This is a genomic window from Streptomyces paradoxus (assembly GCF_014202475.1).
In the GTDB taxonomy this organism is placed as follows: domain Bacteria; phylum Actinomycetota; class Actinomycetes; order Streptomycetales; family Streptomycetaceae; genus Streptomyces; species Streptomyces paradoxus.
The window spans coordinates 230,687-344,045 of the sequence record NZ_JACHGV010000007.1 but is presented as its reverse complement, the minus strand read 5'-3'; the positions used below and the strand labels follow the sequence as shown (position 1 = coordinate 344,045).

The following is a 113,359-nucleotide window of genomic DNA, read 5'->3' as shown; positions in this document are numbered from 1 at the left end:
GTTCTGAGGGTGGTCTGATGTCACGAGCAGCGCTTCTCGTCCTGGCCGACGGCCGGTTTCCCGCCGGAGGACACGCACACTCCGGCGGTGCCGAGGCGGCGGTCAAGGCCGGGCGGATCAGTGGGGCGGCGAGCCTGGAGGAGTTCTGCCGGGGGCGGTTGCACACGGCGGGGCTGGTGGCCGCGGGGCTGTCCGCGGCCGCGGCACTCGGGATCGATCCCGTCGCGCTGGACCGCGCCGCGGACGCGCGGACATCCTCGCCCGCCCTGCGGGCCGCCGCCCGCAAGCTGGGGCGGCAGCTGCTGCGGGCCGCGCGGGCGACCTGGCCGAGTGCCGAACTGGACGCGCTCGGCCGGGAGTTCCCCAAGGGGGCGCACCAGCCGGTGGTGCTGGGGCTGGCGGCCCGGGCGGCGGGACTGGGCCCGGTCGACGCGGCGTACTGCGCGGCCTACGAGAACGTGAGCGGGCCCGCCTCGGCGACGGTGCGGTTGCTGAGCCTCGATCCGTTCGACGCGACGGGGGCGCTGGCAAGGCTGGCGTGGGAGGTGGACCGGGTCGTGGACCGGGCGGTGGAGGCGGCGCGGAGAGTCGTCGACGAGGGGGTCGACGCGCTGCCGGCGGGGTCGGCACCTCTACTGGAAATCGGGGCGGAGGTGCATGCGGGGTGGCCGGTACGGCTGTTCGCCTCGTAGCTGCCTTCTGAACGCCGCGCATACCACCCCCTCAAGGGGCGCGGGGCCGTGTTCGAGATGCGGCTCCGCCGCGTGAGCGCGGCCGGCCCCCACCCACCCGCACCCCGACACCAGCGCCCGCCACATCGCCCGCAAACCCGGGCCTGCCCCACCAGGAGCCGCACATGCACCTCGACCACCCCAACCCCGACGGCCCCACCGCCCTCGGCGCCGACGCCCACCGCCCCGACGGAACCCGCAGAGCGCTCCGCATCGGGCTCGGCGGCCCCGTCGGCTCCGGGAAGACCGCCACCGTCGCCGCGCTCTGCCGGGCGCTGCGCGACGAACTGTCGCTCGCCGTCGTCACCAACGACATCTACACCCGGGAGGACGCCGAGTTCCTGCTCCGCGAGGCCGTGCTGCCGCCCGAGCGGATCACCGCCGTGGAGACGGGCGCCTGCCCGCACACCGCGATCCGGGACGACATCTCCGCGAACCTGGAAGCGGTGGAGGACCTGGAGGACGCCGTCGGGCCGCTGGACCTGGTGCTCGTGGAGTCCGGCGGGGACAACCTCACCGCCACCTTCTCCAAGGGGCTCGTCGACGCGCAGATCTTCGTGATCGACGTGGCCGGGGGCGACGACATCCCGCGCAAGGGCGGCCCCGGCGTGACCACCGCCGACCTGCTCGTCGTCAACAAGACCGACCTCGCCCCGTACGTCGGCTCCGACCTCGCCCGGATGGCCGCCGACGCCAAGGCGCAGCGGGCCGAACTGCCCGTCGTCTTCCAGTCGTTGCGGGGTGGGACCGGGGTGGCGGACGTCGCCGCGTGGGTGCGCGCGCAGCTCGCCGCGTGGACCGCGTGAGCGTGCGTGCCGCCGCCGGAGTGCGGTCCGTCGCGCGGATCGTCGCCCGTGCCGACGGACGCGGCGGGACCTCGCTGCCCGTGCTGGAGAGCGACGGGCCCCTGGCACTGCGGCGCACCCGGGCCGCCGGAGCCGGGGCGCGGGTCATGCTGGTCGGTGCGATGAGCGGACCGCTCGGCGGTGACCACTTCACCGTGGAGGGCCGGGTGGAGGAGGGCGCGCGACTGTCCGTCGGGTCGGCCGCCGCCACCATCGCGCTGCCCGGGCAAGCGAAGGGCGACGCCCGCTACGACGTCCTGCTCGACGTCGCCGACGGCGGGGAACTGCACTGGCTGCCCGAACAGTTGATCTCGGCGCACGGCAGCGACCTGCGTGTCTCCACCCGCGTCGAGCTCGCCGCCACCGCCCGGCTCGTGCTGCGCGAGGAGCAGGTGCTCGGACGCGCCGGTGAGGAACCCGGGCGGCTCACGAGCCGTCTGACCGTACGGGTGGCCGGGCAGGCCGTGCTCGACCAGGAACTGGCCTGCGGGCCCGGCGCGCCGGGCGGCTGGGACGGGCCCGCCGTGCTGGCGGGGCATCGGGCGGTCGGACAACTCGTCGTGGTGCGACCGGAGTTCGGCGCCGCGCCGGTGACCGCCGGGGCGCTGGGGGAGGGGGCCTCGGTGGTGCCGCTCGCCGGGCCCGCCGCGCTGGTGACGGCGGTGGCACCGGACGCCCTCAGGCTGCGGCGGCTGCTCGACGAGGCCCTCGCCTCGCTCCCGCCGGCCTAGGGCCTGACGTTCGGATCACGTCGCAGACCTGGGGCCTGGCACGCGCACCGGCGCTGACGAGAAACCGTCGGTTCCCTGCGACCTGATCCCGAACGACAGGCCCTGGACGTCCGCAGAGCAGCACGAGTTCTCCGTTTATCGGATTGGCAAAGAAGGGCGTCCGGCCCTGTTGTCAGGGACCTCACAACCGGGAGGATCCCCCGTACTGATCTCAACGAGGTACGGGGAGGTCCCCCTTGAGGGGTTCGAGACCGAAGAGGCGGGTGGCGGCGCTCGGTTCGGCCGGCGCGCTCGTCACGGCCACACTGATAGCGGGTGCCGTCGCGGCGCCCACGGCGAACGCGAACGCGGGCAGCGGCCACGGCCAGGACCGTGAGGCGAGGGGCACCGCCATCGCCGCGGCCCGGGCCGCGAAGGCCGGCATCGACTGGCAGGACTGTCCCGCCGACTGGAACCTGGCCAAGCCGATCCAGTGCGGATACGTCACCGTGCCGCTCGACTACGCCAAGCCGCACGGCAAGCAGATCAAGCTCGCCGTCGACCGCATCGGCAACACGGGCACGAAGGCCGAGCGGCAGGGCGCGCTCATCTACAACCCCGGCGGCCCCGGCGGCTCCGGGCTGCGCTTCCCGGCCCGGGTCACCAACAAGAACGCCGTCTGGGCCAACGCGGCCAAGGCCTATGACTTCGTGGGCTTCGACCCGCGCGGCGTCGGCAAGTCCACGCCCATCTCCTGCGCGGACCCGCAGGAGTTCGTCAAGGCGCCCAAGGCCGACCCCGTGCCCGACTCCGAAGCCGACAAGCTCGCCCAGCGCAAGCTGGCCCGCGAGTACGCCGAGGGCTGCCAGGAGCGCAGCGGCTGGATGCTGCCGCACATGACCACGCCGAACACCGCGCGCGACCTCGACGTCATCCGCGCCGCCCTCGGCGAGAAGAAGCTCAACTTCCTCGGCGTCTCCTACGGCACCTACCTGGGCGCCGTCTACGGCACCCTCTTCCCGGGCCACGTGCGCCGCATGGTCGTCGACAGCGTCGTCAACCCGTCCCGGGACAAGATCTGGTACCAGGCCAACCTGGACCAGGACGTCGCCTTCGAGGGCCGCTGGAAGGACTGGCAGGACTGGGTCGCCGCGAACGACGCGACCTACCACCTCGGCACCACCCGCGCCGCGGTCCAGGCGAAGTGGCTGGAGCTGCGCGCCACCGCGAAGAAGAACCCCATCGGCGGGGTCGTCGGCCCGGCCGAGCTCATCTCCTTCTTCCAGAGCGCCCCGTACTACGACTCCGCCTGGGCGCCGACCGCCTCGGTCTTCAGCAAGTACGTCGCCGGCGACACCCAGGCGCTCGTCGACGCCGCCGCCCCGGACCTGTCCGACACGGCGGGCAACGCGGCCTCGGAGAACGGCAACGCCGTGTACACGGCCGTGGAGTGCGCCGACGCCAAGTGGCCCACCAGCTGGCGCAAGTGGGACCGCGACAACACGCGGCTCCACCAGGACCACCCCTTCATGACCTGGGCCAACGCCTGGATGAACCTGCCCTGCGCCACCTGGCCGGCCAAGCAGCAGACCCCGTTGAACGTCAAGACCGGCAAGGGTCTGCCCGGCGTGCTCATCGTCCAGTCCGAGCGGGACGCGGCCACCCCGTACGAGGGCGCCGTGGAGCTGCACAAGCGGTTCAAGGGCTCCCGCCTGATCACGGAGAAGGACGCGGGCTCCCACGGTGTCACCAGCCTGGTCAACCCGTGCATCAACCCCCGCGTGGACAGCTACCTGCTCACCGGCAAGCTGGACGCCGCCGACGTGACCTGCGCGCCGCACGCCACGCCGAAGCCGTAGTCGTAGCCAACTCCGTTGGGTGGTGAGGGGCGGCCGGGACACCGGCCGCCCTTCACTCATTCCTTTTCCTCATGCCTGCCGGGCCGCGAACCAGGCGTCCTCCGCCGCGTAGTCGAAGAGGTCCGGGTAGGCGCGGGTGAGGGTGGGGAACGCCTCCCGCCAGTCCTGCCCGGACAGCCGGCGGACGAGCCACTCGACCGTCTCCGGCAGGCTCTCCGGATAGGACACGACGGGTCGGTACCCCAGCTCCCGCTCCGCGGCCGACATGTCGCACACCACCGGCAGCTCCACCGACCAGGGGGAACTGCCCACGGACGCCTGCGCCGGCCCGTCCAGCGGGACGGTCCGTGTCTCCACTCCCATGATCGCGTCCACGGTGGCCCCGATCTCCGACACGGTCGGTGGCAGCGGATCGCAGGCGTTGAGCACCCGGGAGCCCGGCCGGGCCGCAGCCAGCCGGATCAGTTCGGCGATGTTGCGTGCCGCCGACGTGTGGAAGAGGCTCTCGCCCCGGAAGGCGAGCACCCGCCTGCGCCGGCCGTCGAGGTTGCGTTTGACGAAGTACAGCTCGCGGGGGAGCGGGCTGCACGGCCCGTGGATCGCGCCCGGGCGCAGCACGGTGGTGGGCAACCGGTCGCCCACCGCGCGGAGTTCACGCTCCAGGGCCACCTTGCGGGTGCTGTACGTGGTGTCCCCCGGCGGGACCGTCGCCTGGTCCTCCGTGATCGGTACGGGGTAGCGCGGGAGCCCGTCCGGCTCGCCCATGGTGTCGAAGCCGCGGCCCTCGCCGTCCTCGTACACCGACACGGACGACACCACTACGGCGGCGCCGATCCGGTCGGCCAGACCCGTCAACTGCTGTGCGTGCCGGGCCCCGTAGGCGACCACGTCGACCACGAGGTCGCAGCCGTCTCCGATCAGCGCGGCGAGCGCCGTGTCGTCCTCGCGGTCCAGCCGCTGCGTCCGCACCTCGGCGGGCCAGTTCTCGTCCCGGCCGCCGCCGCGCGAGGCGGCCGTCACCTGCCAGCCGTCCCGCGCCAGCGCCTGCACCGCCGGCCTCCCGATCTGCCCGCCGGCCCCGATCACCACAGCACGTCCCATGCCGCGACCGTAGATCGCCGCAGGGCGGCCGCGGAACCGGCTTCTGCCGACAGCAGAGCTCAACCGAGGGGCATGCGCCGGAACTTCCGCTCCTTGGCGGCGGCGGCCTCCTCGGCCTTCACCACGGCCGCGTACCGGTCGACGTACTCCTGCTCGGACAGCGAGAGGATCGCGTACATGATCTCGTCGGTGATCGCACGCAGCACGGCCTTCTCGTTCTCCATGCCCTCGTAGCGGGAGAAGTCCAGGGGTTTGCCGAAGCGGATCACGACGGGGTGGATGTTGGGGATGACCTTGCCGGGCGGCTGGGCCTCGAAGGTGCCGATCATCGCGCAGGGGATCACCGGGACGCCGGCCTTGAGGGCCATGACCGCCACACCGACCTTGCCCTTGTAGAGCCGGCCGTCGTGCGAGCGGGTGCCCTCGGGGTAGATGCCGAGCAACTCGTCCTTGCTCAGCACGCCGAGGCCCTCGCGGATCGCGGCCTGGCCCGCGTCCTTGCCGGAGCGGTCGACCGGGATCTGCCCCGCGCTGCGGAAGAAGAAGGCCGTCAGGCGGCCCTTGAGCCCCGGGCCCGTGAAGTACTCGGCCTTCGCGAGGAAGGTGATGCGCCGTTTGAGGATCGCGGGCATCAGGAAGTGGTCCGAGAACGACAGGTGGTTCCCGGCGACGATGGCGGCGCCCTCCGCGGGAACGTGCTCCAGACCCTCTATTCGAGGCCGGAAGACCAGTCGCAGCAGCGGGCCCAGCAACACGTATTTCAGCAGGTAGTAGAACAAAGCGGGCGCTCCTCGACTCTCGCGGTGGACTCAACCGCCGCGTTCCAGCAGGTCAACCGGCATGTCGTGGGGTGCCAGTGTAGGTGCAGGCACGGCCACCGGGCACCTCGTGCGGGCGGACCGCACAGATCCTTCGCCAATTGACTGATGGTCAGTCAGGCAGGGGTGTTCGGTGGTGCTCATGCGGCTGGGGAGGACCGCGGGACCAGCGTGCTGCGCCGCCCGGGTGACGGGCAAGCCGAACGGGTGACCTGGCGCGATAGCGGGGGTGCGTGGCGGGCCGGTGGCTCTTGCCGACGGACGGCTGCTGTGGGCGGTGGCCCCGGCCGCCCCGGCGAGTAACCTGCCAGGCATGCGGATCTCTGTCTCCTCCGACATGGACGAACCGGTCGCCCGCTCCCTCGTCGCCGCCCTGCGCGAGCGGGGGCACGAGGTGCGCACGCACGGCGCGCTGCGCCCGGGTGACGACCCGCAGTGGGCGGTGTGCTCCGAGGCCGCGGCCCGCGAGGTCGCCGACGGTACGGCGGACCAGGCGGTGGTGTGCTGCTGGACCGGCACCGGCGCCTCGATCGCCGCGAACAAGGTGCCCGGCGTCCGGGCCGCCCTGTGCACGGACGCCTACACGGCCGACGGAGCCCGCCGCTGGAACGACGCCAACGTACTCGCGCTCAGCCTGCGGCTGACGTCGCAGCCGCTGCTGACGGAGATCCTCGACGCGTGGTTCGCCGGTGAACCCAGCGCGGACGCCGAGGACCGGCAGAACGTCGACCGCGTCCGGCTGCTCGACCACGGCAAGACCCGCATGTAGGTCACAGCCGTTGCGGGTCACAGCCGCACGATGATCAGCGCCGTGTCGTCGGTGGAGCCACCCGGCGGCAGCAACTCCAGCAGAACGGTGTCGGCGAGCGTTTCCGGGTCCTGGTCCCGGTGCTCGCGCAGGGCCTCGGCGAGCCGGTCCAGGCCCGTGTCGATGTCCTCGCGGCGCCGTTCGATCAGGCCGTCGGTGTAGAGCACGAGCGTGGCGCCCGCCGTGAACGTGATCTCGGCCTGGGGCCGCGGGATCGGGTCCGGGCGGGCGTCCAGTGGCGTGTCCGTCGCCTGGTCGAGGAACTCCGTGCGGCCGTCCGGGCGGACGAGCACGGGCGGGGGGTGGCCGGCACTGCTGTACGTGATGACCTGGCGGTCGCAGTCGACGAAGGTCGTCACGGCGGTCGCCGACTCCGCTCCGTCGATCACGTGGGCGTAGCGCCCCAGCACGTCCAGGGCCTGGGCCGGCCCGTCGGCGACCCGGGAGGCCGCGCTGAGCGCACTGCGCAACTGGCCCATCACCCCGGCGGCCTCCAGCCCGTGCCCGACCACGTCGCCCACGGCCACGCCGATGCGGTCGCCACCCACCAGATCGACCAGGTCGTACCAGTCCCCGCACACGTTGAGCGCGCCCACGGCGGGGCGGTAGCGGACGGCGGCAGGGTGATTGCGGACCTGCCGGGGTGCGGGAAGCATCGCCTTCTGCAACGCCAGCGCCACCTCCCGCTCCCGGGAGTGCGCCTGGCGCAGCCTTTCGTTGAGCTCCTGCAGCTCACGGGCGCGGGTGTACAGCTCGGCCTCCAGGACGCTGGCCCGGCTGCCCCGGTTCCCGGGCGAGCCGCCCCGGGCCCGGATCAGCTCCGTGACCTCCTCCACCCGGTGCAGGATGAGCACGACCTTGCCGTCCGAGCCGAGCAGCGGCGCGTTCACCGGGCTCCAGTAGCGCTTCTGCCACTCGCCGGGCCGCTCCGAGTCCTCGACGTCGTACCGCTGCAGGGCCATGGTGTCGCGCTCCCCGGTGGCCAGGACGCGGTACAGCGAGGCCTCCAGATTGCGCATGCCCGTCGCGGCCGGGTCGTTCGGGTTGTCCGGGAACACGTCGAACAGGTACTTGCCGATCAGCTGCTCCCGCGAGCGGCCGGAGACGCGGACGAACTCCTCGTTGACGTCCGCGTACACGAGCTCGGGTGTCAGGAGCGCCACCATGCCGGGCAGGGCCTTGAAAACCGCACCGTAGTCGATCGCCGTCTCCGCCATGGCTGCCGCCTCACCGCCGCCGGGGTCACACCAGTTTCACATGGTATGGGCGAACCTCGACCGGCTTCATACCGGGAGGTCCGTCAGGGACTGCTCGGCCCAGATGATCTTCCCTTCGGGAACGAACCGCGTGCCCCACCGCTGCGTGAGCTGGGAGACCAGCAGCAGCCCGCGCCCGCCCTCGTCCGTCGTCCGGGGATGGCGCAGATGGGGGGCGGTGGCGCCGCCGTCGAGAACCTCGCACACCAGCGCGCGCTCCCGGATCAGCCGGAGCCGGATGGACCCGGTGGCGTACCGCATGGCGTTGGTGACCAGCTCGCTCACCACCAGCTCCGTGGTGAAGGCCAGCTCGTCCAGGCCCCAGCGCGCCAGCTGCCGGGTGGCCGTGCGCCGGGCGTCGGCCACCACGGCCGGATCCGAGGGCAGCTCCCAGGCCGCGACCTGCTCGCTGCCGAGACGTTTCGTCCGGGCCATCAGCAGGGCCACGTCGTCGTACGGGCGGTCCGGGACCAGCGCGTCGACCACGGCCCTGCAGTGCGACTCGAGCGGGCCCGACCGCTCCAGCGCCCCGCGCAGCCGCTCCCGGCCCGCGTCGACCGCCCAGGTTTCGCCCCGGGCCAGCAGCCCGTCCGTGTGGAGCGCGAGCGTGCTGCCCTCCGAGAGCGGCAGCTCGACCGCCTCGAAGGGCGGCCCGCCCACCCCGAGCGGCGGCCCCTGCGGCAGATCGACGAACACGACCGAGCCGTCGGGCAGCACCACGGCCGGAGCGGGATGCCCCGCCGCGGCCATCGCACATCCGCCCTCGACCGGGTCGTAGACGACGTACAGGCACCCGGAACCCACGACCTGCGCCCCCGCCGTCCCCACCATGCCGGGCTCCGCACCCTCCTCCCGCGCCGACCGCGCCACCAGGTCGTCGAGATGCGCCAGCACCTCCGCGGGCGGCAGATCCAGCGCCGCCAGGGTCCGTACGGCCGTCCGCAGCTGCCCCATGGCCGCCGCGGCGTCGATGCCGTGCCCGGGCACCTCGCCCACGACCAGCGCGACACGCGCCCCGGACAGCGGGATGAGGTCGTACCAGTCGCCGCCGAGACCGGTCAGCTCGTCGGCCGGCCGGTAGCACGCGGCCACGTCGACGGCGTCCTGCTCGGGCAGCCGGTGGGGGAGCAGGCTGCGCTGCAGGACGAGCGCGGCGTCCCGCTCGCGGGTGTAGCGGCGGGCGTTGTCCACGCAGACGCCCGCGCGGGCGACGAGGTCCTCGGCCAGCCGCAGGTCCTCCTCGTCGAAGGACTCCCGGTGGTGGCGCCGGTAGAAGGTCGTGATGCCCAGCGTGGTGCCGCGCGAGCGGATCGGCACGGTCATCACGCTGTGCAGGCCCAGCTCCAGGAAGGTGGCCCGGCGGCCGCTCGGCGTCTCCGTGGTCCAGTCCCGGGTCAGCGGGTCGAGGCGCTCCGCCAGCCAGGACCGTCCCGTGGCCAGACAGCGGAAGGGCGGCGTTCCGGCCCGGAAGGCCACCATCTCGCCGATCTCGATGACGGCTTCGGCGAGGTCGTCCTGCGCGGACCGGTAGCCGGCGCGGCGCAGCTCCACCGGCTCCTCCGAGTCCGCGAGCGGCCCGGGGGCCGGCTCGGCGCCCCGCAGCACCGACTCCAGCAGGTCCACGGTGACGAAGTCGGACAGCCCCGGCACGGCCACGTCCGCCAGCTCCTGCGCCGTGCGCGTGAGGTCGAGGCTGCGGCCGATGCTCTCACCGGCCCGGTCGAGCAGCGCCAGCCGCTGCCGTGCCCGGTGCCGCTCGGTCATGTCCACGACGGTGTAGTACACGCCGATCGGATGGCCCTGGTCGTCCTCCAGCCGGGTGAACGACATCATGTGCGCGGTCTCCCGCAAGGGGGCCGAGCGCACATGGCCCACGTGTTCGTAGCCGACCACCGGTTCGCCGGTCTCCAGCACGTGCCGCATCTGCGCCTCGACCGCCTGGGCGTCCATGCCGGGCTGGACGTCCGCGAAGCGCAGACCGAGCCGTCGGGCGGCCGGACCGCCGCCGAACTGCTCCAGGGCGGCGTTCGACCACACGAAGCGCAGGTCCGTGTCGACGATCGCGATACCGACCGGGGCGCCCGCCGCCATCTGCTCCAGGACCGTGCGGCTCATGTCCCAGCCGGGGGCGTCGGACAGCTCCGACAGGAGCATCAGCCAGCGCGACCCGCCGCGCGCCTCCTCGGCCGAGGCGATCCGGGCCATCACCTTCACCTGCTGCCCGTCCCTGCGGCGGGCCGTCAGCAGCCCCGTCCAGCCGCCGTTCCTGCGGCACCGCTCGACCAGGTCCGGCACCCGCTGCGCGTCCTCGGCGACCAGCAGATCGGCCAGCTTCCTGCCGACCGCCTCCGACGCCGGGTACGCCAGCAGCCGCCGGGCACCGCTCGTCCAGCCCGTCACCACGCCCTGCGGATCGAGCAACAGGGGCGCCGCGTCGGCCACATCGAACCGCTGCCGGGCAACGTCGTACACCTCGTCTGCGCCCACGGCCGACCTCTCTGTCGCTGAGAGTGGTCTACCACCTCTTGCCCCAATCTTCACCCTTTCGGCGAGACCGGGCGGCTTGTGCAGGGCCGGCCGGGGCGGCGCCGCTCCACTGGGCAGGGGGACGTCAAGCGGCGGATCCGGCCCCGCTCGGCTCGATTCGCGCCCGGCGCCCGTCTCCGAGGAGCGTCAGCGGCCGCGGCCCCGCCCCGGGCTTCGTACGGTCCGCCCGACCGCTGTCGCGGACGCCTGAAGGCCCCCTTCCCCACCCGGTGCAGCCCGCGCAGCGCCCCGGTGGGGAGCGCGTCCGTGTCGTGGACGTCGCTCCCCGCCGGGCGACCGCCGGACTCCTCAGCCCAGCGCCTTCTCCAGTGCCGCGAGGGCCCCCGTCAGCTCCTCGGCCGTGATGGTGAGCGGTGGGGCCAGGCGGATCGTGGAGCCGTGGGTGTCCTTCGCCAGGACTCCCTCGCGCATCAGGCGCTCGCTGATCTCGCGGCCGGTACCGAGCGCGGGGTCGATGTCGACGCCCGCCCACAGGCCGCGCGAGCGGAAACCGACGACGCCCTTGCCGACCAGCCCCGTCAGACCGTCGCGCAGGATGACGCCCAGCTCGGCCGCCCGGCGCTGGAACTCGCCCGTCTCCAGAAGCTCCACGACCGCCGTGCCGACCGCCGCCGCCAGTGGATTGCCGCCGAAGGTGGAGCCGTGCTCCCCGGGACGCAGCACACCGAGCACCTCCCGGCGCCCGACCACCGCCGACACCGGCACGATGCCGCCGCCCAGCGCCTTGCCCAGCAGCAGCACGTCCGGCACCACCGGCTCGTGCTCGACCGCCAGCGTGCGGCCCGTGCGGCCGAGCCCGGACTGGATCTCGTCGGCGATGAACAGACAGCCCTTGCGGCGGGTCAGCTCCCGCACACCGGCCAGATAGCCGTCGTCGGGGATGATCACCCCCGCCTCGCCCTGGATCGGCTCGATCAGCACCGCGGCCGTCGTGTCGTCGACCGCCGCCTCCATCGCGGCCAGGTCGTTGTACGGCACCACCCGGAACCCCGGGGTGAAGGGCCCGAAGCCCGCCCGGGCCGTCTCGTCCGTGGAGAAGCTGACGATCGTCGTCGTACGGCCGTGGAAGTTGTCCGCCGCGACCACGATCGTGGCCCGGTCGGCCGGGACGCCCTTCACGTCGTAGGCCCACTTGCGGGCCACCTTCACCCCGCTCTCCACCGCCTCCGCACCGGTGTTCATGGGCAGCACCATGTCCATGCCGGTCAACGCGGCCAGCCGCTCCGCGAACTCGGCGAGCCGGTCGTTGTGGAAGGCGCGCGAGGTGAGCGTCAGCCGGTCCAGCTGACGGTGCGCCGCCTCGATCAGCGCCGGGTGCCGGTGGCCGAAGTTGAGGGCCGAATAGCCGGCGAGCATGTCGAGGTAGCGGCGCCCCTCGACGTCCTCCACCCAGGTGCCCTCGGCACGCGCGACGACCACCGGAAGCGGGTGGTAGTTGTGCGCGAGGACCGGCTCCTCCGCGCGGATCAGCTCCTGCGAGCCACGGGTCTCCCGCGAGCCACGGTCCCTCTGCGAGTCCTCGGTGCGGACGGGTGCGGTCATGAGCGGATCTCCCGGATCTCCTGGGTGCAGCACTTGATGCCGCCACCGGCCTTCTGGAACTCGGACAGGTCGACGGGGACGGGGACATAGCCTCGGTCGGAAAGCTGCTCGGCCAGGGCCGTCGCCCCCGGCGAGATGAACACGTGGCGCCCGTCGGAGACGGAGTTGAGCCCGAACGCCATCGCGTCCTCGCGGGTGGCGAGCACCGCGTCCGGGTACAGCCGGGCCAGCACCTCACGGCTGCCCGGCGAGAACGCCTCGGGGTAATAGGCGATGTTTTCCTCGTCGAGGACGAACAGCGCCGTGTCCAGGTGGTAGAAGTACGGATCCACCAGCGTCAGGCTGATCACCGGCGTCCCGAAGTACTCCTGCACCTCGCTGTGGGCCTCCCGGGTCGTACGGAAGCCCGTCCCCGCCAGGATCCAGCGTCCGGCCGGGACCAGGTCGCCCTCGCCCTCGCACACCGACTCGGGGTGGTAGACGTCGTAGCCCTCCGTCTTGAACCACGCCTCGTACGGCACGGACTCGGGACGGCGCTCGGGCGCGTGGAAGAGCGAGCCGAAGACGCGGCCGTCGACGACGACCGCCGCGTTCGCGGCGAAAACCATGTCGGGCAGGCCGGGAACGGGTTTCACACTGTCCACGGTATGGCCGTGGGCACGGTAGGTGTCGACCAGCGCCTGCCACTGGTCCAGGGCCCTGATCACATCGACGGGTTCGTCGGGGTGCATCCAGGGGTTGATCGCGTACTGCACGGCGAAGTGTCTGGGTTCGCAGACGAGGTAGCGCCGCCGGCGCGGCACACGGGAGTCGGGCACAGAGGGGTCCCTCCGCTTCCTCACGGTGTGTGACGGGTGATTGACACAACGGTAGGAACTGGGGGAGGTGCGCGACAAGAAACAATGATTGCGCGTTCGCGCAGGAACGCTGCGTCTTACGCCCGCTCAGCGCACGTCTGCTGCGCCGCCCGGAGCCCGCTCCGGGGCCGGATGGCTCGCCCCCGCCTCCGGGCTCTCCGGCAGCAGATGGGACAGCACCATCACGCTGATCGTCTTCCGGATGAAGGGCTCCTGCCGGATCCGCTCCAGCACCTCCTCGAAGTGCTCCACGTCCCGCGCCCGGACGTGCAGCAGCGCGTCCGCGCCGCCGGTCACGGTCATCGCCGCGGCGATCTCCGGGTAGTCGCGCACGACCTCGGCCAGCCGCCGCGGCGGGGCGGCGCCCTCGCAGTACACCTCGACGTAGGCCTCCGTGCGCCAGCCCAGCGCCGACGGCTTCACCGTCGCCGAGAATCCGGTGATCACACCCGTCTCGCGCAGCCGGTCGACCCGCCGCTTGACCGCCGTGGCCGACAGCCCGATCGCCGTGCCGATCTCGGCGAACGACGTCCTCGCGTTCGCCATCAACGCGGTGATGATCTTCCGGTCGAGTTCGTCGAACGGCGTGGACCTGCTGTTCATGCGGGCACTGTATCCACCGGCACTCCCGCCCGCGCCCGGCCCCGCGCGGGCACCACATGCAGCGCGGGCGTCCACCCCCGGCACATGTCCAGACGTACGGATCACCCCTACACTCCGGGTTCATGCTGCGCGCCCTGGCTGTCGACGACGAACGCCCCTCCCTGGAGGAGCTGCTCTACCTCCTGCACGCCGACCCCCGCATCGGCAGCGCGGAGGGAGCCGGCGACGCGACCGAGGCGCTGCGCCGCATCAACCGCGCCCTGGAGTCCGGCCCCGGCGGGCCCGAGGCCATCGACGTCGTCTTCCTCGACATCCAGATGCCCGGCCTCGACGGCCTCGACCTCGCCCGGCTGCTCACCGGCTTCGCCCGGCCGCCGCTCGTCGTCTTCGTCACCGCCCACGAGGACTTCGCCGTGCAGGCCTTCGACCTCAAGGCCGTCGACTACGTCCTCAAACCGGTCCGCAAGGAGCGCCTCGCCGAAGCCGTCCGCCGGGCCGCCGAGCTGCGCGGCGCCGCCCCGCGCATCCCCGTGCACGAGCCCGACCCGGACCACATACCCGTCGAACTCGGCGGCGTGACCCGCTTCGTCTCCGTCGAGGACATCACCCACGTCGAGGCACAGGGCGACTACGCACGCCTGCACACCGACAAGGGCAGCCATCTGGTGCGCATCCCGCTGTCCACCCTGGAGGAGCGCTGGCGCACCCGCGGCTTCGTCCGCATCCACCGCCGCCACCTCGTCGCCCTGCGCCACATCGGCGAACTCCGCCTCGACGCGGGCACCGTCAGCGTCCTCATCGGCTCCGAGGAGCTCCAGGTCAGCCGGCGCCACACGCGCGAACTGCGCGACCTGCTCATGAGGAGGCCGTGACGGTGCCCCAGGACCACACCGAACGCCGCGTCGTCGTCACCGGCCCGCCCCGGCAGACCCGTCGGACCTCGTCCTCCTACTACCGCCCCCGCACCGAGATCGACGAGCAGACCACCCTCGGCCACACCTACGTCCGCTCCCTGATGCGCACCCAACTGCGCGCCGCCCTCATCGTGTTCGCCGTCCTCGGACTGCTCGTCGGCCCGCTCCCGCTGCTCTTCGCGGCGATGCCAGACGCCCGCCGCCTGGAGTGGGCCGTCCTCGGCTTCGGCCTCTACATCCCCCTGGTCCTGCTCGCCCGCTGGTACGTCCGCCGCGCCGAGCGCAACGAGCGCGACTTCGTACGCCTCGTCGAAGACCGCTGAAGCCCCACCGATGAACTCCAGCTACGCCGTCCCCGCCGTCGCCCTGGTCGTCGTCGCCACGGTCCTGGTGGGCGCCTTCGGCCTGCGCATCTCCCGCACCACCTCCGACTTCTACGTCGCCTCCCGCACCGTCGGACCCCGCCTCAACGCCGCCGCCATCAGCGGCGAGTACCTCTCCGCCGCCTCCTTCCTGGGCATAGCGGGCCTCGTCCTGGTCCAGGGCCCGGACATGCTCTGGTACCCCGTCGGCTACACCGCCGGCTACCTGGTCCTGCTGCTCTTCGTCGCCGCCCCGCTGCGCCGCTCCGGCGCCTACACGCTCCCCGACTTCGCCGAGGCCCGCCTCGCCTCCCAGGCGGTGCGGCGCCTCGCCGGTGCCTTCGTCGTCGGCGTCGGCTGGCTCTACCTGCTGCCCCAGCTGCAGGGCGCAGGACTGACCCTGACCGTGCTGACCGGTGCGCCCGACTGGCTCGGCGGAGTGATCGTCGCCGTCGTCGTGACCGCCACCGTCGCCGCCGGGGGCATGCGCAGCATCACCTTCGTGCAGGCCTTCCAGTACTGGCTGAAGCTCACCGCCCTGCTCGTCCCCGCCCTCTTCCTGGTCCTCACCTGGCAGAGCGACGGAGCACCCCGGCACGCCTTCGACGAACCGGCCACCTTCCGCGAGCAGCGCGTCGTCCGGATCGACGACACCATCGACCTCACCCTCGACCGGCCCCTGAGCGTCACGGTGACCGGCACCGTCGACGGCCGGACCCACACCGGCACCCGCCTGGAACTCCCCGCCGGTACCCATCGCATCGACAGCGGCACCCGCCTCACCTTCGCCGCGGGCGCCCCCGTCCCCCGGGCCGAGCGCAGCGGCGGTGGCGACCTCTCCCCGTCCCAGGCCGAGAGCCGCGAGGAACGCCCGCTGTACGCCACGTACGGGCTGATCCTCGCCACGTTCCTCGGCACCATGGGCCTGCCGCACGTCGTGGTCCGCTTCTACACCAGCCCGCACGGCGTCGCCGCCCGCCGCACCACCGTCGCGGTCCTCGGCCTGATCGGCGCCTTCTACCTCCTGCCCCCGGTCTACGGCGCCCTGGGCCGCCTCTACGCTCCCGAACTGACCCTCACCGGCGACCCGGACGCCGCCGTCCTCCTGCTGCCCGACCGCATGATCGGGGGAGTGGGCGGCGACCTGCTGGGCGCACTGGTCGCCGGGGGCGCCTTCGCCGCGTTCCTGTCCACGGCCTCGGGCCTGACCATGGCGGTCGCGGGCGTCCTCACCCAGGACGTCCTGCCGTCCCGCGGCGTACGGCACTTCCGGCTCGGGACGGTCCTCGCCATGGCCGTGCCCCTCGCGGCGAGCGTCCTGGTCGGCGGGCTGCCGGTCGCCGACGCCGTCGGCCTCGCCTTCGCCGTCTCGGCGTCCTCGTTCTGCCCGCTGCTCGTCCTCGGCATCTGGTGGCGGCGGCTGACCCCGCCCGGCGCCGCCGCCGGGATGCTCGTCGGCGGCGGTTCCGCGCTGCTCGCCGTCGCCGCGACCATGGCGGGCTACCCGGGCGAGGGCGCCGCCCTGCACGCCCTGCTCGCCTGGCCCGCGCTGTGGTCGGTGCCGCTGGGCTTCCTCACCATGATCCTGGTCTCCCTGGCCACGCCCGGCCGGGTCCCGCCCGGCACCGCGGCCGTCCTGGCCCGGTTCCACCTGCCCGAGGAACTGCGCACGGAGGTGACGGCATGAGCGGATTCCTGGCCGGCCTGTGCGTCGCCGTACTGCCGGTACTCGCCCTGGGGGTGTGGCTCGGCCGGCGCACCGCACGCGCCAAGAGCCTGGCCGGCCTCGGCACCCCCGTCGAGCACGCCACCTTCGAGACCCTGCACACCGCCTCCCTCGCCGCGCCCCCGCTGCGGGCCGGCCTGACCGAGGAGACCGCCCGCAAGTCCGCCCGTAAACTGCGCTCCCTGCTCGGCACGGACGCCCTCTGCCTCACCGACCAGCGGCAGGTCCTGGTCTGGGACGGCGACGGCGCCCACCACCGCAGCGAGATCATGGAACGCCTCGCGGGCCCCCTGGAGACCGGCCGCGGCGAAGCCTTCCGGCTCACCTGCGACAGCCTCGACTGCTCGGTGCGCTGGGCGGTCGTCGCCCCGCTCACCGTCGACGACCGGGTGCACGGCGCCCTCGTCGCCTGTGCGCCGCGCGAGTCGGCGGTGCTGGTCCGGGCCGCCGGCGAGGTCGCCCGCTGGGTCTCGGTCCAGCTGGAACTGGCCGATCTCGACCAGTCCCGCACCCGCCTCATCGAGGCCGAGATCAAGGCGCTGCGGGCCCAGATCTCCCCGCACTTCATCTTCAACTCGCTCGCGGTGATCGCCTCGTTCGTCCGCACCGACCCCGAGCGCGCCCGCGAGCTGCTCCTGGAGTTCGCCGACTTCACCCGGTACTCGTTCCGGCGGCACGGCGACTTCACCACGCTCGCCGAGGAACTCCACGCCATCGACCACTACCTGGCGCTCGTGCGGGCACGCTTCGGCGACCGCCTCTCCGTCACTCTCCAGATAGCCCCGGAGGTACTGCCGGTCACCCTGCCCTTCCTGTGCCTGCAGCCGCTCGTCGAGAACGCCGTCAAGCACGGCCTGGAGGGCAAGGCCGTCTCCCCGGGCAAGTGCCACATCCAGATCACCGCACAGGACGCGGGCGCCGAGGCCCTCGTCGTCATCGAGGACGACGGCGCCGGCATGGACCCCGGTCTGCTGCGCCGCATCCTCGCCCGCGAGGTCAGCCCCTCGGGCGGCATCGGCCTCTCCAACGTCGACGACCGGCTCCGCCAGGTCTACGGCGACGACCACGGCCTCGTCATCGAGACCGCCGCGGGCGCGGGCATGAAGATCACCGTCCGGCTCCCGAAGTACCAGCCGGGGGTGCACCCGGCGGGCCGGCTGCCCCGGGAGTGAGCCGTCAGGTGCTGCGCGTGGTCACCACCAGCCCCAGCGTGATCAAACCCAGGACGACCCAGCCGAACCACAGCCAGCCGTTGCTCCCGAGCGCCACCGTGTAGGCCGTCACCACGACCAGCCCCCCCACGGTGAGCACTCCCATGGTCTTCGTCGAGTTGGAACCGTTCGTGGAACCGGGCATCGCAACACCCTCCTCATGGTTCGGTCCCTCCATGGTGCCCGGCGGACGCCCGGCGCGCACGGCCCGTACCGAAGAGGTCTTCAGCGCCCCTGCGCGTTCAGCGAGGCCAGATAGGCGTTGTACGCCTCCAGTTCCTTGTCCCCGTCGCGGTCCGCTGCCCGGTCCGTGCGCCTGGCCTGCCGCTGGTCCGAGGCGTACCACTGGAACAGCAGGGCCACCAGCACCAGCACCGAGGGGATCTCGCTGAACGCCCAGGCGATGCCGCCCGCCGCGTTCTGGTCCGAGAGCGCCTCGATGCCGAGCGATGCGGGCGGGTTCACGAACGTCCCGACCATCGGCTCGGACGCCATCATCAGCGCGATCCCGAAGAACGCGTGGAACGGCATGCCCGCGAACAGCTCCAGCATCCGCATCAGGTAGCCCGGGCGGTGCGGGCCCGGGTCCACGCCCATGATCGGCCAGAAGAACACCAGCCCGACGGCGAGGAAGTGCACCATCATGGCGATGTGCCCCGGCTTGGAGCCCATCAGGGTGTCGAAGAGGGGCGTGAAGTACAGCCCGTACAGGCTCGCGATGAACAGCGGGATCGTGAACGCCGGGTGCGTGATGATCCGCATGTACCGGCTGTGCAGGAACATCAGCAGCAGCTCACGCGGGCCCTTGCGGCCCCGCCCGGCGGTCGGCAGCGCCCGCAGCGCCAGCGTGATCGGCGCCCCGAGCAGGATGAGGATGGGCGACACCATGCTGATGACCATGTGCTGCACCATGTGCACGCTGAACATGACCATGCCGTAGTCGTTCAGCCCGGTGCACATCATGAGCATGATGCTCAGCACGCCCAGGGCGAAGGCGACGGTCCGTCCCACGGGCCACTTGTCCCCGCGGCGGAGGAGCCGCACGACACCCCACCCGTACAGGGCAAGCCCGGCCAGGCAGGCGACGAGAAAGAACGGGTCAGCCGACCACTCCAGCCCTCGTCCCAGCGTGAACGGCGGCAGATCCATGGTCATGCCGTGCCCGCTGTGATCCATTCCGCCGGCTCCTGTTTCGTGGGGGTGTGCAGCAAGTTGTCCGCCCCAAGAGTAGAACCGCCCCCGACCACACCAGTGACCGGGGGCAAGGTTTCAGAGGCGCGGGGAACTGCGCGACCAGCCATACACAACCCGCACCCGGCAAACGAGCACAACCTCAGAGAACGGTCTCCGCCTCGGCATACCGTTCGTCCGGCACCGTCTTCAGCGTCTCCACGGCCTCAGCCAACGGCACCATCACTATGTCCGTGCCCCGCAACGCGGTCATCTGCCCGAACTCACCCCGGTGCACCGCCTCCACCGCATGCCACCCGAACCGCGTGGCGAGCACCCGGTCATAGGCGGTCGGCGTCCCACCCCGCTGCACATGCCCGAGAATGACAGGCCGGGCTTCCTTCCCCAGCCGCCCCTCCAGCTCCACGGACAGCTGCCGGGCGATCCCGGCGAACCGCTCGTGCCCGTAGATGTCCTTGCCGCCCTCGTCGAACTCCATGGTCCCGGCCCGGGGCTTGGCCCCCTCCGCCGCGACGACGATCGCGAACCGCTTGCCCGCCTCGAACCGCTCGCCCACCCGCCGGGTCAGTTCCTCTATGTCGAAGGGCCGCTCGGGGACGACGATGGCGTGCGCGCCGGCCGCCATCCCGGAGTGCAGGGCGATCCAGCCGGTGTGCCGGCCCATGACCTCGACCACCAGGACCCGCTGATGCGATTCGGCGGTGGTCTTCAGCCGGTCCAGGGCCTCGGTCGCGACCCCCACGGCCGTGTCGAAGCCGAAGGTGACGTCCGTGACGGCGATGTCGTTGTCGATGGTCTTCGGCACGCCCACGACGGGCAGACCGCTGTCCGACATCAGCCGGGCGGCCTTGAGGGTGCCCTCGCCGCCGATGGGGATGATCGCGTCGAGGCCGAGCTCCTCGACGTGGCCCTTGGCCCGCTCCACACCGTCCCGCAGGTGCGAGGGCTGGACCCGGGAGGACCCGAGAATCGTGCCGCCGCGGGCGAGGATGCCGCCCACCGCGTCGAGGTCGAGCTTGAGGTAGTCGCACTCCAGGAGGCCCTTCCAGCCGTCCCGGAAGCCGATGACCTCGTCGCCGTGGTCGACGACGGCGCGGTGCACGACGGACCGGATGACGGCGTTCAGGCCGGGGCAGTCGCCGCCGGACGTGAGGACACCAATGCGCATAGCCCGAATACCTTCTCAACGTGGGCCGGGGACCGGACCACGTTGTCCGGCTGGAATCCCCGCCACCCTAGCGGCATCGAGGGGCCGGACCGAAGCACGCGTCCGCCTGCTGGACGACCCCGCTCACCTGTGCGGATGTGCCGTCAGACGGGCTGTTGACCAGCAGGTTGACGCGTACCCCGGGCACGCTGCGGCGCTGTGCCTAGGCGGGCTGCTGAGCAGCGGCGATGCGCTCGTTGCGCAGGGCCTCGTACCAGCGGTCGTCGGTCGGCGGCAGCGCGTTGACGTCGAGGGCCAGCTTCAGCAGCAGGTCCGCGATCAGCGGGTTGCGCGCGAGCACCGGCCCGTGCATGTACGTACCGAAGACGGTGTCGTTGTACGCGCCCTCCGTGCCGTCGCCCGTGCCGTTGCCGTTGCCGAACCGCACCCGGGCGAGCGGGCGGGCCGTGGGGCCCAGGTGGGTGACGCCCTGGTGGTTCTCGAAGCCGGTCAGCGGGGGGAGGCCGAGACGCTGGTCGATGTCGCCCAGCACGTCGCCGACGCACCGAGCGCCCTCGCCGCGCACCGACACCACGTCCAGCAGCCCGAGCCCGGGCTCGCGCTGGCCGAGGTCGTTGATGAACTCGTGGCCGAGGATCTGGTAGCCGGCGCACACGGAGAACACGATGGCGCCGTTCTCCACGGCCCGGGTCAGACCGCCGTCCCGGCGCAGCCGCTCGGCGGCGAGCCGCTGCGGCCGGTCCTCGCCGCCGCCGATCAGGTAGATGTCGCCGGAGGTCGGGATCGGCTGGTCGCTGCGCACGTCCAGCCGGGCCACGTCCAGGCCGCGCTGCTGGGCCCGGCGTTCGACGACGAGGACGTTGCCCTGGTCGCCGTAGGTGCTGAGCAGGTCGGGATAGATCCAGACGATGCGCAGTTGGTTGTCGCTCACAAAAGTCCCCTGACGTCTCGTGCTCAGTTGCCGACGCGGCGGCGCAGGTCCTGGAACGCCGTGTAGTTGGCGATGACCTCGATCCGGCCCGGCGGGCACGCCGCCACCGCCTGGTCGAGGTTCTCGTAGACCTGGAAGTGCTGGTCGGCGACCTCCAGCCGCACCGCCAGGTCCAGCCGCCGGTCGCCGACGACGCAGATCGGGTGGCCGGTCAGGCGCGAGTAGTCGACGTCCCACAGCCAGGAGGTGTCGGTGCCGTCGGCGGAGCGCGCGTTCACCGACAGGATGACCGGGGTGGGCGGCGGGTCGATCAGGGAGAAGGTCTCCAGCCAGCCGGCCGGGTTCTTCGCGAGCAGCAGCCGCAGGTCACGGCCCTGGAACTGGACGACGTCGTAGCGCCCGGCCACCGCCTGAACCTGGTACATGCGCTCCAGCGCGACCTGCGGCGGCACCCCGAACACGGCGGCGACGGCGGCCGAGGAGGCGGCGTTGGCCTTGTTGGCGCGGCCGGGCAGCTGGAGGTGGATCGGCCAGGCCGATCCGTGCGGGTCGAGCACGTGGTCGCCGGAGAGCGCCCAGCTCGGCGTCGGACGGCGGAAGCCGCACTCGCCGCAGAACCAGTCGTCGCCCGGGCGCTGCATCACGCCGCCGCACGACGGGCAGGACCAGGCGTCGTCCTTCCACATCTGCCCTGCGGCGACCCAGATCACGTTGGGGGAGGACGACGCCGCCCACACCACCAGCGGGTCGTCGCAGTTGGCCACGACCACGGCCTTGGAACCCGCGAGTCCCTCCCGCCAGTTCTCGGCGAGCATGCGGGTCTCGGCGGCGCGGTCGAGCTGGTCGCGCGAGAGGTTGAGCAGGGCGATGCACTTCGGGGCGGTGTCCCGGGCGACACCGGCGAGGTACTTCTCGTCGACCTCGATGACGCCGTAGCGGGCGTCCGAGCTGCCGGCGAGGGCCGAGGTGATGCCGGCCGGCATGTTGGCGCCGAGCGCGTTGGAGACGACCGGTCCCGCCGCGCGCAGGGCCTCGGCGATGAGCCGGGTGGTGGTGGTCTTGCCGTTCGTCGCGGAGACCAGGATCACATCCAGGTTCTGGGCGAGCCGGGCGAGGAGGTCGGGGTCGAGTTTCAGCGCGACCCGGCCGCCGATCACCGAACCGCTGCCGCGCCCTGCGGCGCGCGATGCCGCCGCGACCGCCTTGCCCGCGGTCACGGCCAGCTTGGCCCGCGGCGAGAGCGGGTCCGAGTTGCCTGCCATCAGTTCTCGATCCTCCTTGCGTACGCGCCGCGCCTTGAAGCCTGACGGCCACGTGGTGTGGACCTCAGCCTATCGAGATCCATTCGCACTCCCGAACCGCGGCACTGTGGCGAACTCGTGTGGGAGGCGCGGACCGACAGGACCTTACTCTTGCCGCCATGCGACAGAGCCCCATCCCCGGCACCCACGGCCGCGTGAGACCCCTCACCCTGCACGGCGACCCCGTCCTGCACTCGCCCTGCGCGGAGGTCACCGACTTCGGCCCCGAACTGGCCGGGCTCGTCGAGGACTTGTTCGCGACCATGTACGCCGCCCAGGGCGTCGGCCTCGCCGCCAACCAGATCGGCGTGCCCCTGCGGGTCTTCGTCTACGACTGCCCCGACGACGAGGACGTCCGCCATGTGGGCCATGTGATCAACCCCCGCCTGACCGAAACGGACGGTGTGGTGATCCGGGGCCCGGAGGGCTGCCTGTCCCTGCCGGGTCTGGAAGCGGGCACGGAGCGCTACGACCACGCGGTGGTCGAGGGCTTCACGATGACCGGCGACCCGGTCACCGTCCACGGCACGGGCTTCTTCGCCCGCTGCCTGCAACACGAGTGCGATCACTTGGAGGGCCGCATCTACGCGGACCACCTGAGCGGCTGGCGCCACCGCAGGCTGATGCGCCAAGTGGCCGGGGCTTCATGGCGCCGGTGAGGGTATGTCCCTCAGGAGCGCGGGGAACTGCGCGAACAACCCCCCCGGGCGGTCTGCCGAACCACAACGGTCAGAACCCCGGACCCCCGACCCGATCCCCGGCAGCCGCAAGCCGCCCCCACAGCAGATCAGCCAGACTCCGCACCAACTCCGCACGAGAACACGGCCGTTCCCCCAGCCACCAGTCCCCGGCGGCGTGCATCATGCCGACGATCCCATGCCCCCACACCCGCGCCAGCTGCTGCCCGCCCGGCCCGAGATCCAGCCGCTCCTCGATGACCTGAGCCAGCTCCTCGCCCATCCGCCGCAGCAACGGCGCACTGTGCTTGCCGACATCGAAGCCCGAATCCCCCGGCCCGCTCCCCTCCGCCGGATGCATCAGGAAGCGGTACACCTGGGGTCGCGCCTCGATCGCCGCGAGGTAGGTGTCCAGCGTCGCCTCGACCCGCTCGCGCCGGTCCGCCGGCGCGTCCAGCGCCGCCCGCAGCGAGTCCAGCAGCGCGTCCGTGTGCCGCATGGCAAGGGCCGCGTAAAGTCCGCCCTTGTCGCCGAAGTGCCGGTAGAGAATCGGCTTGGTGATGCCGGCTTCCGCCGCGATCGCGTTCATCGAGGCCTGCGGGCCGTCGCGCAGCACCACTCGGTCGGCGGCCTCCAGCAGCTCGCGCCGACGGCGATCGGCGGACCGTTGCTGGTCGGTCCGCTGCGTGGTGTCCATGGTCTCTCCCCACCCGTGCTGTTTCGATAACGCCTGCGCAAACTAACACTGAAGCATGCCCTGGACACCGAAAGGGTGCCGACCGGTCGGTAGGAGTTGACTTCGACTACCGACGGGTAACAGACTGCTGTTACCGCAAGTAACATGCACGTGTGCCGCTGGAGGGGACGACATGGCCGAGTTCACCATGGAGCTCAACGACGAACAGAAGGAGGTCCGGGACTGGCTCCACGGCTTCGCGGCCGACGTGATCCGCCCCGCGGCCGCCGAATGGGACGAGCGTGAGGAGACTCCCTGGCCGGTCATCCAGGAGGCCGCCAAGGTCGGCATCTACTCCCTGGACTTCTACGCCCAGCAGTACTTCGACCCGACCGGCCTCGGCATCCCCATGGCTATGGAGGAACTGTTCTGGGGCGACGCGGGCATAGCCCTGTCCATCGTCGGCACCGGCCTCGCCGCCGTCGGCGTCCTCGCCAACGGCACCGAGGAGCAGATCGGCACCTGGATCCCCCAGATGTACGGCGACGCCAACGATGTCAAGGTCGCCGCGTTCTGCTCCTCCGAGCCCGACGCCGGCTCCGACGTGGCCTCCATGCGCACCCGGGCCGTGTACGACGAGGCCAAGGACGAGTGGGTGCTCAACGGCACCAAGACCTGGGCGACCAACGGCGGCATCGCCAACGTCCACGTCGTGGTCGCGGTCGTCGACCCCGAGCTCGGCTCCAAGGGCCACGCCTCCTTCATCATCCCGCCGGGCACCGAGGGGCTGTCCCAGGGCCAGAAGTTCAAGAAGCACGGCATCCGTGCCTCGCACACCGCCGAGGTCGTCCTCGACAACGTGCGGGTGCCCGGCTCCTGCCTGCTCGGCGGCAAGGAAAAGCTCGACGAGCGGCTCGCCCGCGCCCGGGAGAAGGCCAGGCAGGGCGGGGAGCGTGTGAAGAACGCGGCGATGGCCACGTTCGAGGCCTCGCGCCCCGCCGTCGGCGCCATGGCCGTCGGCACGGCCCGGGCCGCCTACGAGGTCGCCCTCGACTACGCCACCACCCGGGAGCAGTTCGGGCGGCCCATCGTCGACAACCAGGGCGTGGCGTTCCAGCTCGCCGACATGCGCACGTCCATCGACGCGGCCCGGCTCCTCGTCTGGCGGGCCTCCTGGATGGCGGTCAACGGCAAGCCGTTCACCGCCGCCGAGGGCTCGATGTCCAAGCTGTTCGCGAGCGAGACGGCCAAGAAGGTCACGGCCCAGGCGATCCAGATCCTCGGCGGCAACGGCTACACCCGGGAGTACCCGGTCGAGCGCATGCACCGGGACGCGGCCATCTACACCATCTTCGAGGGCACGAGCGAGATCCAGCGCCTGGTGATCGCCCGCACCCTCGCCGGCGTGCCGATCCGCTAGCACTGCCCGAAGGTCATCGTCGGCGTGTCCGTAGGGCTGGCGAACCCGTGCGGGCACGCCGGCTTCGCGCCGGACTGCTTGTGGCGGGGGGCGCCGTGCCAGGCTCGTCCCGACACCTCGACGACGGAGGAAGCGATGACGCACCCGGCCCGGGACCTGTTGCGGACGACCACGGTGGCCCTCGCCCCGGATCCGGACGCCAATCCCTTGGTCCCCCGGATCGCCGCCGGTACGGCACCCCGCGCCGCCCTCGCCGCGCTCGCCCTGGAACAGACCTGGGTGATCCCCGCGGACCGTCGCGCGTTCGAGCACCTGGCCGTCCGGTCCGCAGCGGCCGACCCGGAGGCCGCGGCCTTCTTCACGACCCTCGCGCAGGGCGAGGCGCTGGCGGGCGAGCGCCTGGCCGCCTTCGCCCGGGCGTGCCGCGCGCAGGAGGCGTCGTACGAGCCGCTGCCCGGCTGCCAGGCGTACCCCGCGTACGTGGCCTGGCTGGCGCTCAACGCCGCACCGGCGGACGTGGTCCTGGCGCTGACGGCCAACTTCTCGGCGTGGGGCGGCTATTGCGCGACCATCGCCACCGCGCTGCGCGAGCACTACGGCTTCACCGACGAGGCCTGCGCCTTCTTCGACTTCTTCGCGGAGCCGTCACCCGACCTGGACCGGCTGGCGACGGCAGCCGTGGAGGCGGCCCTGGACGCCGGTCGACTCGACCGGCAACGAGCTCACGCCTACGGCCGCCTGCTGCAGACGTACGAGGCGATGTTCTGGGACGCGCTGAGCGCGACTGCCTCCTAGGGCGCGGGGCTCAGGTCGCGGTCCCACTGCTGTGCGCGATACAGGCCACGTCGATACGATCGGCCAGTTTCGCCAGCTCGATGGCCAACTCGGCAACCGTGTCCTCGTCCAGCCCCGACTCCCCGCCCTCCACCAGCCGCACCCACCGACCCCCCACGGTCCGCAACAGCTTGCTGACATCCGCCGCGGCCACCTGCAAGGTCCCGCGGTCGTCGACGATCAGAGGCAGAGTCACTTCGCGGTTCACAGACGGGATCGTAGCCCCGCAACACTCACGCACCATGCCAAACAGTGGTGATGTTGCAGAACTCCCGGATTCCGTGCCCGGACAGCTCACGCCCGTACCCGGACCGCTTCACACCGCCGAACGGGAATGCCGGATGGGACGCCGTCATGCCGTTGAAGAACACCCCGCCGGCCTCCAGATCCCGTACGAACCGGTCGACCTCGCCCTCGTCCCGCGTCCACACGTTCGAACTCAGCCCGAACGGTGAGTCGTTCGCGATCAGCACGGCTTCGTCCAGGTCGGCCGCCCGGTACAGCGTGGCGACCGGCCCGAATGCCTCCTCCCGGTGGATCCGCATCTCGCGGGTGATGCCGGCGAGGATCGTCGGAGCGTAGTACCAGCCCGGTCCGTCCGGCCGTTCGCCACCGCACAGCACCTGCGCCCCGCTGCGCACCGCGTCGTCCACCAGCTCCTCCAGGTCGCGCCGCCCCTGCTCGCTGGAGAGCGGCCCGACCTCGGTGTCGTCGGCCAGGGGGTCGCCGACCTTCAGCGCCTTCATGCCCTCGGCGAACCGCTCGGCGAAGGCGTCGTAGACGTCCGTGTGCACGATGAACCGCTTGGCGGCGATGCAGGACTGCCCGGTGTTCTGCACCCGTGCGGTCACCGCGACCTTCGCGGCCCGGTCGATGTCGGCGGAGGGCATGACGACGAACGGGTCGCTGCCGCCCAGCTCCAGCACCGTCTTCTTGATCATCTCCCCGGCGGTGGAGGCGACAGCGCGGCCCGCGGGCTCGCTGCCGGTGAGGGTGGCGGCCTTGACCCGCTCGTCGCGCAGGATCTCGTCGACCGCGGCGGAGCCGATCAGCAGGGTCTGGAAGGTGCCCTCGGTGAAGCCCGCACGGTGGAAGAGATCCTCCAGGTAGAGGGCGGTCTGCGGGACGTTCGAGGCGTGCTTGAGCAGGCCCACGTTGCCCGCCATCAGCGCGGGAGCGGCGAAACGGACCACCTGCCACAGCGGGAAGTTCCACGGCATCACCGCGAGCACCGGCCCGAGCGGGCGGTAGCGCACCCGGACGCGTGAGGCTCCGGAGTCCTTCACGTCGGAGTCGGCCGGCTCCTCGTCGGCGAGCAGTTCCTGGGCGTGGTCGGCGTACCAGCGCATCGCCTTGGCGCACTTCGCCGCCTCGGCCCGGGCCTGCTGGATCGGCTTGCCCATCTCGGTGGTCATCACGCGGGCGATGTCCTGCTGGTCCTCTTCGAGGAGGTCGGCGGCCCGGTGCAGCAGCCGGGCGCGCTCGTCGAAGGTCGTCGTCCGGTACGTGCGGAACGTGGCCTCCGCGAGCTGGAGCCGGCGCTCGATCTCCTGCTCGCCCATGGCCTCGTACGTCTTGAGCGTCTCGCCGTTCGCCGGGTTCACCGTTGCGATGGGCATGGCTGACCTCCCTCGGAGCGGGCTGTGTCTCGACCTTCCCGCGCGGCGGAGGGGACCGCAACGCGGGAGCGTCTCCTCAGGCCGAGTGCTCCGCCAGCCGGTCGAGAAACGCCGCCTGCGCCTTGATGATCACCGCGCGGGCCCGGTCGAGGCCGAACCACGCCACCCGGTCCAGTTCGGGGAACTCCTGGAGCTGCCCGGAGCGCGGCGGCCACTCCATCCGGAACGTACCGGGCACGATCGACGCCGGGTCGAGATCCGCCCGGACCGCCCAGGCCGTGACGATCTTGCCGTTGGTCTGCCGGACCTCGCCGAGGTCGATGGCCTCGCCGTCGGGCGGGGGCAGCCCCAGTTCCTCCCGGAACTCGCGCCGGGCGGCCTCCCAGGCGGGCTCGTCCGGCTCGTACTCGCCCTTGGGGACGGTCCACGCCCCGGCGTCGCGGCGGGCGAAGAACGGGCCGCCCATGTGCCCGAGCAGCACTTCGAGGCCGTTGTCCGTGGGGTGGAAGAGCAGCAGACCCGCACTGCGCTTCACGGCTTCACCTCCGGATGGGCGGCCAGCAGCGTCTCGACCGTGTCGGCGTCCTCCGGGCGCTTGTCCTCCCGGTAGCGGACCACCCGGGCGAAGCGGAGGGTCACGCCGGCCGGGTAACGGGTGGAGCGCTGCAGTCCGTCGTAGGCGATCTCGACGACGAGTTCCGGGCGGACGGTCACCACATAGTCGTCGGTCTCGACGGCGAGCTGCTGGAGGCGTTCGGTCTGCCAGGTGAGCATCGCGTCGGTCATGCCCTTGAAGGTCTTGCCGAGCATGGCGAGGCCGCCGTCGGCGGTGCGGGCGCCCAGGTGGAGGTTGGAGAGCTTGCCGGTGCGGCGGCCGTGGCCCCACTCGGCGGCCAGCACGACCAGGTCGAGGGTGTGGACGGGCTTGACCTTCAGCCAGGAGGCGCCGCGCCGCCCCGCGCTGTAGGCGGCGTCGAGCGCCTTGGCGACGACGCCCTCGTGGCCGCGTTTCAGGGTCTCGGCGAGGAACTCCTCCGCCGCGGGCGTGTCGTCCGGCCCGGACACCAGTGTGCGCCGCACCCGCATCGGCTCGGGCACCAGACGGGCCAGCTCCGCGTGCCGCTCCGCGAAGGACAGGTCGAGCAGGTCGCGGCCGTCGACCGACAGCGCGTCGAAGAAGACGGGGGAGACCGGCACCGCGCGGGCGGCCGTCGCCACGTCCGTTCGGGAGCCCACACGGCCGGCGGTCTCCTGGAACGAGCGGGGGCGCCCGCCCTCGTCGAAGGAGATCACCTCGCCGTCCAGGATGAACCGCTCGCCCCGCAACTCCAGTGCGGCGGCTGTCACTTCGGGCAGGCGGTCGGTGATGTCGTCGAGGGTGCGGGTGTAGAGCCGCACGGTGTCGCCGTCGCGGTGCACCTGGACGCGGATGCCGTCCAGCTTCTCCTCCACCGCGCAGGCGCCCAGCTTGCCGACCGCCTCGGCCACCGAGGAGGCGCTGTGCGCCAGCATCGGCAAGACCGGGCGGCCGACCGTGAGGCGGAAGCGGTCCAGGGCGCCGGGGCCGTCCGCGAGCAGCGCCTCGGCCACCGTCTGGAGGGAACCCGCGAGCATCACGGCCCGCCGTACGTCGGCGGGCGGTGTCCCGGTCGCCTGGGCCAGTCCCTCGACCGCCACCGCGTCCAGGGCGCCCTGCCGGACCTCGCCGGTGAGCAGGCCGAGCAGGAACCGCTGCTCGGTCTCGGTGGCCGCGCCCATCAACTCCGCGACCTGCCGGGCCCGTTCCGCCTGGGAGCCCGGGCCGGACACCGTGGCGAGTTCCGCGAGGCGGGCGTCCACGTCCCGTACGGTCAGGCCCGGCTCGGCGGCCGGTTCGACCGGCCGGCTCAGTACCTTCCATCCGACGCCGATCCGGCCCTGCGGCAGCCGTCCCGCGAGGTACGGGATGACGATGGGCACGTCCTCCGGCTCGGCGTCCCGGAACAGCTCCGCGAGCAGAGCCGTCTTCCGGGACCGCGCCGAGGTGGCGGCGACCTCCTGGGACACTCGGGCGAGCCGGTGCAGCAGCATGCAGCCATGGTGCACCTCGGGCAGGGCCTCTACACCTGGGCGACGGGGTGCGTCGGGCAGGCCGCCGTCGCGACACGGATGCAGCCTTCGCGCGACACCGGCGGCCACGGCGCCCGGGCGGCGCGGCACAAACCGATTGACGGGCGCGGCGTACCCGGGTTCTTCTGCTGCGATGTCCGAACTCCGCATCCTCCAGCCCGACGACGACGGCGCGCTCAGGGACTGGCAGCACGTCCACAACACGGTCATTCCCACGCACCAGCTCTCGATGGACGACGTGCGCGACCGTGTGGAGCGCCATCACCTGGAAGTCGCGTACCTCGGTGACGTGCTCGTGGGCTGCAGCACCGTACGCCCTCCGGCGGACGGCACCGCGACGGCCACGGTGATCGCCCGCGTGCTCGGCCCCCACCGCGGGCGGGGATACGGCGGGGAGCTCTACGAGCGCGGTCTGGCCCGGGCACGGGAGTCGGGAGCCAGGGTGATCGAGACGGTGGTCCTGGCCTCGAACGAGGACGGGCTGCGGTTCGCCCGCAAGCACGGCTTCGTCGAGATCGAGCGGTACCTGCTGCCGGGCGACACCGTCCCCTACGTCGATCTGCGTCTCTCCTGACCTGGGCCGTGGGCCGGTGAGCGGCACGTGGTCACGCGGGGCTCTGCCGCCGCACTGCCGCGTCGAGATCCGTCATCAGCAGGTCCCCGACGATCGCGGACGCCGCCCGGTACCCGCCGCTCGCCGCGTGCACGACCTGCTCGGCGAAGCCGACGGCGTTGCCCGCGGCCCACACGCCGGGCACGGTCGTCAGGCCGGTCGCGTCGACCACCGGATACGCGCCGAACGGCGTCTCGTGCAGCTCGGCGCCGAGCCGCTCCAGGAGACCGGTCTGCGGTACGGCCCGCGGGGCGGTGAACAGCACCGAGCGGGCGTGCGTCGTACCGTCCGTGAGCCGGACGCCGGTGAGCCGGTCGTCCTCGGTCACCAGCTCCGCCACCTCCCCGGGCACCACGTCCACGCCGGCCGCGGCGAGCCGGCGCAGGTCCTCGTCGGACAGCTCCGCCTCGGCGACGGTGTGCAGGAAGAACCGCACGTCCTTCGACCACTGGGACACCATCAGCGCCTGGTGCACGCTCGCCGGACTCGTGGCCAGCACCCCGAACGGCTGGTCGCGCACCTCCCAGCCGTGGCAGAAGGGGCAGTGCAGCACGTCCCGGCCGAACCGCTCGGCGACCCCGGGGACCGCGGGCAGCTCGTCCTTCAGGCCCGTGGCCACGACCAGCCGCCGGGCCCGCACGGTCCGGCCGCCGGCCGACACCACGGTGAAGTCCTCGCCGCTCTCCACCGCCACCACCCGGTCCCGCACGAGCTCCACGCCGTAGCGCGCGATCTCCTCCCGGCCGACGGCCAGGAAATCGGCGGGCGGCACGCCGTCCCGGGACAGGTAGCCCTGCATGTGCGCGGCCGGCGCGTTGCGCGGCTCACCCGCGTCGATCACCAGCGTGCGGTGCCGGGCGCGCCCCAGCACCAGCGCGGCGGACAGGCCCGCCGCGCCCCCGCCGATGACGACCACTGCGTACTTCTCGGTCATGTGACCACCTCCGCTGCCGAGCGTCGCCCCGGCCCTGCGGGATTGACAAACGTCGTTGCCGAAACTGCAATACGGCCATGACGACGGACGAGGTACTCGCGGGCGTTGGCCCCCGGCTGCGGCAGATGCGCAAGGACCGGGAGGTGACCCTGGCGGCGCTCTCCGAGACCACCGGCATCTCCGTCAGCACCCTCTCGCGGCTGGAGTCCGGACTGCGTAAACCCAGTCTGGAACTGCTGCTGCCGATCGCGCGCGCCCACCAGGTGGCGCTGGACGAGCTGGTCGGCGCCCCGCCGGCCGGCGATCCGCGCGTGCGGTCCAAGCCGATCGTGATGGGCGGCCGTACCCACTGGCCGCTCACCCGCCAGCCCGGCGGCCTGCAGGCCTTCAAGGTCCTCGAACCGAAGCGCAGCCAGGAGCCCGATCCCCGCACGCACGAGGGCTACGAGTGGCTGTACGTGCTGTCCGGGAAGCTGCGCCTGGTGCTGGGCGAGCACGACGTGGTGCTCACGGCGGGGGAGGCCGCCGAGTTCGACACCCGGGTACCGCACTGGTTCGGGTCGACGGGGGAGGGGCCGGTGGAGTTCCTCAGCCTGTTCGGGCCACAGGGCGAGCGGATGCACGTGCGGGCCCGGCCCAAGGGTGCGTGACGCGCCGCTCGAACCTCTGCGTGGGACTTTGCCCGGAGACTGTTCCCTGATGGGCAAGCGACCGCTTAGTATGCGAACCGACCCCGGTCAGACACAGCAGTCCCCCGTGGAGGCCCCGCATGCAGGCATGGCAAGTGCACGAGAACGGCGAGCCGGGCGAGGTGATGCGGCTCCAGGACGTGGAACCGCCCACCCCCGGTGACGGCCAGGTCCTGCTGAAGGTGCGTGCGGCCAACATCAACTTCCCGGACGCCCTGCTCTGCCGCGGTCAATACCAGGTCAGGCCGCCGTTGCCGTTCACGCCGGGGGTGGAGATCTGCGGCGAGACCGAGGACGGCCGCCGGGTGATCGCCAACCCGGCGCTGCCGCACGGCGGCTTCGCCGAGTACGCCGTCGCGGACGCCGCCGCGCTGCTGCCCGCGCCGGACGCCCTGGACGACGCCGAGGCCGCGGCCCTGCACATCGGCTACCAGACCGGCTGGTTCGGTCTGCACCGCCGGGCCGGTCTGGAGGCCGGCGAGACCCTGCTCGTCCACGCTGCCGCTGGAGGGGTCGGCAGCGCGGCCGTGCAGCTCGGGAAGGCCGCCGGCGCCACCGTCATCGGTGTCGTCGGCGGCTCCGGGAAGGCGGCCGTCGCCCGCGAACTGGGCTGTGACGTCGTGATCGACCGCCGCTCCGAGGACGTCGTCGCGGCCGTCAAGGAGGCCACCGGCGGCCGGGGCGCCGACGTGATCTACGACCCGGTCGGCGGCGAGGCCTACACGCAGTCCGCCAAGGTCGTCGCCTTCGAGGGGCGCATCGTGGTCGTCGGCTTCGCCGGCGGCACCATCCCCAGCCCGGCCCTGAACCACGCCCTGGTGAAGAACTACTCGATCCTCGGCCTGCACTGGGGCCTGTACAACACCAAGAACCCCAAGCTGGTCCAGCACTGCCACGAGCAGCTCACCGACCTGGCCGCCCGGGGCGCGATCAAGCCGCTGGTGAGCGAGCGCGTGCCGCTCGGCGGCGCGGCCGGCGCCGTGCAGAAGGTGGCGGACGGCCTGACCACCGGCCGGATCGCGGTCGTCATGGAGGAGGCAGCATGACCGGCGCCGAGGAACTGCGCAGCCGCACCCGGGAGTTGCTGGCCTCCCACCCGCCGGCCTCCACCGACCGCCTGGACTTCCTGCGGGCCCGCTTCGACGCCGGACTCGCTTGGGTGCACTATCCGGAGGGCCTCGGCGGACTCGGCGTTCCCCGCTCCCTCCAGGCCGTCGTGGACGCCGAGCTGGAGGCCGCCGGGGCGCCCGACAACGACCCGCGGCGCATCGGCATCGGCCTCGGCATGGCCGCGCCGACGATCCTCCAGTACGGCACCGAGGAGCAGAAGCGGCGGTTCCTCAGGCCGCTGTGGACGGGAGAGGAGGTCTGGTGCCAGCTGTTCAGCGAGCCGGGCGCCGGATCCGACCTCGCCGCCCTGGGCACCCGGGCCGTGCGCGAAGGTGATGATTGGGTCGTCAACGGGCAGAAGGTGTGGACGTCCAGCGCCCATGTGGCCCGCTGGGCGATCCTGATCGCCCGCACCGACCCGGACGTGCCCAAGCACCGGGGCATCACGTACTTCGTGTGCGACATGACCGACCCGGGCGTCGAGGTGCGGCCGCTGCGGCAGGTCACCGGCGAGGCCGAGTTCAACGAGGTGTTCCTCACGGGCGTCCGCATCCCCGACGCACGCCGTCTCGGCGAGATCGGCGACGGCTGGAAGGTCGCCCAGACCACGCTCAACAACGAGCGCGTGGCCATCGGCGGCATGCGGCTGCCCCGCGAGGGCGGCATGATCGGCCCAGTCTCCAAGACCTGGCGTGAGCGGCCCGAACTGCGCACCCACGACCTGCACCAGCGGCTGCTGAAGCTGTGGGTGGAGTCCGAGGTCTCCCGCCTCACCGCCGAGCGGCTGCGCCAGCAGCTCGTCGCGGGCCAGCCCGGCCCCGAGGGCGCCGGCATGAAGCTGGCCTTCGCCCGCCTCAACCAGGAGATCAGCGGCCTGGAGGTGGAACTCCTCGGCGAGGAGGGCCTGCTGTACGACGACTGGACCATGCGGCGCCCGGAGCTGGTCGACTTCACCGGCCGTGAGGCGGGCTACCGCTACCTGCGCTCCAAGGGCAACAGCATCGAGGGCGGGACCAGCGAGGTCCTGCTGAACATCGTCGCCGAGCGCGTCCTCGGCCTGCCCCCCGAGCCACGCACCGACAAGGACGTCGCCTGGAAGGACCTCGCCCGATGAGCGACCTGTTGTACTCGGAAGAGGAAGAGGCGCTGCGCGCCGCCGTCCGCGACCTGCTCACCGACCACTGCGACGCCCCCGGCGTCATCGCCCGCACCGAATCGGGCACCCCGCACCACCTGGCCCTGTGGAAGGCCCTCACCGACGGCATGGGCCTCGCCGGCCTGCTGGTGCCCGAGGAACTCGACGGCCAGGGCGCCACGCACCGCGAAGCCGCCGTCGTGCTGGAGGAACTGGGTCGCGCGGTCGCACCCGTGCCGTACCTGACTAGCGCGGTCGTGGCCACCGAGGCCCTGCTGGCCTGCGGCACCGACGACCTCCTGCGCGACCTCGCGACCGGCACGACGATCGGCGCCCTCGCGGTCGCCCTCAACGTCGCGCCGGGCGCCGCGTACCGGGTCGTCCGGCACGAGGACGGGCTGCTGCACGGCGAACTGACCGGCATCGCGGACGCGGCCGTGGCCGACGTGCTGCTCGTGCCGGCCGACGACGGCGGTCTGTACGCCGTCGACGCCACCACCGCGACCGTCACGCCCCAGACCTCCCTGGACCTGACCCGGCCGCTCGCGACCGTCACCCTCGACGGAGTGCCGGGCCGGCTGCTGGGCGACGCCGAACCCGCCGTACGCCGAGCCCTGCGCGCCGGCGCCGGGCTGCTCGCCTCCGAGCAGTTCGGGCTGGCCGAGTGGACGCTCACGGAGACCGTCCGCTACCTGAAGGAACGCAAGCAGTTCAACCGGCCCGTCGGCGGCTTCCAGGCGATCAAGCACCGGCTGGCCCAGCTGTGGCTGGAGGTCGTCAACACCCGTGCGGCCGCCCGCAACGCCGCCGACGCCCTGGCGAACGGCGACGACGTGGACATGGCCGTCACCGTCGCCCAGGCCTACGCGGCACCCGTGGCCGTGCACGCCGCCGAGGCAGCCCTGCAACTGCACGGCGGCATCGGCATGACGTGGGAGCACCCCGTGCATCTCTACCTCAAGCGCGCCAAGGCCGACTCGATCGCCTACGGCACGGCGGGCGCCCACCGGGAGGCACTGGCCGCGCTGGCCGACCTCCGGGCGCCCTGACGCCCATCCGGCCGACGCCGCCGAACGGCCGGGGATATCCCGGAAAGGCCCGTCCCACCAGGGGCGGGCCTTTCCGCACGCCCGGTCCACTGAAGTGAACGCGTGGCGGCGGTCCGGCCAACTCCGTTCACAGGCCTGCTCCTTGAGCCGTCGGGACCCCATACTCGCAGGGTTCCCCGTACGGCATCTCCAGGGAGGCAGAGCATGGCCCTCACCACCCGTCGCACGGCCCTCACCACCCTCGGCGCGGCCCTCGCGGGCTCGATCGCCCTCCCCGCCGCCCCCGTACCGGCCGGCGAACGCACGCACGGGCCCCGCCCGTTGTGGCGTGCCCACGCCCACAACGACTACGAGCACCCGCGCCCGCTGCTCGACGCCCTCGACCACCGCTTCGGCAGCGTCGAGGCCGACATCCACCTCGTGGGCGACCAGCTCCTCGTCGCCCACGACCCGCAGGACCTCGACCCCTCCCGCACCCTGGAGTCCCTCTACCTCGACCCGCTCGCCGCCCGCGTCCGCGCCAACCACGGCACGGTGTACCGGGGTTACCGGGGCTCGCTGCAACTGCTCATCGACATCAAGACCGAGGGCTCCTCGACGTACCGCGAACTCGACCGCCACCTCAGGCGCTACCGGCACCTGTTCACGACGTACGTCCACGGCCGCGTCCGCCGCGGCCCGGTCACCGCCGTGATCTCCGGTGACCGCGCGGCCCGCGCGCCGATGGAGGCCCAGACCGTCCGGCGCGCCTTCTACGACGGCCGCCTCGCCGACCTCGGCAGCCCGGCCCCGGCCTCCTTCATCCCGCTGATCAGCGACAACTGGACACTCAACTTCACCTGGCAGGGTGTCGGCGCCTTTCCGGACGCCGAGCGGCACAAGCTGCGGGGCATCACCAGGGCCGCCCACAAGCGCGGGCAGAAAGTGCGGTTCTGGGCGACCCCGGATCTGCCCGGGCCCGCCCGCGACGCGCTCTGGGGCGAACTGCTCGCCGCCGGCGTCGACCACCTCAACACTGACGACCTCGCCGGACTGGAGGCGTTCCTCGACGCTCGGCGGGCGGTCTAGGGCGCCAGGACACCACACGTTCGGCGGACAGCTCAGCCGCCCGGACGAACCCTCCGCTACGCCACACTTGCGGCCGAACGCCGTGAACCGGACATGGCGGCGTGGCGGAGGAGTTGACGATGGCCATTTCCATCTCTGTGGTGCTGCTGCTCGTGATCCTTGCGGTGATCTTCCTGCGCAACGGCGGGCTGAAGGTCTCCCACGCGCTGGTCTGCCTGCTGCTCGGCTTCTATCTGGCCGGCACCAGCATCGCGCCCACCATCCACAGCGGCATCACGGCGACGGCCGAGATCGTCAGCGGACTGCGGCCCTGACGTCACCTCGAGAACACGCCGATACCGTTCGGGACGGGGCGTTCGGCCCCGCCGCTGGGGTGGTTGCGCACGGACACCGCGCTCGCGCCCGGCTGCCGTGCGACCAGGGTCGACGACCCGCCGCCGTCCAGGCTGAAGGCGTCCTCCGCGCCCAGCTTCCGCATGGTTCCGGCGACTTCGGCGATCGTCAGGCCGCTGCGGTAGGCGGCGGCGCCGTCCAGTGCGAGCAGCAGCACCCGCCGCCCGCCGTCGGCGATCCCCACGGCGGTACGGACGGCCGACGTCGTGTCGTCGAGCCCCGGCAGCGGCTGCCCGCCGGAGAGCACCGGGTAGCCGCCGACGGCGAGCCGGCAGGCGACACCGTCCGCCGCGGCCACGAGGCCGTGCTCGACCTCGACCGGTTCACCGGTGGAGAACTTGCGCAGCTGCTGGGCGCCCGCCTCCCGGCCGACCAGCACGGTGGTCCCCGCGGCGATGGGACCGCTGCCCGGGGTGTCGGCGGCCGAGACGACCTTGCCGTCGCGGACCGTCACCTCGTAGGTGTCCGTGCTGCACGGAGCGGCACGGTCGGTGTCCGTGCCACAGGTGGCGCGCACCCGGGAGACGCTGCCCCACTCTGAGGTGAACGCACCGACCGAACCCACCGGCAGCGCGTACTGGTTGAGCCCGCCGAGAGGCAGCTGCGCCTCGGCCGTCCGGACCGAACCCCTGAGCGTCAGCCGGTCCAGCCGCGCCCGCCTGTCCGTACCGACGCCGAACACGTCCTCGGTGGTCGTGCCGGGCGGCAGCGCCGGCCCGAAACGCTGGCCGTTCGGCACGGCCGCCTTGAGCGTCCGCCCGGCCGCGATCGCCGGACCCACACTCGCGCCGGTCGCCTCGACACCCGGATGCTGCGTCTCGGTGATGTTGAAGAAGTCACCGTTGACACCGGCCACCGCGCCCTGGCTGTTCGCCATCGCCGAGACCCGCCCCCGTGCGGCCACCGCCCCCGGGTACAGCAGATCGACCCGTACCTTCGGGTGGCCCAGGTCGACCCTCAGTACATGGGCGTGCGTCACCCCCTTGGCCGCCTTGATGTCGAACTCCTCGTACCTCACGCCCGGGGCGACCCGTACGCCCTTCTGGACGGCGCCGGCCGGAGCCGCCCCCGCCAGGGACGCACCGGTCAGCGCGCCGAACGCCGTGAGAAACGCCAGAACCGCTCTGCCCGCACCCCGTCGCCTGCGACCTGCCACCGTGCCCCCTGATGCCTCGTCAACTGTCGGGACTCTCAGGGGCAGTGCACCAGACCGCGGGGGCCGGCAGGGTGACTGAGCGCCCCCTACGCGGGAACGGCTGAAAAATCGCACCCCTCTGGGTGCTTCAGTTGTCGCCCGATCCGGTGGCGTACGGCGTGAAACGCGCGGGCGTGTGGTCGATCGGGAGACCGGGGCGCCAGGCGGTGAGGGCCTGCGCGCTGCACACGAACAGCTGCTCCGGCAGCCGGTCCAGAGCGAACCAGCGCCAGCGGCCCACGCTCTCCCCGGGCTGGTCCGACGGCTCGCCCCGCCAGCCGGTGACCAGGGCGGGCACGGTCACCCGGACGACACCGCCCGCGTCGTCCAGGAGCGTCCCGAGCAGCCGGACGTCCTCCGGCCGCGCCGCGAGCCCCGTCTCCTCGCCCAGCTCCCGCACGACCGTCTCCCGCAACGACTCGCCGGGCTCCACCGTCCCGCCCGGCAGCTCCCACGTCCCGCGCCGGTGCCGGCCCAGAAGCAGCCCGCGCGGACCGTACAGGACGGCACCCACCCCGATCGCTGCGTGCGCCGGCGGCGCCTTGTCGACACGCGGCCGAGAGGAGACCTTGACGGGCCGGATCACCCGGAAGAGCCGGTAGGAGGCCTTGTTGCCGTCCTCCGGTGTGTCGAGGACGTCGATCCCCTCCACACGGAGCCCGTACTCGGTGAGCAGCGCCGTCCAGAGCTCCGGCGTGAGCACCCACATCTGAACGGTGACCTCACCGCCACCCGCCAGCCGCAGGACCTCGGGCCGGGCAGCGACCCGGTCCGACGGCCCGTCACCCCGGCTGTTGCTGTGCAGCACCGTGAAACAGAGCCGTCCACCCGGCCTCAGCGCCCCGGCGAGGGCGGGCAGCAGCCGGTGCGGGTCGATGTACGGGACGGCGTTGACGGAGTAGACCACGTCGTACGGCTCCGCCTCACGCAGATGCTCCACGGCGTCGCCCAGGACCAGCCGCAGCCCGGGCAGTGAGCCGTGGCGGGCCCGGGCCCGCTCATACTGCCCGGCCGAGGCGTCGACCGCGTCCACCAGCGCGCCGTGGGACCGGACCAGGTGGGCGGCGTGCCGGGCCGTACCGCACCCGAGGTCCAGCACCCGCCGGCCCGTCAGCTCCCCGAGCACCTCGCTCCCCGGCCCGCCGCCCTCGAACGCCCAGTCGAGGTCTGCCGCTTCGGGCACCGCCGTGCCCCGTCGCAGATGGTGCGCCCCGTACGCGTCCCAAGCCTCGGCGTTGACCGCCTCCGGTTCCTCCGCCAAGGTCAACCGCCCGCCACGGCGTCACGCGGCAGCACCGTGACCCGGCGGAAGTTGCACCCGGCGGGCCGCCGCCCGTCGTCATCGGCGGGGGGTGCCTGATGGGCCTTGAGGGCGATGCTCACCAGGCTCAGCAGCAGGTCGACGTCCGCCTCGCAGTCGAGGTGGATCGTCGCCCAGCCCGATCCGGGCAGCAGGTGGATCGCGCTCGAACCGGCGAGGTCGGCATGGATGCGCTGGATGGCCCGGCGAGTGAGGTGGAGGTCCACGTCCCGTGAGGAGTGGAAGTGAACGATCTCGTCACGGACGGAACGGAGCGCCTTTCCGGTACCGCAACTCGCCGGGCCCGCCGTGAGGTCGGGCCAGGCCTGCAGGCGCTCCATGGCGCGCTGGGCCAGAGTCATGGCCCCATCGTCGCCTGCTCACCGGTCCGCAACCAGGGGTTGAGCGATTTGTAACCGGGACGTGAGGTGGACGGCGGGGGCTCCGACCTGGCTCTCAGGCGGATCTGACGAGTCTGAGGTAACGCTTCCAGTCCCAGTGCCGGCCCGGGTCGGTGTGGTCGCTGCCCGGTACCTCGTGATGGCCGATGATGTGCGCCCGGTTCCTCGGGATTCCGTGCCTCTCGCAGATCGCCGCCGTGAGCCGGGCCGACCGCTCGTACATCGCGTCGGTGAAGTACCCGGGCCGGTCCACCCAGCCCTCGTGCTCGATGCCGATGCTGCGGGTGTTGTAGTCCCAGTTCCCCGCATGCCAGGCGATGTCGGAGTCCCGTACGCACTGCGCGACATGCCCGTCGGAGGAGCGCACCACGTAGTGGGCGGACACCTTCGTCCTGGGGTTCCGGAAGACGGACAGGGTGCCGGCGTAGGTCGTCTGCGCCACGTGGATGATCACGTAGTGCAGTGGGTGGGCGCGCGGGCGGTTCGACGGTGTGTAGTTCCTGCGGCTGGCCGGGTGCCAGGCGGCTCCGGGGTGGTCGACGGTCCGGGGCCGGGCATCGGCCCGGGTGCCGGAGAGCAGGACGGCGGGGACGGCGGTGAGGGCGGCGCCCGCGAGGATGCCTCGCCGGCTGGGGCACGGGATGGTCCGTTCCGTCATCCGTTCCGCGTTCCGCTGCATGCTCCGTACCCCGTTCCGTTCCATGTTTCGTTCCATGACTGTGTGCCTTCCGGGCTCGGCGGGAGGGTGTCACTCGCTCAACTGCGCGGAGCGGCGGCCTTTGCGGCCGTGGCCCGCGTGATCAAGTTACGGCGCCTGCCGGCCGGTCAGGAGAATGCGGTGGACGGGGCCGCGACTGTGGACAACTCCCTCACCCGAGCGGGTGACGGGGGCGGAAGGATGAGGACGGAGGAGCGCGGACCGGACCCCACCGGTGACCGTGGGCGGCGGCCCGTTTCAGGCCCGCCCGGCGACGGCCGCCGGATCGTCCAGCACCGCCCGGACCACCGAGTGCGCGGCCCCCAGCAGCGGGCCCTCAGGTCCCAGCCGGGACACGGACACGGGGCAGACCGGACCCGCCGTACGCCGCGCCAGCTCGTCCCGCAGCGAGGGCAGCAACCAGGGCGCCAGACCGGACAGTTCCCCGCCCAGGACCACGCTCTCCGGGTCCAGCAGGTTGACCGCCCCGGTGAGGGCCACACCGAGCGCCGTACCCGCGTCGCGCAGGGCACGGCGCACGTTCTCGTCGCCCTGCGCGGCGCGCCCCGCGAGCAGCCCGACCCGGTCCTCGTCGGGTTCCAGACCGGCCGCACGCAGCACGGCCTCCTCACCCGCGTACTGCTCCAGACAGCCCCGGCCGCCGCAGGCGCACTCCGGCCCGTCCGGCCGGACCGGCACATGCCCCAACTCGCCCGCGAAACCGCGGGTTCCGCGCAGCAGCCCGCCGTCCACCACGACCGCCGCACCGATACCGATCTCCGCCGAGACGTGCAGGAAGTCGCGAGGTGTGTCCTCGCCCAGCCAGAGTTCGGCGAGGGCGCCGAAGTTGGCCTCGTTGTCCACCGTCAGCGGCAGGCCCGCCGGCAGCAGGATGCCGAGGTCCGTGTCGTGCCAGCCGAGGTTCGGGGCGCGCACGACGGTCCGGGCGTCGCGCGCCACCAGCCCCGGCACGGCCACGGCGAGTCCGGCCGGCCACAGGCCCTCGCCCTCCGCCTCGGCGACGACCTGCCGGATCAGCTCGGTGAGTTCCGCGAGCACGGGCTGGGGGGAGCGGTCGCGGTTCGCTCCCTGCCGTATCGTCCGCGCCCGGGTCGTGCCGCGCAGGTCGACTGCGCACACCGCGAGATGGTCGACGCCGACCTCCGCGCCGATGCCTGCCGGCCCGCGTCCGCTGACGGCGAGCGCGGAGCCGGGCCGGCCCACCCGGCCGGGCCGCTCCGGCCCCAGTTCTTCGAGGAGCCCCGAGCGGATGAGCTCGTCGACGAGCGTCGAGACCGCCGCCCGGGTCAGGCCGATCCGTGAGGCGACGGCGGCCCGGGACAACGGCCCCTGCGCGCGGACGGTGTGCAGGACACGGGCGAGGTTGCGGCGGCGCATGCCCTGCTGGGTGTCGGGCAGCGCGCGTCCTGGTCCGGAGGGCCGGGCCTCGTGCAGCGGTGCGGTCATGCCTGACGCCAGTCCTCAGTGGGTGTCCGTGGGCCGCTCCAGCAGCGGAGCCGCGTCGGAGAGTACCCCGGCGATCCTGGCCAGCGTCTCCTCGTCCCGCTCGACGGCGTCGAGCACCGGCCCGGCCGCCGTGCCCCAGCGTCGCGCGACCGCCGCCGGGTCCTCCCCGGTGAGCAGCCCGGCCGCCTGCGCGGCGGCGCCGAGCGCGACCAGCTCCCTGGCCTCGGGCACCTGCACGGCACGCCCCGACAGCCGCCGCACGGTCTGCTGCCAGGCGGTGCCGCGGGCGCCGCCGCCGATCAGCAGCAGGGGCTCCGAGGGGTCGGCGTCCTCGTCGAGGACCAGGTTGAGCGCGCCGAGCAGGGAGTGCACGGCACCGTCGTAGGCGGCCTGGAGCAACTGGCCGGGGGTCGTGTCGTGGCGCAGACCGTGCAGCAGGCCGGAGGCGTGGGGCAGGTTCGGGGTGCGCTCACCGTCCAGGAAGGGCAGCAGCGTCACGGCCGTGCCGGGCTCCACTGCCTCGCGGTCCAGGCCCAGCAGCGCCGCGACACGGTCGACGGCGAGCGTGCAGTTCAGGGTGCAGGCCAGCGGCAGCCAGTCGCCGCGGGCGTCGGCGAATCCCGCCACCGTGCCGCTCGGGTCGGCGGGCCGCCGCCGGGACACCGCGTACACCGTGCCCGAGGTGCCGAGGCTCATCACCGGCACGCCCGGCCGCACCCCGAGGCCCAGCGCGGCGGCGGCGTTGTCGCCCGTGCCGGGCGCGACCAGGGTGCCTCGGGAGAACGGCAGGTCGTGGCCGTCGCGCACCGTACCCGCCACCTCGCCGGGCCGGACCACGCGCGGCAGCATGGCCGGGTCGAGACCCACGTGCGCGAGGATCTCCTCGTCGTACGCCTCCGTCCCGGAGGCCCACCAGCCCGTACCGGAGACGTCGCCGCGGTCGGTCGTGCCCTGCCCGGTGAGCCGCTCGGTGAGGTAGTCGTGGGGGAGGCGCACGGCCTTCGTGGCACGCACCGCCTCCGGCTCGCGCTCGGCGAGCCACGCCCACTTCGTGACCGTGAACGAGGCCGCGGGCACGCTTCCGGTGCGGTCGGCCCAGAACTTCGCGCCGCCCAGCTCCTCGGTCAGCCGGCGGGCCTGCGGCGCCGAACGCACGTCGTTCCACAGCAGGGCGGGCCGCACCGGCTCGCCCCGGCCGTCCAGGGTGACGAGACCGTGCTGCTGTCCGCCGACCGACACGGCGGCGGCCTCGTGCGCCGCGTCACCGCACTGGCGCAGGGCCTCGCACAGCGCGTCCCACCACTGGCGCGGATCGGTCTCGCGCCCCGCCCCCGAGGAGACCGTGTGCGGCGCCTGGCCGCTCGCGACCACCCGGCCGGTGGACGCGTCGACGACCAGCGCCTTGGTGGACTGGGTGGACGAGTCCACACCGACGACGAGCGGACCCTCGGCTGCTGACATCGGGCTTCTCCCTACTGCGCGCGGCACGTGTCTCCGTTCGGAGTCACCTGGTCTCTTCCCAGAGAGGTGCCCGCATACTAATTTGTAAATCGGCATGACGAAATAGCCTCAGCGAGCAAGGAGCCGCGGCATGAGCTTCCAGCCCACCCCCGAGGACAGGTTCACCTTCGGACTGTGGACCGTCGGCTGGCAGGGACGGGATCCCTTCGGCGACGCCACGCGGCGTGCCCTCGACCCGGTCGAGACGGTGCAGCGGCTGGCCGAGCTGGGCGCCCACGGCGTGACCTTCCACGACGACGACCTGATCCCGTTCGGCTCGGGCGACACCGAGCGCGAGGCGCACATCAAGCGCTTCCGGCAGGCGCTGGACGCCACGGGCATGAAGGTCCCGATGGCCACCACCAACCTCTTCACGCACCCGGTCTTCAAGGACGGCGCGTTCACCGCCAACGACCGCGACGTGCGCCGCTACGCCCTGCGCAAGACCATCCGCAACATCGACCTCGCCGCCGAGCTCGGCGCCCGGGTGTACGTGGCCTGGGGCGGCCGGGAGGGTGCCGAGTCCGGTGCCGCCAAGGACGTCCGCGCGGCCCTGGACCGGATGAAGGAGGCCTTCGACCTGCTCGGCGAGTACGTCACCTCCCAGGGCTACGACCTGCGCTTCGCCATCGAGCCCAAGCCCAACGAGCCGCGCGGTGACATCCTGCTGCCCACCGTCGGCCACGCCCTGGCCTTCATCGAGCGCCTGGAGCGGCCGGAGCTGTACGGCGTCAACCCCGAGGTCGGGCACGAGCAGATGGCCGGGCTGAACTTCCCGCACGGCATCGCCCAGGCGCTGTGGGCGGGCAAGCTGTTCCACATCGACCTCAACGGCCAGTCCGGCATCAAGTACGACCAGGACCTGCGCTTCGGCGCCGGTGACCTGCGCGCCGCGTTCTGGCTGGTCGACCTGCTGGAGTCGGCCGGCTACAGCGGTCCGCGCCACTTCGACTTCAAGCCGCCGCGCACCGAGGACCTCGACGGCGTGTGGGCCTCGGCGGCCGGCTGCATGCGCAACTACCTCATCCTCAAGGAGCGCGCCGCCGCCTTCCGAGCCGACCCGGAGGTCCAGGAAGCCCTGCGCGCGGCCCGTCTCGACGAGCTGGCCCAGCCCACCGCCGCGGACGGCCTCCAGGCCCTGCTCGCGGACCGGTCCGCGTTCGAGGCGTTCGACGTGGAGGCGGCTGCCGCGCGCGGCATGGCCTTCGAGCACCTGGACCAGCTGGCGATGGACCACCTGCTGGGGGCACGTGGCTGAGTCCACGCGCGCGTGCGGGCACGTCGGCCGGTGGTGCCGGCCGGCCGACGTGCCCGTGATGCCGCGGAATCATGCGATCCATGCCATGAGTCCGTATCAGCTTCCGTGCGCCCCTCCCGGTCTGAGCGGTGTATGGCGACTCTGTCGGTATGGCCCTGCCGCCCGTACCGCCGCATCCGCCCCGGCCTCCCAGGCGCCGGAGTCCGCTGCTGATCCTGCTCGCCGTGCTCGCGGCCGTCGCAGCCGTGTCCCTCGTGGTGCTGATGGCCTCGGGCAGGGGCGACTCGCCGGACGAGAAGCCGTCCGACGGGAGCACGAGCCGCACTCCCGCGCCGTCCTTCGGCATCCCGACCGAGCTGCCCTCCGGGCTGCCGAGCGGGCTGCCGACCCGGCTGCCGTCGGGCTTCCCGACCCGGCTTCCGAGCGATCTGCCCAGCGATCTGCCGAGCGGCTTCGAATCGCTCCTGCCGTCCTTGGACGCCGGCGAGTTGGTGCCGTGACGCCGGTGAGTTGATGTCGTGACCCCTCGGCGCCGGGGAGTCAGTTCCCCGACGCCTGGGCGCCGCCGAGCCAGTGCACGGAGGCCTGCGCGCCGAAGCCGGGGGCCTCGCCGTCCGGCCGGTCCGGAGCGACGAACACCACCATGTCCGTCTCCTCACCCGGCAGAGGTTCGGGCTCCCGCCACCCCGCCCGGCGGTAGAAGGCCAGTGCGTCCGGGGCACCGTTCCAGGTCATCAACCAGGCCCGGCCGCCGGGTGCGCCGGAGCTGAGAGCGGACAGCAACCGCCGCCCCAGACCCGTACCGCGAGCCCGGGAGCGCACGCCCAGTTCGTCGATCTCGAAGCGGCCGACAAGGAGCTCGTTCACCCGCTCGGCACCGAGCCGCCGGGTGACCTTCCCGTAGGCGCGGTCGGTGCGGAAGGGCGCCTGGGTGGTCCAGCCGGTGGCGAATCCGTCCACCCCGCCGCCCTCCGACAGCGCCAGCACCGCCCGGAAACCCGGACGGCGCACATCCGTCTCCAGCCGCTCGCGGAACTCCACCCGCGTCTCCTCGAAGTCCCGGGGCTCCCAGGGCGGGGCCGTGAAGACCTCGGCGTACGCCTCGGTGAGCTCGTCGGCGACGGCGAGGACGTCCGGGCCGTACCACTGGAGTGTCACAGGGGGTTCCCTTCCGAGGGGGCGGGTTCCGCCGACTCCGGGGCGGTCGCGGAGGCCAGGGCCGTCGCCGGATCCTGGGCCGGGCCCGCCACGGGCAGCCAGCGCCCGCGTTCCTTGCGGTAGGGCCACCAGCGGCCGTCGCGGCCGAAGCGCAGCTGGACCGGCGCGCCGGCGACCGTCCACCGGTTGCCCCGCGGCCGCAGCTCCGGCCGTTCAGCGGTGTCCCAGGCCGACTCCAGGGCGGCACGCGCGCGTGCGAGCGTCTCGCCCTCCACACGCCACTCCTCGTCCAGGACGGAGAGCGCGGCGGCCCCGCCGTGACGCCAGGCGCGCACGGCCGTCGCCAGCCCCTCACGGCCGCGTCCCGACCCTTCTGCGAGCCGGTCGTTCATCTCCCGGCCGGGATCACCCGCGGCCAGCCGGACCGCGTCCTGCGCCGCCGTCAACTCCTCGTGGGCGGTGCCCCGGAGCGCCTCCGCGAGCAGGCGGTGGGCCCCCACGGCGGTCCGCTCGGCCAGGAACGCCAGAGCGGCCGGGTCGATGCCGGGGGCGGGGGGTGTCTCGGTGTCCAGGGACGGCGGAAGGCCGGGTTCACCGGGGAGTTCGGGCAGGCCCGGCAGCGGCGGCAGGATGTCACCGGCGGCGTACGCCTCGGCCGCGTCCACGCCCTCCTGCCCGGAGGAGCTCGCCGCGGAGGCCCCGCTGCGCGCCTGCAGGTCCTCCAGCAGGGTGGTTTCGTCACGTCCGCGCATCAGCAGCAGCACGAACGGGTCCTGGTCCAGCAGCCGTGCCACCTGGTAGCAGAGCGCCGCCGTGTGCCCGCAGTGGTCCCACGCTTCGCAGTCGCACTCCGGCTCCAGGTCGCCCAGACCCGGCAGCAGTTCGACGCCCGCGTCGGCCGCGTCCTCGACCAGGTCCGGCGGCATCTCCCGGTCCAGCAGCGCCGCCACATGACCGGCCCGTTCCGCCGTCATGTCCAGGAAGCGGTCCCACTGCCCGGGCGGGAGCTCCGCCAGCAGCACGTCGGCCCGGTGCGCCGAACCGTCGCGGTCCTGGACGACGGCCGTCAGCCGCCCCGGACGCACCGACACCGCGCCGACGGCGCCCGCGCGGGCGAGCCGGCGGCCCGTCTTGAGCTGCGCCGAGTCCAGCGCCGTGCCCTCCAGGGCCTTCAGCCAGGCCTGGCCCCACCACGTCTGCGCGAAGCCCCGCCCGTGCGCGGGCGGCAGTGCGGCGAAGGTGCGTTCCATGTCGCCGTCGTGCCGAGTCATCGCAGGCCCCCTCGCAGTTCGACCAGATCCGCCAGTTCCGCGTCCGTCAGTTCCGTGAGCGCCGCCTCGCCGGCGCCCAGGACCGCGTCCGCCAGCTCCCGCTTGCGCAGCAGCAGTTCGGCGATGCGGTCCTCGATGGTTCCCTCCGCGACGATCCGGTGCACCTGCACGGGCCGGGTCTGGCCGATGCGGTACGCGCGGTCGGTCGCCTGCGCCTCGACGGCCGGGTTCCACCAGCGGTCGTAGTGCACGACATGCTCGGCCCGGGTGAGGTTCAGCCCCGTGCCCGCCGCCTTCAACGACAGCAGGAACACCGGCACCTCGCCGTCCTGGAAGCGCCGCACCATGGCCTCGCGCTCGGCGACGGGCGTCCCGCCGTGCAGGAACTGCGAGGGTGTGCCGCGGGCGGCGAGGTGCCGTTCGAGGAGGCGGGCCATCTGCACGTACTGCGTGAACACCAGCACGCCCGCCCGCTCGGCGAGGATCGTGCCGAGCAGTTCGTCGAGCAGCTCCAGCTTCCCGGAGCGCCCGGAGATCACGGGCCGCTCCTCCTTGAGGTACTGCGCCGGGTGGTTGCAGATCTGCTTGAGCCCGGTCAGCAGCTTCACGATCAGGCCTCGCCGCGCCATGCTGCCGGCGCCGGAGATCTCCGCGAGCGCCTCGCGCACCACGGCTTCGTACAGCGCCGCCTGCTCCTCGGTGAGCGACACGGTGTGATCGGTCTCCGTCTTCGGCGGCAGCTCGGGCGCGATCCCCGGGTCCGACTTGCGGCGGCGCAGCAGGAACGGCCGTACGAGCCGGGCCAGCCGGTCGGCCGCCGCCGGGTCCTGACCGCCCTCGACGGCTTCCGCGTACCGCCTGCGGAAGGTGCCGAGCCGGCCCAGCAGCCCCGGGGTCGTCCAGTCGAGGATCGCCCACAGCTCCGACAGGTTGTTCTCCACCGGGGTGCCGGTGAGCGCCACACGCGCGCGTGCGCCGATGGAACGCAGCTCCCGCGCGGTCGAGGAGTACGGGTTCTTCACGTGCTGGGCCTCGTCCGCCACGAGCATCCCCCACGGCACCCCGGCGAGCCGGCGCGCGTCCAGGCGCATCGTGCCGTACGTGGTGAGCACGAACTCCCCGTCCGCCAGGCCGTCCAGGGCCCGCCGCGCCCCGTGGAAGCGCCGCACGGGTGTGCCGGGAGCGAACCGTTCGATCTCCCGCTGCCAGTTGCCCATCAGGGACGTCGGGCAGACCACCAGGGTCGGTCCGGCGGACGCGGCGTCCGACTGCCGGTGCAGGTGCAGGGCGATCAGGGTGATCGTCTTGCCGAGGCCCATGTCGTCGGCGAGACAGCAGCCCAGGCCCAGTGATGTCATAACGGCGAGCCAGTTCAGTCCTCGCCGCTGGTAGTCCCGCAGGGTGGCGGCCAGGGCGGGCGGCTGCTCCACGGGCTGCTGGGCCTCGGGGTCCGCGAGCCGCTCCCGAAGGGCCGCCAGCCATCCGGTGGGCCGCACTTCGACCCGGCGGCCGTCCACCTCCGCCCAGCCCGTCAGGGCCGCGCCCAGGGCGTCCACCGGAGTCACCTTGCGGTCCTGCCGGGAGCGAGCCAGGCGCGCCTCCTGAGGGTCGATCAGGACCCACTGGTCGCGCAGCCGTACCACCGGGCGCTTCGCCTCGGCCAGGCGGTCCAGCTCCTCACGGTCCAGCCGTCTGTCACCCAGGGCGAACGACCACGTGAAGGCGAGCAGCGCGTCGGCGGACAGGAACGAGGGCACGGCCGCGAAGGTCTTGCCGGATTCCGGCCCGCCGTCGGAAGGCCCCACGTCCGCGTGCATGCTGAGCTCACGGGACAGCCCCTTCGGCCAGTGCACGTCCACCCCGGCCGCGCTCAGCGCGAGGGCGCCCGCCCCGAGCAGCTCGGTGACCTCCTCGTCGGCCAGTTCGGCCGCGTCCGGCACGGTCGCCGACAGCAGCGGGGTGAGCGGGGCCCAGGCCCGGGCCGCCCGGCGCAGGGCGAGCAGTGCGTCCATCCGCGCGCGCGGGCCGAAGGCCTCGCCCCCGGTGCCGGCCCAGACGTCCGCGGCGTCCGCGACGAGCGCCGGATCGCTGACGCTGTGCACCTGCAGCACGGCCCGGAACGTCACGTCCGTGCCGTCGTCCGCCGTGCCCGTCAGGCCGTCCGCCTCGATCCGCAGCGACAGGCGTACACCCGCGTCGTGCCCCGCGGCGACATCGGCGGCCCAGGCGCGCTGCTCGGGCAGCCGCACCGGCTCCGGCGACGCGTAGGCGGGACCGCCCGTCACCAGCGGCGCGGCGGGGGAGCGGGGCAGGGTGTCGGCGACGGCGTCGAGGAAGGCGCGCAGGAGCTGGTCCGGTTCGGGCAGCCGCAGCGGCCCGGCGCCTGCCAGGGGCGCGGCGTGCGCCTCGGGCGGCATCGCGGCGGCGAGGCGGCGCAGGTCCTCGGCGTCCTCGGCGCTCAGCGGGCCCGCGCGCCAGGCGTCGTGGTCGCCCGGGGACAGCCCGGGCAGCAGCAACCCGCGCGCCACGAGGCGCAGGGCGTGCAGGGCCGCCGCGCCCCAGAAGACGGTGGAGCGGTGCCCCTGCCCGCCGGCACGCGCACGCGCGAGGACCGGAAGGGCCGTGCGCACCGGGACCAGGACGGCGGGCACGCTCGCTTGCTCGACCCCGCCGTCATGCGGCACGACGACGGTCAGGTCGGCGGCGGACGCGGATGCCACCAGCGGAGGGGCGGCGCCGTCGGGCCGCCAGAAGGCGACACTCCCGGTGCGGGCGGGGTCTCCGGGCAGGAACACGGTGCGGCAGAAGGTCAGTTCGGAGGGGTCGGAGGAGGGTGCCGGGTGAGTCGGATGCTCGGATATGGCTGATTCCTCAAATTTGACTAGTGAGAGCCGAGTCGCCGAGAGTACAGCACTTCCGGCACGCATGGGTATGGCTGGGCTGTGAGCTGGGTCACCATAGAGGTCTCAGGGGTGCGTCAGGGGTGCACCTCAGGGATGTCTCAGGGTCGCGGTCCGGAACCGTCGTGAACGCGGGTCCGTTTTCGGGACAGAGAGCGGCACAGGCCGCGAAGGAGGCGACAGACATGTCGAAGAACGCCAAGATCGCCGCGGGCGGTGTGGCGGTCGGGCTCATCCTGCTGATCTGGCTGCCCTGGTGGGCATCGCTCTTGATCATCCTGGGAGTCCCGGCCGTCGCGTACCTCACGCTGGACCCGTCGCAGCGCCGCAGGCTGCGCCGCGCCACCCGCAAGGAGATCGGCCGCTGAGGCGCTGACCCGGCGCCGCCCGGCCCGCACCGCAGCAGCCCATGAGGACCGGCTCGGTACGGCCGAACCGGGCTCAGTTCGGCCGTACGGCCATTTTGTCCAGTGCCTCGAGGAGACCAGGCAGTTCCGGCCCCCGGCCCACCGGCAGGACCTCGCCGGGTTCCTCGTCGAGCAGCACGAAGGCGATGTCGTCGGTCCTGGCGACGAGCGACCAGCCCGGACCGTCGGCCCGCAGGGTCCGGGCGTCACCCGACGCGAAGGACGACCGGACCCGGCCCAGCGGCGGCGGCGAGTCGATATAGGCGCGGGCCTCCGCGAGCACGCGCCGGATGCCGCTGTGGCCGCCCTTCAGCCCGCTCTCCTCGCTTCCGTCCGGACCGCCGTCCGCGCCGCCCCCGTCGCCTGAGGCCGTCCCCGCGGCCGCCCCCGTCGGGAACTCCGCGTCGTCGATCTGCTCCCGCCACGTCGCCCACTGCAGCGCGATCTCGTCGGCGCCCAGGCGCCGCTGGGCCGGGCCCCACACGGAGGTGTCCGGTGGAGCCAGCGGGGGCCGGTCGTCGGCCTCCGGGTCCGGATCGTGCGGCGCGGGCACCCCGGGGGCCGCGACGGCGACCGCGAGAGGCCAGCCGGGCAGGGCCGCGACGACCGTGCGCTCGTCGGGCGACAGCTCGTACTCCATGCCGCAGTCCCAGGACGCGATCGCGACGGCCACCAGCGAGACATCGTCGATGGCCACCGTCCACCGGGCGCCCTCACCGTCCTGGCCGAGCACCAGGCCGTACCCGTCGGCGAGGGGTGCGAGGCCGAGCGCCGCGCATGCCTCGGGATAGTCGTCGCCCAGCACGCTCGGGAACTTCGCCGGCGTCAGCAGCACCGCCGTCAGCACATAGAGCGCATCGTCCTCGGCGGCGACGGCTTCCTCGTCCGTCCCGGCCATCCCAGCCTCCCCATCGGTTCGTCCACCGGCGCGCACCCTAGTGCGCCCGCAAGCCCCTTGTCACGGCCTCGCATGCGCACGCGGACCTGCAGTTTTCCGGCGGACGGGGCGAATCGGCCCTCCGTGCGGTGCGCATCAGGCCGCCGGCAGCCCCAGCAAGTCGCGGGCCACGGTCTCCGGCGACTCGCCGCGTTCCCGGGCGAGCGCGATCACGGCGCGGCAGGCCAGCTCGTTCACGCCGAACGACAGAGCCTCCGGCGACACCCAGCCCGCCGCCTCGTCAGCCCGCTCCTGGTCGTCCCCGGCGCAGGCCGTGACATAGGTCGCCGCGGCCTCGAAAAGATTGTGCGGACGCTTGTCCTCGCCCGCCTTCGGCTCCGTTCGCAAGACATCGGCGACCCTTCCCCCGGCTTTGCGGAACCTGCCCCACATGCTGACCACCTTCCCCCTGCGCACCTGACGTGCCCGATCATTCATCTCCTCGCCACCAACGTAAAGTTGGAGAACCTGCGGCAGAAGGGGGACGGCACGGTGAAGCGCTTCTCGCGGCTCGAACAGATCCGGCGGATGGACCCGTACGAGGAGGCCACCGAGATCTACCGGCTCAGCGTGGCGTACGAGTTCCCCTGGGACTTCACACGCGCTCTGGAGCTGGCCCTGTACCGCACCTACGCCGTGCCGAGCATCGGGCGGCTGCTGGCGCGCACGGCGGAGCTCACGGACCGGACGCAGAAGCGCTACGACGACACCTCGCTGCTCCTGGACGCCATCGTCGAGCACGGCTTCGGCACCGACGAGGGCAGGACCGCGGTCCGCCGCATCAACCAGATGCACCGCAGCTACGACATCAGCGACGACGACATGCGCTATGTGCTGTGCACCTTCGTCGTGATGCCCAAACGGTGGATCGACGCCTATGGCTGGCGCAGGATGTCACGCCACGAGACCGTCGCGAGCGCCGTCCACTACCGCACCCTGGGCCGGCACATGGGGATCAAGGACATCCCCGAGACCTATGAGGAGTTCGAGACCTGCCTCGACACCTATGAGGCCGCCCACTTCGCCTGGGACGCGGACGCCCGGCGCGTCTCGGACGCCACACTCGACCTGATGGCCTCCTGGTACCCCGGTCCGCTCGCACCCCTGCTGCGCACCACGACCCTCGCCCTGCTCGACGACTCGCTGCTGCGCACCTTCCGCTATGACCCGCCGCATGCCACCACGCGCGCGTGGGTGCGTCGAGCCGTGCGGCTGCGGGGCCGCGCCGTCCGCCTGCTGCCGCCCCGGCGCGCTCCGCACTTCGCGCGCCAGAACTGGGAGATCAAGGGCTACCCGTACGGCTACCGGATCGCCGACCTGGGCACCCGCCCGGTCCCGGGCGTGCGGGGCTGCCCCGTGCGGCACGCGGCTGCGGACGCCGAGGCCGGGTGACGCGGCGCCTCAGTCCTCGCGCACGGCGAGCGCCAGGAAGCGGGAGTCCTCGTCGACGTAGGACGTCAGGCGCCACCCGGAACCCGCCAGCAGCGGACGGAGGTTGGGCTCGGCGCGCAGGTCGTCCGGGGTGATCGAGCGGCCGTGGCGTGCTGCCAGAGCCGCCCTGCCGATCGGGTGGAACAGCGCCAGCACACCACTGGGGCGTACCACGCGCGCGAGTTCCCCAAGGTTTTCCGCCGGGCTTTCGAGGTGCGAGATGAGGCCCGCCCCGAACACGGCGTCCAGCGACCGTGAGCGCAGGGGCAGCGCGGCGACGTCCGTGAGCAGCAACTGCCCGTCATGGTCCCGGCCGGCCCGCACGGCCTCCCGCAGCATGGCGGGGGTGAGGTCGGCCCCCAGGACCACCCCCGAGGCCCCCACGGCGGCGCGCAGCGGCGGCAGGGCGCGGCCGGTGCCGCACCCCGCGTCGAGCACCCGGTCACCCGCCCGCAGTCCGAGCTCGGCGACCGCGGCGGCGTAGGCCGGACCGTCGTCGGGGAACCGGCTGTCCCAGTCGGCGGCGCGGGCGGTGAAGAACTCCTGGACACGCGTCTGCTCGTCGCTCATGTCCTGCATGATTCCGCACCTGCGCGGCTGACGCCTCACCGGCAGGGTGGACACCTCAGTGCACATGTTCGAGCGTGACCCGATCGTTCCAGTACATCCTTGCGCCATATTCCAACACCTTTCGAACTGCGCCCCGTTCGCGCGCCCTGGCCGGGTCTACCGTCCCGAGGCCATGGGACACCTGGACCACGCAGCCCTGGGGTGGCTGACCCCCGCACTGTCGTACGTGATGGCCTGCATAGGCGCCGCGCTCGGTCTGCGCTGCACCGTCCGCGCACTCGCCACCACCGGGCGCTCGCGCCGCAACTGGCTCGTCACCGCCGCCTCGGCGATCGGCACCGGCATCTGGACCATGCACTTCGTGGCGATGCTCGGCTTCGGCGTCGCCGGTACCGACATCCGCTACGACGTGCCGCTCACCCTGCTGAGCCTGCTCGTCGCCATGGTCGTCGTCTGCGCGGGCGTCTTCGCCGTCGGCTACGGCAGCGACCGCGGCCGGGCCCTGTTCGTCGGCGGGCTCACCACCGGCCTCGGCGTCGCCAGCATGCACTACCTGGGCATGGCGGCCGTCCGGCTGCACGGCGACGTGACCTACGACCCGCTGCTGGTCGGGCTCTCCGTCCTGATCGCCGTCGTCGCGGCGACGGCGGCCCTGTGGGCGGCCCTCAACATCAAGTCGCCCGTGGCGGTCACCATCGCCTCCCTGATCATGGGCGCGGCCGTCAGCAGCATGCACTACACCGGGATGTTCGCGGTGGGCGTGCACGTCACGCCCTCCGCACAGGCCCTGCCCGGGGCCACGGCGATGCAGTTCATCTTCCCCCTCGCCGTCGGCCTCGGCTCCTATCTCTTCCTGACCTCGGCCTTCGTCGCGCTGTCGCCGACGGCGGGAGAACGCGCGGCGTCCGCTTCGGCCCAGCGGCCGGTCCAGAGTGCCGCCCCCTAGCCGCGCAGGTGACCACCGGACATGGTGACGGCCCGGACGGTGCGAGGAGGCACGGGATTCGCGGCAACGCACCTGGGGCTGAAGGAGCCGCTGGCCGTACGGGACGGCGGTCAGCGGTGCCGGTGGTCAGCGCCGCCCGGCGGCACGGATCGCGCGCCCGGCGGCGGCTCGTACGGCCCACCCCCAGCCGGCCCCCGCTGCGCCGGCGGTGTGCTCAGCACCCGACGACGCCCCTGAGACGCCCTCATACGACAGTGCGCCGCCCCCGCTCAGCCGCCGGCCCGCACACCCCGACCCACTCCGAGCGAGGAGTCCATGCGAACACCCCGTAGGGCCCCCACAGCAGGCGCCGAAGCGCAGCCCCCTCCCGTACGCGGTCGGCGTGCGCATGCCGGACCACCGGCCGACGAGGGCCCCGACACACCCGCGGGCGTCACCTCGGACGCGGCGCCCCCGCGGGCGGAGCGCTGGCACATACGCCCCCGCACCGTGCGGGCCAAGATCGTCTGCCTGCTGATGGTGCCGGTCGTCTCCCTCCTGGCCCTGTGGGCCTACGCCACCGTCACCACCGCCCAGGACGTCTCCCGGCTCCGGCAGGTCCAGCGCGTCGACGCCACGGTCCGCGCCCCCGTCTCCGCCGCCGTCGCCGCCCTCCAGGCCGAACGCGCGGCCGCCGTACGCCACGCCACCGACCCGTCCGCCGTCCGAACCGGCGAACTGGACGAGCTCGCCCGGCGCACCGACCGCGCCGTCGCGCAACTGCGGCTCGGCAAGGACACCACCGTCGCCGACAGCGGGGAACTGCCCGCCGGAGTCGCCCAGCGGCTGAAGGTGTTCGTCGCCGGCGCCGGGCAACTGCCGCCACTGCGCACCGCGGTGCAGGACCGGCGCGTGGGCTGGGCCGAGACGTACGACCGCTACACCCGGACCATCTCGGCCGCCTTCGGCGTCGGCGGCGCCCTCACCGGCATCCGGGACGCCGACCTCGGCTCCGACGCGCGCGTGCTGCTCGAATTCGCCCGCGCGGCCGAGGCACTGGCCCAGGAGGACGCGGTGCTGGCGAGTGCCCGCCTGGACGGCACCCTGACCGGGGAGCGGCTCCGGCTCTTCACCGGCGCCGTCGACCTGCGCCGCACGCTCACCGACTCGGCCGTCGCGGACCTGAGCGGCACCGAGCGTTCCGCATGGGACGCCCTCGCCGCCGGCAGCGCCTACACCGGCCTGCGCGACGCCGAGGACGGGGTCCTCGCCGGCGGGTCGGGCGCCAAGGCGGTGGACGCGGCACCCGAGAGCACTTGGAGCACGGCCCACGCGCGCGTGCAGAACGGCATGCGCGGCATCGAGGACGACGCGGCACGCGGGGTCGCACAACGGGCCGACCCGTTCGCCCGGGGACTGCTCACCCCGGCAGGCGCCGCCGTGCTGCTCGGCCTCGGCGCCGTCGCCGCCTCGCTCGTCATCTCCGTACGCATCGGACGCGGCCTCGTGGTGGAACTGGTCAGCCTGCGCAACAGCGCCCTGGAGATCGCCCGGCGCAAACTCCCCGACGCCATGCGGAAACTGCGCGCGGGCGAGGAGATCGACATCCGAGCCGAGGCCCCGCCGGGGGCGCCCGCGGAGGACGAGACCGGGCAGGTCGCCGAGGCCCTCGGCACCGTGCACCGTGCCGCGCTGCGGGCCGCCGTGGAGCGCGCCGAACTCGCCAGCGGCATCTCCGGCGTCTTCGTCAACCTCGCCCGCCGCAGCCAGATCCTCGTCCACCGGCAGCTGGCCCTCCTCGACAGCATGGAACGCCGCTCCGACGACCCGAACGAGCTGAGCGACCTCTTCCGCCTCGACCACCTCACCACCCGCATGCGGCGCCACGCGGAGAGCCTGATCATCCTCTCCGGAGCCGCCCCCGGCCGCGCCTGGCGGATGCCGGTCTCCCTCACGAACGTGGTCCGCGCGGCCGTCTCCGAAGTGGAGGACTACGCGCGCGTGGAGGTACGGCAACTCCCCGAGGCCGCCGTGGCCGGGGCGGCCGTCGCCGACCTCACGCACCTGCTGGCCGAGATCATCGAGAACGCCGCGCAGTTCTCCCCGCCCCACACGCGCGTGCGTGTCACCGGAGAACCCGTCGGCAACGGCTACGCCGTCGAGGTCGAGGACCGCGGCCTCGGCATGGGCAAGGAGACCCTCGCCGAAGCCAACCGCCGCATCGCCCAGTCCGAGGCGCTGGACCTGTTCGACAGTGACCGGCTCGGCCTGTTCGTGGTCAGCAGGCTCGCCGCCCGGCACGACGTCAAGGTCCACCTGAGGACCTCCCCGTACGGCGGCACCACCGCGGTCGTCCTGCTGCCCACCGCCCTGCTCCACACCGGCGCGGCGGAACGAGCCCCCGAAGCGGCGGAACCCGCGCCACACCCCGAGGAACGCGCCTATGCGCGCGTGCCCGACGACACCCCCCTCCAGGACGCCGTCCCAGCCCAGGCCGACCGGCCCGCACTCGTGGCCCCCGTACCGGCCGCCGCGGAGCCCGAGGCCCTGCACCACGGGGACAGTTCGCGTCACACGGACAGCCCGCGTCACCAGGAGACCCCGAGCCAGAACCCGACCCCAGGAGTCGCCACCTTGCGACTGCACCGCCCGCCGCAGCAGCCCGAAGACTCCGATGACCTCCCGCGCCGCGTACGACAGGCCAGCCTCGCTCCCCAATTGCGCGACAAGCGCCCCGAGGAGCAGCCGCCGACGCCCGCTCCCCGGGACGACGAGCGCACCCCCGAACTCGTACGGGACCGCATGGCGGCCTACCGCTCCGGATGGACGCGCGGCGGCGGCAGGCTACCCGGCCGCGGTACCACTCCCGGCCCCGTGACGCGCAGCGACAGCAGCGAAGGAGACCCCGCATGATCCAGGATCAGAGCACACAATCCGCCCGGCACTCCGGCGAACTCGACTGGCTGCTGGACGATCTGGTGCTCCGCGTGAGCGACATCCGGCACGCCGTGGTGCTGTCCAACGACGGCCTCGCCGTGGGCGCCTCGACCGGCCTGCGCCGCGAGGACGCCGAGCACCTCGCCGCCGTGGCTTCGGGCTTCCACAGCCTCGCCAAGGGAGCGGGACGGCACTTCGGCGCGGGCGGGGTCCGCCAGACCATGGTGGAGATGGACGAGGGCTTCCTGTTCGTGGCCGCCGCGGGCGACGGCTCCTGCCTCGCCCTGCTCACCGCCGTCACCGCCGACATCGGCCTCGTGGCCTACGAGATGGCCCGCCTGGTCAAACGCGTTGGCGAGCACCTCGGCACGGCGCCCCGCACGGCCGCGCGGCCCCCCGCCGCAGGATGAACCGGGAGAACGGTCCGCGCAGATGACCGAGGACATGACCGGCACCCGGCGCGAGCAGGGCAGCCAGTGGTACGACAACGAGGCCGGTCCGCTCGTCCGCCCCTACGCCATGACGGGCGGACGCACCCGGCCCGGCCCCACCGGCGTCCGGTTCGACCTGATCGCCCTGGTCACGCTCGACCCGGGCGCACCCGGAGTGGACGACGCCCCGCTCGGCCCGGAACACCGCAACCTCCTCGACCTGTGCCGCCCGGAGACCCAGTCGGTCGCCGAACTCGCCGCCGGCGCGGACCTGCCCGTCGGCGTGGTCAGGGTCCTCCTCGGCGATCTCCTGGAACTCGGCTGCGTCACCGTCAGCCGCCCCGTACCACCGGCGCAGCTGCCCGACGAACGCATCCTGCGCGAGGTGATCGAGGGCCTGAGGGCGCTCTAGACCCTGCGCACCGGCACCACCCACGCACTCACCACACCCTGCACTCCTGAGAGAAGTGATCAATGGTCTCCGAGCACTCCGACGCCCCGGGCGGCGAGAGCACCGCACTGGCGCTGAAGATTCTGGTCGCCGGCGGATTCGGCGTGGGCAAGACCACCCTGGTGGGCGCCGTCAGCGAGATCCGGCCACTGCGCACCGAGGAACTCCTCAGCGAAGCAGGCCAGTCGGTGGACGACACCGACGGCGTGGACCACAAGACCACCACGACCGTAGCCATGGACTTCGGACGCATCACCATCCGATCCGGTCTGTCCCTGTACCTGTTCGGCACGCCGGGACAGGACCGGTTCTGGTTCCTGTGGGACGAGTTGTCGCAAGGGGCGCTCGGAGCGGTCGTCCTCGCGGACACCCGTCGCCTGGAGGACTGCTTTCCCGCGGTCGACTACTTCGAGCACCGGCGCATCCCCTTCGTCGTGGCCGTCAACTGTTTCGCGGGCGCCCGGCGGCACGGCGCCCCGGACGTCTCGCGCGCCCTCGACCTCGACAGGGGCACGCCCGTGGTGCTGTGCGACGCCCGCGACCGCGACTCGGGGAAGGAGGTGCTGATCCGGCTCGTCGAGTACGCCGGGCGGATGCACACCGCCCGGCTGCTCGACTCGGTCGGCTGACCGCAGACCAGGGGCCTTCGCGCCGTCAGTCGGCGACGTCCATCTCCGCAAGAACCCTGTCGACGGTGACACGCACCAGGAGTTCACCGGGCACGCCGTTGCGCGCGCCGAACTCCTCGGCACGCTCCTCGCCCATGTACCGGGCACCGATCCGGGTGGCCCAGTGCCGTATCTCGTCGAGGTCTTCCGAGACACGGGCACGGCCCCGCAGCACGACGAACGAGTACGGCGGCCGGTCGTCGTCCACACACAGGGCGATCCGGCCGTCGCGAAGGATGTTGCGTCCCTTCACGCTGTCCTTGCCGGTGTTGAACACCACCTCGTCCCCGTCCAGCAGGAACCAGATCGGGGTCACGTGCGGGCTGCCGTCCGCCCGGACCGTGGACAGCTTCGCGGTGCGGGTGCCGTGGGAAACGAACTCCCGCCATTGCGCGTCGGTCATCTTCTCTGCCATGGCTCCCATCCTCCTTGCCCCGGCCGCGGTCGTGGGGAAGGCTGAGATGGAGATCCTCCGGCCAGGAGGGGAATCACACGGGGAGAAAACGGGGAGAACGGAAGATGGCGCAGAACCAGGGACTCGACTGGCTGCTGGACGACTTGACCGAGCGCGTCCACGAAGTGCGGCACGCACTGGTCCTGTCCAACGACGGCCTGGTGACCGGCGCGAGCACCGGACTGCGCCGCGAGGACGCCGAGCACCTCGCGGCCGTGTCGTCCGGGCTGCACAGCCTGGCCAAGGGCTCCGGACGGCACTTCGGTGCGGGCAGCGTACGTCAGACGATGATCGAGTTCGACGACGCGGTGCTCTTCGTCACCGCCGCCGGAACGGGCAGCTGTCTGTGCGTGCTCAGCGGCGCGGAGGCCGACATCGGCCAGATCGCCTACGAGATGACGCTGCTGGTCAACCGGGTCGGCGAGCACCTCGACGTGGACGCACGCCGGCCTGAACCAAAACTGATCACGGACCTCTGACCTGCACATTCGTCGTCCCCGTGGAGTTATCCACAGGCTCGCCACGAGATGCGCCGGACCGGCTACGGTTTTTTTCACGGCGATCGCACACGGCGATTGCGCACGGCGATCGCACATAGCGACCGCACACGGCGTGAGCCGCCGACTCCACGGGGGAGACCGACCATGTCACGAACCGGCACGACACCCGACCGCCTCACGTGCGCCCCGAGCCGGGCCGCCCGTGAACTGGACCTGAAGCGCGGCGAGTTCGACCTCGCGGTGAACCTGGGGCTCATCCGGACCGTTCCCGACGAGGGAGGCGGGGGCCGGCGCGTCGCCCGGGCGGAGATCGACCGGCTGCGCTCCGGGGACGGATCTCCGGACATCCTGCGCGAGCGCGTCGCGACCGTCGGCACCACCGAGGGCGCGCGCCTCATGGGGGTGGCACCCACCAGGTTCACGAGCCTCGCGCGCTACGGCCTGCTCGTCCCGGTGACGTTCTACCTCAACCGCTATCGAACCGTCGTCTGGCTGTATCTGGCCGAAGAACTGAAGCAGTTCGCGGCCGAGAGGAGCAACGCCCTGCTGCTGACCGCCCGTCGCACACCTGTCGAGATCCAGGAAGGGCTGAAGGCCGGTATGGACCGGCGGCCCCGCAACTGGCGAGGGCGTCACGTCGGGTTCCTGACGCGGGACGCGGGGGACGACCCCTGGGCACGCGCGGCAGCGGTCGCCTGCCTCCTCGACCCGGCCGACGTGGCGGACGTGGTCCAGGATCCCCGCGAGCGGGCCCGCCTGACCCACTGCCGCCCCCGGCTCCCGGCGCACGGCGCCCCCGGCTCGGCCACAGCCGAGCTGGTGGAGAAGCTGAGGACGGCGAGTGAGCCGGACGAAGTGTCCTGGTTCCGCGCGGACCTGGCCCACACGATGGAAGAGGCCCGACGCCGTCATCCCGTGGCGGAAGGACCTCCCCCGGCATCGCCGGCCGGGCCGGATCCGTTCGCACCTGCCCCCGCTGCGGTGGTGAAGCGGCCCGCGCCCCGGGACTGCACCCACCACGGCCTGCTGAGCCGGCTCCGCCGCAGAGGCCGGCGGCCGGTCGGGTGACCCCCGCAGCACGGCATCACCGCTGGTCGGCGCGCTGACCGATGAGTTTCCGGATGCGCCCGGGTCCTCCTCTGAGGAGACTGTCCCCGGGAGGCGATCATGTTCGGTACGACGAAGGCGTTCAGCGGGTTCTCGGTGGATGACATCGAGGCGGCCAGGGCGTTCTACGCAGACACGCTCGGGCTCCGCGTGTCGGAGGAGAACGGGATGCTGATCCTGCACCTCGCGGGTGACCGGGACACCCTGGTCTACCCCAAGCCGGACCACACCCCGGCCACCTTCACCATCCTCAACTTCCCGGTCGACGACATCGAGGCCGCGGTCGACGAGCTGGCCGGGAAAGGCGTGCGCTTCGAGCGCTACGACCACCTCAAGACGGACGACAAGGGCATCTTCCGCGGCGGCGGCCCGCTGATCGCCTGGTTCACGGACCCCGCGGGGAACGTGCTGTCCGTCCTCCAGGAAACCTGACCCACCGGCCGTGCCCGAGCTCCCCGACGTCGAGGGCTTCCGGCAGGTGCTCGAATCCTGCGCGAAGGGACGTGTCATCCGGCGCGTCGATGTGCGGGACGCGGGGGTCCTGCACGGGGTCGACGCCCGGGGGCTGCGGGACGCGCTGGAGGGGAGGCGGTTCGGCGCGCCGCAGCGGCACGGCAAGTGGCTGCTGGCCCGCACCGGCGGCCCCACCCTCGTACTGCACTTCGGTATGACGGGGCGGCTGGTGTGCGGGCAGGCCGATGATCCCGTGGAGGCGCACGACCGCGTTCTGTTCACCCTGGGCGGCGGTCGGCAGCTGCGCTTCCGTGACCAGCGCAAGCTGCAGGGACTCTGGCTGGCCCACGACGAGTCCGACGTGGAGCGGCTGCTGCGGCGGCAGGGGCCCGATGCCTTGGCGGTGGACCGTGCGGAGTTCGAGGAGGTGCTGTCGTCGCGCCGAGGGCATCTGAAGACGGCCCTCACCGACCAGTCCGTTCTCGCCGGTCTCGGCAATCTGCTCGCCGACGAGATCCTGTGGCGGGCCCGGCTGCGCCCCGACCGGGGGGCGCGTGACCTGACCCCGGAGGACCGCCGTCGTCTCTACAGCGAGATGCGGCGCACCCTGCGTTCCTCCGTCACCGCCGGCTGCGTACCCCCGCGTGGCACCTGGCTCACCGGCCACCGGGACGACCGTGACCCGAGGTGCCCGCGGTGCGGCACCGGCCTGCGCAGGTCGCGCATGGCCGGGCGGGGCACGGTGTGGTGCCCGCATTGCCAGCCGGACCGGTGACCCGGTCGGAGCGCGTCGGCCGGCCGCCCGGTCATCGTCGACTGCCCGGACCTCTGCGGTATCGAGCGGGCATGCCACCGTTCGCGCGCCACCCACGGGTGCTGGACTTCGGCTCGCTCGCCGACGGCCGGCCGCTGCGGCAGGATCCCGCTGGAGCTGCGGGCCGTGCAGCTGCGTCAGACCGAGGTGTACGCGGTCGAGCTGAGCCAGTACAGCGGCGGGGGAGACGTCCGGGTCATCGTCCCGCGCGTGCACGGAGAGGTCGCCTCGACGGCGAAGAGCCCCTCCGGTCGCCGCCCGGTGCAGCGGACCACACGGGCCGAGATGGACGCGTTGATCTGGACACGGCCCGATCCGGAGGTACGGCGCATCGCCACCGCTCTGCTCGATCACGCGGCGGCCGAGGGGCGGCCCGAGGGCGGGACCGCCAAGTACCGGAGCATGTCCGTCTATTACCGCGTGGACGGACGGCAGGTCCGTCGCTGGAACCTGTCCCTGCAGAACGGCCCGGTGAGGGACGACCTCTCGTTCGCCTTCGGTTCGATCACGTACCACCTCGGGCGGGACATGGCGGCAGCGTTCGCCGCGTCCCTGCCGGCCGTTCCCGAGCTGACGGAGAAGCTGGAGGCGTTGCCGGCCAAGGAGTACAACGCCTGGCCGTCCGTCTCCCTGCCCGCCCTCGCGTCGCAGCCCGGAGGCCTGGAGAGCATCCTGTCCGCGATCCAGGGCCTCGTCGACGGCCGGGCGCCCTCCGCCTGAGCAGAAGGTGGAACCCCTTCGCTCAGGGCGCCGCCGCGCTCTCGCGTTCCTCGTCCGGAGCCACCAGCGACTGCGTGAACGGAATCCGTGCCAGCGCGAGCACCCCCGCGGCAATCAGCGCGACGCCGAACAGCTGCGGCAGCAGCCACCACCCGGAGCGGATGGTCTCCTCGTACAAGGTGATGCCGAGGGCGAGGCTCACCAGGGCGTCGCCTAGGGTGAGCGCGGGCTGGGAGGCGACCAGCGGACCGGCCTGCATGGCGTTCTCCAGCAGGAACAGGGCGCACACACCGGTGGCGGCGAAGGCGTAGGTCTGCCAGGCGGTGAGAAAGCCCACCAGGCCCTGATCGTCGAGGATGTGGGTGGCGGCCTTCATCAGCGCGGCGGTCACCGCGTAGCTGATCGCCGTCGCGGCGCCCAGGCAGGCCGCCCGGGCCCGGCCCTCCGGGCGCCGGAGGGCGGCGACCGCCAGGGCGACGACCGCCCCCGCGCACACGGCGAGCGCCGGAATCCAGCGGTCGAGCGCCACATGCGTGCGGTTGCCGGCGGGTGCGGCCGCGGCGAGCGCCACCGCCAGACCCGCCACCACCACGGTCACGGCCAGCCAGCCCGTGCCCGGCAGGTGCCGGTGCATCAGCAGCGAGGCCACGATGAGGGTGAGCGGCAGCTCCAGCACGAACAGTGGCTGCACGATCGTCAGGGGCCCGGTGGCCAGCGCCAGCGCCTGGCAGACGGCGGCGCCGATCACGGCGAGGATGCCGGCCAGCCAGACGGGCCGGCGCAGCAGATCGACGATCAGCCCGGCCCGCAACCCCTGGGACGCGGGCACGGTCAGCGCCGCCTTGCGTTGCAGTACGGTCGCCACGGCGTTGCTGAACGCCGCGCAGATCGCGAACACGACGGGGAGCACGGTGTGCAGCGTGGCCACCTCCCGGATCGGCGGGCGTGCGACGTCGGCAGTGCCTGCTCCTGCCATGGTCGCCGGATCCGGCCGGGGGCGCGATCGGAGCCCTGCACACGGGGCCCCGATCGTCGCCCCGGTCTTCGGACGGCCAGGTCAGCCGAGCTTCCGGAAGAGCCCCTCCTGCACCACGGACACGACGAGCCGGCCCTCACGGTCGTAGATCCGGCCCCGGGCCAGGCCACGGCCGCCGACGGCGATCGGCGACTCCTGGTCGTAGAGGAGCCAGTCGTCCGCGCGGAACGGGCGGTGGAACCACATGGCGTGGTCGAGCGACGCCATGTCGAAGCCGCGCGGGCCCCACAGCGGCTCGACGGGGATGCGGACGGCGTCCAGGAGGGTCATGTCGCTGGCGTAGGTGAGGGCGCAGGTGTGCACGAGCGGGTCGTCGCCGAGCGGCCCGACCGCGCGCATCCACACGGCGCTGCGCGGCTCGGCGTCCCGGGCCTCCTCGGCGGTCCAGCGCAGGCGGTCCACGTAGCGGATGTCGAAGGGCTGGCGGCGGGCCATCCGCTCCAGCTGCTCGGGGAGCGCGCCCAGGTGCTCGCGGATCTCGTCCGTGACGGTGGGCAGGGACTCCGGGTCCGGGACCTTGCGGGCCGGCGGCAGCTGGTGCTCGAAGCTGCCCTCCTCCGGCTTGTGGAAGGAGGCGGTGAGGTTGAAGATCGTGCGGCCCTGCTGCACGGCCGTGACCCGGCGGGTGGTGAACGACCGCCCGTCGCGCACATGCTCGACCTGGTACACGATCGGCACGCCCGGCCTGCCGGGGCGCAGGAAGTACGCGTGCAGCGAGTGCACGGGACGGTCGCCCTCCGTGGTGCGGCCGGCGGCGACCAGGGCCTGTCCGGCCACCTGCCCGCCGAAGACCCGCTGCAGGGACTCCTGCGGACTGCGGCCGCGGAAGATGTTGACCTCGATCTGCTCCAGGTCGAGCAGGTCGACGAGCCTCTCGGCCGGGTTCGTCGTCATGGGTGGGATTCTCCTGTGCTCGCTGCTGCCCGGCCCGTCACAGCTGGCCGACGTCGGTGACGCGGACGACCGCGCGGCCCTCCGCGTCCGAGGCCGTGAGGTCGACCTCCGCGCTGATGCCCCAGTCGTGGTCGCCGTTCGGGTCGTGGAAGATCTGCCGGACCCGCCACAGGGCGTTCTCCGGCTCCTCCTCGATGAGCAGCAGCTTGGGGCCGCGGGCGTCGGGGCCGGTGCCGAGATCCTCGTACTCGTCCCAGTACTTGTCCATCGCCTCGCCCCAGGCGTCGGCGTCCCAGCCGGACTCCCCGTCCATCTCGCCCAGTTCACCGACCTGGTCGAGAGCGGCCAGTTCCACGCGGCGGAACATGGCGTTGCGGACCAGGACGCGGAAGGCACGGGCGTTGGCGGTGACCGGCTTGACCTCGTCGGCCTTCTCCTGGGCCTCCTCGGCGGTCATCTCCGCCGGGTTGGCCAGCTGCTCCCACTCGTCCAGCAGACTGGAGTCGACCTGGCGCACCATCTCGCCCAGCCAGGCGATCAGATCCTGGAGGTCCTCGGACTTGAGGTCGTCCGGGACGGTGTGGTCCAGGGCCTTGTAGGCGCTGGCCAGGTAGCGCAGCACGATGCCCTCGGTGCGGGCCAGCTCGTAGTGGGACACCAGCTCCGTGAAGGACAGCGCCCGTTCGTACATGTCGCGGATGACCGACTTCGGCGACAGCGGATGGTCGCCGACCCAGGGGTGGCTCTTGCGGTACGTGTTGTACGCGTGGAAGAGCAGCTCCTCCAGCGGCTTGGGGTACGTGATGTCCTGGAGGCGCTCCATGCGCTCCTCGTACTCGACCCCGTCCGCCTTCATCTGGGCCACGGCCTCGCCGCGCGCCTTGTTCTGCTGGGCGGCGAGGATCTGCCGTGGGTCGTCGAGCGTCGACTCCACCACGGACACCATGTCGAGGGCGTACGACGGCGATTCGGGGTCGAGCAGTTCGAACGCGGCGAGCGCGAAGGTGGACAGCGGCTGGTTGAGCGCGAAGTCCTGCTGGAGATCGACGGTGAGGCGGACGATACGGCCGGTGGCGTCCGGCTCGTCGAGCTTCTCGACGATGCCGCCGTCCAGCAGCGACCGGTAGATCGCGATGGCCCGGCGGATGTGCCGCAACTGCTGTTTGCGCGGCTCGTGGTTGTCCTCCAGCAGCCGCCGCATCGCCTCGAAGGCATCGCCGGGGCGGGCGATCACCGACAGCAGCATGGTGTGCGTCACCCGGAACCGGGACGTCAGCGGCTCCGGCTCGGAGCCGATGAGCTTCTCGAAGGTCTGCTCCGACCAGGCGACGAAGCCCTCCGGGGCCTTCTTGCGGACGACCTTGCGGCGCTTCTTCGGGTCGTCGCCCGCCTTGGCGAGGGCCTTCTCGTTCTCGACGACGTGCTCGGGAGCCTGCGCGACGACGAAGCCCTCCGTGTCGTACCCGGCCCGTCCGGCCCGGCCCGCGATCTGGTGGAACTCGCGGGCGCGCAGGGTGCGGACCCGGGTGCCGTCGTACTTGGTGAGGGCCGTGAACAGCACGGTGCGGATGGGGACGTTGACGCCCACGCCGAGCGTGTCGGTGCCGCAGATGACCTTCAGCAGACCGGCCTGCGCGAGCTTCTCGACCAGACGCCGGTACTTGGGGAGCATGCCGGCGTGATGGACGCCGATGCCGTGCCGGACGTAACGGGAGAGATTGCGGCCGAACTTGGTGGTGAAGCGGAAGTTGCCGATCAGCTCGGCGATCTGCTCCTTCTCCTCCTTGGAGCACATGTTGATGCTCATCAGCGCCTGCGCCCGCTCCACGGCCTGCGCCTGCGTGAAGTGCACGATGTAGACGGGTGCCTGGCGGGCGGACAGCAGATCGGTGAGGGTCTCGGTGAGCGGCGTGTAGCGGTACTCGTAGGACAGCGGCACGGGGCGGGTCGCCGAGCGGACCACCGCGGTCGGGCGGTTCGTGCGGCGGGTGAGGTCCTTCTCGAAGAAGGAGACGTCGCCGAGCGTCGCCGACATCAGCACGAACTGCGCCTGCGGCAGCTCCAGGATCGGGATCTGCCACGCCCAGCCGCGGTCGCCCTCCGCGTAGAAGTGGAACTCGTCCATCACGACCTGGCCGACGTCCGCGTCCTTGCCGTCGCGCAGCGCGATCGACGCCAGCACCTCGGCGGTGCAGCAGATCACGGGAGCGTCGGCGTTCACGGAGGCGTCGCCGGTGAGCATGCCGACGTTCTCGGTGCCGAAGATCTTGCACAGCTCGAAGAACTTCTCCGACACCAGCGCCTTGATCGGGGCGGTGTAGAAGGTGACCTCGTCCCGGGCGAGTGCGGCGAAGTGCGCGCCGGCCGCGATCATGCTCTTGCCTGAGCCGGTGGGGGTCGACACGATCACGTTCGCGCCGGAGACCACCTCGATCAGCGCCTCCTCCTGGTGGGGGTAGAGCGTGAGCCCCCGCTCGCCGGCCCACGACTCGAAGGCTTCGTACAGGGCGTCGGGGTCGGCGGTCCGCGGCAGCTGATCGATGAGGGTCACGCCCCCATCTTGCCTGGCCCGATGCCCGATGCGGGAATCGGCTGCGGGCCCGAAGATCACGAACGCTACGCTGGGGCGCCGACGGGACGTCAGCGCGCCCGGTCAACTGGACAGCGGCACACGATGAATGGGGCGGGCAGCGGCCATGATGGGACCAGCACACTCACTGTCGGGAGCCGCCGCCTGGCTCGGCGTCGGTGCGGCCGCCGCGGCGGCCGGGCACCCGATGCCCTGGCCGGTCCTCCTCGTCGGCGCCCTGATCTGCGCCGGAGCCGCCCTGGCCCCTGACCTCGACCACAAGGCGGCGACCATCTCCCGGTCCTTCGGACCGCTGTCGCGCTGGCTGTGCGAGATCGTCGACAAGCTGTCGTACGCCGTCTACAAGGCCACCAAGAAGCAGGGCGACCCGCGCCGCTCCGGCGGGCACCGCACGCTGACGCACACCTGGCTGTGGGCGGTGCTGATCGGGGCGGGCACCTCGGCGGTGGCGATCACCAGCGACCGCTGGGGCGTGCTGGCGATCCTCTTCGTGCACATGGTCCTGGCCATCGAGGGCCTGCTGTGGCGGGCGACGCGCGGCTCCAGCAGCGAGGTCCTGGTGTGGCTGCTGGCCGCGACCACCGCGTGGATCCTCGCGGGCGTGCTGGACAAGCCCGGCAACGGCGCGGACTGGCTGTTCACGGCGCCGGGCCAGGAGTACCTGTGGCTCGGGCTGCCGGTGGTGCTGGGCGCGATCGTGCACGACATCGGGGACGCGCTGACGGTGTCCGGCTGCCCGATCCTGTGGCCCATCCCGGTCGGGCGCAAGCGCTGGTACCCGATCGGTCCGCCCAAGGCCATGCGGTTCCGCGCAGGCAGCTGGGTCGAGCTCAAGGTGCTGATGCCGGTGTTCATGCTGCTCGGCGGGGTGGGCTGCGCGGCCGCGCTCAACGTCATCTGAACGCGGCCGGTCCCGGGAGTTCCTCAGCCGCCGCCGTAGCGCCGCTCGAACGCGGCGACCCGTCCCTCCGAGTCGACCGTGCGGGCCCTGCCCGTGTAGAAGGGGTGGCTCTCCGAGGAGATCTCCACGTCCACGACCGGGTAGGTCTCGCCGTCGTCCCACTCGATGGTCTGGTCGCTGGTCGCGGTGGACCGGGTGAGGAACGCGTACCCGGCGGCGCGGTCGCGGAAGACGACGGGCTGGTAGTCGGGGTGCTTGTCCTGCTGCATGAATGCTCCTCGAACGGCTCGGGCCGGGCTTGCGATCAGCCGGACAGGGTGTCCTCGTCGACGATGTGCACGGCGGCCTCCTCGGCCGACGCCGCGGCGCCGTCGATGCCCACGTCCATGGCGACCAGCGCCTCCTCCTCGTCCTCGTGGGCGCCCTCGTCGGGTGCCACGAGCCGGCCGGAGCGCGCGGCGCCGACCTCGTTGTCCAGGAGTTCCCCGTCGGTGCCCTCGCAGTCCCCGAGGCCGTCACCGTCCGGGACGGCGGCCTCCGGCAGCTCCTCGGAGAGCCGCTGGTCCAGCGTCTCGCCCCGCTGCCGCTCGGCCGCCGTCACGCCGAGGTGCTCGACGGCCCAGGGCCGCTCGGGAGGGGACCAGCCCCGGTCCAGGGGATCGTCGACGCCGTCGTTCTCCAGGGTGTCCTCGGCGTCGAGCAGCCCCGTGTCCTCCCTCTGCTCGTCTTGGTCCGGCTGGTAGACGTCGTCTCCCCAGCCGTCGGAGCTGTTCACGGGTACCTCCAGGGGGTGGGAACGGGCCCGTATCCACGGGGCCCGTGCCGGGCCGCCGCCGCGCGGAGCACTGACGCCGCCCGAACCGCTGTTCCCGGGCGTCCCCCGAGCCGGTGCCTGATTCCAGCCTTCCACCCCCGCTCGGGACCGCGCAACGCCACGGACGCGGCGGCCCCGCGGAGCGAGCGCCTCCCCGCCCGCCCCGGCACCCGGGCCGCGGCTCACCCGTGCCATGACCTCCACAGCGCCGCATACGCTCCGTCCGCCGCGACCAGCTCCTCGTGGCTGCCCAGCTCGCTGATCCTGCCGTTCTCGACGACGGCGATGACGTCCGCGTCGTGGGCGGTGTGCAGCCGGTGGGCGATGGCGACGACGGTGCGGCCGTCCAGGACCCGGGCCAGGGACCGCTCCAGGTTGCGGGCCGCGCGCGGGTCGAGCAGGGAGGTCGCCTCGTCCAGGACCAGCGTGTGCGGGTCGGCCAGCACCAGCCGGGCCAGCGCGATCTGCTGGGCCTGGGCCGGGGTGAGCGCCAGACCGCCCGAGCCGACCTCGGTGTCCAGGCCCTCGTCGAGCGCCCGGGCCCAGCCGTCCGCGTCGACCGCGCCCAGCGCCGCCCACAGCTCGGCGTCGACGGCACCGGTCCGCGCGAGCCGGAGGTTGTCGCGCAGGGAGCCCACGAAGACGTGGTGCTCCTGGTTGACCAGGGCCACGTGGGAGCGCACGCGCTCGGCGGGCATCCGGGACAGCTCGGCGCTGCCCAGGGTGATCCGGCCGTCCCGGGGCGCGTAGATCCCGGCGAGCAGCCGGCCCAGCGTGGACTTGCCCGCACCCGAGGGGCCGACCAGGGCCAGCCGGGTGCCGGGGGAGACCTCCAGGGACACCTTGCGCAGGACGTCCACGCCCTCCAGGTAGCCGAAGTGCACCCGGTCGGCGTGTACATGGCGTCCCTCGGGGGCCACGGAGGGATCCCCGGCGTCCGGCTCGATGTCGCGGACTCCGACGAGCCGGGCCAGCGACACCTGGGCCACCTGCAGCTCGTCGTACCAGCGCAGGATCATGCCCACCGGGTCGACCAGCATCTGGGCGATCAGCGCGCCGGTCGTCAGCTGGCCGACGTCGATCCACCCGTGCAGGGCGAACACGCCGCCGATCATCAGGACCGAGGCGAGCACGGTCACGTGGGTGGTGTTGATGACCGGGAAGAGCACCGACCGCAGCCAGAGCGTGTACCGCTCCCAGGCCGTCCACTCCCGGATCCGGCGCTCCGACAGCGCGACTCGGCGCTCGCCCAGGCGGTGGGCCTCGACGGTGCGCCCGGCGTCCACCGTCTCGGCGAGCGCGGCGGCCACGGCGGCGTACCCGGCGGCCTCGGAACGGTAGGCCGAGGGCGCCCGCCGGAAGTACCAGCGGCAGCCGATGATCAGCAGCGGCAGGGCGAGCAGCACGGCCAGCGCCAGCGGCGGCGCCGTGATCACCAGCCCGCCCATCAGCAGGAACACCCACACCACGCCGATCGACAGCTGCGGTACCGCCTCCCGCATCGCGTTGCCGAGGCGGTCGATGTCGGTGGTGATGCGGGACAGCAGGTCGCCGGTCCCGGCCCGCTCCAGCACCCCGGGCGGCAGCCCGACCGACCGGACGAGGAAGTCCTCGCGCAGGTCGGCCAGCATCCGCTCGCCCAGCATCGCGCCGCGCAGGCGCACCTGACGGACGAACACGGCCTGGACGGCCAGCGCGGCCACGAAGAGCCCGGCGGTGAGTTCCAGCCGCAGGTCCCGCGCCCCGTCGGACACGCGCTCCACCAGTCCGCCCAGCAGCCACGGACCGGCCATCGAGGCGATCACGGCGGCCGTGTTGACGGCGACCAGCAGCAGGAACGCCCGCCGGTGCCGGCGCAGCAGTTCGGCCACGTAGGCGCGGACGGTCTCGGGGGCGCCGACCGGCAGGGTGTTCGCCGTCGTCGGGGCCGCCGGGTCGTACGCCGGTGGCGCGACGCCGATCATGCCTTCTCCTCGATCTCTTCCAGTTCCTGCAGTACGTCGTCCAGGGCGACGGAGCCGTTCAGCGCGGCCTCGTCGTCCGTCTCGCGCGTGACCACCGCCCGGTAGCGGGGATCGGTCCGCACCAGCTCACGGTGGGCGCCGACCGCCACGGCCTCGCCGTCGTGCAGGAACACGACCCGGTCGGCGCGGTCCAGCAGCAGCGGGGAGGAGGTGAACACCACGGTCGTGCGCCCGTCGCGCAACTCCCGCACGCCCTGCGCGATCCGGGCCTCGGTGTGCGAGTCGACGGCCGAGGTCGGCTCGTCCAGCACGAGCGCCTCGGGGTCCGTGACCAGCGACCGGGCGAGCGCGAGCCGCTGGCGCTGACCGCCGGACAGGGACCGGCCGCGTTCGGTGATCCGGGCGTCCATCGGGTCGGCCGCGTCCAGCGAGCCCTGCACGAGCGCCGCCAGGACGTCGTCGCACTGCGCGGCCGCCAGCGCCTCTTCCGGCCGGACGGCGCCCGACGCGGGTACGTCGAGCAGTTCGCGCAGTGTGCCGGACAGCAGGACCGGGTCCTTGTCCTGGACGAGGACGGCCGTTCGGGCGCTGTCCAGCGGGAGTTCGTCGAGCGGCACACCGCCCAGCAGCACCGAGGTGCCCTCCTGGGAGGGGTGTCCGCCCAGCCGTTCCGCCAGCAGGCCCGCCGCGTCCGGGTCGCCGCACACCACGGCCGTGAGCCGCCCGGCGGGCGCGAGCAGCCCGGTGTCCGGGTCGTACAGGTCGCCCGAGGGAACCTCGGCCGCGCGCGATCCCGCGGTGTCCGTGGGCCGCTGGAGCGACAGCACGCCCGCGGCCCGCTTGGCGGAGGGCCGGGAGAAGGAGTACGCCATGGCGATCTCCTCGAAGTGCCGCAGCGGGTAGGTGAGGACCATGACCGAGCTGTAGACGGTGACCAGTTCGCCGACGGTGATCCGGCCCTCCTGCGCCAGCCGCACCCCGTACCAGACGACGGCGATGAGCAGCAGCCCGGGCAGCAGGACCTGGATCGCGGAGATCAGGGACCACATCCGGGCACTGCGCACGGCCGCGTGGCGGACCTCCTGGGAGGCGCTGCGGTAGCGGTCGAGGAACAGCTCCTCGCCGCCGATGCCGCGCAGCACCCGCAGGCCGGCGACGGTGTCCGAGGCGAGTTCGGTGGCGCGTCCGGCCTTCTCGCGCTGGGTGTCGGCGCGCCGGGTGGCGCGGGGGAGCAGCGGCAGCACGGCGAGCGCCAGCGCGGGCAGGCCCACCGCGACGACCACGCCGAGCGCCGGCTGGTAGACGAGCAGGCCGGCGCAGACCAGGACGACGGTGACCACGGCCGCGGTGAAGCGGGACAGGGCCTCGACGAACCAGCCGATCTTCTCCACGTCACCCGTCGAGACCGCGACCACCTCACCGGCCGCGACGCGCCGGGTCAGCGCCGAGCCCAGATGGGCGGTCTTGCGGGCGAGCAGTTGCTGGACGCGGGCGGCCGCGGTGATCCAGTTGGTGATCGCGGTGCGGTGCAGGAAGGTGTCGCCGACCGCGTTGCCGACGCAGGCCAGCGCCAGCAGCCCGCCCGCCAGTGCGAGTCGTGAGCCGGAGCGGTCCACGACGGCCTGGACGGCGACGCCGACACTGAACGGCAGGGCGGCGACGGAGGCGAAGTGCAGCAGCCCCCAGCTCAGCGACTTGAGCTGACCGCCCAACTGGTTCCGGAAGAGCCACCACAGGAATCGAGGGCCCGAACGCGCGTCCGGGACGCCCGGGTCGGGGTACGGAAGGTCTTGAATCTGCATGACGTCCCAGTGGCTCGTGTCAGGGGGGATGGGGGCCGGCCGAAGGCAGCAAACCGTGACAGGTTCGCCTTGCCGCGTGGTCGCGGGCAACAGGTTTTCCGTCCACCGAACGGAACCGGCCGACAGGGGCGGCAACAGGGCTGCCCTGGCGGGCGGGTGCGCATTGCGGAGGCGGCCGGGGCCCCGTAGAACACCGCCCATGAAGAGACGGATCGTCATGTCCATGCTTGCCGGAGCGACTCTCCTGGCGAGCACCCTCCTCGGCACCGGACCCGCCGGTGCGGCGGACGTCCCGGCCCCGGCGGGCGGCGTCCCCGCCGAGTTCGGCACCGACTGGCACGACCCGGTCACGGCCGCCCCGCCCGTGCGGAGGCCGTCCGGCACGTCCTGCGAAGTCACCGTCGCCCAGGCGCAGTTCCGCGACTTCACCCCCTATCGCGGCACGTACACCCCGCCCGACGGCTGCGGCGACCGCTGGAGCAGGGTGGTGCTGCGGCTCGACGGCAAGGTCAAGGGGCGCCAGTACGACCGGCTCGGCTACCTGCACGTCGGCGGGGTCGAGATCTTCCGCACGTCGACGCCGCAGCCCTCGCCGGACGGCATCGAGTGGTCCGTGGAGAAGGACGTCACGCGCTACAGCGACACCTTCCGCACGAGCCGGGACGTCGAGATGCTCATCGGGAACGTAGTCGACGACACCTACACGGGCGTCCTCGACGTCAGGGTCACGCTGACGTTCTATCAGGGCCGCCCCGACGGGAAGAGCCCCGACCGGGTCCTCGCCCTGGACGGCGACTCGGCCCTCACCACCCCGCGCAACAGCGAGCGGATCGTCGCCGAGGTGTATGCGACCGGCTCCGGCGGCGGCTGCGAGGAGTACTGGTACCTGACCGTGCCCGAGCCGGCTCCGTACTCCTGCAAGGCCGGTCAAGGTCCCTACCGGGAGGTGCAGATCAGCGTCGACGGACGGCTCGCCGGCATCGCCGCACCGTTCCCGACCGTGTGGACCGGAGGCTGGTCCAACCCGTTCCTCTGGTACGTGATCCCGGGCCCGCGCGCCCTCGACATCAAGCCGATCACCTACGACCTCACCCCCTTCGCCGGGATCCTCAACGACGGCCGCCCGCACCGCGTCGAGGTCTCGGTCGTCGGTGTGCCCGAGGGGCAGACCGGCTGGAGCACGCCCGTCAACGTCCTCGTCTGGCAGGACGAGCGGCGCGAGCGGGTCACCGGGAAGCTCACCGTGCACCGGGCCGGGAACCTCACCAACTCATCGGTCTACAAGCCCGGTTCGGACCACAGCGTCGGCACGGAGGGCGCCCACCGGCTGACCGTAGGCGGCTACGTCGACACGTCGCACGGCCGCGTCAGGACCACCGTGAGCCGTTCGCTCGACCACACCTCCACGCACCGCTGGAACGACGGCGAGACGCATGACGCCCTCGAAGCCACCTGGACCGACGACGAGTCGGTGACCGTCGACGGCCGGACCACACGGACCCGTCGCTCCTACACGATGGACGGCACGACCACCCTCGGCGCGGGGGACCGGCTGCGCACCGTGCTGACGCTCGGCGACCGCGCCACGGTCGTCGGCACGCACGGCGGGCGACGCACCGCGTGGTCACGGCTCGACAACTCGTATACGGGCGACGCGACTTATACGGCGAACGTGCCGCGCGATCAGCGTCACGCGGTCGGCACCACGAGCGAGCGCTACCGGCTGTACGGCACGAACGGCTGCTACGACCGCACGCTGACCACCGTGCAGGGGGTGCTCACGGGAGACCGCAGCCGGTGCTGAGGGGAGTGATGCGGCGCATATGACGTGCATCACTTATGGCAGTTTTACCTGGCCGAAACGTTGCGGTCTTGCGCGTGATCAAGACAGCCTCCAGGGTGTCGGAAGCGGAATTCACATTCCGTATCACAGAAGTCCCCTCCGGCTTCTGTGCGTCCCGTCCCCCCTAGGAGGCTTCGTGCCGCCGTCCGTACCGTCCCTCCCGCGACGCGTCGCACGCACTCTACGCACCTCGCTCTTCGCGCAGGTTCTCTGCGCGCTCGTCCTCGGAATCGTCGTCGGAAAGCTGTGGCCGGACACGGCCACGGCTCTCCAGCCGCTCGGCGACGGTTTCACCCGGCTCATCAAGACGGTGATCTCGCCGCTGGTGTTCTGCGTGGTCGTCGTCGGCATCGCCAAGGCCGGTGACCTGAAGGCCTTCGGCCGGATCGGGGTCAAAGCCCTCGTCTGGTTCGAGATCGCCTCCACGGCCGCCCTGGTCATCGGGCTCGTCGCCGCCAACGTCGTCGGCCCGGGCCAGGGCATGAACGTCGACCCGTCCTCGCTGAACGCCGCGGCGGTCGACGAGAGCACGGGTGGTGGGCAGCTGCCCACGACGACCGAGTTCGTCCTGAACGCCCTGCCGCAGAGTTTCGTCGGCGCCTTCGCCGAGAACGAGCTCCTCCAAGTCCTCATCCTGGCCTGCCTGGTGGGCGCCGCCCTGCTGCACCTCGGGCACACCAAGGTGCCGAAGATCCTGCCCGCGATCGAGCAGGCCCAGGAGATCATCTTCGCGGTCGTCGGCTTCATCATGCGGCTGGCCCCGATCGCGGTGTTCGGCGCGATGGCCCACCTGGTCGGCAACTACGGCCTGGGCGTGATGCGGACGTACGCCAAGCTCATCGTGCTCTGTTACGTGGCGGCGGCGCTGTTCATCGCGCTGCTGGCCGTCGCCCTGAAGGCCGTGACCGGCCTCAGCCTGTGGAAGTTCCTGCGTTACATCCGCGAGGAGATGCTGCTCGCGCTCGGTACCGCGTCCACCGAGTCGGTCATGCCGCGCGTGATGCAGAAGCTGCGCCGGGCCGGCGCCCGCGACGACGCCGTGGGGCTGGTGCTCCCCACCGGCTACTCCTTCAACCTCGACGGCGCCTCGCTCTACCTGTCCATCGGCACCCTGTTCATCGCCCAGGCCGTGGGCGTGGACCTGAGTCTCGGCCAGCAGGTCACCGTCGTCCTGGTGCTGATGCTCACCAGCAAGGGCATGGCGGGCATCCCCGGTTCGGCGTTCCTCGCCCTGTCCGCGACCGCCTCCTCCCTGGGCGCGATCCCCGCCGGGGCCGTCGCGCTGCTGCTCGGCGTGGACCGCATCATGGACTCGATGCGCGTCGTCACCAACCTGCTCGGCAACTGCGTCGCCGTCTTCGCGGTGTCGCGCTGGGAGGGTGCCCTGGACACCGACCGGGCGAAGCGGGCCCTCGACGGGGAGGACACCTCCCCGCCGGCCGACGGCGAGGAGGGTGCCGGCGGCGAGGCCGGCACCGGGGCACTGGCGCCGGGCATCCCGGCCCAGAAGCCCAAGGAGCTCAAGGAGTCCGCGTCCGAGGCCGGTTGAGTCAGGGACAGCGGGCCGCGGCCACCGCTCGGCAGGACGAGCGGCGGCCGCGGCCCGCTGTCGTCTCCGGGCGCCGGTCCGTGGGGCCGGCGCCCGTCGAGCGGCTTGCGGCGGTCAGCAGGACTGCGCCGGCGCCCCGTCGATCAGCGTGTCCAGCAACCCCCCGAGCGCTTCCCGCTGATCCCCCGTCAGCGGCGCGAGGATCTCCTCCGCGGCCGACCTGCGCGCCGCCCGCAGCTCGCGCAACGCGCCCCGGCCGTCATCCGTGAGCTCGATGCGGATCACCCGCCGGTTGGCCGGGTCCGGGACCCGCCGCACCTTGCCGCTTGCTTCCAGGCCGTCGACCAGCGTCGTCACGGCCCGCGGCACCACCTCCAGGCGCTCGGCCAGGTCGGCCATGCGCGGCGGCGAGCCCCAGTGCGCCAGCGTGCGCAACAGCCGGGACTGGGCCGGGGTGATGCCGAGGTCGCTGTGGGCCAGATGGCGCTTCTGGATGCGGTGCACCCGGCGGGTGAGCCGCAGCAACTGCTCGGCGAGCAGACCGTCGGGATCGGGCGTGGTCATGGGGGAACAATATCAGGATGCAGTTCATTGTGAGTATAGGTAACAATGAGCTGTGATCCGATCCGCCGCATCCCTCGTAGGAGCCCATGCATCCCGACCGTGAAGCCGCCTGGACCCCGCCGGCCGACGCCAAGGAGCAGCCCCGGCAGGTCCGCCGCATCCTCGGCCTCTTCCGCCCCTACCGGGGCCGTCTCGCGATCGTCGGCCTGCTGGTCGGCGCCGCGTCGCTGGTCTCGGTCGCCACGCCCTTCCTGCTGAAGGAGATCCTCGACGTCGCGATCCCCGAGGGGCGCACGGGCCTGCTCAGCCTCCTCGCCCTGGGCATGATCCTCAGCGCCGTCCTGACCAGCGTCTTCGGAGTCCTCCAGACCCTGATCTCCACGACGGTCGGCCAGCGCGTCATGCACGACCTGCGCACCGCCGTCTACGGCCGGCTCCAGCGCATGTCCCTCGCCTTCTTCACGCGCACCCGCACGGGCGAGGTGCAGTCCCGCATCGCCAACGACATCGGCGGCATGCAGGCCACCGTGACGTCCACCGCGACCTCCCTGGTCTCCAACGTCACCAGCGTGGTCGCCACCATCGTCGCGATGATCGCCCTCGACTGGCGCCTGACGGTCGTCTCGCTGCTGTTGCTGCCGGTGTTCGTGTGGATCAGCCGCCGCGTCGGCAACGAACGCCGGAAGATCACCACGCAGCGCCAGAAGCAGATGGCCGCCATGGCCGCCACCGTCACCGAGTCGCTCTCCGTCAGCGGCATCCTGCTCGGCCGCACGATGGGCCGCTCCGACTCGCTGACGAAGTCCTTCTCCGACGAGTCCGAGGAACTCGTCGACCTGGAGGTCCGGTCGAACATGGCCGGGCGCTGGCGCATGGCCGTCATCACGATCGTCATGGCCGCGCTGCCCGCCGTCATCTACTGGACCGCCGGCATGGCCCTCCAGCTCGGCGGCCCCGAGGTCTCCATCGGCACGATCGTCGCCTTCGTCTCGCTCCAGCAGGGCCTGTTCCGCCCGGCCGTGAGCCTGCTGTCGACCGGTGTGCAGATCCAGAGCTCCCTCGCCCTCTTCCAGCGCATCTTCGAGTACCTCGACCTGCCGGTCGACATCACCGAGCGCCCCGACCCGGTCCGCCTCGACCGGATCAAGGGCGAAGTCCGCTTCGAGAACGTCTCCTTCGGCTACGACGGCAAGGACGGCCCGGTCCTGGACGGCATCGACCTCACCGTCCCGGCCGGCGGCAGCCTCGCGATCGTCGGCCCCACCGGCGCCGGCAAGTCCACCCTCGGCTATCTGGTGCCCCGGCTCTACGACGTGACCGGCGGCAGCGTCACCCTCGACGGGGTCGACGTCCGCGACCTCGACTTCGACACCCTGGCCCGCGCGGTCGGCGTCGTCTCACAGGAGACGTACCTCTTCCACGCCTCGGTCGCCGAGAACCTGCGCTTCGCCAAGCCCGACGCCACCGACGAGGAACTCCACGAGGCGGCCCGGGCGGCCCAGATCCACGACCACATCGCCGCCCTGCCCGACGGCTACGACACCGTCGTCGGCGAGCGCGGCCACCGCTTCTCCGGCGGTGAGAAGCAGCGCCTGGCCATCGCCCGCACGATCCTGCGCGACCCGCCGGTCCTCATCCTCGACGAGGCCACCAGCGCGCTGGACACCCGGACCGAGGCGGCCGTCCAGGACGCCATCGACGCCCTGTCGGCGAACCGCACCACCCTCACCATCGCCCACCGGCTGTCCACCGTGCGCGGCGCCGACCAGATCGTGGTCCTCGACTCGGGCCGCGCGGTCGAACGCGGTACGCACGAAGAGCTTCTGGAGGAGGGCGGCCGGTACGCGGCGCTCGTACGCCGGGACGCCCAACTGGAACCGACAAGATGAAAATATGCCGGGTTTATGACCATATGCGGGTTACCGTGCCCGCATGCAGAAGAACACTCCGCCACGGAGCACGATTCGACTGACGCGCCGGGGCCGCATCGCCCTCGTCGCGACCGGAGCCGTCGTGGTCGGTACCGCCGTGGCGGTGCCGCTGCTGACCCTGGGGACCGAGGAGGAGGCCCGGCCCACGACCCTGGCCGTCCCCGAGGGCTGGCGCGCGAGCCAGGTCTACGCGGCCGTCGACAAGGCCCTCGCCCTGCCCGCCGGCAGCACCAGGAAGTCCCTGGACAAGGCCGCGCTGAAACTGCCCAACGACGCCGAGGGCAACCCGGAGGGCTACCTCTTCCCGGCCACCTATCGGCTCCAGGAGAACACCACGCCGGACAAGCTCCTCGCGCTGATGGTCGACACCGCCAACGACCGGTTCAACGGCGCGCCCATCGCCGCCGGGGCGCAGCGCAACGCCATGAACGTGTACCAGGCCGTCACCATCGCGAGCATCGTCCAGGCGGAGGCGGCGACCAAGGCCGACATGGGCAAGGTGGCCCGGGTCATCTTCAACCGCCTCGAACGCGGCATGCCGTTGCAGATGGACTCCACCATCAACTACGCCCTGAACCGCTCCACCCTCCGTACGACGGAGAACGACACCCGGATCGACAGTCCCTACAACTCGTACCAGCGCATGGGCCTGCCGCCCACGCCCATCGACAACCCCGGCGAGGAGGCGATGCGCGCGGCCATCAACCCGACTCCGGGCAACTGGCTGTACTTCGTCACGGTCCGCCCGGGCGACACCCGCTTCACGGCCGACTACCAGGAACACCAGCGCAACGTCGCGGAGTTCAACGCGCAGCGGAAGAAGAGCGGGGCGCGGGCGGCCGGGTGAGGGCCCGGCGGCCCCGCCCCACGTCACGTCTCGCCGCGTAGGGTGAGGTCCCGGCGAACCCCGCCCGGCGTCACGCCGCCGCCGGCTCCCGCTCCAGCAGCCGCCTGATGTCCCGTACGGCCGCGCGGCCGGCCCGGTTGGCTCCGATCGTGCTGGCCGACGGGCCGTAGCCGACGAGGTGGATGCGGGGGTCCGCGGCCGCGTGCGTGCCCTCCATACGGATGCCGCCGCCGGGGGAGCGCAGCCGGAGCGGGGCGAGATGGTCGATGGCGGCGCGGAAGCCGGTGGCCCAGAGGATGACATCGGCGTCGACGTGGCGGCCGTCGGCCCAGTCCACACCCGTGGGCGTGATGCGGTCGAACATCGGCTGCCGGTCGAGCACCCCGTCCTCGATGCCCTGCCGGATCGCGTCGTTGAGCGGCAGCCCGGTGACCGACACGACACTGCGGGGCGGCAGGCCCTGCCGTACCCGTGCCTCGACGAGCGCGACCGCGGCGCGGCCCGCGCCCTCGTCGAAGGGACCCTCGCGGAAGACGGGCGGGCGCCGCGTCACCCAGGTCGTGGACGCCGCGTACGAGGCGATCTCCAGCAGGTGCTGGGTGCCCGAGGCGCCGCCGCCCACCACCACGACCCGCTGCCCGGCGAACTCCTCGGGCCCGGGGTACTGCGCGGTGTGCAACTGCCGCCCCCGGAAGGTCTCCTGGCCCGGATAGCGGGGCCAGAACGGCCGGTCCCAGGTGCCGGTCGCGTTGATCAGCGCCCGCGCCGACCAGACGCCGTCCGAGGTCTCCACGAGCAGCCGCCCGCCGGGCCCCTCGCGCACGGCCCGTACGTCCACCGGGCGCCTGACCCGCAGGTCGAAGGTCCGCTCGTAGCGGTCGAAGTACGCGCCGATGACCTCGGCGGACGGCCGCGCCGGGTCCGCGTCCGTGAGCTCCATGCCCGGCAGGGCGTGCATCCCGTGCACCTTGCCGTACGTCAGCGAGGGCCACCGGAACTGCCAGGCGCCGCCGGGGGCGGGGGAGTGGTCCAGCACGACGAAGTCGCGGTCCGGCTCGAAACCGGATCGCCGCAGGTGATAGGCGCCGGCCAGCCCGGCCTGTCCCGCGCCGATGACGACTACCTCGACCTCGCGTGTGTTGTTCACGCTTCTACTAACCGGGCCGGGGTCGTGGATCTTCCCGACGGGTGGCACGGGTGGCACGGGTGGCGCGCGGCTCCGAACGAGTGGACTCCTCCCCTCGCGGACCGCAAGGCGGGTCTCCGCCACGGACACGGATACTGATGTTCCTCGGGTCCCGCCCCCTCCGGAAGAGACGCCTCCATGAGACGTACTCCCTCCCGCCCCGTCTGCTCGCCGGGGCACTGCTCGTGGCGTCCGTGCCGGCCCCGCTGGCGACGATGCCCGCCACCGCCGCCCCGGCCCCCGCCGCCCGGCACGACCACGACGACCTCCCGCGGCACGGCCTCGGCCCCGAGCTCACCGAACGGCACAACGGCTCGATCCCGGGCTACGAGACCGTGACCGTCTACCTGGCGTCCCAGAAGGCCACCCTGGTCATCATGATCAACACGGACGTCGTGGCCGGGGGCCAGGAGCCGTCGACGCCGCTCGCCCGGGCGATCACCGCGGTCGCGACCCTCGGCAACGTCTACGACGGCTCGGTCGTCACCCGGCCGTGAAGCGTGGGGTCCCCCGCTCGCGGCGGGGGACCCCACGGCTGTCTCACGAACCGGTGGAAGGGCGTGCCTCGGTCGTCGACGGCGGCAGGCCGCCGTTGAAACGGGTGTCCGTGAACCGGGCGAAGTCCACCTTGCGGGGGATGAGCTTCAACGCGGTGAAGGTGTCGGCGATCTCCTGCTCGGAGGCGATCAGCGGCTGGTCGACGGCGACCGCGATCCGGGTCGTGTAGGTGCGCTTCACCGCGGCCAGCGCCACGTCCTCGGGGAGACCGGTGTCCTCGGCCCACACCTTCGCCCACTCCTCCTGGTGGTCGTACACCCAGGTGTAGGCGCGTCGCAGCCGCTCCAGGTAGTCCTTGACGGCGGCCGACTTCTTCTTGTCCTTCAGGGCGGCCGGGGCCGCGACCTGGAAGGTGTGCCCGTTGGTCACGCCGTCCCCGTCGGTCAGCACCCGTCCCTGCCCGCCCTGGAGGATCTGCGAGGTGTACGGGTCCCAGACCGCCCACGCGTCGACCTTGCCGGACGTGAACGCGGCGAGGGCGTCGGCCGGCTGGAGGTACTTGACCTTGATGTCGCTCAGCTCGAGCCCGGCCTTCTTCAGGGACGCGACCAGCTGGAAGTGCGCGGAGGACCCCTGGGCGACGGCGACCGAACGGCCCTTGAGCTGCTGGGGTTTCTTCAGGGGCGAGTCCTTCGGGACGAGGACGGTGTCGCCCTTGGACGTGCCGTGCCAGGCGGCCACGACCTTGATCTTCGAACCGGCGCCGGCCGCGAAGACCGGAGGCGTGTTGCCCACGCCTCCGGTGTCGACGGCCCCGGCGTTGACGGCCTCCAGCAGGGGCGGGCCGGAGGTGAACGTCGACCACCTGATCCTGTAGTCGAGATCCTTCAGTTGCCCGGCGGCCCGCAGGATGGCCTCCGAACCGCCCTTCTGGTCGCCGACGTTCAGTGTCACCGAGCCCTTGCCGTCGACGCGGCCGTCCGACGTGGAGGCTGCCGAGTTGCCGCCGCAGGCGGTGAGCAGCAGGGCGAGCGGGAGAAGCAGGGCGGCGGGGGCGAGGCGTCGTCGTCGCATGGTGGTTCCGTTCGTGTGGGCCGTACGGGGCGTACGGGCGGTGCGCGGGGAGAGTCAGGCGGCTTCGGCGGCCGTCGCCTCGACGCCGAGACGTTCGAGGAGGCCGGCCCGCAGGGCGGCGAAGCGCGGATCGGTGATGTCGCGGGGCCGGTCGAGGTCGATGCGCTGCTCGTGGGCGATGACCCCGCGGTCCATCACGAGGACACGGTCGGCGAGCAGGACGGCCTCCTCGACGTCATGGGTGACGAGCAGCACCGCGCAGCCGCGGCGCTGCCACAACTCACCCACGAGCCGCTGGGCCTTGATGCGGGTGAGCGCGTCGAGCGCGCCGAAGGGCTCGTCGAGCAGCAGCAGATCGGGCTCCCGCACCAACGCGCGGGCCAGGGAGGCGCGTTGGGCCTCGCCGCCGGAGAGGGTCTTGGGCCAGGCGTCCGTGCGGTGGCCGAGGCCGACCTCGTCCAGGGCCTGCTCGGCGACGGCACGCTCGGGCTTGCCGGGCAGACCCAGCAGCACGTTGCGCCAGACCTTCTTCCACGGCATCAGCCGAGGTGCCTGGAAGGCGACGGCTTTGCGGCGCGGTACCAGCACGGTGCCCTCGATGTCACGGTCGAGCCCGGCGAGGATGCGCAGCAGGGTGGACTTGCCGCAGCCGCTGCGGCCGAGCAGGGCAACGAACTCGCCCGGCCGGACGTCCAGCCGGAGGTCGTCGATGACGGCACGGCCGTCGAAGGAACGGGTGAGGCCCTCGACGTGGACCGCCTGGGGGATCACCGGCCGGTGAACGTCGGTCGCCATTGCAGCAGCACCTTTTCGAGAGAACGGACGATGAAGTCGGCGAGCAGGCCGAGGAAGGCGTAGACGACGAGGCAGACCACGATCACGTCGGTTCGCAGGAAGTCCCGCGCCTGCACCATGAGGAATCCGATGCCGGAGTCGGCGTTGACCTGCTCGGCGAAGACCAGCGCGAGCCAGGCGATGCCGAGCGAGTAGCGCAGGCCGGTCATGGCGCCCGGCAGCGCGCCCGGCAGCACGACATGCCGTACGAGACCCCACCGCGACAGTCCGAGCGACTCCCCGGCCTCGATCAACTGGGCGTCCACGCCCCGGATTCCGGCGTAGACGTTGAGGTAGAGAGGGAAGGTCACGCCGAGGGTGATGATGGCGACCTTGGGCGCCTCGCCGATGCCGAACCAGATGATGAACAGCGGGATGAGTCCCACGAACGGCACGGTCCGCAGCATCTGCACGGGCGCGTCAACGAGGTCTTCGCCGATCCGGAACAGGCCCGAGACCAGGGCGAGTCCGGTGCCGACGAGCAGGCCGAGCAGCACCCCGCCGGCGACCCGCTGGAGCGAGGTGCCCATGGCCGCGGGAAGGGAACCGTCGGCCACCATGTCCCCGGCCACCCGGGCGATCCGGCCGGGCGAGGCGAGCACGTCCGGGGGCAACGCGCCGGTGGTGCTCAGGAGTTGCCACAACGCCAGGAGCAGCACCGGGCCGGTGGTGCGGCGCAGCCAGCGCGGGACGCGGGTGCGGCGGGAGGAGGTGGGGACGAGGGGCTGAAGGTCGGGATCAGAAGCTGATACAGGGGAAATATCGGGTTCTTTGGACGCCGGAGGAGCGTGGCTGATGGTCATGAGGGCTCCGGGGAGGAGAGCGCGGGCCGGGCAGGGCGCGCGTCGCCGCCGCCGTGCCGGCGGGACCGGGTGCGATCAGCGGGCAGGCGGAACGAGGGCGGGAAAGCCCGGAAGTGAGGAGAGGGAGGGCGTCAGCAGCCGCGGCGACACGCGGCGGAGGCCACCCGCAGCAGGTCGATGTGACCGCGCGTGGTGAGCAGGGCTGAACGCAACATGCGGCCGAACCTAGTCAGCTGGCATGCGCACGGTCAACGGCGTCTCGGTCAATGGGACGTCCGTATCGCCGACCGGCCCGGCGAAGCCCGGGGAAGTCCGGCGCGTGCGTCAGGATGGGGGGCATGTCAGATGTCTTCACCACCCGAGTTCTGAACCTCAGCACCGGCGCCGCGGAGAGGGTCCTCGACATCACCGGCGACTGCGAGTCCTTCCTGCGCGAGGCGGCGGCCGGCCGCGACGGCCTCCTCAACGTCTTCGTCCCGCACGCGACGGCCGGCATCGCCGTCCTGGAGACCGGCGCCGGCAGCGACGACGACCTCCTGGCCGCGCTGCACACCCTGCTGCCCGCGGACGACCGCTGGCAGCACCGGCACGGCAGCCCCGGCCACGGCCGCGACCACGTCCTGCCCGCCCTCGTCCCGCCGCACGCGACCCTGCCCGTGCTGGGCGGCCGGCTGGAGCTCGGCACCTGGCAGTCGGTCTGTCTGGTGGACACCAACAAGGACAACCCGGAACGGAAGGTGCGCCTGAGTTTCCTGGGGTGAGCGCGGTCCCACGGCTCCGGTCGCACGGCCGTGGGCCCGGCATGGCCCTGGTGCGCCGTGACGGCCGCCCGTAATGCCCGTATCCTCATCAATGCCAGATTCTCTTCCGAGCAGCGGATTGTCGCGGGCGCAAGTGAGGCGAAGCGTGGTTCGATCCGGCGAGGAACCCAGGCCGGCGGGGCGTGCGACGGACGGCACGGGACCCGCCAGTCTCCGCGAGCTGTTCCTCCAGGGCGAGCCGGTCGAGACGGGTGTGCGGACGTCCATCCTGAACTCGTGGCAGCGCTGCCGCTCCCTGGGCCTGTCACCGGACGCACTCGACCTGCCCTACCGGGAGGACTTCGACCCGGGCGGCCGTATCGTCCGGGCGGCCGTGCCCGTCCTCGACCGGCTGCAGGCCACGTTCGCCGGCAGCCAGGTCAACATCTCCGTCGCCGACGCGAACGGGACGGTGCTGCTGCGCCGCTTCGGGGATCCGTCGATGGCCAGGAGCCTCCCGGCCATCCAGGTCGTCCCGGGGTTCGTGTTCGCCGAGCAGGTCGCCGGCACCAACGGCATCGGGCTGGCCCTGGCGGAGCGGCGGCTCATCCGCGTCTACGGTGCCGAGCACTTCGCGGAGCGCTCCCAGCAGAACGCCTGCGTCGCGCTGCCCGTCCGTGACCCGCTCAGCGGCCGCATCGAGGGCGTCCTGTGCCTCGGCTACCCGCGCGGCTTCGAGAGGCCCGCACTGGGCGTCGCGATCCGCAGGGCGGCCGAGGGCATCGAACGGCGGCTGCTGGGGCAGAGCTCCGCGCGCGAGCGGGCCCTGCTGCGGACGTACCTGGCCGCCGGGGCCGGGGCCGGGGCCGCCGGTCTGCACCGCGCGGTGGCGCTGGACGCGCTGACGAACGAGTTCCACCCCCGCGACCAGGCCATCCTGCGGGAGAAGGCGGCCGAGCTGATCTCCGGTGCACAGCGGGGAGCCGCCGAGGTGACCCTGCCCGACGGGCGGCTCGTGACGCTCGTGAGCCGTCCGGTGACGAGCGGCTCCGGGGTGCGGGGCATCGCCATCGAGGCCGTGCTGCCCGGCTCACCGGGTGGCGAGCCGCTCGTCATACCGCACCAGACGGACGAGCCGGCCGGCCTCACCACCTCCGCCGTCCCGCTCTCCGCGGCCCGCCCGGCCATCACCCTGCCGTCCGGGCACCTCGCCACGCCCTCCGGCCCGCCCGTCACCACCGACGGAGACGGCGGGACGGCCGGACCGGGCGTGCCCGGCGAGTCCGACACGCCCGTCTCGGCGCCCACTCCTGCCGGACCCGCCGTGTCGTACGGCGCCCGAACCACCGCGCAGTCCACGAGGCCGGACGACGACCGGGGCCCCACCGGGCCGGCCCCGGCCGACGGCGACCGGGGTTCCGGCGAGCCCGTCAGCGGGGAGCAGTCCGAAGCGGCGTTCCCGGCCCGCGGGCTGGTGATGCTGGGGGAACCGCAGGTCGGGGCCTACGCCCTGGCCGCGCGCCGCCGCCTGGAGCTGCTGTCCGAGGCCAGCACCCGCATCGGCACCACCCTGGACGTGCGCCGCACGGCCGAGGAACTGGCCGAGACCGCGGCCCCCGGCCTGGCCGACTTCGTCACCATCGACCTGCCCGACGCCGTACTGCGCGGCGAGGAGTCCGCCGACCCCATGGCCGACCTGCGCCGCACGGTCGTCCACGGCATCCATGAGGGCCTGCCCTTCACACCTCCCGGCAAGCGCGTCGGCTTCGGCCCGACCACGCCTCAGCTGCGCTGCCTCGGCAGCGGCGAGGCCGTGCTGGAACCGGACCTCAAGGCCGCCGCGGGCTGGCTCGCCCAGGACCCCGAGCACACCGAGCGTCTGCTGGCCCACGTCCACTCCCTCATCGCGGTGCCGCTGCTCGCCCGCGGTGTCGTCCTGGGGGTCGTCTCCCTCTACCGCGCGGGCAGCCCCTTCGGGGACGACGACCGCTCCCTGGCGCAGGAACTCGCCTCCCGCGCCGCCCTGTCCATCGACAACGCCCGGCGCTACACCCATGAGCGCACCATGGTCCTGGCCCTCCAGCGCCGGCTCCTCCCGCACGGCCTGCCCGACCAGGACGCCGTCGAGGTCGCCCACCGCTACCTGCCCGCCGAGTCCGACGTGGGCGGCGACTGGTACGACGTCATCCCGCTGTCCGGCGCCCGCGTCGGCCTCCTCGTCGGCGACGTCGTCGGCCACGGCATGCTCTCCGCGGCCACGATGGGCCGGCTGCGCACCGCGGCCCGCAGTTTCGCCGAACTCGACTTCCCGCCCGACGAGGTCCTCACCCACCTGGACAACCTGGTGGGCCGCCTGGACCGCGAGGACCCCGACGGCAAGGGCGCCGGCGTCATCGGCGCGACCTGTCTCTACGCCGTCTACGACCCGACCGCGCAGCGGTGCCTGATGGCCCGCGCCGGCCATCCGCCGCCCGCCGTCGTCCACCCCGACGGCGCCGTGACCTACCCCGACCTGCCCGCCGGGCCCCCGCTCGGCCTCGGCGGCCTGCCCTTCGACGCCGTCGAGATCGACCTTCCCGAGGGCAGCCAGCTGGTCCTGTACACCGACGGCCTCATCGAGGACCGGAACCGGGACGTCGACGTGGTCCTGGAGCAGCTGCGCGAGGCCCTGGCCCATCCCGAGCGTGCCCCCGGGGAGACCTGTCAGGCGGTCCTGGACACCGTGGCACCCGCGCACCCGCACGACGACATCGCCCTGCTCGTCGCCCGCGTCCACGCCATGGACCCCGGCCGGATCGCCGCCTGGGAGCTGCCCGCCGACCCGGCCCGCGTCGGCGAGGTCCGGGCCTCCGCCATGCGGTGGCTGTCCGACTGGGGGCTCGACGAGACCGGGTTCGCCGTGGAGCTGATCCTCAGCGAGCTGATCACCAACGCCATCCGCCACGGGGCCGCGCCGATCCAGGTCCGGCTGCTCTACGGCAAGACCCTGATCTGCGAGGTCTCCGACGCCAGCAACACCGCACCGCACCTGCGCCGGGCGGCCAGTACGGACGAGGGCGGTCGCGGTCTGTTCCTGGTCGCACAGCTCTCGCAGAGCTGGGGCACCCGCTACCTGCCCGAGGGCAAGGTCATCTGGGCCGAATGCGATCTCGACGCCGCGTGACACGGCGTGACGCCGCTTGACACGGCCTCCGGCCCGGTTCGGCTGCCCGCCGGTCCCGCGCCGGCCGCCTTGGAGGCCGCGCCCCGTCGGCGTCGCAGCGAGCCGAAAAATGCCCGAAATGCTGTAATTTGATCGAGTGCGCGACGCTCCCGACACGCCCCCGGAGGCGGCTTCACCCTTCGGGCCGGAACCCCTGGTCCGGATCCGCGGACTCAGCAAGAGGTTCGGCGGCACCGTCGCGCTGGCCGGGGCCGACCTCGACGTCCACCCCGGCAGCGTCCTCGCCCTGCTCGGGCCCAACGGCGCCGGGAAGTCCACGCTCATCAAGATCCTCGCCGGCGTCCACCACGCCGACGCGGGGCAGATCACCGTCGCCGGGGAACCCCTCGGCAGCCCCACCGCCACCCGGAGCATGTCGTTCATCCACCAGGACCTCGGTCTCGTGGAGTGGATGACGGTCGCCGAGAACATCGCCCTGACCACCGGGTACGGGCTCCGGACCGGGCTGATCTCCTGGCGGCGCACCCGTGCGCGCTGCGTCGAGTCCCTGGGGATCGTCGCCGCCCACCTCGACCCGGACGCGCCGGTCTCCGGCCTCGCACCGGCCGACCGCTCGCTGGTCGCGATCGCCCGGGCCCTGGCGGCACGCGCACAGCTCATCGTCCTCGACGAGCCGACCGCCCGGCTGCCCGCCGCGGACTGCGACCGGCTCTTCCGCGTCCTGCACGGCCTGCGCGACCGCGGGCACGCCGTCCTCTACGTCAGCCACCGCCTGGACGAGGTGTACCGGGTCGCCGGTCTCTTCGCCGTCCTGCGGGACGGCCGCGTCGTCAGCCACGGCCGGCTCGCCGGGCACAGCCCCGCGCGTCTGGTCCGCGACATCGTCGGCGAGGCGGACGAACCGGCCGTTCACCGCCCCGCCGGGCTCCCGGCCGGCGCAGCGCCCGTCCTGACCCTCGACGGCGTGCGCACCGCCCGGGCCGGACCCGTGCGTTTCGAGCTCGCGGCCGGGGAGGTCCTCGGCCTGGTCGGACTCTCCGACGCCGGGCACATGGACCTCGGCAGGGCCCTCGCCGGCGCCCGGCCCCTCCTGGACGGGCGGGTCCTGCTGCACGGGCGGCCCTACCGGCCCCGTACGGTCGCGGAGGCCGTCGCCCAAGGGGTCGGGCTCGTACCGGGCGACCGGCTGCGGGAGGGCTGCCTCGCCGAGCTGACCGTGCGGGAGAACCTCCTGGCGAACCCCCGGGCGGGAGGCCTGCCCGTACCGCGCTGGATCGGCCCCCGCGGTGAACGCGCCCGGGCCGCCGCCCTGATGGACCGCTTCTCGGTGCGGCCCCGCGACAGCGAGACCCCCATCGCCACGCTGTCCGGCGGGAACCAGCAGAAGGTCATGCTCGGCCGCTGGCTGCGGACGGACCTGCGGCTGCTGATCCTGGAGGAGCCGACCGCGAGCGTCGACGTCGGAGCCAAGGCCGCGATCCACCGCCTGCTGAACGAGGCGCTGGAGGCGGGCCTCGCGGTACTGCTGCTGTCCACCGACTTCGAGGAGGTGGCGAGCGTGTGCCGGCGCACGCTGGTCTTCGTGCGCGGAACGGTGACGGCCGAGCTGAGCGGTCCCGCCCTCACCGTCGCCGGACTGACCCGGGCGGCCTCGGCCATGCCCCCGTCCACGGCCGGTCACCCGTGACGCCGCGCCGCCGCCCCGGCGGCCACCACGTCGGCGCCTACGGCCTGCTCGCCCTCACCGCCCTGCTCTACCTGGTCTTCTCCCTCGCCCTGCCGGACACCTTCCCCACCCTGGACACCGTCGACTCGATCCTGTCGAACCAGTCGATCCCGGCCGTGCTCGCGCTCGCCGCCATGGTGCCCGTCGTCACCGGCGCGTTCGACCTCTCCATCGGCTACGGCCTCGGCCTGGCCCATGTGATGGTGCTGCAACTCGTCGTCAACGCGGGGTGGCCCTGGCCGCTGGCCTGTCTCACCGTGCTCGCCGGAGGACTGGTGGTGGGCGTCCTCAACGGCGTCATCGTCGAGTTCGGCCGGATCGACTCCTTCATCGCCACCCTCGGCACCGGCAGCATGATGTACGCCGTGACCGGCTGGGTCACCGACGGCGGCCGGATCGTCCCCGGCCCGCAGGGCCTGCCGCCGGCGTTCACCGACCTCTACGACTCCTCGTTCCTCGGGCTCCCGGTCCCCGCCTTCTACGTGCTCGGCCTCGCGGCCGCCCTCTGGCTGGTGCTGGAGCGGCTGCCGCTGGGCCGGTACCTGTACGTCGTCGGGTCGAACCCGCGCGCGGCCGACCTCGTGGGCATCCCGGTGCGCAGGTACACCGTGTACGCGTTCGCCGCCTCGGGCCTGATCGTCGGGTTCGCCGGGGTGCTGCTCGCCGCCCAGCAGCAGATCGGCAACCCCAGCGTGGGCCTCGACTACCTGCTGCCCGCCTTCGTCGGCGCCCTCCTCGGCTCCACGGCCATCAAGCCAGGCCGGCCCAACGCCCTCGGCACCGTCGTCGCCGTCGCCGTCCTCGCCGTCGGCCTCACCGGCATCGCCCAGCTGGGCGCCGAGTTCTGGACGGTTCCGCTGTTCAACGGCGGGACCCTGCTCATCGCCGTGGGCCTGGCCGGATACGCCGCCCGCCGCCGGCTGCGCGGCGGCGCGGCCCGCGACGCACCCGCCGCGCCGCCCCCGTCCTCCCCGGCGGGGGCGGGCGGTACGGCCCCGCCCTGACCTTCCCGGTACGCCCCGCCGCGTCGATCCCTCACTGGAGTTCCCGTGTACCGCACCCGCAAGGCAGCCCCCGCAGTCCGCACCGCGCGGCTCGCCTCCTGCGCCCTGCTGGCCACGGCCGCCGCCCTCACCGGCTGCGAGCGCGGTTCCTCCGACGGAGCCGACGAGACCGCGACGGGCCCGAGCGGCTGCCCCGCCGTCCAGGCCAAGGCCCGGGAGGCCGTCACCCGGGCCGAGCGGGCCGACATCCCCTGGGGAGGACCCACCAGCGGCCCCCGGGCGGTGTCCGGCAAGAACCTCGTCTACGTCGCCCAGACCATGACCAACCCCGGTGTCGCGGGCGCGGCCGACGGGGTGCGGGACGCCGCGCGGGCCATCGGCTGGACCGTGCGGGTGATCGACGGCGGCGGTACCCCGGCCGGCATCCAGGCGGCCATGAGCGAAGCCGTCGCCCTGCGGCCCTCGGGCATCGTCATCGGCGGCTTCGACCCCGATTCGACGGCCCAGCAGACCGCCCGGGCCAACGAGCAGCGCATCCCGCTCATCGGCTGGCACGCGGTCCCCGAACCCGGCCCCAGCCGGCAGCCCGACCTCTTCACCAACGTCACCACCCGCGTCCGGGACGTGGCCCGCATCAGCGCGCAGTGGATCATCTCCCACTCCGACGGCCGCGCCGGGGTCGTGCTCATCACCGACGCGTCGATCCCCTTCGCGCGGAACAAGTCCGACCTGATCCGCGAGGAGCTGACGAGCTGCCAGGGGGTGCGGCTGCTCTCGGTGGAGAACATCCCGATCCCCGACGCCAGCACCCGCACCCCCCGGGAGATCTCCTCCCTGCTCTCCCGCTTCCAGGACCGCTGGACCCACTCCGTGGCCATCAACGACCTGTACTTCGCCGACGCCGCCCCCGCTTTCCGCGCCGCCGGCGAGAAGGGCTCCGGGCCGCCCTTCAACATCGGGGCCGGTGACGGCGACCCGTCCGCCTTCCAGCGCGTCAACAGCAGGCAGTACCAGGCCGCCACCGTGCCCGAGCCGCTGTCCCTGCAGGGCTGGCAGATCGTCGACGAGTTCAACCGCGCCTTCTCCGGCCGTCCCCACAGCGGGTACGTGGCCCCCGTGCACATCGCCACGGCCGGCAACAGCGACGGCGCCACCAGCTGGGACCCGTCGGGGTACCGCGAGGCCTACCGGAAGATCTGGGGGAGGTGACGGCCGGTCAGGTGCCCGATCCCTTCACGGAACATGCACGGAACCTCGGGATCCCTTTTAACTTTCAAGGGCTACTGTCGCGTCAGTCGAGTGGCCGCCGGGGGTCGATCCGAGCGGGGCCCGTCCGCGGCGGCCCTCGCTCCCCCCACCAGCACAGGAGACCCGGCTGTGTACGACGGCGACGTAGTGGTGATCGGCGGCGGCTACGCCGGTGTCCGGCTGGCCAGACGGCTGGACGGCGCGGCCCGGGTCACGCTGGTCGACCGCAAGGAGGTCTTCTTCCACCGCGTCGCCTCCCTGCGCGCGGGAGTGCGCCCCGAGTGGACGCACACGCCCTTCATCCCCTACGACCGGCTGCTGCGCCACGGCCGGGTGGCCACCGGCAAGGCCGTCCGCATCGACACCACCGAGCGGCAGGTCGTCCTCGCCACCGGCGAGCGGCTGCCGTACGACGTGGTCGTGATCGCCACCGGCGCCGACTACCCCGAGCCGGCCCGCTTCACCGGCACCACGACGGAGGAGGCGGCCAAGTCCTTCGCCGAGCACCAGCGCAACGTCGCCACGGCCGAACACATCCTGGTCGTCGGCGGCGGCCCCGGCGGCGTCGAGCTCAGTGCCGAGATCCGCCTCGCCCGCCCGGACGCCCGCGTCACCCTCGCCCACTCCGGGCCCGCCCTGCTGGACTCCACGGGCAGTGCCCGTCCGGGGCGCAAGGCCCTGGCCTGGCTGGAGTCCCACGACGTGGAGGTGCGGCTCGACTCCTTCATGTCGCCCGGCAACGACTTCGGCACCTACCGCGACGCCCGCGGCACGGTCATCGAGGCCGACCTGTCCTTCTGGGCGACCGGCACCACCCCCAACACGCTCTGGCTGCGCCTGGCCGGACACGGCGACTGGCTCAACGGAGCCGGGCACGTGAAGGTCGACCGGACGCTCCGGGTCGAGGGCAGGCTGGACGTGTTCGCCGTCGGCGACGTGAACGACGTCAGCGAACTGAAGATCACCCCCGCCGCCCTCGCCCAGGCGGACATCGCCGCCCACAACATCCGCGGCTATCTGCACAGTTCCGGCAAGCACCGCAAGGAACCGCGCTTCTACCGCCCGGTCCAGCGCACCCCGCTCATCGTGCCGTTCGGCCCCGCCGACGGACTGACCGTGCTGCCCGTGCCGGGCGGAGAGTCCGCCGTCCTCGGCAGCCGCACCACCACCCTGACCAAGGCCAAGAGCCTCATGACGCCCTACATGCGCCGCCAACTCGGTTACACGGCCGCCTGACCCGCGGGGCCGGGCCTCCCCACCACTCCACCCCCGTCGTTACCCGCGGGTTCAGCCTGGGGTAGGGTCCCACCGTTTCCGGCTACCGACTGATGGTGTGCCGGTACAGGGCGTGTCGGAGGGTGGCAAGACGATGGAATCCCAGCGGGGTGACGGCGGATCCGTGGACCTGGACGGCACGAGCCTGGATTCACTCGCTCCCGAACCGCTGCTGACCAGGGACTACGAGGTGCGTCCCGCGCTCGTGTACGAGCGGCTGCGCGAGCGGCACGGCCCGGTCGCGCCGGTCGACCTGCTGGGGGTGCCGGCCTGGCTGGTCCTCGGCTACCGCGAGTCGCTGCAGGTGCTCCAGGACGACGAAGGCTGGCCCAAGGGCCTGGAGAACTGGCGGGCCCGCACCGAGGGCAGGGTGCCGTCCGACTGGCCGCTCGGGCCCTCCCTGGAGGTCAACCACATCCTGATCCAGGGCGGCCCCGGCTACCGGCCGCTGCGCACCGCGTGGGACGTCGCCCTCAAGCCCTTCCAGGACCCCCGGCACCCCCAGGCCAAGCGCCTGAAGGCCGCCGTCACCGCCTACGCCGACGAACTGATCACCCTCGTCGGGCAGGGCGGCGCGACCGGCGTGGCGGACCTGTCCGCGCAGTTCTCCCGGCCGCTGCCGCTGATGGTGGCCAGCCATCTGCTGGGCTTCCCCGGCTCGCAGGGCGACGACGCGCTGATGGACATGTGGCGGGTGCTCGACGCCGGCCCGGACGCCGAGGCCGCCCTGGAACGCCTGCTGGCGACGCTGGCCGAACTGGCCGCGCTGAAGCTGGAGAAGCCGGGCGACGACTTCCCCTCCTACCTGCTGGCCGCCCACCCGGACCTGTCACTCGACCAGCTCGCCCGCGAGCTGTTCATGCTGCTGGGCATGACCTCCGACCACGTCGGCATCCTCATCTCCAACACCGTCGTGGAGGTCATCTCGGGCGAGGGCAGCGTACGCGCCAGCCTGTCCGCCGGCATGGTCAGGGAGAGCATGAACCGGGTGGTCATGCGCAAGCCGCCCCTGGTCAACTTCGTCCCGCGCTTCGCGGCCCGGGACACCCCGCTCGGCAACTACACGATCCGGGAGGGCGACCCCGTGTGGGTCTCCCCGGGCGCCGCGCACGCCGACCCGCTCTTCGCCGACCACGTCGCCTCGGGCACCACCATCAGCACCCGGGCCCACCTGTCCTGGGGAGCCGGACCGCGCCAGTGCCCGGCGCGGGAACTCGCCTCGGCCGTGGCGGCGGCCGGTGTGGGGCGCCTGTTCGAGCGGTTCGACCACCTCGACCTCGCCCTGCCCGCCGACCAACTGCCCTGGCGCTCCTCGCCGTTCATGCGGGGCCTGCGCTCCCTGCCGGTGCGGTACGAACTCGCCTCCGTGCCGCCCCCGCGGCCGTGGGCGGACGCCCCCGCGCCGGGCGTGGCCGAGGAGGTCCTGCCGGACCCGGCCGCGCGGCAGCGCTCCTCGCTGTGGCGCTACCTGACGGGCCTCATCCGCGGCGGCCGCTGACCTGGCAGGACCGGGTCGAACGCCCATCCCGCACCGGCGTTCCTCACGGTCCCGGGATGACGCTTTCACGCCGCAGACGTGACAAAAGGTGCTGGTCCGGAGGGCGCCCGCTCTGCGATGCTCGTGACAGATCCCGGGACAGGGCGCGAGGGCCCGCGGGGGCCGGGCAGGTACACCTCGATGACCTGCCCGGCCGTTCTTCTGTCAGGGGGCGGGACGGGGGTGGAACAGGGGGCGTGAACCGGGGGCGGGGCTCACACCCAGCCCGACTCCGTGGCGATCCGGACCGCGTCGATCCGACTGCGGCCGCCCGTCTTCCGGGTGATCGCCGACAGATGGTTGCGGACCGTCGCGGCGGACAGGCACAGCCGCTCCGCGATCTCCCGCGTGGGCGTACCCTCGGCGGTCAGCCGCAGCACCTCCACCTCCCGCGGGGTCAGCGGGTTCGCACCCGCGTCCAGCGCGGCCAGCGCGAACTCGGGGTCGACGAACCGCTGCCCCCGCACCAGCTTGCGGACTCCGTGGACCAGCCGGTCCGGCGGGGCGTTGGAGCTGATGACCCCCGCGGCGTGCAGGTCGAGCAGTCGGCGCAGCCGCTCGGGTGTCGTCGAGGCCATCATCAGCAGCATCCGGCACTCCGGCAGCCGCGCCCGCAGCTCGCCCCGGACGGCGACCTCCTCGCCCTCCCTGGAGTCCACGCCGATCACCGCCACGTCCGGCCGGCAGCCCAGGGCACGCGCGACCACGTCACCGTTGCCGTCGGCCTCGGCGACGACCTCGATGTCGTCCTCCCGCGACAGCAGAGCGGCGAACGCTCCCCGCACGAGACGGGTCTGCTCGACGAGAAGAACGCGGATCACGATCGCTCCCTTCCGCCGTACGCGGCCCGCAGGGCCACCTTGACCGGATTATCCCCGCACAGCGCGTGAAATTCAGTCCGAGCCGCAGCGCAGCAGGTCACCGGGGCCGCCGGTGATCGAGTGGTGAGGCCTGGGGGGCCGGGCGTACCGTCGAACGGTGGACACCGCAGGCAGCAGCCCGCAGCCGGCTTCACCACAGACGACCACCACCAGGGAATCCGGTGGTGGCGGCAACGCGATGGCGCTGCTGGTCATCGCCTCGTGCCAGTTGATGGTGGTCCTCGACATCACCATCGTGAACATCGCGCTGCCGCACATCCAGAGCTCGCTGGAGTTCTCCACCACGAGCCTGTCCTGGGTGGTGAACGCCTACACCCTGACCTTCGGCGGTCTGCTGCTGCTCGGCGGCCGGGCCGGAGACATCCTGGGCCGGCGGCGCGTCTTCATCTTCGGCGTGCTGCTCTTCGTGCTCGCCTCCCTGCTCGGCGGATTCGCCCAGAACGCCGGACAACTCCTCGGCGCGCGCGCCCTGCAGGGCGTCGGCGGCGCCATCGCCTCCCCGACCTCCCTCGCCCTGATCAGCACCACCTTCCGCGAGGGACCGGAACGCAACCGCGCCTTCGGGGTCTTCGCCGCGGTCTCGGCCGGCGGCGGTGCGATCGGCCTGCTCGCCGGCGGCATGCTGGTGGAGTGGCTGAACTGGCGGTGGGTGCTGTTCGTCAACGTGCCCATCGGCCTGCTCATCGTGCTCGCCACACCGCGCTACATCAGGGAGTCCGAACGCCACCCCGGGCGCTTCGACATCACCGGCGCGCTCACCTCCACCGCGGGCATGGTGCTGCTCGTCTACGGCTTCATCAGAGCCGCGCAGGACGGCTGGCGGGATCCGCTCACCCTCGCCTCGTTCGCCGGAGCGGTCATCGTCCTGGCGGCCTTCATCCTGGTCGAACGCCGTTCGAAACAGCCCATCACGCCACTGCACATGTTCGCCGACCGCAACCGCGCGGGCACCTACGGCATCATGCTGTGCCTGGCCGCCGCCATCTTCGGCATGTTCTTCTTCCTCACGCTCTTCGTGCAGAACGTCCTCGGATTCAGCCCGCTCGCGGCCGGCCTTGCCTTCCTGCCGGTCAGCGCGGTCATCGCCGTCGGCGCCGGACTGGCCTCACGGTTCCTGCCCCTGTACGGGCCCAAGCCGTTCATGGTGGTGGGCGCGATCCTGGCGGCGGCGGGGCTGGCCTGGCTGACCCTCACCGACGTCCACTCCACCTACGCGGGCAGCGTCCTCGGACCGATGCTCGTCTTCAGCCTGGGCATGGGCATGGAGTTCGTGTCCCTGACCCTCATGGCGCTGTCCAACGTGCCCACGCCGGAGACCGGCGCGGCCTCCGGACTCCTCAACGCCACCCAGCAGGTCGGCGGCTCACTCGGACTGTCCATCCTGGTCACGATGTACGGCACGGCCAGCACCAACGAGGCGGACAAGCAGATCCCGGCCTTCCTGGAGCAGGCGACCCCGGCCGAGCGCATCCGGTTCGAACGAACCGGGCAAGTGCCCAAACCCTGGTCCGACGAGATCCTCACCGCCGGCGTCTCGGCCGCCTTCATCATGGCGGCGATCTTCACCGCCGTCGCCGCGCTGATCGCCCTGCTCGTCATCCAGGTCCGGCCCTCCGACCTCGAACGCCTCAAGGGCGGAGCGGGCCCCGGCCCGATGTGAGGCCCGCCCCGGGCCGCTACGCCCCGATCCGCGCCGCGATCACCGGTGCCAGCCGGTCGGCGATGACCCGGTGTCCCCGGTCGTTGGGATGCACCGAGTCCGACAGATCGCCCGACCCCAGCCAGCCGGTCGTGTCCACGAAGGACACCCGCGCGTCACCCCCGGCGACGGCGGCCCTGACCGCGGCCTCGGTCTGCGGGACGAACCGCCCGCGGAACGTCTCCAGCGCGAAGATCCACGCCTGCGGATACGCGGCCCGCACCTTGCGCAGCAGACTGCTGTACGCCGACTGGAACTGCGCCGCACTCACCCCGTGCCCGACGTCGTTGGTGCCGAGGTTGATCACGACCGCGTCGGCCCGGTAGCGGGAGAAGTTCCAGTCGGGCGTCGCCGCGTTCGGGTCGAGTTTGGTGAACTGCCGCTCCAGCCCCACGCACCCGTCCGCCGCGGCCACAAGGCACGCCCCGCCCTGCGCGATCTGCGTGTGCTCGACGCCCAGCCGCTCCCCGATCAGCCAGCCGTACGCGGTACGGGCGTTCTGCGAGGTCGTCGTGCCCACGGTGATCGAGTCGCCGACGAACTCGACCAGTTTCGCCGGGGCCGGCGGTGCGAACGTCGTCGCGCCGCTGTCCAGGACCAGCCCCTGGAAGACCGCGTCGCCCTTGTACGACCCGGCCACCACCTGGTAGTTGACCTGGAGTGTGTGGTTGCCGGGGGAGAGGGGCGCCGGGGTCAGGTTCACCGTCCCCTTGACATCGTCGTAGAACGTCACGGGCCCGTTGTCGATCCGCGCCCACAGGTCGATCGTGCCGCGCTGCTTCAGCTTGACCGTGCGGCCGGTGAAGCCGGCCCGGTAGTACGCGCCGGCCCAGTACGGGGTGTAGGCGGTGCTGGAGCTCGTCGTGTCCCAGCGGCCGACGAACTTGATGTTCGGGTCGCCGGGCTGCCCGGGGGCCGCCGCCTTCACCGCGGCGCCGCTGCCGAGCCGGGCGCGCACGACCGGGGCCAGCCGCTCGGCGAACCGGGTGTGACCCGCCTCGTTCGGGTGCCCGTTGCCGTCCTCGTAGTCGGCGCCGTCCGTGAGCCAGCCCGTCGTGTCGACGAAGTGCACCCGCGCGTCACCCGCGCTGTTGCGGGCACCGACGGCGGCCCTGGTCTCGCCGACGTAGCGCTTCTTCAGCGTCTGCACCGCGAAGAGGTGCGCCGTGGGGTACTTGGCGCGCACGTCCCTCAGAAACGTGGTGTACGCCGCCTGGAACGCGGCGCCGGACACGCCGTGCCCGATGTCGTTGGTGCCGAGGTTGATGACGACGGCATCGGCACGGTAGCGGGAGAAGTCCCAGTTCGTGCCGCCCGTGCTCGCCGTCCTGAAGAACTGCCCGCTCAGCCCGGTGCACCCGGACTGCGCGACGAGGCAGTAGCCGGACCGGGCGATCTGGGTGTGCCGCATGCCCAGCCGCTCGCCGGTCTTCCAGGCGTACGAGTCCAGCGCCAGCCGGTCGGTGAGGGCCCCGGCCGTGATGGAGTCGCCGACGAACTCCACCAGGCCGGCCGGGGGACCGGCGGCGACGGTCCGGGCCCCCGGGTCCAGGACCAGGCCCTGGAAGACGGTGTCGCCGGATCGGTAGGTCAGGCGCAGGGTGTGGGTGCCGGGGGACAGCGGCCGGGGAGTGAGGTCCACCGTGCCGCGCACGCCGGCGTGGAAGACGTCGGGGCCGCCGTCGACGCTCGCGTAGAAGTTGACCGCGTTCCTGGCCCTGACCTTGACGGTGGTGCCGGTGAAGCCGGTCTGCAGATAGGCGCCGGTCCAGTTGGGCACCGCGGCGGTGCCCGAGGAGGTGTCCCAGCGCCCGACGTAGGCGATGTCGGGATCGGACACCGAGCCGTCGCCCGGCGCGGCCTGAGCGGGTGAGCCGCCGGCCCAGGACAGCAGGCAGGCCATGAGCGCGGCAACGACAAGGGCCGGCAGGGCACGTCTCGGGGAGGTGTGGGGGGAGTTCTGCACGGGGTTCCCTTCACGTGGGGGGTGGAGTGGGAGCGCTCCCAAAGCAGTCTTCCGAGAGAACCAGTGAAACGGTTCAGCGTCAAGTGGTGGATGTGAAAGGGAAGTTGACAAGCCGACGACCGGTGACCACCGCGGTGGCCCTCCGATCGCCGGCACACGTCACTGCCGTGGCCGGGGGAACGTCTCCAAGGCCTCGGCCAGGCCCGCCGGATCCGTGCCGATCTTGCGGTACACGGACGAGAGCAGGTGCCGCACCCCTTGCTCGGTGAGGTGCAGTTCCTGGGCGACCACGGCCGGGGCGTGGCACCCCGCCGTCATCTCGGCGGCCTTGCGCTCCTGCGCGGTGAGCGTGTCCGTCTGCGCGTACCGCAGGGGCAACGGGCGCAGTCCCGCCGCGGACAGTTCCCGCCTGGCCCGGGCGGCGAGGCCCTCGGCACCGCAGTGAACCGCGCCTTCCAGGCCCTGGTAGAGCCGGTCGGCGGCGTCGTGCAGGCGGCCGGCGCGGGCCAGCGCGGCACCGTGGCCGACCAGGGCACGGGCCAGTTCGTACGCGGCCGGAGACCGCTGCAGATGGTCGACGGCCTGCGCGTGCAGGTCGAGCCCCGCCTCACCGCACGTCACCTCCGCCTCGGCGTGCAGCGCCTGGCCGATCGCGGATGCCGCGCCGAAGTCCCGGGCCCGCTTCACGGCGTCCCGCGCGTGACGCACCGCCCGGTCGGGAGCACTGCGGGACAGAGCGGAGGCCAGCCCCAGCTGCCAGGGGCACCACGCGGGGTTGCGCCAGTCCCGGCCGTCCAGCCACTCGCCGACGCGGGACAGCAGGGGAGCGGCGTCCTCGGGCCGGCCCTCCGCCAGGAGCAGCTCGGCGTAGACGGTGCGCGGGTCGGGGTAGATGACGGCGTTCGGGATGGCGTCGCCGTACTGGTACTTGTCGGCGAGCCAGCGTGCCGCCACGACGCGGCCGCGGGCCAGCAGGGTCTGGATCAGGATGCCGATGGCGAACCACTGGGCGGGCACCGCGCCTTCCACCCGGTCGGCGATGCCCAGGCCCTCCCGCACCAGGTTCTCGGCCTCGGCGAGGCAGCCGCGACGGTACCGGATGTACCCGGAGAGCGTCTGGCCCAGGGCCAGATGGGAGCCGCGCCAGCCCTTCGACTCGCACTCGGCCATGCCCTTGGCGAAGAGTTCCTCGGCCCGCCGCGGCTGGTCGCAGTACATGAACACCAGCGCGACCGAGACAGGCACCTCGAAGCCCCGGTTCTCATGGGTCCAGCTCAGTCCGCCGCGCAGGGCCTCCTCGGCGTACGCGAGGGCCCTCTGCCGGGGCTCGCCGCACATCATGGCGTCCCAGGCACGCAACCCGAGGATGTAGCGCTCCTCCAGACCGCGGCCGCGCAGCCGGTCGGCGAGCCGGGCCAGCGCCCGCGACCGGCCGGACGAGTCCGCCTCGTCGGTGCGGAACGCGCTCCACACGAAGTGGTCGGCCTGCATCCGCAGCCGGATCCGGGGATGGGCGTCGGCCCGCCGCGCCTCGTCGTCGGCCACCGTCGCGGCCTCCGCCATCCGGTCGGTGTGGGCCAGCGCCTGGGTCAGCCGGTACACCATCGAGGCACGCAGCTCGGGGTCGATGCCCGGTTCCGCGAGCGCCTCCCGCAGATGCGCCACGGTGGCCGTGGGCTTGATGAGGAACGTCGCGCAGGCGAGTTCGTGGAGCAGCGCGGCGCGCTGCTCCGGCAGCGGTGGCTCCTGCAGGGCCCGGTTCAGCAGCCGCCGGGCCGCTTCCGGGGCACCGGAGTGCAGGGCTTCACGGGCCGCCTCCCGCAGGCAGGCGACAGCCTCGGGCCTGCCGTCGCAGGGCACCTCCAGCAGGTGCCGGGCCGCGGCGGCGTGGCCGAGCCCCGCCGCCCGCACGGCCTCCGCGGCCGAGTTGTGCATGCCCTCCCGCAGGCCCGGATTGATGGACCGGTAGATCGTGGTGGCGATCAGCGGGTGGAGGAACTCCAGGCTCCCGCCGGGCCCCTCGCCGTCGGCCAGGATGCGGGCGGCGCGCAGCTTCTCCGTGGCCTCGTCCGCCGCCGTGCTGCCGATCGCCGCGATACGGGCGGCCAGTTCCGGGGAGATGGCCTGCCCGAGGACGGCCGCGGCGTAGGCGAAGCGGACGGTGGTGGTGCCGAGCCCCCGCAGCCGCTCGATCAGCCCGGGCCCCTTCACCGCGGCGGCCAGGTTCCGCATCGCGGGCAGGTCCTCGCTGGTGCCCCTCAGGTTGCGCTCGCCGAGCCGGATGGAGAGTTCCACCGCCTCGAACGGGCTCCCGCCGGTGGCCTCCCAGCACTCCTCGCAGAACGCGTCCTCGGCGTCCTCGCCCACCTCGTCCCGGACGATCCGCGCCACCGCCCCGGCGCTGAGCGGCGCCAGGGTGAAGGGACGGATCCCCAGGTCGGCGGACGGGGCGCTGAACGCGGCCGCCTCAAGGGGCAGTTCGGGCCGGAAGGCGACGACGATCAGCAGCGACAGGTCCGCGGCCCGGGGCGCGAACGAAGCCAGCCAGGTCAGTGATTCGACGTCGGCCCAGTGCAGATCGTCCAGCAGCAGGACCACGGGCGTCTTCATCACCGCGAGGCGCGTCATCACCCAGTCCAGACCGTCACGCACCCCGGTCGGGTCCGGGACATGGCCGCTCGGCGTGGCGACCAGGCCGAGCGCTGCCGCGACGATGTCGTACCAGCCGCCCAGGAACGTCCGGAGCTCCCGCTCGTCCATCGACGCCAGCGCGGGCTGGACGACCTGGCGCACCACGTGGAACGCCAGCTCCTGCTCCTTCTCACCGCCCCTGCCCGACAGCACGGTGCACCCCTGCGCCCGGGCGCGGGCCCGGGCCTCGGTCAGCAGGGCCGTCTTGCCCATCCCTCCCGGCCCGGTGAAGGCGAGGAGCCCCCCGCGCGGCGCCTGCGGCACGCCGTGAGCGGTGTCCCGCAGGGCCTTCAGCGCCGAGTCGAGCGCCCGGAGTTCCTTGCGGCGCTCGAGCAACGGCCGGGTCTCGGGCGTGGGTTGCCGCAGCTCATTGGCCATGTGCCGTACCGCTTCCTGTCGTCGGCCATCGGGAGGCAGCGCGAGCGTACGCCTCCCGACGACCACCGTTCCGGATTCCGGAACGAGCACGACGAAGAAGGGTGAATGACCTGCTAAAGCCGCGTGAAGTGCGGATTCCGCGGGTACCGTGACTCGAATGGGCACCCGCCCCGCCACCTGGCGAAGCGCCTCCTCACCGCAGAGCCGGGGCCCCGGCGTCCGCGTAGCGCGGCACGGTGCGGGACCAGTAGTAGCAGCCGCGGATCCAGCCGGCCATGCCTTCCACGTAGCCGACGCCCGAAGGGCTCAACTCCGGTTCGATCTCGGCCCGGACACTCTCGAACTCGCGGATCGTGCGGTTGATCTGCTGGATGGCCAGGGTGACGGCCACCGGCAGGGGGCACTGGTGCGCCCGCTGGTAGGCGAGGGCGAGGTTGATCATGCCGCCGGACCGCTGCTCCTTGACCGCGGAGAAGAGGTCGGGGATCCACACCGCCGCGTCGGCCGACAGCCGGCTCAGGCGCCGCATGAGCGGGTGATGGAGTTCCCCGGGGGTCAGCTCGCACGGCTGGGCGGCCTCGCACAGCGGGTGGAAGGGCTCGACGCCCGCGGTGAGGGACCGTATCGAGGTGCACAGCCCGGACCGCAGGGGGGAGGGGTGGGTCTGGGCCACCGCCTCGTACAGCAGTCCGTGCACGTACTCGCGGCTCTTCCAGGCCCAGCGCGCGGCCTGGGCCGGTGTGCACCGGTCACGGACCTGCCGGTAGAGGTCGGACAGGGCGGCTCCCAGCGGTGAGGCGGGCGGTGCGCCGTCCCGCAGGATCGCGGTGCTCTCGCACAGCATGGGCAGCAACTCGCCGGGCCGGTGCCGGCCGACCTCCTCGGCCCGGTCGTCGAAGACGAACTGGTAGGCGATCTGGCGGGCGACGAGTTGCAGAACGCCGGGATCCGCGTCAGGGCTGTTGTAGGACGCCAGCTCCGCCGGGCGGGTGCAGGCAATCATGGCCGGGACCCCCGGCTCCTCGCTCAGCCCGGTGGCGCGCAGCCAGTGGTCGACCCCTGCCGCGGCGGCCGCTTCGTGCGGACTGCGCCGGAACGGGAACGGCATGTAGAGGTGAGCGTCGATCAGCTCCCCCAAGGTGGTCAAGGGCATCACATCCTGCGCGACGGCCGCCCGTTCCTCATGCGTGGTGGACACCGTTGTCACCGTCCCTCCGGGTCTTCTCCGGCCCGGACGCCGCCGTCGGGGAACGGGGCGCGAGTGCCACGGCGTGCGGCGCGGTGCCGCCCGGTGCGTCCGCGCGTGCGGTGCAGATCATCGTCAGCGACCTCGGTCCCAGTGTCGCCCCGGGGCGCAGGGGTGCGACGCGCCCGGCCGGATGACGTAGCCGCCAGCGACCGGCGACGGTCGCGAGGGCCACCGTCATCTCGGCCATGGAGAACAGGTCGCCGATGCACTTGCGGCTGCCCGCGGCGAACGGGATCAGCGCCCCGTGCGGACCGGAGGGGGTCTCGCCCTCCAGCCAGCGCTCGGGCAGGAACCGGTCGGGCTCGGGGAACGACGCGGGATCGTGGTGCAGGAGATACGGGCTGTAAAGGACCGTGGTCCCCCGCGGCAGCAGCCGTCCGGCCAGCTCCGTCTCCCGGGTCGTGACCCGCGTGAAGAGCCAGCCGGGCGGGGAGTGGCGCAGCGTCTCGGTGAGGACGGACCGGGTGTAGACCAGACGCGGCAGGTCGTCGGCGTCCGGTAGCCGGCCGTCGAGGACGGTGTCGACCTCGGCGTGCAGCCGCCGCTCGGCCTCCGGGTGCCGGGCCAGCAGGCTGAAGGCGGAGGCCAGGCACATCGAGGGGCTTTCGGAACCGGTGAGCAGGAGGGACACCAACTGGTCGTGCACCTCCCGGTCACTGACCGGGATCCCGCCGTCCTCGGCCTCGGCGGCGGCCAGCAGGAGCCCCAGCAGGTCGTCGCGGGCAGTGCCCCGGCGGCGCTCGGCGACGGCCGCGTCGATGAGCTCGCGCACCCGCTCCACCGCACGCCGGTAGCGGCGGTTCGCGGGCGTGGGAAGACGGAACAGTGCGTCGACCGGAACGACCGTGCGGACGAACAGGCCGCGGACGATGGCGGCGAGGCAGTGCCGCACCTCGTCGGCCGCGGCGGGGGAGAGCGAGTCGGACAGCAGGACCCGGCTGATCAGCCGGGTCGTCAGACCCAGCGTGGCCGCACTGACATCGATCCGCTGCCCGCTGCGCCAGTCGCGGCACAGCGACTCGGCCTCCTCGGCCATCACGTCCGTCTGCGCGGCGACGCCGGCGGGGCGGAAGGTGGGTTGCAGCAGCCGGCGCTGGCGCAGGTGCTGCGCATGGGGGCAGGTCACGACACCATCACCCATCAGCGCCCGCAGCCTCTCGTACTGCGGCCCGCCCTTGTCGAACGTGCGGGTGTCCCGGAGCATCCGGTGCACCAGTTCCGGGTGACACACCATCCACGCCCGCTGGGGGCCCAGGCGTACCTCCACGAGATCGCCCCGCGCGGGAAGAGAATTCAGAAACTCCAGCGGTCGGCGGAACAAGGCGATACCGTGGCCGATGGAAGGGAATATGCCTGGAGCAGTACCAACCGTCCATGCCTGTTCCGATTCAGGAACGCAGCCGTTCATGGAATACCACCTGCTTCAGTTCGACCTGGGAAAACGGTGACGTTTCATCGATGTGGCGCTTGCACCATGTCCTGCCCAGTTCAAGCCTGCCGTCGACGAGGCGAACCCTTTCTCCGGGGGGCGCACGGGTGCACAGGGAAGGCGCTGGGGGAATCACTTCCGATGCACGTCCCGCCACCGGTGTTCTTGGCCCGTCAGTCGGGCTTCCCGGGGCGTTTCAAGGTCTTTTCCATATGCACAGATCTGGCTGAGGAATGCCGTTGTGAGTGACCGGTGAGCATCCCGTCCGACGGAAGGACGGGATGCCGACCGGACCCCTGTCAGGTACGGCGGTAACTCTCGGGCGGCGCCAGGTACCCGCCCGCCGCCCCGCCCGTGTCGATCACGATCTGGTCGACCGCCATCCCCGGATCCACCATGAAGACCCTCAGCACATGCTCACCGGGCGCGGACACCGTCACCCGGGCCGTCAGCTTCTCGACGCCCTCCTCCACGTTGCGGACCCACGCGTCGCCCCGGTTGCCTGTGGCGATGGCCTGTCCGGACAGGACCGCCGGCGGCTGGTCGTCGAGGCCGACCGCGAGGCGCCGCTCGCCGCGTTCGTCCAGGGAGGGCAGCCGGAAGACCGTCACTGGGAACGTGCCGGCCGTCGTGAAACGGACCCGGTACCGCAGCTCCGGTGAGCCGGCGGTGAGGTCCTCGGTGACCGGCTGTGCCGTCGTCGGCACCGCCTCCACGGCGGCCGTACGGCGGCCCAGCCCGCGTACGATCCGCCACCGCGCCCCGCCGCGCGGCACCTCGCGGTCGAAGTGCGCGGCGTCGACCGACACATAGCCGTGGGCCTCGACGAAGCCGCGGGCCCGCCGGCGCGCCCGTTCCCCGTCGTTGACGACCAGCAACGGCACCTGGATGCTCCGCCCGCCGCCGGTGAAGGCCAGTGCCGGACGGTGTGTGCCCTCCGGTGCCCGGGTCCAGTCGATCTCGGCCCACACCCGACGCCCCGCACCTGGAGGGGCTGGGCCGTGCGCTGCCGTCGGTGTGCGCCGGCCCATGAGAAGCCCTCGCCGGTCAGGAAGAACCGTCGGCCTCGACGAGGCGGGCCAGGTTCGCCAGGGCCATGCGCGTGCCCGTCTCGTTGTCGGCGGCGGGCACGGCGTCGGGGATGCCCTCGTGGACCATGAGGACGTCGGTGCCGCCGCCGCCCGGCGCGTCGGACAGCGTGGTCGTCAGCGTCATGGCGCCGCGCAGCGCGGGGTCGGCGGCCTCGAACTCCAGCACCTCGACCACCTGCTCGTCCGGCACCAGTTGCGCGAAGTGGCCGTGGTAGGTGTCGGTGTGCGCGGCCGACTTCCCTGAGGCGTCCGGCGCTTCGTAGGTGAGCGACACACGGAACCTGCCGCCCACGCGGGCGTCGAACTCGTGCACCTCGCCGGTCATCCCTTCAGGCACCCGCCAGCGCGCGATCGCCTCGGCGCTCACCAGCGCCCGGTAGACGGCGGCACGGGGAGCGTCGACATGGCCGGAGACCCGGGACGTGTACATCGGCCCACCCTAGGCCTCGCGGTCCGCCCCGTTCGGCAGGGGCGGTTCCGCGTCGAGGCGGCGCAGTTCCTCGTCGGTGAGGAGTCGGGAGCGGAGCAGGAAGCGGACGCCCTCCGGGGCCTCCAGCGAGAAGCCGCTGCCGCGGCCGGGGACCACGTCCACGGTGAGATGGGTGTGCGACCAGTACGTGAACTGGTCCGCGCTCATCCAGAACGGGGTGTCCCCGGCCACGTGCCCCAGCAGGACGTCCGAGGCGCCGACCCGGAACTCGCCGCGCGGGTAGCACATCGGGGCGCTGCCGTCGCAGCAGCCGCCGGACTGGTGGAACATCACCGGCCCGTGCGTCCCGGTCAGCCGCCGCAGCAGTTCCTCGGCTGCGGGGGTCAGTTCGACACGTCCTGTGCGCACGGTCATGTGGTCCTCCTGGCGGCGACGGCGGGGTCGGTAACCGGTCCGTATCGCGAGTCGCCAGTATCCGCCCGGGGACGGGCAGGAGGCCACAGGGCGGGAGCGGTCCCGCCCCGCTGCGGTGCCGCCGGCTACAGCAGGTCCCGGGGGACCTGCTCGTTCCAGGTGCGGGAGAAGACCCGGCGGCCGCCCTCGTACGCGTCGAGGGTCGCGTCGACGAAGAAGTCCGTCTCGTCGCACGTCAGCCGGGTGCTGGTCACCACCCGCACGTCCCAGTCGTCCCGCTGGAACCGCATGGTCCACGTGGTCTCGCCGCCGGCCGAGGTGAAGTCGTCGGCGACCGCGGTGTAGCGCTCGTGGGCGCGGCGGCCGGCCTCCAGGCCGATGTCCTCGAAGCGGACGGTGCCCCGGTCCTTCACGATGTCCAGCTCGGAGCGGTAGTCGATCAGGTCCCGCTTGACCTCCCAGCGCTCCTCCGGGGGTGTCACCTGGGTCATGGCGAGCGGGGGAGTGCCCTCGGGTTCGCCGAAGGGGGACGACGGCGCGTCGTCCGGCTCGTCGACGGGCCGTACCGGCAGGGTGAGCGTGCTGGAGTGCTCGTGGACGCCGAGCAGCGCGGGCTTGGGCGCCGGCCAGGCCAGCGGCCAGTACGACGTCGACAGGGACAGCCGGATGCGGTGGCCCGGCGGGAACGCCTGCGCCACACCGTTCAGCGGGATGGTGGCCCGGTAGCGCCGGCCCGGCTCCAACGGCTCGGGGGATTCGGTGCTGTCACGGCGGGTCAGGTTCAGGATGCCGTAGGAGACGCGGGTCGCGGCCCCGTCGGGGCTCACGTCGGACAGCCGCGCGGCCACCATGGCGACCGGCTCGCTGACCGACAGGTCGAGCTCCACGCTCGGCGAGCCGAGGATCTCCACCGGCTCGGTCAGCGGCTCGCTGTCGAAGACGAGCGAGCCGCCGTCCTCCTCCCGCTGGTCGTAGGGCAGGTCCGGGGGCGCGTTGTAGGAGGCCCACTTGCCGGCGAACTGGCCGACGGACAGCGGCGAGCGCACGGTCATCGCCGCACCGCCCTCGGAGGGCGCCGCCCCAGCGTCCTGCGCGGGCCCGATCGTATGCCGGGTGAGCGGGTGCGTGACGGGCCGGATGTGCGGGGACGGCCAGTCCGGCTCGCCGACCCAGCGGCCCGGCCGCTCCTCGTAGGACGTGGAGGGCGGCACGCTGTCCTGCATCCACGCCAGCAGCATGGGGCCGTCCATGACGCCGTTGTCGACGCCCTTGAGCCAGTGGTCCCACCACCGCACCAGCTCTTGGAGGTAGCCGATCGCCGGGCCGGGCTCCCCGAGGTGCGGGAACTTGTGCGACCAGGGTCCGATCAGCCCCTTGCGGGGCACGTCCAGGTTCCCGAGCAGCCGGGTCACGGCGTTGGAGTAGCCGTCCGCCCAGCCGCTGGAGGCCAGGACCGGGCAGCGCACGCTCGTGTAGTCCTCGCACACCGAGGCGTGCCGCCAGTAGTCGTCGCGCCGCTGGTGACGCAGCCACTCCAGCACCCAGGGCTCGGTGTTCTCCAGCCGCTCGTGCCACATCCCGCGCCAGCGGTCGCCGACCACGGCCGGGTCGGGCGGGCAGGTGCCGTAGGCGAACATGGTGCCCGCCTCGGCCAGGTTGTCCGACAGCAGGGCGCCGCCCATGTAGTGCATGTCGTCGGCGTGCCGGTCGTCGGTGAACGAGGCGATGGCGATGGCCTTCAGGCTCGGCGGCCGGCGGGCCGCCACCTGGAGCGCCGCGAACGCGCCCCAGGAGATGCCCATCATGCCCGTGCCGCCGTCGCACCAGTGCTGCTCCGCCAGCCAGGCCAGGATCTCCTCGGCGTCCGCCTGCTCCCGCTCCAGGTACTCGTCGCGCAGCACGCCCTCGGAGTCGCCGGTGCCGCGCAGGTCGACGCGGACACACGCGTAGCCGTGCCCGGCGAGATAGGGGTGGTGGATCGAGTCCCGTACGGCCGTCAGATCGCGCTTGCGGTACGGGATGTACTCCAGCACCGCCGGCACCGGCTCCTGGTCCGAGGAGGTGGGGCGCCAGATGTGCGCTGAGAGCCGGACCCCGTCGGACATCGGGATCGTGACGTGCTCCTCCTCCTTCGTCTCGTACGGCAGGTTGGTCACGTAACGCATGGAACCCACGTGCTCCTCACTTCTCGGCTGCGTCGGCCTCGGCCGGGGCGTCCTCGAAGGCCAGGCCCAGGGCGGCCACGCAGTGGTCGAACTTCTCCCGCAGCTCCGCCTCGTCCGCGCCGCCGGTGTAGATGTGCGCCAGCTCGTAGCTGTAGCTGTCCTGCCCGGGGAGGTCCGAGAGCCTGTCGCCCTGCGCGGGAATCACCTCGATGCGCACCCCCGGGGTCTCCCGCTCGATGCGGGCGATCTCCTCGGGGCCCGGCACCCGGCGCACGACACCGTCGGTGAACCAGCGGTGGTACCACTTCGCCGCCATCGCGTACGAGCCCTCGCGGTGCGGCATGTGCGGGTCCTCACCCAATGCGAGACGGACCATGCAGTGGTGGTTGGGCACGCCGTCGACGTACTGGAACAGCTCCGCGTGCGACTGGGAGTGCCGCGGGTTGATCTCCAGCAGGTTGATCTCCTGGGAGCGCGGGTCGTAGAAGTACTCGATGCTGAAGGTGGCCGAGTCCATCCCGATCTGCCGCATCACGCGCTCGCTGACGTCGTGGAGCTGCGCGATGACCGGCGGGGGCAGCGTCGAGGGGTACTGGTGGCGCAGGAAGCAGGGGGAGTCCGGGTACTGGATGGAGTCCAGGACCCCGTAGACCGTCACCTCGCCCTGGTGGACATAGCCCTCGACGGCCACCTGGACGCCGGACATGGACTCCTCCGCGAGGCAGACCCGGCCGCCCACACCGTTCATCTCCGGCGGCAGGTCGATGCGTTCGAGGATGTGCTCGAAGGGCCGGCCGATGCGGGATATTCCGTCGCGGATCTCGGCGACGGCCTTGTGGAACTCCTCCTCGTCACCCACGCCGAAGGCGAGCTCCGAGGAGTACGAGAGGGCGGGCTTGAGCCACATCGGGAAGGTCACGTCCTCCGGCGGGCGCGGCGGCTCGGCCGACAGGTCGACCTGGCCGAAACGCGGGTGCCGGTCGGTGACCTTCTGCTGCTCCAGCCGGCTCCAGTACTTGTGCTCGCACTTGACCACCGACTCCAGGCTGGTGCTGCGGGTGCCGTAGCGCTCGCTCAGCATCGGGACGAGGGTGCTGACCGGGAAGTCCCAGTAGCCCACGATCGCGTCGATGCTGCCGTCGAACGCGTCGAGCACGCCCTGGGCCTTGTCGAGCAGCGTGGGCAGGTGCACTTCACCGACCTGGAGCTCCTCGATCGTCAGCAGCTGGTGAAAACGCAGCCGGTCGGCTCCCGGGACCTGCTGAAGCGTGGGCAGATTGGCCTCGTCGAGTCCGATCACGAAGACGTTCTTCACCGTCTCGTCAGACACGGCTCTCCTTCCGACGACTTACGGCCCGCAGGCCGGCTTGCAAGATCCTCGGAGTACCCCTCGTGCCTGCCGGCATTCCGGTTGGGGCATCGCACCCGTTCCGGGCGGCCGGGACATGCCTGCCGCCGTCCTGGGAACGCGGCCCGGGCAAGGACGGCGCGGCCGGTGAAGCGGGCCGCGCCGTGGACGACACCGGCAAGGGGGTAGCGGTGCAGCCCGAGCAGGAGAAGTCCGCACCGCAGGTCGTGTCCGAGCCGGACCCGCCCTACGCCTCCGACAAGCAGCGGCGGCCCGGCCTGGAGGCCGAGATGCGTACCGAGCCGCGCCACCGGGCGAGCCGTTACCGGGCGAGCGGGAAGCTGGAGGGGAAGACCGCGCTGATCACCGGCGGCGACTCCGGCATCGGACGGGCCGTGGCGCTGCTGTACGCACGCGAGGGCGCCGACGTCGCCGTCGTCCATCTGCCCTCGGCAGCGAGGCCCCGCTGGAACGCGCGGCCCAGCCCGAGGAGATCGCGCCGACGTACGTCTACCTCGCCTCCGACGCCGACTCCAGCTACACCGTCGGCGAGGTCATCGCGGTGACCGGCGGCATCGTCGACACGCGGTAGCCCGGCTCACAGCCCGGCGGGCAGGGGCTGTTCCGCCCAGATGGTCTTGCCCGTGGCCGTCTGGCGGCTGCCCCACCGCTCGGCGAGCTGGGCGACGAGCAGCAGGCCCCGTCCGCCCTCGTCGAAGGCCCGGGCCCGGCGCAGATGCGGTGCGGTGTTGCTGCCGTCGGACACCTCGCAGATGAGGGTCGAATCGCGGATCAGCCGCAGCTCGATGGGGGCACCGCCGTACCGCAGGGCGTTGGTGACGAGCTCGCTGACGATCAGTTCGGTGGCGAACTCCGCCTCCGTCAAGCCCCATTCGGCCAGCTGCTCGCCCGCCATCTTGCGGGCGCGGGCCACGGCCGCCGGTTCCGGGGGCAGCTGCCAGGTGCGGACCTGCGCGGCGTCGAGCACGGCCGTCCGTGCCAGCATCAGCACGATGTCGTCCTCGGGCCGGCCGGTCAGCACCGTGCGCAGCACCCGGTCGCAGGTCTCGTCGAGCGTGCCCCCGGGGCTGCTCAGCGCCTGGTGCAGCAGGCCGATCCCGACCTCGATGTCGTGGTCGGGCGCCTCGATCAGGCCGTCGGTGTAGAGGGCGAGCAGGCTGTTCTCCTCCAGTTGCACCTCGGAGGACTCGAACGGCAGGCCGCCCAGACCCAGCGGCGGCCCGGCCGGCAGATCCAGGAACCGTACGCCGCCCCCGGGGGTGACCAGCGCGGGCGCCGGATGCCCGGCGCGCGCCATGGTGCAGCGCCGCGACACCGGGTCGTACACCGCGTACAGGCAGGTGGCGCCGACCTGCCCCGACGCCTCCTGCTCGCCGCGCACCTCCGGGCCCTCCTCCCGGTCCAGCCGGATGACGAGGTCGTCCAGCTGGGTGAGCAGCTCGTCGGGCGCGAGATCGACGTCCGCGAGCGTCCGCACGGCCGTCCGCAGCCGGCCCATCGTGGCCGACGCCTGGATGCCGTGGCCCACCACGTCACCCACCACCAGGGCCACGCGGGCGCCGGACAGCGGGATCACGTCGAACCAGTCGCCCCCGATGTCCGCGCCGGCCCCGGTCGGCAGGTAGCGGTAGGCGACGTCCATCGCCGCCAGCTCCGGAGGCCGCTCGGGGAGCAGGCTGCGCTGGAGGGCGAGCGCCGTGCGGCGTTCACGGGTGTACCGGCGGGCGTTGTCCACGCTCACCGCGGCCCGGGCGACGATCTCCTCCGCGAGCAGCAGGTCGTCCTCGCTGAACATCTCCGGCGTCCGGTGCCGGAGGAAGTGCACCATGCCCAGCGTCACACCCCGGGCGCGCAGCGGCACCATCATCACCGAGTGGATGAGGTACCGGGACACGGTCTCGGCGCGGGCGGGGGAGAACCTGAGCCATTCCCGCAGCTCCGGGTCCCCGGGCCGGTGCCGCACGCCCCGGCCGGCGTTCAGGGTCCGCAGCGGCAGCGTCCCCACCGGGTAGCGGGTCGTCTCGCCCGAGGCGACCACCGACTCCGGGCAGCCCTGGAGCACCGACAGCTGCGCGGTGCGCCGCACGGTGACCGGCGTGTCCGGCGGCAGCGGTCCCGGCTCGTCGCCCAGGGCGACGGACTCCAGCAGGTCCACGGTGACGAAGTCCGCGAACCCCCCGGTCACGGCCACTTCGGCCATCTCCTCGGCCGTCCGGGTCACGTCCAGGGTGCTGCCGATGCGCAGACTGGCCTCGTTGAGCACCGCCAGCCGGCGGCGGGCCCAGTACTGCTCCGTCGTGTCGAACACGGTCGCCGACATGCCGTGGACCGCGCCGGTCTCGTCCTTCAGCGGCGACAGGAACATGGACCAGGCGTGCGGCCGGGTCTGGCCCGGGGCCTTGGCGTGCTCCTCGTGGAAGATCATCTCGCCGGTGCGCAGCACCTCGCGCTGGAGGCGGTCGTACTCGTCGTAGGGCGGGTTCGGCTCGATCTCCCACAGGGTCAGGCCCTTCATGTCCTCCACGGACCTGCCCATGACCCGGGTCATGATCTCGTTGGCGGCCACCAGCCGGGCGTCCCGGTCGTAGACCGCCACCGGCACGGGGAGCTGGGCGAGCGTGAGGTCCCACAGCGGCGGCAGGCTCCCCTGCTCGGCCGGGGCCGCCGGGTACACCGGCACGGTGCCGGTCACGAGCCAGAGCCGACCGCCCTCGGCGTCCGCCAGTGGCGTCCCCTGCAGCCGGACCACGACGTGGTTGCCGTTCCGGTGCCGCAGCGCCACCTCACCGGCCCAGCGCCGGCCGTCGGCCGCGTGCCGCCGTGTGGACTCCGGGAGCGGAGCGGCGAGCAGGTCGGTGACGGGCTTGCCCAGGAGTTCGGCGGGTTCGTAGCCGAGCAGACGGCGAGCGCCGTCGCTCCACACCATGATCGCCCCGTCGGCGTCGACGACGACCACCAAGTCCTCCGGTACGCGTCCCTCCACGGTGCCTCCGGGTGTGCCGCCCCTGCCTGCTC

103 protein-coding genes and 1 pseudogene (1 of these 104 only partly in view) are annotated in these 113,359 nt (G+C 72.6%); 49 read left to right on the top strand and 55 right to left on the bottom strand.

What is annotated here, in order from left to right; all coding sequences use genetic code 11:
- From HNR57_RS24155 to HNR57_RS24135, 5 genes are all read left to right on the top strand, one after another.
- Positions 1-7, top strand: the 3' end of a protein-coding gene (locus HNR57_RS24155; protein ID WP_184562745.1) for an urease subunit alpha. The gene continues 1,715 nt to the left of window position 1, outside the view; only the last 7 of its 1,722 coding nucleotides appear in the window; its start codon lies off the left edge, out of view; its stop codon occupies positions 5-7.
- A 10-nt stretch (positions 8-17) separates the two neighbouring features.
- Positions 18-692 (top strand): urease accessory protein UreF, encoded by a 675-nt coding sequence (locus HNR57_RS24150; protein WP_184562743.1) that lies wholly within the window; start codon positions 18-20, stop codon positions 690-692.
- A 164-nt stretch (positions 693-856) separates the two neighbouring features.
- Positions 857-1,537, top strand: coding sequence for an urease accessory protein UreG (gene ureG, locus HNR57_RS24145; RefSeq protein WP_184562741.1), 681 nt, complete (start codon positions 857-859; stop codon positions 1,535-1,537).
- Complete coding sequence (locus HNR57_RS24140) at positions 1,525-2,307, top strand: urease accessory protein UreD (protein WP_184562739.1); 783 nt, start codon at positions 1,525-1,527, stop codon at positions 2,305-2,307. The genes ureG and HNR57_RS24140 overlap by 13 nt, the downstream gene beginning before the upstream one ends.
- 236 nt (positions 2,308-2,543) lie before the next feature.
- Positions 2,544-4,145, top strand: a complete 1,602-nt coding sequence (locus HNR57_RS24135) for an alpha/beta hydrolase (protein ID WP_184562737.1) — start codon at positions 2,544-2,546, stop codon at positions 4,143-4,145.
- A gap of 69 nt (positions 4,146-4,214) precedes the next feature.
- On the opposite strand, the gene HNR57_RS24130 is transcribed toward HNR57_RS24135, so the two are convergent.
- Positions 4,215-5,246, bottom strand: coding sequence for an NAD-dependent epimerase/dehydratase family protein (locus HNR57_RS24130; RefSeq protein WP_184562735.1), 1,032 nt, complete (start codon positions 5,244-5,246; stop codon positions 4,215-4,217).
- A 59-nt stretch (positions 5,247-5,305) separates the two neighbouring features.
- Entirely contained in the window at positions 5,306-6,025 is a 720-nt protein-coding gene (locus HNR57_RS24125; RefSeq protein ID WP_184562734.1) for a lysophospholipid acyltransferase family protein, read from the bottom strand.
- A gap of 352 nt (positions 6,026-6,377) precedes the next feature.
- Between HNR57_RS24125 and HNR57_RS24120 the strand changes: the two genes are divergently transcribed.
- Positions 6,378-6,833 (top strand): RpiB/LacA/LacB family sugar-phosphate isomerase, encoded by a 456-nt coding sequence (locus HNR57_RS24120; RefSeq protein WP_184562732.1) that lies wholly within the window; start codon positions 6,378-6,380, stop codon positions 6,831-6,833.
- A 17-nt stretch (positions 6,834-6,850) separates the two neighbouring features.
- Here the strand turns inward: HNR57_RS24120 and HNR57_RS24115 are convergent, their stop codons facing one another.
- The 5 genes from HNR57_RS24115 to HNR57_RS24095 form a co-directional block, all read right to left on the bottom strand.
- The gene (locus tag HNR57_RS24115) at positions 6,851-8,089 is read right to left on the bottom strand and encodes a PP2C family protein-serine/threonine phosphatase (protein WP_184562730.1); all 1,239 of its coding nucleotides are present in this window, start codon (positions 8,087-8,089) and stop codon (positions 6,851-6,853) included.
- A 66-nt stretch (positions 8,090-8,155) separates the two neighbouring features.
- Positions 8,156-10,615 carry a SpoIIE family protein phosphatase gene (locus HNR57_RS24110; protein WP_184562728.1) on the bottom strand — a complete coding sequence of 820 codons (2,460 nt, stop codon included), beginning with the start codon at positions 10,613-10,615 and terminating at the stop codon, positions 8,156-8,158.
- 348 nt (positions 10,616-10,963) lie between these two features.
- Positions 10,964-12,217, bottom strand: a complete 1,254-nt coding sequence (gene rocD / locus HNR57_RS24105) for an ornithine--oxo-acid transaminase (protein ID WP_246554868.1) — start codon at positions 12,215-12,217, stop codon at positions 10,964-10,966.
- Positions 12,214-13,035 (bottom strand): dimethylargininase, encoded by an 822-nt coding sequence (gene ddaH / locus HNR57_RS24100; protein ID WP_184562726.1) that lies wholly within the window; start codon positions 13,033-13,035, stop codon positions 12,214-12,216. The genes rocD and ddaH overlap by 4 nt, the downstream gene beginning before the upstream one ends.
- Positions 13,036-13,161: 126 nt before the next feature.
- Positions 13,162-13,677: an Lrp/AsnC family transcriptional regulator gene (locus HNR57_RS24095; RefSeq protein ID WP_184562725.1), complete on the bottom strand. Its 516-nt coding sequence runs from the start codon at positions 13,675-13,677 to the stop codon at positions 13,162-13,164.
- Between the two features lie 122 nt (positions 13,678-13,799).
- Here HNR57_RS24095 and HNR57_RS24090 point away from each other — a divergent pair, with 122 nt between their 5' ends.
- The 4 genes from HNR57_RS24090 to HNR57_RS24075 are packed head-to-tail and all read left to right on the top strand — an operon-like array spanning position 13,800 to position 17,851.
- Positions 13,800-14,549: a LytR/AlgR family response regulator transcription factor gene (locus HNR57_RS24090; RefSeq protein ID WP_184562724.1), complete on the top strand. Its 750-nt coding sequence runs from the start codon at positions 13,800-13,802 to the stop codon at positions 14,547-14,549.
- 2 nt (positions 14,550-14,551) lie between these two features.
- Positions 14,552-14,914, top strand: coding sequence for a hypothetical protein (locus HNR57_RS24085; protein WP_184563014.1), 363 nt, complete (start codon positions 14,552-14,554; stop codon positions 14,912-14,914).
- A gap of 10 nt (positions 14,915-14,924) precedes the next feature.
- Positions 14,925-16,640, top strand: coding sequence for a sodium/solute symporter (locus tag HNR57_RS24080; protein WP_184562723.1), 1,716 nt, complete (start codon positions 14,925-14,927; stop codon positions 16,638-16,640).
- Entirely contained in the window at positions 16,637-17,851 is a 1,215-nt protein-coding gene (locus tag HNR57_RS24075; protein ID WP_184562722.1) for a sensor histidine kinase, read from the top strand. Before HNR57_RS24080 ends, HNR57_RS24075 begins: the two co-directional genes overlap by 4 nt.
- A 4-nt stretch (positions 17,852-17,855) precedes the next feature.
- Here the strand turns inward: HNR57_RS24075 and HNR57_RS24070 are convergent, their stop codons facing one another.
- From HNR57_RS24070 to HNR57_RS24050, 5 genes are all read right to left on the bottom strand, one after another.
- Positions 17,856-18,035 carry a hypothetical protein gene (locus HNR57_RS24070; protein WP_184562721.1) on the bottom strand — a complete coding sequence of 60 codons (180 nt, stop codon included), beginning with the start codon at positions 18,033-18,035 and terminating at the stop codon, positions 17,856-17,858.
- Positions 18,036-18,115: 80 nt separating this feature from the next.
- Entirely contained in the window at positions 18,116-19,066 is a 951-nt protein-coding gene (locus HNR57_RS24065) for a cytochrome c oxidase assembly protein (RefSeq protein ID WP_184562720.1), read from the bottom strand.
- A gap of 157 nt (positions 19,067-19,223) precedes the next feature.
- On the bottom strand, positions 19,224-20,249 hold the full coding sequence (locus HNR57_RS24060; RefSeq protein WP_184562719.1) for a 6-phosphofructokinase: 1,026 nt from the start codon (positions 20,247-20,249) through the stop codon (positions 19,224-19,226).
- Positions 20,250-20,451: 202 nt separating this feature from the next.
- Entirely contained in the window at positions 20,452-21,180 is a 729-nt protein-coding gene (locus HNR57_RS24055) for a type 1 glutamine amidotransferase (protein ID WP_184562718.1), read from the bottom strand.
- 23 nt (positions 21,181-21,203) lie between these two features.
- Positions 21,204-22,442, bottom strand: a complete 1,239-nt coding sequence (locus tag HNR57_RS24050; protein WP_033307230.1) for a MurT ligase domain-containing protein — start codon at positions 22,440-22,442, stop codon at positions 21,204-21,206.
- Positions 22,443-22,600: 158 nt separating this feature from the next.
- On the opposite strand from HNR57_RS24050, the gene def reads away from it, so the two are divergent.
- Entirely contained in the window at positions 22,601-23,140 is a 540-nt protein-coding gene (gene def, locus HNR57_RS24045; protein ID WP_184562717.1) for a peptide deformylase, read from the top strand.
- Between the two features lie 70 nt (positions 23,141-23,210).
- Here the strand turns inward: def and HNR57_RS24040 are convergent, their stop codons facing one another.
- Entirely contained in the window at positions 23,211-23,855 is a 645-nt protein-coding gene (locus tag HNR57_RS24040; RefSeq protein WP_184562715.1) for a TetR/AcrR family transcriptional regulator, read from the bottom strand.
- 172 nt (positions 23,856-24,027) lie between these two features.
- On the opposite strand from HNR57_RS24040, the gene HNR57_RS24035 reads away from it, so the two are divergent.
- Both HNR57_RS24035 and HNR57_RS24030 read left to right on the top strand, forming a co-directional pair.
- A complete protein-coding gene (locus HNR57_RS24035; RefSeq protein WP_033307227.1) occupies positions 24,028-25,254 on the top strand; it encodes an acyl-CoA dehydrogenase family protein in 1,227 nt (408 codons plus the stop codon).
- 135 nt (positions 25,255-25,389) lie between these two features.
- Complete coding sequence (locus HNR57_RS24030; RefSeq protein WP_184562713.1) at positions 25,390-26,049, top strand: TenA family protein; 660 nt, start codon at positions 25,390-25,392, stop codon at positions 26,047-26,049.
- A 10-nt stretch (positions 26,050-26,059) separates the two neighbouring features.
- Here HNR57_RS24030 and HNR57_RS24025 read toward each other — a convergent pair whose 3' ends face one another.
- From HNR57_RS24025 to HNR57_RS24010, 4 genes are all read right to left on the bottom strand, one after another.
- Positions 26,060-26,296, bottom strand: a complete 237-nt coding sequence (locus HNR57_RS24025) for a DUF6213 family protein (protein ID WP_033307522.1) — start codon at positions 26,294-26,296, stop codon at positions 26,060-26,062.
- A 25-nt stretch (positions 26,297-26,321) separates the two neighbouring features.
- A complete protein-coding gene (locus tag HNR57_RS24020) occupies positions 26,322-27,707 on the bottom strand; it encodes an NADP-dependent succinic semialdehyde dehydrogenase (protein WP_184562711.1) in 1,386 nt (461 codons plus the stop codon).
- 76 nt (positions 27,708-27,783) lie between these two features.
- Complete coding sequence (locus tag HNR57_RS24015) at positions 27,784-28,242, bottom strand: NUDIX hydrolase (protein WP_184562709.1); 459 nt, start codon at positions 28,240-28,242, stop codon at positions 27,784-27,786.
- On the bottom strand, positions 28,239-29,777 hold the full coding sequence (locus tag HNR57_RS24010) for an ATP-dependent DNA ligase (protein WP_184562707.1): 1,539 nt from the start codon (positions 29,775-29,777) through the stop codon (positions 28,239-28,241). Before HNR57_RS24010 ends, HNR57_RS24015 begins: the two co-directional genes overlap by 4 nt.
- A gap of 172 nt (positions 29,778-29,949) precedes the next feature.
- On the opposite strand from HNR57_RS24010, the gene HNR57_RS24005 reads away from it, so the two are divergent.
- Entirely contained in the window at positions 29,950-30,390 is a 441-nt protein-coding gene (locus HNR57_RS24005; RefSeq protein ID WP_184562705.1) for a GNAT family N-acetyltransferase, read from the top strand.
- A 31-nt stretch (positions 30,391-30,421) separates the two neighbouring features.
- On the opposite strand, the gene HNR57_RS24000 is transcribed toward HNR57_RS24005, so the two are convergent.
- Complete coding sequence (locus tag HNR57_RS24000) at positions 30,422-31,363, bottom strand: NAD(P)/FAD-dependent oxidoreductase (protein WP_184562703.1); 942 nt, start codon at positions 31,361-31,363, stop codon at positions 30,422-30,424.
- A 77-nt stretch (positions 31,364-31,440) separates the two neighbouring features.
- Between HNR57_RS24000 and HNR57_RS23995 the strand changes: the two genes are divergently transcribed.
- The 6 genes from HNR57_RS23995 to HNR57_RS23970 all read left to right on the top strand — a co-directional run bounded on the left by HNR57_RS23995 (position 31,441) and on the right by HNR57_RS23970 (position 36,728).
- Positions 31,441-32,013: a helix-turn-helix domain-containing protein gene (locus tag HNR57_RS23995; protein WP_184562701.1), complete on the top strand. Its 573-nt coding sequence runs from the start codon at positions 31,441-31,443 to the stop codon at positions 32,011-32,013.
- Between the two features lie 119 nt (positions 32,014-32,132).
- A complete protein-coding gene (locus tag HNR57_RS23990; RefSeq protein WP_184562699.1) occupies positions 32,133-33,098 on the top strand; it encodes an NADPH:quinone oxidoreductase family protein in 966 nt (321 codons plus the stop codon).
- A complete protein-coding gene (locus HNR57_RS23985) occupies positions 33,095-34,276 on the top strand; it encodes an acyl-CoA dehydrogenase family protein (protein ID WP_184562697.1) in 1,182 nt (393 codons plus the stop codon). Before HNR57_RS23990 ends, HNR57_RS23985 begins: the two co-directional genes overlap by 4 nt.
- Entirely contained in the window at positions 34,273-35,346 is a 1,074-nt protein-coding gene (locus HNR57_RS23980) for an acyl-CoA dehydrogenase family protein (protein ID WP_184562695.1), read from the top strand. Before HNR57_RS23985 ends, HNR57_RS23980 begins: the two co-directional genes overlap by 4 nt.
- A gap of 204 nt (positions 35,347-35,550) precedes the next feature.
- Entirely contained in the window at positions 35,551-36,414 is an 864-nt protein-coding gene (locus HNR57_RS23975) for a phosphatidylinositol-specific phospholipase C/glycerophosphodiester phosphodiesterase family protein (protein ID WP_184562693.1), read from the top strand.
- A gap of 119 nt (positions 36,415-36,533) precedes the next feature.
- A complete protein-coding gene (locus tag HNR57_RS23970) occupies positions 36,534-36,728 on the top strand; it encodes a hypothetical protein (RefSeq protein ID WP_102912059.1) in 195 nt (64 codons plus the stop codon).
- Between the two features lie 2 nt (positions 36,729-36,730).
- On the opposite strand, the gene HNR57_RS23965 is transcribed toward HNR57_RS23970, so the two are convergent.
- The 6 genes from HNR57_RS23965 to xylB all read right to left on the bottom strand — a co-directional run bounded on the left by HNR57_RS23965 (position 36,731) and on the right by xylB (position 43,328).
- A complete protein-coding gene (locus tag HNR57_RS23965) occupies positions 36,731-37,963 on the bottom strand; it encodes a phosphodiester glycosidase family protein (protein WP_184562691.1) in 1,233 nt (410 codons plus the stop codon).
- Positions 37,964-38,090: 127 nt separating this feature from the next.
- A complete protein-coding gene (locus tag HNR57_RS23960) occupies positions 38,091-39,263 on the bottom strand; it encodes a bifunctional class I SAM-dependent methyltransferase/NUDIX hydrolase (RefSeq protein WP_184562689.1) in 1,173 nt (390 codons plus the stop codon).
- A gap of 2 nt (positions 39,264-39,265) precedes the next feature.
- On the bottom strand, positions 39,266-39,664 hold the full coding sequence (locus tag HNR57_RS23955; protein WP_184562687.1) for a luciferase domain-containing protein: 399 nt from the start codon (positions 39,662-39,664) through the stop codon (positions 39,266-39,268).
- Between the two features lie 94 nt (positions 39,665-39,758).
- Complete coding sequence (locus HNR57_RS23950; RefSeq protein WP_246554867.1) at positions 39,759-40,361, bottom strand: N-acetylmuramoyl-L-alanine amidase; 603 nt, start codon at positions 40,359-40,361, stop codon at positions 39,759-39,761.
- 297 nt (positions 40,362-40,658) lie between these two features.
- Complete coding sequence (locus HNR57_RS23945; protein WP_184562685.1) at positions 40,659-41,867, bottom strand: ROK family transcriptional regulator; 1,209 nt, start codon at positions 41,865-41,867, stop codon at positions 40,659-40,661.
- Positions 41,868-41,882: 15 nt separating this feature from the next.
- Positions 41,883-43,328, bottom strand: a complete 1,446-nt coding sequence (xylB, locus tag HNR57_RS23940; RefSeq protein WP_184562683.1) for a xylulokinase — start codon at positions 43,326-43,328, stop codon at positions 41,883-41,885.
- Between the two features lie 130 nt (positions 43,329-43,458).
- On the opposite strand from xylB, the gene xylA reads away from it, so the two are divergent.
- Positions 43,459-44,625 carry a xylose isomerase gene (gene xylA, locus HNR57_RS23935; protein ID WP_184562681.1) on the top strand — a complete coding sequence of 389 codons (1,167 nt, stop codon included), beginning with the start codon at positions 43,459-43,461 and terminating at the stop codon, positions 44,623-44,625.
- Positions 44,626-44,774: 149 nt separating this feature from the next.
- Positions 44,775-45,125 carry a hypothetical protein gene (locus HNR57_RS23930; protein ID WP_184562679.1) on the top strand — a complete coding sequence of 117 codons (351 nt, stop codon included), beginning with the start codon at positions 44,775-44,777 and terminating at the stop codon, positions 45,123-45,125.
- A 40-nt stretch (positions 45,126-45,165) separates the two neighbouring features.
- Here the strand turns inward: HNR57_RS23930 and HNR57_RS23925 are convergent, their stop codons facing one another.
- From HNR57_RS23925 to HNR57_RS23915, 3 genes are read right to left on the bottom strand one after another with little or no spacing between them, the layout of a single operon-like run.
- Positions 45,166-45,783 (bottom strand): GNAT family N-acetyltransferase, encoded by a 618-nt coding sequence (locus tag HNR57_RS23925; RefSeq protein WP_184562677.1) that lies wholly within the window; start codon positions 45,781-45,783, stop codon positions 45,166-45,168.
- Complete coding sequence (locus HNR57_RS23920; RefSeq protein ID WP_184562675.1) at positions 45,780-47,054, bottom strand: SWF or SNF family helicase; 1,275 nt, start codon at positions 47,052-47,054, stop codon at positions 45,780-45,782. The genes HNR57_RS23925 and HNR57_RS23920 overlap by 4 nt, the downstream gene beginning before the upstream one ends.
- A complete protein-coding gene (locus tag HNR57_RS23915) occupies positions 47,051-49,981 on the bottom strand; it encodes an SCO1167/SCO6262 family helicase (RefSeq protein WP_246554866.1) in 2,931 nt (976 codons plus the stop codon). Before HNR57_RS23915 ends, HNR57_RS23920 begins: the two co-directional genes overlap by 4 nt.
- A gap of 158 nt (positions 49,982-50,139) precedes the next feature.
- Here HNR57_RS23915 and HNR57_RS23910 point away from each other — a divergent pair, with 158 nt between their 5' ends.
- Positions 50,140-50,322 (top strand): tail-anchor membrane protein, encoded by a 183-nt coding sequence (locus tag HNR57_RS23910; RefSeq protein WP_184562673.1) that lies wholly within the window; start codon positions 50,140-50,142, stop codon positions 50,320-50,322.
- Between the two features lie 73 nt (positions 50,323-50,395).
- On the opposite strand, the gene HNR57_RS23905 is transcribed toward HNR57_RS23910, so the two are convergent.
- The gene (locus tag HNR57_RS23905) at positions 50,396-51,259 is read right to left on the bottom strand and encodes a hypothetical protein (protein WP_184562671.1); all 864 of its coding nucleotides are present in this window, start codon (positions 51,257-51,259) and stop codon (positions 50,396-50,398) included.
- A 135-nt stretch (positions 51,260-51,394) separates the two neighbouring features.
- Positions 51,395-51,691 (bottom strand): hypothetical protein, encoded by a 297-nt coding sequence (locus HNR57_RS23900; RefSeq protein ID WP_184562669.1) that lies wholly within the window; start codon positions 51,689-51,691, stop codon positions 51,395-51,397.
- Between the two features lie 99 nt (positions 51,692-51,790).
- Here HNR57_RS23900 and HNR57_RS23895 point away from each other — a divergent pair, with 99 nt between their 5' ends.
- A complete protein-coding gene (locus HNR57_RS23895) occupies positions 51,791-52,690 on the top strand; it encodes an oxygenase MpaB family protein (RefSeq protein WP_184563008.1) in 900 nt (299 codons plus the stop codon).
- A gap of 9 nt (positions 52,691-52,699) precedes the next feature.
- Here the strand turns inward: HNR57_RS23895 and HNR57_RS23890 are convergent, their stop codons facing one another.
- Positions 52,700-53,299, bottom strand: coding sequence for a class I SAM-dependent methyltransferase (locus tag HNR57_RS23890; RefSeq protein ID WP_184562667.1), 600 nt, complete (start codon positions 53,297-53,299; stop codon positions 52,700-52,702).
- Positions 53,300-53,471: 172 nt separating this feature from the next.
- Between HNR57_RS23890 and HNR57_RS23885 the strand changes: the two genes are divergently transcribed.
- The 5 genes from HNR57_RS23885 to HNR57_RS23865 all read left to right on the top strand — a co-directional run bounded on the left by HNR57_RS23885 (position 53,472) and on the right by HNR57_RS23865 (position 58,672).
- Positions 53,472-54,245 carry an MHYT domain-containing protein gene (locus HNR57_RS23885; protein ID WP_184562665.1) on the top strand — a complete coding sequence of 258 codons (774 nt, stop codon included), beginning with the start codon at positions 53,472-53,474 and terminating at the stop codon, positions 54,243-54,245.
- 315 nt (positions 54,246-54,560) lie between these two features.
- Positions 54,561-57,137 carry a sensor histidine kinase gene (locus HNR57_RS23880; protein WP_184562663.1) on the top strand — a complete coding sequence of 859 codons (2,577 nt, stop codon included), beginning with the start codon at positions 54,561-54,563 and terminating at the stop codon, positions 57,135-57,137.
- Entirely contained in the window at positions 57,134-57,571 is a 438-nt protein-coding gene (locus HNR57_RS23875) for a roadblock/LC7 domain-containing protein (RefSeq protein ID WP_184562661.1), read from the top strand. The genes HNR57_RS23880 and HNR57_RS23875 overlap by 4 nt, the downstream gene beginning before the upstream one ends.
- A gap of 22 nt (positions 57,572-57,593) precedes the next feature.
- The gene (locus tag HNR57_RS23870; RefSeq protein WP_184562659.1) at positions 57,594-58,004 is read left to right on the top strand and encodes a DUF742 domain-containing protein; all 411 of its coding nucleotides are present in this window, start codon (positions 57,594-57,596) and stop codon (positions 58,002-58,004) included.
- Between the two features lie 62 nt (positions 58,005-58,066).
- Positions 58,067-58,672, top strand: a complete 606-nt coding sequence (locus tag HNR57_RS23865; protein WP_184562657.1) for a GTP-binding protein — start codon at positions 58,067-58,069, stop codon at positions 58,670-58,672.
- 25 nt (positions 58,673-58,697) lie between these two features.
- Here HNR57_RS23865 and HNR57_RS23860 read toward each other — a convergent pair whose 3' ends face one another.
- Positions 58,698-59,126 (bottom strand): PPOX class F420-dependent oxidoreductase, encoded by a 429-nt coding sequence (locus HNR57_RS23860; RefSeq protein WP_184562655.1) that lies wholly within the window; start codon positions 59,124-59,126, stop codon positions 58,698-58,700.
- A gap of 104 nt (positions 59,127-59,230) precedes the next feature.
- Between HNR57_RS23860 and HNR57_RS23855 the strand changes: the two genes are divergently transcribed.
- The 5 genes from HNR57_RS23855 to HNR57_RS23835 all read left to right on the top strand — a co-directional run bounded on the left by HNR57_RS23855 (position 59,231) and on the right by HNR57_RS23835 (position 62,759).
- Complete coding sequence (locus HNR57_RS23855; protein WP_184562653.1) at positions 59,231-59,644, top strand: roadblock/LC7 domain-containing protein; 414 nt, start codon at positions 59,231-59,233, stop codon at positions 59,642-59,644.
- 165 nt (positions 59,645-59,809) lie between these two features.
- Positions 59,810-60,733 (top strand): DUF6397 family protein, encoded by a 924-nt coding sequence (locus HNR57_RS23850; RefSeq protein ID WP_184562650.1) that lies wholly within the window; start codon positions 59,810-59,812, stop codon positions 60,731-60,733.
- A gap of 99 nt (positions 60,734-60,832) precedes the next feature.
- Positions 60,833-61,204, top strand: coding sequence for a VOC family protein (locus HNR57_RS23845; protein ID WP_184562648.1), 372 nt, complete (start codon positions 60,833-60,835; stop codon positions 61,202-61,204).
- 10 nt (positions 61,205-61,214) lie between these two features.
- Positions 61,215-62,000: an Fpg/Nei family DNA glycosylase gene (locus tag HNR57_RS23840; protein WP_184562646.1), complete on the top strand. Its 786-nt coding sequence runs from the start codon at positions 61,215-61,217 to the stop codon at positions 61,998-62,000.
- 165 nt (positions 62,001-62,165) lie between these two features.
- Positions 62,166-62,759: a hypothetical protein gene (locus HNR57_RS23835; protein WP_246554864.1), complete on the top strand. Its 594-nt coding sequence runs from the start codon at positions 62,166-62,168 to the stop codon at positions 62,757-62,759.
- Positions 62,760-62,781: 22 nt separating this feature from the next.
- On the opposite strand, the gene HNR57_RS23830 is transcribed toward HNR57_RS23835, so the two are convergent.
- From HNR57_RS23830 to HNR57_RS23820, 3 genes are all read right to left on the bottom strand, one after another.
- Positions 62,782-63,735 (bottom strand): DMT family transporter, encoded by a 954-nt coding sequence (locus tag HNR57_RS23830; RefSeq protein WP_246554863.1) that lies wholly within the window; start codon positions 63,733-63,735, stop codon positions 62,782-62,784.
- A gap of 81 nt (positions 63,736-63,816) precedes the next feature.
- Positions 63,817-64,689, bottom strand: coding sequence for an acyl-CoA thioesterase (locus HNR57_RS23825; protein WP_033307195.1), 873 nt, complete (start codon positions 64,687-64,689; stop codon positions 63,817-63,819).
- 37 nt (positions 64,690-64,726) lie between these two features.
- Positions 64,727-67,240: a DEAD/DEAH box helicase gene (locus HNR57_RS23820; protein WP_184562644.1), complete on the bottom strand. Its 2,514-nt coding sequence runs from the start codon at positions 67,238-67,240 to the stop codon at positions 64,727-64,729.
- Between the two features lie 145 nt (positions 67,241-67,385).
- Here HNR57_RS23820 and HNR57_RS23815 point away from each other — a divergent pair, with 145 nt between their 5' ends.
- Complete coding sequence (locus tag HNR57_RS23815; protein ID WP_184562642.1) at positions 67,386-68,180, top strand: metal-dependent hydrolase; 795 nt, start codon at positions 67,386-67,388, stop codon at positions 68,178-68,180.
- Between the two features lie 23 nt (positions 68,181-68,203).
- Here the strand turns inward: HNR57_RS23815 and HNR57_RS23810 are convergent, their stop codons facing one another.
- The 4 genes from HNR57_RS23810 to HNR57_RS23795 form a co-directional block, all read right to left on the bottom strand.
- A complete protein-coding gene (locus HNR57_RS23810) occupies positions 68,204-68,449 on the bottom strand; it encodes a type B 50S ribosomal protein L31 (protein ID WP_062925494.1) in 246 nt (81 codons plus the stop codon).
- 35 nt (positions 68,450-68,484) lie between these two features.
- The gene (locus tag HNR57_RS23805; RefSeq protein ID WP_184562640.1) at positions 68,485-68,955 is read right to left on the bottom strand and encodes a DUF5709 domain-containing protein; all 471 of its coding nucleotides are present in this window, start codon (positions 68,953-68,955) and stop codon (positions 68,485-68,487) included.
- Between the two features lie 221 nt (positions 68,956-69,176).
- On the bottom strand, positions 69,177-70,958 hold the full coding sequence (locus HNR57_RS23800; RefSeq protein WP_184562638.1) for an ABC transporter ATP-binding protein: 1,782 nt from the start codon (positions 70,956-70,958) through the stop codon (positions 69,177-69,179).
- Positions 70,955-72,760, bottom strand: a complete 1,806-nt coding sequence (locus HNR57_RS23795) for an ABC transporter transmembrane domain-containing protein (RefSeq protein WP_184562636.1) — start codon at positions 72,758-72,760, stop codon at positions 70,955-70,957. Before HNR57_RS23795 ends, HNR57_RS23800 begins: the two co-directional genes overlap by 4 nt.
- Before the next feature lie 199 nt (positions 72,761-72,959).
- Here HNR57_RS23795 and HNR57_RS23790 point away from each other — a divergent pair, with 199 nt between their 5' ends.
- Entirely contained in the window at positions 72,960-74,564 is a 1,605-nt protein-coding gene (locus HNR57_RS23790; protein ID WP_184562634.1) for a peptide-N4-asparagine amidase, read from the top strand.
- 175 nt (positions 74,565-74,739) lie between these two features.
- The gene (locus HNR57_RS23785; protein WP_184562632.1) at positions 74,740-76,152 is read left to right on the top strand and encodes a cation:dicarboxylate symporter family transporter; all 1,413 of its coding nucleotides are present in this window, start codon (positions 74,740-74,742) and stop codon (positions 76,150-76,152) included.
- A gap of 114 nt (positions 76,153-76,266) precedes the next feature.
- Here the strand turns inward: HNR57_RS23785 and HNR57_RS23780 are convergent, their stop codons facing one another.
- A complete protein-coding gene (locus tag HNR57_RS23780; protein WP_184562630.1) occupies positions 76,267-76,716 on the bottom strand; it encodes a MarR family winged helix-turn-helix transcriptional regulator in 450 nt (149 codons plus the stop codon).
- A gap of 86 nt (positions 76,717-76,802) precedes the next feature.
- Here HNR57_RS23780 and HNR57_RS23775 point away from each other — a divergent pair, with 86 nt between their 5' ends.
- Both HNR57_RS23775 and mltG read left to right on the top strand, forming a co-directional pair.
- Positions 76,803-78,605, top strand: a complete 1,803-nt coding sequence (locus HNR57_RS23775; protein WP_184562627.1) for an ABC transporter ATP-binding protein — start codon at positions 76,803-76,805, stop codon at positions 78,603-78,605.
- A gap of 43 nt (positions 78,606-78,648) precedes the next feature.
- Positions 78,649-79,494 (top strand): endolytic transglycosylase MltG, encoded by an 846-nt coding sequence (gene mltG, locus HNR57_RS23770; RefSeq protein ID WP_184562625.1) that lies wholly within the window; start codon positions 78,649-78,651, stop codon positions 79,492-79,494.
- 70 nt (positions 79,495-79,564) lie between these two features.
- Here the strand turns inward: mltG and HNR57_RS23765 are convergent, their stop codons facing one another.
- Positions 79,565-80,641: an NAD(P)-binding domain-containing protein gene (locus HNR57_RS23765; RefSeq protein ID WP_184562623.1), complete on the bottom strand. Its 1,077-nt coding sequence runs from the start codon at positions 80,639-80,641 to the stop codon at positions 79,565-79,567.
- 344 nt (positions 80,642-80,985) lie between these two features.
- On the opposite strand from HNR57_RS23765, the pseudogene HNR57_RS23760 reads away from it, so the two are divergent.
- Positions 80,986-81,177: pseudogene (locus HNR57_RS23760) on the top strand (serine hydrolase); the annotation flags it as partial.
- 43 nt (positions 81,178-81,220) lie between these two features.
- On the opposite strand, the gene HNR57_RS23755 reads toward HNR57_RS23760, so the two are convergent.
- The 4 genes from HNR57_RS23755 to HNR57_RS40895 all read right to left on the bottom strand — a co-directional run bounded on the left by HNR57_RS23755 (position 81,221) and on the right by HNR57_RS40895 (position 84,104).
- Complete coding sequence (locus HNR57_RS23755; protein ID WP_184562621.1) at positions 81,221-82,252, bottom strand: ABC transporter substrate-binding protein; 1,032 nt, start codon at positions 82,250-82,252, stop codon at positions 81,221-81,223.
- A 54-nt stretch (positions 82,253-82,306) separates the two neighbouring features.
- A complete protein-coding gene (locus HNR57_RS23750) occupies positions 82,307-83,047 on the bottom strand; it encodes an ABC transporter ATP-binding protein (protein WP_184562620.1) in 741 nt (246 codons plus the stop codon).
- The gene (locus tag HNR57_RS23745; protein WP_184562618.1) at positions 83,020-83,889 is read right to left on the bottom strand and encodes an ABC transporter permease; all 870 of its coding nucleotides are present in this window, start codon (positions 83,887-83,889) and stop codon (positions 83,020-83,022) included. Before HNR57_RS23745 ends, HNR57_RS23750 begins: the two co-directional genes overlap by 28 nt.
- Before the next feature lie 131 nt (positions 83,890-84,020).
- Positions 84,021-84,104 (bottom strand): putative leader peptide, encoded by an 84-nt coding sequence (locus tag HNR57_RS40895; protein WP_349817350.1) that lies wholly within the window; start codon positions 84,102-84,104, stop codon positions 84,021-84,023.
- Between the two features lie 123 nt (positions 84,105-84,227).
- On the opposite strand from HNR57_RS40895, the gene HNR57_RS23740 reads away from it, so the two are divergent.
- The 7 genes from HNR57_RS23740 (at position 84,228) to HNR57_RS23710 (ending at position 94,543) form a co-directional block, all read left to right on the top strand.
- Positions 84,228-84,650, top strand: a complete 423-nt coding sequence (locus HNR57_RS23740) for a YjbQ family protein (RefSeq protein WP_062925484.1) — start codon at positions 84,228-84,230, stop codon at positions 84,648-84,650.
- 145 nt (positions 84,651-84,795) lie between these two features.
- Complete coding sequence (locus tag HNR57_RS23735; RefSeq protein WP_184562616.1) at positions 84,796-87,792, top strand: SpoIIE family protein phosphatase; 2,997 nt, start codon at positions 84,796-84,798, stop codon at positions 87,790-87,792.
- A gap of 136 nt (positions 87,793-87,928) precedes the next feature.
- On the top strand, positions 87,929-89,479 hold the full coding sequence (locus tag HNR57_RS23730; protein WP_184562614.1) for a sugar ABC transporter ATP-binding protein: 1,551 nt from the start codon (positions 87,929-87,931) through the stop codon (positions 89,477-89,479).
- Positions 89,476-90,522: an ABC transporter permease gene (locus HNR57_RS23725; protein ID WP_184562612.1), complete on the top strand. Its 1,047-nt coding sequence runs from the start codon at positions 89,476-89,478 to the stop codon at positions 90,520-90,522. The genes HNR57_RS23730 and HNR57_RS23725 overlap by 4 nt, the downstream gene beginning before the upstream one ends.
- Before the next feature lie 45 nt (positions 90,523-90,567).
- Positions 90,568-91,731, top strand: a complete 1,164-nt coding sequence (locus HNR57_RS23720; RefSeq protein ID WP_184562610.1) for a substrate-binding domain-containing protein — start codon at positions 90,568-90,570, stop codon at positions 91,729-91,731.
- A 168-nt stretch (positions 91,732-91,899) separates the two neighbouring features.
- Positions 91,900-93,006: an NAD(P)/FAD-dependent oxidoreductase gene (locus tag HNR57_RS23715; protein WP_184562608.1), complete on the top strand. Its 1,107-nt coding sequence runs from the start codon at positions 91,900-91,902 to the stop codon at positions 93,004-93,006.
- Positions 93,007-93,139: 133 nt separating this feature from the next.
- Positions 93,140-94,543, top strand: a complete 1,404-nt coding sequence (locus HNR57_RS23710; RefSeq protein ID WP_184562606.1) for a cytochrome P450 — start codon at positions 93,140-93,142, stop codon at positions 94,541-94,543.
- Positions 94,544-94,797: 254 nt separating this feature from the next.
- On the opposite strand, the gene HNR57_RS23705 is transcribed toward HNR57_RS23710, so the two are convergent.
- Positions 94,798-95,403 (bottom strand): response regulator transcription factor, encoded by a 606-nt coding sequence (locus HNR57_RS23705; protein WP_313674526.1) that lies wholly within the window; start codon positions 95,401-95,403, stop codon positions 94,798-94,800.
- A gap of 238 nt (positions 95,404-95,641) precedes the next feature.
- Here HNR57_RS23705 and HNR57_RS23700 point away from each other — a divergent pair, with 238 nt between their 5' ends.
- A complete protein-coding gene (locus HNR57_RS23700) occupies positions 95,642-97,123 on the top strand; it encodes an MFS transporter (RefSeq protein ID WP_184563002.1) in 1,482 nt (493 codons plus the stop codon).
- Positions 97,124-97,139: 16 nt separating this feature from the next.
- Here the strand turns inward: HNR57_RS23700 and HNR57_RS23695 are convergent, their stop codons facing one another.
- From HNR57_RS23695 to HNR57_RS23655, 9 genes are all read right to left on the bottom strand, one after another.
- Entirely contained in the window at positions 97,140-99,128 is a 1,989-nt protein-coding gene (locus HNR57_RS23695; protein ID WP_184562604.1) for a GDSL-type esterase/lipase family protein, read from the bottom strand.
- A gap of 159 nt (positions 99,129-99,287) precedes the next feature.
- The gene (locus HNR57_RS23690; protein ID WP_184562602.1) at positions 99,288-102,197 is read right to left on the bottom strand and encodes an ATP-binding protein; all 2,910 of its coding nucleotides are present in this window, start codon (positions 102,195-102,197) and stop codon (positions 99,288-99,290) included.
- Between the two features lie 193 nt (positions 102,198-102,390).
- Positions 102,391-103,395: a (-)-alpha-amorphene synthase gene (locus tag HNR57_RS23685; RefSeq protein WP_313674523.1), complete on the bottom strand. Its 1,005-nt coding sequence runs from the start codon at positions 103,393-103,395 to the stop codon at positions 102,391-102,393.
- Positions 103,379-104,854, bottom strand: a complete 1,476-nt coding sequence (locus HNR57_RS23680) for a cytochrome P450 (RefSeq protein ID WP_184562600.1) — start codon at positions 104,852-104,854, stop codon at positions 103,379-103,381. The genes HNR57_RS23685 and HNR57_RS23680 overlap by 17 nt, the downstream gene beginning before the upstream one ends.
- 320 nt (positions 104,855-105,174) lie before the next feature.
- Positions 105,175-105,846: a hypothetical protein gene (locus HNR57_RS23675; protein WP_313674520.1), complete on the bottom strand. Its 672-nt coding sequence runs from the start codon at positions 105,844-105,846 to the stop codon at positions 105,175-105,177.
- Positions 105,847-105,922: 76 nt separating this feature from the next.
- Positions 105,923-106,396, bottom strand: coding sequence for an SRPBCC family protein (locus tag HNR57_RS23670; RefSeq protein WP_184562598.1), 474 nt, complete (start codon positions 106,394-106,396; stop codon positions 105,923-105,925).
- Between the two features lie 9 nt (positions 106,397-106,405).
- Positions 106,406-106,810, bottom strand: a complete 405-nt coding sequence (locus HNR57_RS23665) for a DUF779 domain-containing protein (RefSeq protein WP_184562596.1) — start codon at positions 106,808-106,810, stop codon at positions 106,406-106,408.
- 125 nt (positions 106,811-106,935) lie between these two features.
- Positions 106,936-108,975, bottom strand: a complete 2,040-nt coding sequence (locus HNR57_RS23660) for a CocE/NonD family hydrolase (protein WP_184562594.1) — start codon at positions 108,973-108,975, stop codon at positions 106,936-106,938.
- Between the two features lie 16 nt (positions 108,976-108,991).
- Positions 108,992-110,305, bottom strand: coding sequence for an ATP-grasp domain-containing protein (locus HNR57_RS23655; protein ID WP_184562592.1), 1,314 nt, complete (start codon positions 110,303-110,305; stop codon positions 108,992-108,994).
- 484 nt (positions 110,306-110,789) lie between these two features.
- Between HNR57_RS23655 and HNR57_RS39670 the strand changes: the two genes are divergently transcribed.
- Positions 110,790-110,915: an SDR family oxidoreductase gene (locus tag HNR57_RS39670; protein WP_246554900.1), complete on the top strand. Its 126-nt coding sequence runs from the start codon at positions 110,790-110,792 to the stop codon at positions 110,913-110,915.
- A 6-nt stretch (positions 110,916-110,921) separates the two neighbouring features.
- On the opposite strand, the gene HNR57_RS23645 is transcribed toward HNR57_RS39670, so the two are convergent.
- Positions 110,922-113,327: a SpoIIE family protein phosphatase gene (locus HNR57_RS23645; RefSeq protein WP_184562590.1), complete on the bottom strand. Its 2,406-nt coding sequence runs from the start codon at positions 113,325-113,327 to the stop codon at positions 110,922-110,924.
- Positions 113,328-113,359: the final 32 nt, after the last annotated feature.

Bases quoted from the DNA above. Each gene is read 5' to 3' on its own strand.
- HNR57_RS24150 (WP_184562743.1), top strand. From the start codon at position 18: ATGTCACGAGCAGCGCTTCTCGTCCTGGCCGACGGCCGGTTTCCCGCC.
- ureG (WP_184562741.1), top strand. From the start codon at position 857: ATGCACCTCGACCACCCCAACCCCGACGGCCCCACCGCCCTCGGCGCC.
- HNR57_RS24130 (WP_184562735.1), bottom strand. From the start codon at position 5,246: ATGGGACGTGCTGTGGTGATCGGGGCCGGCGGGCAGATCGGGAGGCCG.
- HNR57_RS24120 (WP_184562732.1), top strand. From the start codon at position 6,378: ATGCGGATCTCTGTCTCCTCCGACATGGACGAACCGGTCGCCCGCTCC.
- HNR57_RS24115 (WP_184562730.1), bottom strand. From the start codon at position 8,089: ATGGCGGAGACGGCGATCGACTACGGTGCGGTTTTCAAGGCCCTGCCC.
- rocD (WP_246554868.1), bottom strand. From the start codon at position 12,217: ATGACCGCACCCGTCCGCACCGAGGACTCGCAGAGGGACCGTGGCTCG.
- HNR57_RS24095 (WP_184562725.1), bottom strand. From the start codon at position 13,677: ATGAACAGCAGGTCCACGCCGTTCGACGAACTCGACCGGAAGATCATC.
- HNR57_RS24090 (WP_184562724.1), top strand. From the start codon at position 13,800: ATGCTGCGCGCCCTGGCTGTCGACGACGAACGCCCCTCCCTGGAGGAG.
- HNR57_RS24080 (WP_184562723.1), top strand. From the start codon at position 14,925: ATGAACTCCAGCTACGCCGTCCCCGCCGTCGCCCTGGTCGTCGTCGCC.
- HNR57_RS24075 (WP_184562722.1), top strand. From the start codon at position 16,637: ATGAGCGGATTCCTGGCCGGCCTGTGCGTCGCCGTACTGCCGGTACTC.
- HNR57_RS24070 (WP_184562721.1), bottom strand. From the start codon at position 18,035: ATGCCCGGTTCCACGAACGGTTCCAACTCGACGAAGACCATGGGAGTG.
- HNR57_RS24065 (WP_184562720.1), bottom strand. From the start codon at position 19,066: ATGGATCACAGCGGGCACGGCATGACCATGGATCTGCCGCCGTTCACG.
- HNR57_RS24060 (WP_184562719.1), bottom strand. From the start codon at position 20,249: ATGCGCATTGGTGTCCTCACGTCCGGCGGCGACTGCCCCGGCCTGAAC.
- HNR57_RS24050 (WP_033307230.1), bottom strand. From the start codon at position 22,442: ATGGCAGGCAACTCGGACCCGCTCTCGCCGCGGGCCAAGCTGGCCGTG.
- def (WP_184562717.1), top strand. From the start codon at position 22,601: ATGCGACAGAGCCCCATCCCCGGCACCCACGGCCGCGTGAGACCCCTC.
- HNR57_RS24040 (WP_184562715.1), bottom strand. From the start codon at position 23,855: ATGGACACCACGCAGCGGACCGACCAGCAACGGTCCGCCGATCGCCGT.
- HNR57_RS24035 (WP_033307227.1), top strand. From the start codon at position 24,028: ATGGCCGAGTTCACCATGGAGCTCAACGACGAACAGAAGGAGGTCCGG.
- HNR57_RS24030 (WP_184562713.1), top strand. From the start codon at position 25,390: ATGACGCACCCGGCCCGGGACCTGTTGCGGACGACCACGGTGGCCCTC.
- HNR57_RS24020 (WP_184562711.1), bottom strand. From the start codon at position 27,707: ATGCCCATCGCAACGGTGAACCCGGCGAACGGCGAGACGCTCAAGACG.
- HNR57_RS24010 (WP_184562707.1), bottom strand. From the start codon at position 29,777: ATGCTGCTGCACCGGCTCGCCCGAGTGTCCCAGGAGGTCGCCGCCACC.
- HNR57_RS24005 (WP_184562705.1), top strand. From the start codon at position 29,950: ATGTCCGAACTCCGCATCCTCCAGCCCGACGACGACGGCGCGCTCAGG.
- HNR57_RS24000 (WP_184562703.1), bottom strand. From the start codon at position 31,363: ATGACCGAGAAGTACGCAGTGGTCGTCATCGGCGGGGGCGCGGCGGGC.
- HNR57_RS23995 (WP_184562701.1), top strand. From the start codon at position 31,441: ATGACGACGGACGAGGTACTCGCGGGCGTTGGCCCCCGGCTGCGGCAG.
- HNR57_RS23990 (WP_184562699.1), top strand. From the start codon at position 32,133: ATGCAGGCATGGCAAGTGCACGAGAACGGCGAGCCGGGCGAGGTGATG.
- HNR57_RS23985 (WP_184562697.1), top strand. From the start codon at position 33,095: ATGACCGGCGCCGAGGAACTGCGCAGCCGCACCCGGGAGTTGCTGGCC.
- HNR57_RS23980 (WP_184562695.1), top strand. From the start codon at position 34,273: ATGAGCGACCTGTTGTACTCGGAAGAGGAAGAGGCGCTGCGCGCCGCC.
- HNR57_RS23975 (WP_184562693.1), top strand. From the start codon at position 35,551: ATGGCCCTCACCACCCGTCGCACGGCCCTCACCACCCTCGGCGCGGCC.
- HNR57_RS23970 (WP_102912059.1), top strand. From the start codon at position 36,534: ATGGCCATTTCCATCTCTGTGGTGCTGCTGCTCGTGATCCTTGCGGTG.
- HNR57_RS23955 (WP_184562687.1), bottom strand. From the start codon at position 39,664: ATGACTCTGGCCCAGCGCGCCATGGAGCGCCTGCAGGCCTGGCCCGAC.
- HNR57_RS23950 (WP_246554867.1), bottom strand. From the start codon at position 40,361: ATGACGGAACGGACCATCCCGTGCCCCAGCCGGCGAGGCATCCTCGCG.
- HNR57_RS23945 (WP_184562685.1), bottom strand. From the start codon at position 41,867: ATGACCGCACCGCTGCACGAGGCCCGGCCCTCCGGACCAGGACGCGCG.
- xylB (WP_184562683.1), bottom strand. From the start codon at position 43,328: ATGTCAGCAGCCGAGGGTCCGCTCGTCGTCGGTGTGGACTCGTCCACC.
- xylA (WP_184562681.1), top strand. From the start codon at position 43,459: ATGAGCTTCCAGCCCACCCCCGAGGACAGGTTCACCTTCGGACTGTGG.
- HNR57_RS23930 (WP_184562679.1), top strand. From the start codon at position 44,775: ATGGCCCTGCCGCCCGTACCGCCGCATCCGCCCCGGCCTCCCAGGCGC.
- HNR57_RS23920 (WP_184562675.1), bottom strand. From the start codon at position 47,054: ATGACTCGGCACGACGGCGACATGGAACGCACCTTCGCCGCACTGCCG.
- HNR57_RS23915 (WP_246554866.1), bottom strand. From the start codon at position 49,981: ATGCGTGCCGGAAGTGCTGTACTCTCGGCGACTCGGCTCTCACTAGTC.
- HNR57_RS23910 (WP_184562673.1), top strand. From the start codon at position 50,140: ATGTCGAAGAACGCCAAGATCGCCGCGGGCGGTGTGGCGGTCGGGCTC.
- HNR57_RS23905 (WP_184562671.1), bottom strand. From the start codon at position 51,259: ATGGCCGGGACGGACGAGGAAGCCGTCGCCGCCGAGGACGATGCGCTC.
- HNR57_RS23900 (WP_184562669.1), bottom strand. From the start codon at position 51,691: ATGTGGGGCAGGTTCCGCAAAGCCGGGGGAAGGGTCGCCGATGTCTTG.
- HNR57_RS23890 (WP_184562667.1), bottom strand. From the start codon at position 53,299: ATGAGCGACGAGCAGACGCGTGTCCAGGAGTTCTTCACCGCCCGCGCC.
- HNR57_RS23885 (WP_184562665.1), top strand. From the start codon at position 53,472: ATGGGACACCTGGACCACGCAGCCCTGGGGTGGCTGACCCCCGCACTG.
- HNR57_RS23880 (WP_184562663.1), top strand. From the start codon at position 54,561: ATGCGAACACCCCGTAGGGCCCCCACAGCAGGCGCCGAAGCGCAGCCC.
- HNR57_RS23875 (WP_184562661.1), top strand. From the start codon at position 57,134: ATGATCCAGGATCAGAGCACACAATCCGCCCGGCACTCCGGCGAACTC.
- HNR57_RS23870 (WP_184562659.1), top strand. From the start codon at position 57,594: ATGACCGAGGACATGACCGGCACCCGGCGCGAGCAGGGCAGCCAGTGG.
- HNR57_RS23865 (WP_184562657.1), top strand. From the start codon at position 58,067: ATGGTCTCCGAGCACTCCGACGCCCCGGGCGGCGAGAGCACCGCACTG.
- HNR57_RS23860 (WP_184562655.1), bottom strand. From the start codon at position 59,126: ATGGCAGAGAAGATGACCGACGCGCAATGGCGGGAGTTCGTTTCCCAC.
- HNR57_RS23855 (WP_184562653.1), top strand. From the start codon at position 59,231: ATGGCGCAGAACCAGGGACTCGACTGGCTGCTGGACGACTTGACCGAG.
- HNR57_RS23850 (WP_184562650.1), top strand. From the start codon at position 59,810: ATGTCACGAACCGGCACGACACCCGACCGCCTCACGTGCGCCCCGAGC.
- HNR57_RS23845 (WP_184562648.1), top strand. From the start codon at position 60,833: ATGTTCGGTACGACGAAGGCGTTCAGCGGGTTCTCGGTGGATGACATC.
- HNR57_RS23830 (WP_246554863.1), bottom strand. From the start codon at position 63,735: ATGGCAGGAGCAGGCACTGCCGACGTCGCACGCCCGCCGATCCGGGAG.
- HNR57_RS23825 (WP_033307195.1), bottom strand. From the start codon at position 64,689: ATGACGACGAACCCGGCCGAGAGGCTCGTCGACCTGCTCGACCTGGAG.
- HNR57_RS23815 (WP_184562642.1), top strand. From the start codon at position 67,386: ATGATGGGACCAGCACACTCACTGTCGGGAGCCGCCGCCTGGCTCGGC.
- HNR57_RS23810 (WP_062925494.1), bottom strand. From the start codon at position 68,449: ATGCAGCAGGACAAGCACCCCGACTACCAGCCCGTCGTCTTCCGCGAC.
- HNR57_RS23800 (WP_184562638.1), bottom strand. From the start codon at position 70,958: ATGATCGGCGTCGCGCCACCGGCGTACGACCCGGCGGCCCCGACGACG.
- HNR57_RS23795 (WP_184562636.1), bottom strand. From the start codon at position 72,760: ATGCAGATTCAAGACCTTCCGTACCCCGACCCGGGCGTCCCGGACGCG.
- HNR57_RS23790 (WP_184562634.1), top strand. From the start codon at position 72,960: ATGAAGAGACGGATCGTCATGTCCATGCTTGCCGGAGCGACTCTCCTG.
- HNR57_RS23780 (WP_184562630.1), bottom strand. From the start codon at position 76,716: ATGACCACGCCCGATCCCGACGGTCTGCTCGCCGAGCAGTTGCTGCGG.
- HNR57_RS23775 (WP_184562627.1), top strand. From the start codon at position 76,803: ATGCATCCCGACCGTGAAGCCGCCTGGACCCCGCCGGCCGACGCCAAG.
- mltG (WP_184562625.1), top strand. From the start codon at position 78,649: ATGCAGAAGAACACTCCGCCACGGAGCACGATTCGACTGACGCGCCGG.
- HNR57_RS23755 (WP_184562621.1), bottom strand. From the start codon at position 82,252: ATGCGACGACGACGCCTCGCCCCCGCCGCCCTGCTTCTCCCGCTCGCC.
- HNR57_RS23750 (WP_184562620.1), bottom strand. From the start codon at position 83,047: ATGGCGACCGACGTTCACCGGCCGGTGATCCCCCAGGCGGTCCACGTC.
- HNR57_RS23745 (WP_184562618.1), bottom strand. From the start codon at position 83,889: ATGACCATCAGCCACGCTCCTCCGGCGTCCAAAGAACCCGATATTTCC.
- HNR57_RS40895 (WP_349817350.1), bottom strand. From the start codon at position 84,104: ATGTTGCGTTCAGCCCTGCTCACCACGCGCGGTCACATCGACCTGCTG.
- HNR57_RS23740 (WP_062925484.1), top strand. From the start codon at position 84,228: ATGTCAGATGTCTTCACCACCCGAGTTCTGAACCTCAGCACCGGCGCC.
- HNR57_RS23710 (WP_184562606.1), top strand. From the start codon at position 93,140: ATGGAATCCCAGCGGGGTGACGGCGGATCCGTGGACCTGGACGGCACG.
- HNR57_RS23700 (WP_184563002.1), top strand. From the start codon at position 95,642: ATGGCGCTGCTGGTCATCGCCTCGTGCCAGTTGATGGTGGTCCTCGAC.
- HNR57_RS23690 (WP_184562602.1), bottom strand. From the start codon at position 102,197: ATGGCCAATGAGCTGCGGCAACCCACGCCCGAGACCCGGCCGTTGCTC.
- HNR57_RS23680 (WP_184562600.1), bottom strand. From the start codon at position 104,854: ATGAACGGCTGCGTTCCTGAATCGGAACAGGCATGGACGGTTGGTACT.
- HNR57_RS23670 (WP_184562598.1), bottom strand. From the start codon at position 106,396: ATGTACACGTCCCGGGTCTCCGGCCATGTCGACGCTCCCCGTGCCGCC.
- HNR57_RS23665 (WP_184562596.1), bottom strand. From the start codon at position 106,810: ATGACCGTGCGCACAGGACGTGTCGAACTGACCCCCGCAGCCGAGGAA.
- HNR57_RS23660 (WP_184562594.1), bottom strand. From the start codon at position 108,975: ATGCGTTACGTGACCAACCTGCCGTACGAGACGAAGGAGGAGGAGCAC.